This is a genomic window from Streptomyces sp. NPDC018964 (genome assembly GCF_044390325.1).
Lineage (GTDB): Bacteria > Actinomycetota > Actinomycetes > Streptomycetales > Streptomycetaceae > Streptomyces.
The window spans coordinates 1-115,343 of sequence record NZ_JBIRYZ010000005.1; the positions used below are offsets into that span (position 1 = coordinate 1).

Sequence of the window (115,343 nt, forward strand, 5' to 3'; positions counted from 1 at the left end):
GGCACCGCGCTGGTGGAGATCTACCAGAACTGCAACATCTTCAACGACGGCGCCTTCGAGGTCCTCAAGGACCGCCAGCAGGCCCAGGAGGCCGTCATCCGCCTGGAACACGGGCAGCCCATCCGCTTCGGCACCGACGGTTCCAAGGGCGTCGTACGCGACCGCACCACCGGCGACCTGAAAGTCGTCACCGTCACACCGGACAACGAAGCCGACGTCCTCGTCCACGACGCCCACGCCCCCTCCCCCACCACCGCGTTCGCGCTGTCCCGGCTCGCCGACCCCACCACCCTGCACCACACCCCCATCGGCGTCTTCCGCTCCGTCGACCGCCCCGTCTACGACACCCTCATGGCCGACCAGCTCGACACCGCCACCGCCCAGCACGGCAAGGGCGACCTCACCGCGCTCCTGGCCGGCGGCGACACCTGGACGGTCGTGGGCTGAACCCCACCGACGACGTCCGTCCGAATCCCACCACCGAACCGCCGAAACCCGGGAGAGAAAGAATGGCGTATGTCATCGCCCAGCCCTGCGTCGACGTCAAGGACCGGGCGTGCATCGACGAGTGTCCGGTCGACTGCATCTACGAGGGTCCCAGGAAGCTCTACATCCACCCGGACGAATGCGTGGACTGCGGCGCCTGTGAACCGGTGTGCCCCGTGGAGGCCATCTTCTTCGAGGCCGACGTGCCGGACCGGTGGAGCGACTACCGCACCGCGGACGCCGAGGTCTTCACCGGACTCGGCTCGCCGGGCGGGGCGAGTGCGGCGGGGCCGCTGAGCGCCGACCACCCGTTGGTCTCCGCTCGGTCGGAGCAGCCCGCGTAGCCGGTGGGGAGATCCCGGCTCGGCTGAAGGTCCAGTCCCGTTCCAGGCCGATTGCAGTGGCCTGGGAGACCGTGGAGGCGATGGCGGAAACCTTTCGCTGTCGCCTCCACGGCGTTCGTGCGCGCCCACCGGGGCCCTCGCGCCCGGAGCACCCTCACAAAGGAGCTGATCATGGACAGCACGCTCGCGGCCTCCTCCACCGCGTCCCTCACCCACGCACCGTCCGCTCCCGCCGAAACAGGCTTCGTGGCACCGCTCCATCTGCTGCACAGACCCGCGACGCCCGAGGGGTTCCTGCTGGACGCCACCGCGCCGGCGGAACAGCACTTCGCCCTGTCCGCCGAACTGCCGCGCGGACACGCCACGTTCAACGACGGGCCGGGCGTCTTCCACGATCTGCTCTTCGTGGCGGAGTGCCTGCGCCAGGCCACGCACTTCGTCGCCCACCAGTATTTCCGGGTACCGGCCGAACGCCCCGCCGTCTTCGTCTCCAGCGGGCTCGACGTCCTCGATCCCGCGCCCTGGCGCGACACCGGCGGTCCGGCCCATGTGTCCCTGGACATCACCCTGACCCCGCTCGACGTGGTCCACGGGATACCGCGTGGCCTCGACTGCCGGGGCGAAGTGGCGATCGACGGCGTGGGCTGCGGGAGCGCCCGGGCGCGGCTGCTGTTCCTGATGCCGAAGGTGTACGAGACCCATCGCGCCCTCGGGCGCAGGGAGAGCCTGTACAGCACCGCGCCGGGCCGGGCGGCGGACGCCCGGGAGCCGGAGTCCGCCGCGGTACGGCCCGAGCGGGTGGGGCGGGGACGGCCCGACAACGTGGTCGTGGGCCCGCCGGCCGGCGCGGTCGACGGCGAGTTCGTCCTGCCCGTGGTTCCCGCGGCGGAGCACGAGGTCTTCCGGGCCCGTCCCGGTGACCACGTGCCGGGGCCGGTGTTCCTGGAGGCGTCCCGGCAGGCCTCGCTGATCGCCGCCGCGGAACTCCACGGGTTCGAGGCGGCGCACGCCGTACTGACCAGGTGGCGGGTGTCCTTCCGCGGCTTCGGCGACGCCGATCTCCCGCTGACCTGCACGGTCGCCGCCGACGATCCGGTGCGTGACGGCGCGGGCCGGCCGACGGTCCGCACCCGGCTGGCCTTCAGCCAGGGCAGCCGGGTGCTGTGCACCGCGTCCGCCACCCTCCTCCAGGACTGCTGACCGGCGACGGGCCGCCGGAGCACGACGCGCCGCCCGTCCTTCCCTCCCCCCACCGTGTCCCGCCCTCCCACCGTGTCTCGTTAGGAGCCCTGTCATGCGCTTCCGGGTACTGGGGCCGGTGAGCCTGGCTCCCCGCACCCCCTCCGCGGCGAAACCGCGGGCGCTGCTCGCCACGCTGCTGATGCAGTCCGGTGAGGTGGTCCCCGCGCCCGCCCTGATCGACGAACTGTGGGGCACCGAACCCCCGCGCACCGCGACCACCACACTCCAGGTGTACGTGTCCCAGCTGCGGAAGGTGCTCGCCGAGGACGCCTCCGCCGGGCAGGTGGGGGCGCTGCTGACCCGGGCACCCGGCTATCTACTGGAGGTACCCGAGCAGGAGTTCGACCTGCCGCGCTTCGAGCGGCTGCGCGCCCAGGGCCGTACGGCGGCCCAGGAACGGGACTACGCGCGCGCCTCCCGGCTGCTGCACGAGGCGCTCGCGCTCTGGACGGGTCCGGCCCTGTCGGGGATACCGCACGGCGTCCGGCTGGAGTCCGCCGCCATCCGCCTCGACGAGCTGCGGATGGAGGTCCTGGAGCAGCGGATCGTCGCCGATCTGCGCCTGGGCCGCCACCAGGAACTCGCCGGTGAGCTGCTGGCCCTGGCCAATGAGCACCCGTTGCGGGAGAGCGTGCACGGCCACCTGATGGTGGCGCTGTACCGGACGGGCCGGGGGTCGGACGCGTTGCGGGTGTACGGCCGGCTGCGGCACTCGCTGGTGGAGGAGCTCGGGGTGGAGCCGGGGCCCGCGCTGGCCCGGCTGCACGAGCGCGTCCTGCGGCGCGATCCGGCACTGGACTGGCGTCCGGACAAGGCCGGGACGGGCACCTCGGGTGTGCGCGGCGCGGGCGGTGGGCGGGGGGCACGGACCGCCGCGCCGGGTACGTCCGGGGCGGCCGGCGTGCGTCCCGTCCCGGGTCCGCCGCCGGTGCTGCCGGCCGCGGCCCCCGGGTTCGTCGGACGCCACGGTGAACTGGCCGTCGGAGAACGGGCGTTGCGTGCCGGGGCCGGGCGGCCGGCGGTGCTGGCCGTGTCCGGGCCTGCCGGAGTGGGCAAGACCGCGTTCGCCCTGCACCTCGCGCACCGGGTGGCCGGTCTGTTCCCGGACGGCCAGGTGTTCGTCTCCCTGCGCGGGCCGCAGGGCGGTCCGCTGAGCGCGGCCCAGGCGGGGACGGCGCTGCTGCGCCGCCTGGTCGACGACGTCCCCGGTTCCTGGCTCACCGACCCGGAGGAGGTGACGGACCGGCTGCGGCGGACCATGCACGGGCGCCGGCTGCTGCTCGTCCTCGACGACGCCGCGTCCGAGGAGCAGGTACGGCCCCTGCTGCCGCCCGGTGACTCGTCCGCGGTGATCGTCACCGGCCGGCGCGGTGTCCCCGCGCTCGACGGCGCGCGGCACATCACGCTGGACACGGTGCGCCCGGACGAGGCGGTGGAACTGCTCCTGTCCGCCGGCGGGGAGCGGATGGCGCGGGACCCGGTCACGGCCGGGGAGATCGCCCGGCTCTGCGGGTACTTCCCGCTGGCGCTGCGGGTGGCCGCGGCGGCCCTGACAGCGCGTCCGCACACCACGGCGGCGGCGCTCGCGGAGCGGCTGCGCGACGAGCGCACCCGGCTCGGCGTGCTGCGGGAGGGCGACCTCGACCTGCGGTCCAGTCTGCTGACGGGCTACCAGGAGGCCGGGGCCGCGCGGCAGCGGGCGTTCCGTCTGCTGTCACTGGCCCCCGGACCGGACTTCGCGGGCTGGACGGCCGCGGTCCTGCTGGGCACCGGCGTCGCGCAGGCCCGCGAGACCGCCGAGGAACTCGTCCGGGCGCACCTGCTGGAGGCCCGGACGGACGGACCGGCGCCGCGCTACGGCTTCCACTCGCTGCTGCGGGTCCTCGCCACAGAGCTGCGGACCGCCGAACCCGACGGCGAGCGGACCCGCCGGGACGCGGCGGAGCGGCTGGGCCGGGCGTATCTGGCGCTCGCCCGGTACGCGGACCGGCAACTGGTCCCCGGGCGGGACTGGCGGGCCCGTCCCGCGCCCGTCCGTACGGTGGTGGACGCCGCCTCGGTCGTCGGCACGAGTCCGCTGCGCTGGTTCCGCGAGGAGGCCGCGGGGCTGGTGGAGGCGGTGCGGCAGGCGCACGCGGCCGGGCTGTGGTCCCTGGTGTGGGAGCTCGCCGGCAGCGCCGCGGGGTACTTCCACGCCTGCGCCGCCTGGGAGGACTGGGAGGAGACCCACCGGCTGGGGCTGGACGCGGCCCGGCGTGCCGGGGACACCGCGGCGCAGGCGGCGGTCCGGTACTCGCTCGGCGACCTCGCCTGGCAGCGCCGTGACGGGGACCGGGCGATGGCGTACTACGCCGCCGCCCAGCACGGGTTCGGTCTGGTGGGCGACCGGATCGGCGCGGCGCGCTGCCGGATCGGCGCGGCGGACATCCTGCTGGGCCAGGGCCGGCTCGGGGCCGCCGCGCGCCGCTACGGGCGGGCGCTGGCGCTCTGCTCGGCGGGCGGTGACCCGCGGGGCGGCGTGGCCGCGCTGAACGGGCTGGCGCTGGTCAATCTGCGGCTCGGCCGCGAGGAGGCGGCGGCGGGTCAGCTGGCGCAGTGCCGGGGTGCGGCGGAGCGCCTCGGCGACCGCCGCTGGACGGAATACCTCCGCCGCACCACGGCCCGCCTCACCGCCCCCACCTCCTCCCACGCCACGGAGATCCAGCCCGGCATCTGGCTGTTCTCCCCCACCTCGCCCTGACCCACCCACCCCGCTTGCGGACAGTCACCCGCCCGGCTGCGGGAAGTCGCTCGCCCCATCTGCGGGCAGTCAACCGCCCGGCTGCGGGCGGGCATGTGCCCCGACAGCGGCACCCCGGCCCACACCGGCCCCAGCACCCCGAAGGGCACCCGCCTCACCCCGCCGCGTCCGCCCGCCTGCAGGAAGCCAACCGCCCGCCTGCGGGCGGGCATGCACCCTGACAGCGGCGCCCCAGCTCGCACCACCCCCGGCGTCCCGAAGGGCACCCGCCTCACCTCGCAGCAGCGCCCTGCACCACCCCGCCGCGCCCGCCCGGCTTCAGGAAGCCAACCGCCCGGCTGCGGGCGGGCATGTGCCCCGACGGCGGTACCCCGGCCCGCACCGCCCCGGCGCCCCCAAGGACACCCGCCTCACCCCGCGGCAGCACCCCGCGGCACCCCACCACGCCCACCCGCCTGCGGGCAGTCGCTCGCCCGGTTGCGAGCGGGCATGTGCCCCGACAGCGGCGCCCCGGCCCGCGCCACACCCGGCGCACCCAAGGGCACCCGCCTCACCCCGCGGCAGCGCCCTGGGCCGTCCCGCCGCGGCCGCCGCGTCGCTTCCGTCGTCCCCCGTCCGCGCGCCTCGTACGCAGCAGCCGCCGCCACTCCTCCGCGCTGAACCGTGCCGCCTCCGTCCCCGACACGAAATCGTGCAGCACGTCGAGGAACCGCTCCGGATCCGCCCGGAACGGAAAGTGCCCCGCCTCCTCGAAGATCTCCAGCCGGCTCCCCGGCATGGACACGTGCCCCAGTCCCGCGTGGATCGCCGGCACCACCATGTCCCGCCCGCCCCACACCAGCATCGTCGGCATGCCCTGCGTCAGATAGCTGCGGTCGAGCAACGTACCGACCTGCCCGCGCCAGTCGACGACCGCTCGCAGGGTCCGTACGAAGGCACTGCGGGACGTGGCGTCGGGCAGCGCGTCCACCACCCGCAGCAGATCCGGCGCGTCCACCCCGAGCCCGGTGTCGAGCACCTTCAGCAGCCGCACCCATTGCGTCAACTGCCAACGTACCGTGGGCAGTTGCAGAGCCGCGAGCAGCAGCTCCGCCCCCGGCAGCGTGGCCGCCCGCAGCAGCGGGGTGACCTGGCGTCCGATGCCTCCGCTGCCGACCAGCACCAGGCGCTCGGTCCGCTCCGGGAACTGGTAGGCGAACTGCGCGGCGACCGCGCCGCCGAGCGAGTGCCCCACCAGCGTCGCACGCTCGATGCCGAGGGCGCTGAGCAGGTCGCGCAGCCCGTTGGCGTACGCGCCGGGCGAGTAGTCGCCCCGCGGTTTGGCGGACGCCCCGTGACCGAGCAGGTCGGGAGCGACGACCCGGTAGCGGGAGGCGAGGCCCGGAATGATCTCGGCCCAGGTCGACGAGGAGTCCCCGATACCGTGGATCAGCACCACGGCCGGGCCCTTGCCCGCCATCCGGTACGCGTGCCGGTACCCGTGCAGCTGACGGGTGCGGACGCGGACCTCGTTGACGGCCGCGGCGCGCGGCCCCGGCCGGAACGGCCGCGTACGGGGGCCGGTGAAGGGGGTGACGGCCACGGTCAGTCCTCCTGCGGCATCGGTGCGGTCCCGGCGGTGTCGGCGTCCGCGCCGGTGCCGGGCTCGTCGAGGTCGGTCGCGATCCCCAGCGACGCCAGGGTGCGCCAGGGCGGGACTCCGGTACGGGCCGGGGTACGCCACGGGGCGAACCGGGGGGCCTGCGGGCAAGTGGTCTTCACGGAGGGCATGGCAACCGCCTCGGGATCGGTGTGCGCGCGGATACGGGAGCGGGATCGCGTGGAAGTGGAAGCAGCGGTGCACGGTGCGGGGAGGCGGCCGGGGCCGTGCGGGCCGGGTGGAGGTCCGCGCGGTCCGGTACCGGCGGGGTGCCTCCCGGGCCCTCGAGGCACTGGCGCGCTGGGGCACCGGGGAGGCAGGGCTGCCCGCGGCTACAGGGTCACGTGCCGGTTCCGTGGGCGGCCGGCGGCCGGCGCGCGGTCCGCGATCCGGGCCCGCAGCAGCGATCCGACCAGCCACTTGCGCATCGCGCCGAGGTGCGCCGGCGAACCGTGGACGTCGTCGAACTCCTTGAACCGCACCCGGGGCAGCGTCCGGGCGAGCAGCCGCTGTTCCGCACGCGGGATGATCTCGTCCCGGGAGCTGACCACGTAGCCGACGGGGATGTCGACGGCGGCCAGCACGTCGGGGCCCAGCGGGAAGTCCCGCAGCAGCGTCCGCAGCCGGTCGGGGTCGGCGGCCCCGGTGAGCCCGCACAGGGTGTCCACGGTGACGCCGGGCACCCGGGGCCACCAGTCGGGGTCGGTGAAGAAGCCGGACACGGGGGCGCCGACCGTGTGCACGCTGCGGATCCGCCGGTCCTCGGCGGCGGCCCGCAGCGCGAGGTGTCCGCTGAAGCTCAGGCCGAGGACCGAGGTGCCGGTCACCCGGGCGCGGCCGGAGAGACGGTCCATCAGGAAGGGGAACAGCCGCCAGGAGTCGGCGTGGTAGCGCAGGGTGTTCTCCCCGACGCCCGGCATCTCGGTGGCCACCGCCGCGTATCCGAGGCGGGCGAGCCGGGGCAGCAGGGGCGCCCACTGCTCCTTCACGCTGACGATGCCGCCCATGATCAGCAGCAGTGGGCGCCGGCCGCGGCCGTCGAGCCCGGCGGTCCAGCAGGCGAGGGTGCCGTCCGGGTGGTCGAGGACCAGCCGTTCGACGCCCCGGCGGCGGCGCCAGTCGTCGAAGGCGCGCACGCAGTTGTCCTGCGCCTTCACCCGGTCGTCGTCACCGTGGTACGGGAAGCGGGCGAGGGCGTACCGGCGGCAGGCGTCCAGCGGGCGCCCCGCGAAGGCCAGCCGGTCGGCCTCGGCGGTCCACACCCGGGCCCAGGAGTCGGGGTGTCCCGGTTCGTCGTTGGTGATCCGCGGCAGTACGGCCGAGACCTGACGCTCGCTCAGTCCCTGGCCGCGGGCGTGCAGCAGGGCGAACTGCTTCAGCTCGTCGAGTTGGTTCATGGCTCTCCTCCGTCTGCTCCGGGAGCCGAGGGGCGGCCCCGGGGAGGGGATGCGGCCCGGAGGCCCGGAGGCCCTGTGCGGTCGTACGGGGGTGCGATGGGGGTGGTCCGGTCGTGACGAGGTGCGGGCGGGCGCCCGTGCCGGGAGCGGGGGACGTCCCCCGGCCGGGCTCCCGCCCAGGAACATGCTGTCCGCGTCCCCTTGAGTCCCGCTTGCGGCCCGCCGTACCGCCCGCGCGGGGAGGAGCGCCCGCCGGACCCGGCCCCCCGACGCCGCGTGCCGGGCCTCGGAGGGGGTCCCCTCCGAGGCCCGGCACGTGTCACCGGTCGTCCCGCGTCCCTACCAGCCCGGCGGTCCGGTCTCCGCGGCGTCCTCGTCCTCCGGGTCGTCGCCGAGGGCCTCGGCGACCGCCGCGACCACCCGGGGATCCAGCATGGTCTGCGCCGTCGTGTCCCGCGTGCCGCCGAACCCGGTGTTGCTCACCGCGACGCTGACGACGTAGCCGCCGTCCACCGAGAAGGTGCGGAACTCCCACTCGACGCCGGTGCCGGGCGCCCCGTCCGGGGTCAGCACCCGGGGCGGCCGGCCGTCGGCGCCGAAGCCGAAGTCCGTGAACCGGAACCGCAGGCCCTGTCCGATCGCCTTGCTGTAGGCCTCCTTGAGCGTCCACAGACGCACCAGTACGGCTTCCCGCCGGTGCGGCGGAAGCCGTTCCAGGAGCTTCAGTTCGTACGGCGTGCAGACGTGGCGGTGCAGCCCCCTGGTGTACAGGGGACGGTCCGCCCGTTCGGCGTCCACCCCGATCAGGCCCTTGGTGCTGAGTCCGATCAGCAGCAGGTCCTCGGTGTGGCTGAGGCTGACGTCCACCGCGTCGTAGCCGCGCAGATAGGGCCGGCCGGTGGGGCCGTACCCGAGCTCGACGACCTGGGGCGGCACCCTCAGCGCCACCGCCGCGGCGAACTTCAGCAGCACCCGGGAGGCGGCGAACCGCGTCCGCACGTCCGGGTGCGTCATGTCCAGGTACCGCTCCCAGTCCCGGCCCAGCAGGGCACGGAGTCTGGGGCCGCCCGCCCGGTCCGGCCGCCAGTCGGCGAGCCGGGCGTGCAGTACGGCGACCGCGTTCTCCTCGAGGTCCGCGCGGACCCGGTCCCATGCCCCGTCACGGCCCGAGATGCGGATCGGCTCCCCGAACGAGGGGCTTGAAGCCGTCCTCCTCCGCGCCGTCATCGAAGCCCTCCAAGGTCTGCTTGAGGTCGTCCAGGACGTCGGCGGCGGTGGCGCCGTCGATGACCCGGTGGTCGAAGGTGAGGCCGAGCCGCATCACGGGGGCGATCGCCACCTCCCCGTCCCTGACGACGGGCCGCTCGACGACGCGGCCCGCGCACAGGGTGACCGCGGTGCCGCCGCTGGAGTGGAAGCCGTCGACCGGCCGGTGGCCGAGCGAACTCACCGCGACGGTGCCCAGCACGGCCGGCCGCCGGGCCGGGCTGCGCAGTGCTGCGGCGAAGGCGAGCCGCCCGAGGGGCACCGGCAGCCGGCCGAGCAGCCGGACGCCGCGGAACTCGGGCAGCAGGTCGGTGCCCGGTCCGCGGTAGCGGTCGATCCGCTCCTGGACGGCCTCCAGGTCGGCGCTCTCCAGCCCCGGCAGCAGCGCGGAGAGCACGGTCCGCTCCCCGTCCACCGTGCGGTCCAGCGCCAGCTTCGCGGTGACCTGCTCGAACCGTACGGTGCGCGGTCCGCGCAGCCCGAGGAGCCCGCCGGGGGCGGCTGCCGCGTTGGCCTGCGGGTGGCGGTGGAGCACCCGGCCGGTGGCGTGCAGCAGATAGGTGACGACCGAGTACCGCCGGCCGGCGGCGCGGGCGGCGGCCCGGTGCGCCTCGATCCGGGTCATGTCGATGTCGGTGTCGAGGTGGACGGGCCGCTGCCGCGCGGCGTGCTCCAGGAAGTACAGGGTGTGCCGCCGCCTGCGTTCGGGGTGGACCCGTACGGAGGCCGGGGCGCCGGTCCGGGATCCGGTCATGTGCCCGCCGCCAGCCGGTAGATCTCGCCGAGGCTGCGGGCCTCGAGCAGTCGGCCGACGGGCAGCGGGCGGCCGGTGGCCTGCTCCAGCGCGGTGACGAGTTTGAGCAGGTAGAGCGAGTCCCAGTCGGGCAGTTGGTCGAGGTCGGCGGAGACCTGGTGCTCCGCCAGTGGCATGCCCAGCTCGTCCCTGACGAGGCGGACGAAGTCGTCGATGGTCTGCATGGGTACGGCCCTCCCGGGCGAGGTGCGGGTCAGATCTTCTCGAGTGCGAAACCGGACTTGATCCACTTGCTGGACTCCACGGCGACCGCCAGTGCCCGCTGCCCCTGGCCGATCTTCCCGAGCAGCCGCTCCAGTTGGAGGAAGGGCAGGGCGTTGCCGTTGTTGCCGGTCTCGGCGACGCACGAGACCTCGACGGCGTCGGGCAGGTCGAGCTGTTCGGTGATGTGCCGGGTCATCCGGCCGGACAGCTGCGGCGGCAGCAGGAAGTCCACCTCCTCGGGGGACCAGTCGAGATCCTCCAGGAGCTCCCAGAGGATCTCCAGGGCCATCACGGGGACGGACTCCTCGATGGCCTTGTAGTCCTCCCGCACCGCCTGCCGGTCCTCGTGCCGGTCGGCCAGCCCGAACCACTCGATGACCTGGCCGGGCTGCCGGCCGAGCCCGGTGAACCGGTTGAGGACCCTGCGGACCGCCACCCGCTCCCCGCGCGGTGCGGCGGTGAGCACGGCCGCGCCCGCCCCGTCGCCGAAGAGCACGTAGTTGACGAGGTCGCTGGGTGCCGCCCCGGACAGGTCCCGGTCGAGGTCGAGGTGCTTGCTGCACACGTCACCGCCGATCACCAGGCCGGCCCGGTGCCCGCCGCCGGTGATCAGGGTGCGGCCCAGTTCCAGGGCCTGTACGGCTCCGGCGCAGCCGGACTGGAGCTGGTAGGTGGGGATCTGGTCCAGGCCGAGCTGGTCGGCGACGTGGTTGACGGTGGCGGGCATGAGGTGGTCGGGGGTCGCGGTGCCCATGACCACGAAGTCGATCTCGTCGGGAGCGACACCGGACGCGGTGAGCGCCCGCTCGCCGGCCCGTGCGCACAGGTCGGCCAGCGACCAGCGCACCTCCCCGCTGGTCAGGTCGCGGGCGAAGTGCCGGGTCCGGGTGCCGATGAAGACGTCGATCCATTCCTCGTTGACGCCGAGCGTGCGGGCGAGCGCGGCGTTGTCGACCGGTTCGCCCGGCAGGGCGGTGCCGGTCCCGGCGAGGTGGGCGACGGGTTCGGACGAGGAGGGCTGCTGGGGTGAGTGCGGTGGCTGCATCGGACGGTTTCCTTCTCACGGTCGGCCGGGTGTGTACGGACGGGGCGGCGCGGGGCGGGCGGGGAGGAGGGTCCGGCGCCCGCCGCGTCGGTGGGAGACGGTGCCCGGGCCCGCCCCGCGCCGCTCAGGCGACGACGGTGCCGAGCCGGTCCTGGAAGTAGTCGACGAGGTCGCCGACGGACGACAGCTGCGGCAGCAGGTCCTGCACGCTCATCGTCTCCAGACCGCTCAGCCGTTCCTGGAGCCGGTCCTTCAGCTCCATGACCATCACCGAGTCGAAGCCGAGGTCCTCGTAGAGCAGGGACAGGCGCGACACCTCGTCCGGGGCGTAGCCGCCGACCTCGGCGACGGCCTCGGTCACGGCCCGGGCCACCGGGTCGGTCCTGTCCTCCTCGTGCACGGGCAGTACGGCCGTCAGGGCCGCCCCGCGGGTCTCCGCGGCCGGCTTCTCCTGCTGCCGCCCTCCGGGCGGGGCGGTGGCCGCGGCGGCGATGTCCGTCGCCGGTACGGCCCGGACGGGGCCGCGGGTCCAGAACCGGCTGCCGTCGGAGAAGGCGTACGGGGCGAGCCGCTGCGGGACGCGCTCGTCCTCCGGGTAGGCGGCGTCCCACCAGGGGTCGAGTCCGGTGCGGAAGAGTTCGGCGACCGCTTCGGCGAACTCCCGGCCGCCCGCGCCCTCGGCCGGGACGGGGGCCACGGTGTGCGTGGTCGTCCCGGCGGCGGAGCGCAGCGCGCGTGCCATGCCGGTGAGCACGGGGCGCGGGCCGACCTCCACGAGGTGGGTGGGCCCGGCCTCCAGCAGCCGTGTCACGGCGTCGCCGAACAGCACCGGGGCGCCGATGTGCTCGACCCAGTACTTGGCGTCCATCGGTTCGGCCTCCAGCAGCCGTCCGCGCAGCGTCGAGTACACGGGCAGCTTGGGGACGCCGCCGCCGATCTCGTCCGCGACGGCGGCGAACCGGTCCAGGACGGGTTCCATCAGCGGCGAGTGGAAGGCGTGCGAGACCTCCAGCCGCCTGGTCCGCACCCCGCGCCGGCCGAGCTCGTCCTCGATCCGGCCCAGCGCGGCCGTGTCACCGGAGAGCACGGTGGCCCGGGGCCCGTTCACCGCGCCGACGCCGACCAGCGGCTCGGCGTCGGCGAGTTCGGCCACCTCCGCGAGCGGCGCCCGTACGGCGAGCATCCCGCCGCCCTCGGGCAGCGCCTCCATCAGGGCGCCCCGGGCGGCGATCAGCCGGGCCGCGTGCTCCAGCGGGAAGACCTCCGCCAGCACGGCCGCCGCGTACTCGCCGACGCTGTGGCCCAGCATGAGCGCCGGGCGCACGCCGAGTTCGGCCAGGCTCGCCGCCAGGGCGTACTCGACGGCGAACAGGGCGGGCTGCGCCCAGCCGGTGCGGTGCACCGCCGGGTCGGCGGCCAGCAGCAGGTCGCGCACCGAGCCGCGGGTGTGCGGGGCGAGGGCCGCGTCCGCCTCGTCCAGGAACCGCCGGTACAGCGGCGACTCCTCGTAGAGGCGGGCGGTCATCGCCGGGTACTGCGAGCCCTGCCCGGTGAACAGCAGCGCCACCAGCGGCTTGCCCGAGGGGCTGCCGGACAGCCGGGCGAGGACGTCGTCGTCGGTCGCGGCCTCGCGCAGTACCGCGGCCAGTTCGCCGGTGTCCCGGGCGGGCACCGCGAAACGGTAGCGGTGGCCGGTCTTGGACCGGTTGCTGCTCCAGCTCAGCGGTCCTGCCGGTACCCGGCGGCGCTGCACGGCGTCGGCCTGGACGAGCAGGTTGCGGCGCAGCGCGGCCGGCGAGGGCGCGGTCAGGGTGAACACCCCGGTGCCCAGGCCGGTACGGCCGCTGCCCTCGCCGGTGCCCGCCGGTTCGGGGCGGGCGGCGTGCGGGGGCGCGGACTCCAGGACCGCGTGGGCGTTGGTGCCGCCCATGCCGAAGCTGCTCAGGCCGCCGATGGCCGGCCCGGAGCGCAGGCGCAGCGGGGCCTTGAGGAGCCTGAGGCCCTGCTGGGACAGTTTCAGGGCGGGGTTCTCCTTGGCCGCGAAGCGGCTGGCGGGGACCACCCGGTGGTGCAGGGACAGGGCGACCTTGATGAGGCCGGCGATGCCGGCCGCGCCCTCGGTGTGCCCGATGTTGCCCTTGACGGAGCCGATCGCCATGGGGCGCCCGGAGCGGCCGGAGTGCAGCCGGCCGAGCGCCTTGGCCTCGATCATGTCGCCGAGGACGGTGCCGGTGCCGTGGGCCTCGGTGAAGGTGACCTCGGACGGTTCGACCCCGGCCCGGCGGTAGGCGGCGCCCAGCACCTCCTCCTGCGACCAGCGGTTGGGCGCGGTGATGCCGTTGCTGCGGCCGTCCTGGTTGACGGCGGTGCCGCGGATCACCGCGTACACCGGCTGGCCGTCGGCGACGGCGTCCTCCAGCCGGCGCAGCACCACGGCGCCGACGCCCTCGCCGCGGCCGATGCCGTCGGCGTCGGCGCTGAAGGGCTTGCAGCGGCCGTCGGGGGCGGACAGTCCGGCCTGGGTGTAGAAGATGCCGAGCGCGGGGGTGAGCGCCACGTTCACGCCCGCCGCGATGGCGGTGTCGCACTCCCCCGACAGCAGGGCGTTGCAGGCGAGGTGGACGGCGACCAGCGAGGACGAGCAGGCGGTGTCCACGGCCAGGCTGGGGCCCTTGAGGTCGAGGTGGTAGGAGATCCGGTTGGCGGTCATGCAGTAGCCGTTGCCGGAGCCGAGCTGGGCGGTGACCCGGGCGTAGTCGGTCATGTGCAGGTGGGCCCATTCGTTGCCCATGACGCCGACGAAGACCCCGGTGGGGGTGCCCGCGAGCCGCTGCGGGGCGACGCCCGCGTCCTCGACGGCCCGCCAGGCGCACTGGAGCAGCAGCCGCTGCTGCGGGTCCATCGCCGCCGCCTCCCGGGGGGAGACGGTGAAGAACTCGTTGTCGAAGACGTCCGGGTCGCTGATGAAGCCGCCCTCGGTGGTGTTGGAGTGCCCCTCCGCCCCGGTGGGCGAGTGGAAGTCGCCGGCCGCCCAGCGGCCGGCCGGCACCTTCCGCACGCCGTCACCGGAGCGCATCAGCATGTCCCAGTAGGCGTCGGCGTCCGGCGCCCCCGGGAACCGGCAGTCGATGCCGACGATGGCGACAGGCCTCATCGGTTCCCGCCCTCCAGGGCCTCGAACTCCTCCACGATGTGGCCGGCCAGGGCCTCGATGGTGGGGTAGTCCCAGGCCACGGTGGGCTCGAGGACGAGGTCGAAGTCCTCCTCGATGTCGCCGCACAGGCTCAGCGCGGCCACGGAGTCCAGCCCGTACTCGGCCAGCGGGACGGTGGGCACGATCTCCGACGGCGTCCGCTTGAGGTAGAGGGCGATCCGGTCGGCGAGCCAGCTGCTCATCGACTCGACGGTGTGCTCGGCGCGTGTGCGGTCGGTCGCGGGAACGGACATGGTGGAACTCCTCGGGTGAAGACGCGTCGGATCCGGCCGGCGGTCAGCCGGCCAGCGGGGTGTCGTAGAGGTCGTAGCTGCGGCGTTCGTGGAAGCGGCGGAGCACTTCCTCGTGCACCCGGCCTTCGCACGCGGGCGGCAGGTCGGCGGGGCGCTGCCCGAGCCGACGCGCCAGCCGGTGCAGGGCCGCGGCCACCCAGGCCGGGTCGGCCAGGAACGGGTCGTCGCCGTCGCGCGCGCCGCGCCAGACACCCAGGACGGAGGCCGCGGCGAGGAACACCGCGTACCGGTCGGCGAGGGCGAAGCTGGCGGGGCTGGCAAGGGCGGTGCGGTCTTGGGGGGACAGGTTCAGGCTGTCCTCCTGGAGCTGGCGCAGCTGGTCCAGCATCCGCATCACGAGCGCCTGCACGGCGAGCTCCTCGGGGGAGCCGCTGGGCAGGTCGTCGACGGCGGCGACCAGCGAGGCGCTGAGGCTGTCCCGGCCGCTGGCCAGGGCGAGGTCCTGGAAGGGGATGCCGGACAGTGCCTCCTGGGGGCGGAACAGGCTCGGCGGGGCCTCGTCGCCGGCGAACCAGGCGCGCCGGGCCAGCCGGGACAGCTGCGGGATGATGGTGGCCTGGCAGGCCGCGGAGCCGGCGTGGCCGAGGCTGAGCACGGGCAGGTCGCGGACGTGCTTCTGGAACAGGCCGAACTCGCCCTCGCGGACGTAGAACCGCGCTCCGAGCACGATGGACAGGTCGTACATGGTGTCGGTGAGCATCTTGGGCACCAGGTACTTCACCGCGGCGGCGTACACGCTGGTCTCGTCGGGCAGCAGGTGCACCGCGCGGGTGGCCACCGTCGCCATGCTGTCGCAGATCAGCAGGTCGAGGAAGGCGCCGCCGAGCGTGGCGGCGGCGTGCGGGATCTCCATCACCGACCGCCGGTACAGCTGACGTCCAACGGCGAACCGCACCACGGTGCGCAGGCTGGTGTCGAGGGCCCCGACCGCCATGCTGGGGACGGCGCTGCGGGTGATCTGGAAGGACCGCAGGGCGAGTTCCACGCCCTGGCCGCGCGCGCCGACCAGGGCGCTGTCGGAGACCGGGCAGTCGGTGAAGTCCAGGCCGGTCAGCCGGCAGCCGCGGACGCCGACGGCGGTGTAGCGGGGCAGGACCTCGAAGCGTTCCCGGTCGAGCTGGTCGCGTTCGGCGAGCAGCACCGAGTGGCTGCGGCTGCCGGGGCCGTCGTCGGTACGGCTGAACAGGGCGAAGGCGGCGGCCCGGTCCGCGTTGTTGATGACCTCCTTGCGGCCGTTGAGGCGGTAGCCGCCGGGCACCGGGTCGGCGCGGAACTCGTTGCGCACGAAGTCGTTGCCGTGCGGCAGTTCGTGGTAGGCGACGGAGATCTTGGAGCCGTCCAGCAGCAGGTCGGCCAGTCGGCGCCGCTGCTCGTCGCGGCCGGCCGTCCACACGTTGACGGCGGCCATGAAGGAGGTGATGCCGTAGCCGAGGCCGAGGGCGACGTCGCGCCGGAACACCTGGCGCATCACCCGGACGAGCGTGTCGAGCCGGTCCAGCCGCCCGCCGAGGTCGGTGGGCACGAACTCGGCGTTGAGGCCGAAGTCGTCGAGCAGCCGTTCCCCGGCGGCGGGCAGTTCGCCGGCCTCGTCGGCGGCGAGCAGGCCGGCGGTGCCGAGCGGGTTGGCGGGGTCGTTCGGGTCCCCGAAGCGTTTCTCCAGGTCGGCGATCCTGGTCCGGACGGCGCTCTCCTGCGCCGCGTGCCCGGCCGGACCGGCGGTGCGGTCGGCCGGGGCCGCCGTGCCGCGCGGCCCTCGGACGGCGGAATCCCTCAGCATGACGTCCCCTCGTGGGTGTGTGCGTGTACATCGGCGCCTGTGCCCTGCGGGCCGGCTTGTCGTCCCCGGCCTCCGGGGTACCGGTCACCGGCGTCACCGCCGGCCCCGGCCCCCGTCTCCCCCGGCGCGTCGCCCCGCCCGCCGTGGCCGGCGCCGGCGGGTGCCAGGGCGCCGGCGGGTGCCGGGGCGCCGGCGGGACGCGGGTCCGCGGCCGGGACGGCATCCCGGCCGGCGGTGCCGTCGGCCGTGTCCGCCGGCGCGGAAGCGAGCCGTGCGGAAGCAGCCCCCGTCCCCGCCGGACCTCCGGTGGCCGTCGTGGGCAGGTGGAGGGGGAGGAGGGAGAAGAGGTCGCCCGTGGTCCGGGTGGACCTCAGGCGGTCCAGGAGCGGGGGGTAGGCGTCGGGCTTGCCGGCGTCCGGGTCGCCCAGGCGTACCAGCAGCCGGTCCAGAACGGGCCACAGCCACAGTCCGTCGCCCCACAGCGCCCCGGTGCGGCCCCCGGCCGCCGCGCGGTGGTTGTGCGTCCACAGGCCGAGGCAGGCGGCCCCGGCCAGGCAGAGGCTGTAGCGCCGGGCGGCGTCGAAGGCGGCGGGCGGGACGTCGGTGACCACCGTCCGGTACGCGTCCATCTCCTCGTGCACCCGGTCGGTCACGGCCAGCAGCCGCTCCGCCGAGGCGAGCGCGTTCTTCAGCTCCGGCCGTCCCCCGGCCTCGGCGCGCAGCGCGGCCACCGAGTCGGGCAGTGTGGCCATGATGCCGCTGCCGTGCCGGGCCACCAGGGACAGCCGTGCCGGGTCCAGCGGGGGCAGCGGCGCGGACAGGTCGAAGGCGTGGACCGCTCCGGCCGTGTCGCCGCCGCCGCGCCGCCAGCCGCGGACCAGCGAACGGAACTGGTTGACCAGGGAGTTGAGGTTGACCAGGGTGTTGCCGTCGAAGAGGCCGACGATGCGGTGGTCCCGGTCGACCTTCTGGAACATCCCCCGGGCGTGTACGTCCTTGAGGAAGGCCCGCGCCCCGAGCAGCCGGGTCAGCTCGCCGATGACGCCCTCGGTGCCGGTGGGCACCAGGTACTTGGTGACGGCGGCGGCCACGCTCAGTTCACCGGTGGCGGTGTGCACGGACCGGGCGGCGACGGTGGCGAGCGCCTCCCCGGCGAGCACGTCGGCCGCCGCGCAGGCGAGGACGTGCCGCGCCTGCGGCAGTTCCACCAGGCGCCGCCCGTACAGCTCGCGCGTCTCGGCGAAGTCCAGGGCGATCCGCAGGGCGTGGTCGGCCGCGCCCAGGGACAGCGAGGCGCACATGGTGCGGGTGAGCTGGAGCGCCTTGAGCACGGTCTCGACGCCGCCGCCCACCGGACCGACCGCCGCCTCGGCGGGCACCGGTGCCGCGGCGAGGGCGATGCCGCTGATGTCGGCGCCCCGGATGCCGTGGGTGGGGATCTTGTCCAGGCAGTGGTAGTCGTCGCCCTCCCGCAGCCGTCGTTTGTCGACCAGCAGCACGGTGAAGCCGCGGGGCCCCCCGTCCGGGTCGGTGCGGGTGAGCACGGAGAGCAGACTGCCCCGGGTGGCGTTGTTGATCAGCCACTTCTCTCCGGTGACGTGCCAGCCGCCGCGGTCGTCGGGCTCGCCCAGCACGTCCCCGGCGAGCAGGTCGCTGCCGTGGGCGCGTTCGGTGAGGGCCAGCGAGACCGGCAGCCCGGCCCGGATGTCCGCGGCGAGGACCCGGGCCTGTTCGGCGCTGCCGGAGACCCAGACGCACACCGCGCCCAGATAGGTCTTGCCGTGTCCGATGGCGACGGTCAGATCACGGCGGGCCACGACCCGCATGACCTGCATGACGGTCTCGTAGTCGGTGAGCCGGCCGCCGTACTCGACGGGGACGTAGAAGTCCTGGAGTCCCCAGTCCGCCAGTTCCCGGCAGATGTCGGCCGGGAACTCCTCCCGCTCGTCCAGTTCCAGGCTGCGGGCGTGGGAGAAGACGGTGGCGGGGTCCTCGGGGTCCCCGAGGAGCAGTTCCAGTTCCTGCGCGACGCGGTAGGGAGGGTGGTCCATGTCAGCCCACCGGGACCAGGGCCGGCTCGGTGGCGGCGTCGAGGAGCGCCCGCACGTCCGGGTCCAGCACGGAGTGCAGCGCGGTGACGGCGCCGTCGAGGAACAGCTTGCGCATCAGGGTCCGCTGGATCTTGCCGCTGGTGGTCCGGCGGACGGTGCCGGGCCGCACCAGCAGGACGTTGCCGGCCGGGACGGCGAACTCCAGGCCCACAAGGCGCTGGATGCGGGTGGCGACGGTCTTCGAGTCCGCCTGCGCCGCGCTCTCCCGGATCTCGTGGATCACCACCAGGTGCTCCTGGTCGCCGGCGTCGACGGCGAACACGGCCCCGGTGCCGAGGGCGGGGTCCAGGGCGCGTACGGCGTTCTCCACGTCGTACGGGTAGATGTTGCGGCCGTTGATCAGGACCATCTCCTTGAGCCGGCCGGTCACGAAGAGCTCACCGCCGCCGAGGACGCCCATGTCGCCGGTGCGCAGCCAGGGGCCCAGATCCTCCTGGCCCGCGATGCGGGCGCCGAAGACCTCCGCGTTCACCTCGGGCCGCTCCCAGTAGCCGGAGGCCACGCTGGCGCCGCGCACCCAGATCTCCCCGACCCGGCCCTCGGGCCGTTCCACGAGGGTGTCGGGGTCGACGATCCGCACCTCGAAGTCCTCGGCCCGCGCGACGCCGCTGCTGACCAGGGTCCGTCGGGCGGCACCCAGGTAGGGGCCCTCCACGGTCCCGCGTTCCAGCCCGGAGGCGTCCACCTCGCGCAGCAGCGCCCCGCGCCCCTTGGGGGTGCCGGTCACCAGCAGGGTGGTCTCGGCCATGCCGTAGCAGGGGAACATGGTGTCCGCCCGGAAGCCGTACGGTCCGAAGCGCTCGGTGAACGCCTTCAGGGTCTCGGCGCGCACCGGCTCGGCGCCGTTGCAGGCGGTCCGCCACGTCGACAGGTCGATCCCCTCCAACTGCGCGTCGGTGACCCGGCGCACGCACAGGTCGTACGCGAAGTTGGGGCCGCCGCTGGCGTGGACGCCGTACTCGCTGACCATCTCCAGCCAGCGGACCGGCTTGCGCAGGAAGGAGACCGGGGACATCAGCACGCCGACGGTGCCCTGCCACAGGGGCTGGAGCACGTGCCCGATCAGCCCCATGTCGTGGTAGAAGGGCAGCCAGCCGCCGATCACCGTGTCGGGTGTGCTGCCGGTGGCGCGGGCGATGGCGGCCTCGTTGGCGAGCAGGTTGCCGTGCGAGACCATGACGCCCTTGGGCGCGCTGGTGGAACCGGAGGTGTACTGGAGGAACGCCAGGTGCTCCGGGCCGAGCCGCGGATCGCGCCAGGCGTCCGCGTCGCCCACCGGCCCGCCGTCCGTGGCGAGGCAGAGCACGTCGGAGAAGCCCTCGGCGGCGAGCCACGCCTCCACCTCGGGGGCGTGCTCGGTGAGGGTGAGCACCGCGCCGACGCGGGCGTCGCGGACGATCCCGGAGACCCGCTGGAAGTGCTGGCCCTGCTCGGTGGGCAGCGGGGCGGGCACCGCGACGGCTCCCGCGTACAGGCAGCCCACGAAAGCCTTGATGAAGTCCAGTCCGGACGGGTAGAGCAGCAGGACCTGACGCCCCGCCAGGCCCCTCTCCTGGAGCCAGGACGCCACGTCCTTGGCGGCGCGGTCCAGACCCCGGTACGGCAGCCGCTCCGGCTCCTTGCCCCGTACTCCGTCCGCGAGGAACACGAACGCGTCCGCGTCACCCCGTTCGTCCGACCGCGTCAGCACGAGCTCCGCGAATGAACCGAATTCCGCCACCGTCTTTCCCCTCGCTAGAAGCGACCCGTATCGCGTTGAAACCGGTTGAACCGACTGTCTTAGGTGCCGGCCGCACGCCGGCCGTCATGTGCCGTGCTGATCGTCATGTGCCGTACCGATCGTCGGATCCGCCCCTAAAGCTCCTCTTGCGGCCCCGGGACGGGTGCAGTTGCGCCCACAGCTCCTCCTCGTGCGGGGTGAGCGGCACCCCCGCGGCGAGCCGCTCCGGGTGGGCGGGCGGCGGCTCGTCGAGCGGCAGCCGGAGGCCGCCCGGCGGCGGGGCGCCGGTGCCGAGCCTCCCGTGCCACCACTGCTGTGCCGTGTCGACGGCGTGCGGCGGCACCATGCCGAAGATGCCGGCGAGCGCGCCGAATCCGTCCACCAGGAACCGGGTGACCGCCCGTGCGGACCGCCGTACCGCCCGTCGCAGGGACCGTCCCCTGCCCTTGTGCGCCGTCACTCCGTCCGCCGCCTCAGGCCGTCGGCCGCGCGCCGAGGTCCGCCGTCAGGCGCACGTGCGCCGGCGGCACGGGCAGGCGGTCGTCCGTCAGGTCGTGGCGGAAGGTCACGGTGCCCTGCGCGTCCTCGCCGGTCTCCGTGAAGCCCACGGACGGGTACAGGCCGCGCACCTTGTGGTTCTTGGCGGTGGGACGGTAGCGGGCGTACACGGCCGTGGCGCCCCGGTCGCGGGCCTCGCGCAACACGGCCGCCAGGCAGGACTGTTCGATGCCGCGGGCGAAGACCCGGCAGCTCAGCACCATGTTGTCGATGTGCCAGCCGCCGTCCGCCTCCGCGGTGGCGTCGACCAGGACCAGCCCGACGAGTCCGTTGTCGCCGAACCGGTCCCGGGAGCGGATCGCCAGCACCAGTTGGCCGGGCGCGTCCCGCCGGGCCCGTATCTCCGCCTGCTGGAGCCGCTCGGTGGTCAGGTTGAACTGGTTGGTCCGCAGGGAGATCTGGGAGGCCCGGGCCGTCTCGTGCTCCGCGACCGGCGACAGGGTGACCTCGACCCCGAGTTCCGCGAGGTACTCCTCCATGGAGCCCGCGCTCTCCCGCAGGTCCTCGCGGGCCGCCTCGGTGCGGTACTGCTCCGCGCGGGAGCGGTCCTCGGCGGTGAGCTCCGCGACGTCGAACCAGCCGTCGGCGAGCAGCCGCTCGACGTGCAGGGCGGGCTCCTCGTCGAGGCGGACCACGGCCACGCCCGGCAGGCTCCGGGCGACCAGACCGCACTCGAAGGGCGAGTCGTCGGCGAAGACGAAGCTGTCCACGCCGAGGTTGAGCCGCCGGGCGATGTCCAGCAGATTGCCGTCCTTGGGCTCCCAGTTGGCGGCGATCCGTACGAAGTCGGACTCGCGCAGCACCATGTCGGGGTGGTCGCGCAGCACCTCCAGCACGGGCTCGCGGTCGTTCTTGCTGCACACCGCGAGCAGTACGCCCTGGGCGCCGAGCTGGCCGACCGCCTTCTGGAACCGGCCGAACGCCTCGCCCCGGTAGGTGGTGGCGGCGGCGATGCCGTCCGGGCCGTCGTCGCCGAGGATGCCGTCCCACAGGGTGTTGTCCAGGTCGACGACGAGCACCTTCTTGGTGCGTCCGCGCAGCGCCCGGACCAGGTGGCCGATCTCGCGGGCGTAGCAGGCGAGCAGTTCCTCGCCGAGCCGCGCCTTGGCGTAGACGGCGAGCCTCGGCTCGTTGACCGGGCCGCAGGAGGCGGCCAGCGGGTCGAGGTCGACGACGTGGACCCGGTCGTGGACGGCGGCCAGCCGCAGCAGCCCGGCGTTGAACTCCCGCCAGAGCACGCCGAGCCGGGCCCGCGAGCGGGCGTCGACGAGGCGGCGGACATGGGTGCGCAGCAGCGGCAGGGTGTTGAGCACGAGGGTGCCGGTGCCGTGGGCGAGGTAGCGCTCGGCGAGCGAGCCGATCAGGGCCAGCTTCGCCGCGGCGACCCGCTCCACGTCCTCCACCAGCCAGGGGTGCGGGAGTTCGTCGAAGACCACGTCGGCGTCCAGCACGCACAGCGCCACGTCGGCGCCGGAGGTGTACAGGTCGCTGCCGGTGTCCTGGAGGTCGCGGAACCAGGCGTCGTAGTCGCCGGTGCGCAGCTCCAGCAGCATGCCGTGCCGGGCGAGTTCCGCGGTCAGCGGGGCGGTGAGCGCGTTGAGGGTGGAGTGGCCGGTGACCGCGACGGTGAGCGTGTCGGTGCCGGGGTGTTCGCGCAGCACCTCCCGCGGGTCGAGCCGGGAGAGCAGTTGTCCGGCCCGCACCAGGTCCGGTGCGGGCGGCCCGGCGGGCTCCGCCGTGGCGGCCAGTTCGGCCAGCAGGCCGGGTATCTCGGGGTACGCCCCGGCGAGACGCCCTTCGGCGTGGAGGGCGCGCAGCCGCTCCAGCGGTCCGGTCCGCTCGCCCACGGCGGTGTTCGCAACCGTGGCCATGGTGTCTCCCATCACTGAATCGCAGGCAGCCGGCGTCCGGGCAGTCCCACCACCACTGCCGGTGGACGGCCCGAGCCTGCGCGGTCGTTCTTAAGGCGCCCTTGAGCGCGCCGGCGGTACGCCGGACCCGCCCCGGCGGGCGCGTGCGCGGGCGCGGCCTCGACGCACGCACGCCCCCTTGATGAGATCGTCCATGACTGGGGGATTACGTCCTCCATGACACATATTGCGGTGATCTCGGGACGGTACGCCACCGCTCCGTCCGCCGCTTGAGCGCACCTCCGGCGAGTACGTCCCCGGTCCGCGGCCGCCCCGCACGCCATCCGCGTCCGCCTCCGGTCCGGCGGACCGGAGGCCGGACCTCCCGCCGCCGGAGACGGCGTACCGGCTCGCCGGGCCCCGCTCCCCGGTCCGGGGCATCCGGAACGAGGCGACGGAGGCGGCGGCGCTCCCTTGCCCCACCGGTCACTCTCCGTCGAACGTGCCCGAGGTCGCCGGTGATCGCGGAAGCACCCACGGCCGCGGGTGGCGTGTCGGAGTCGGACGCGCCGGCCGAGGCCGAGCGCATCGGTGAGCCGGTGGAAGTCTCCGCCCGGCGCGGGGGTTCCACGAGGTGTTCGCCACACCGAAGGGGCGTCTGGAGGCGCGCGAGTATCCGCGTCCGGTCCGGGCCCGTGGCCAGGACGGCTGGAAGCGGGTGGACACCGACCTGGTGGCGACGGACGAGGGAACGGTCACGCCCAAGGCCGTGACGGTGGACGTGCGGTTCTCCGGGGGCGACACGGCGGCGCCGCTGGTGCGGATGTCGAAAGGACGCCCGTCAGCCGTGGGAGTCCTCTGGGACTTCTCCGGGACTTCCGGCCCCGTCGACTGGCCCGGGCGTGAAACAACCGAGAGTCCATTCGCGCGGCTCAGCGGTCATCACGCACCTGTCACGACAGGTCAAGACGCCCGCTGGTCCCTTCCGGGACATCTGAACGACGGAGGCCGCCGCCCTCTTCCGGCCCGCGGGGACGAGGGCACCCGCAGCATTCGGGCTGTTTCCGCGCTGTCCGCGAAGACGGACCGTACCCAGCGCTCGGCCGGACGAGCCGACCGTCCAGGTCCTGGGGCTCTTACTCCACCGCGAAGGCCGCACCCTCGCCGCCCGCGGGATCATCCGTGCGACGAACGGCTCCGCTCCCGGAATGCCGGGAGCGGAGCCGTTTTGCACCATGTGTACCGTCGGTACGTTCCTCAGGACGTTCCGCTGGGGCCGGCGGTGCGTGCGAGGAGGGGTTCCTCACTCCCGCAGCCGCCACCGGCGCAGTGTGTCGCCCTGCGCCGTCAGCCAGGTGCCGTCTCCGAGAGCGAGCGGGTCGGGGCAGGTGATCCCCGGGTAGTCGAGTTCGGCGACCGGCTGCAGGGTGCGGCCGTCCAGAAGCAGGTGCCGGTTGTCCGCCGAGTCCTGGTCCTCGGCGACGGCGGCCACGATCCGGCCGTCGTCCAGGAAGCCGGGACGGTAGCCCACGAATCGCAGGCCCTCGGGGAGTACGTCCTCGGCTTCGGCGACGATGTCCTCCTGGCCGGCTTCGCAGCGGCTGAGCCATTCCCCTCCGACGTCCAGTTTGAGGACCGCCCCGTTCAGACTCACTCCGGCGAACGGCTCGTTGTCCGCGCCGACGCTCTGCGTCTGCAGGGTGTCGTCCGTCAGATCGACCCGCAGCGAGTGGAAGGTGTCGCCCTGCAGCGCGTCGAGGAAGATCTCCGCGGGGTCGGTGAGGGACTGCTGGAAGACGTAGCCCGCGGTGGCGGAGGGCAGCACCGTCCGCGCGATGTGCCGCCCGTCGGTCATGTCGAGGGCGACGCACAGGTCACCGGCGTAGGTGCCGTTCCCGGCATCAGGGCCCGGCAGAGTGACCAGAAGCCGGCTGCCCGACGCGTCGGCGACGCAGGCCGGGCCGGCGTTTCCTTCGTCGTGCCAGGGCTCGAACTCCACGGTCCAGCGCCTGCGCGTGTCCGCGCCGTACACGGTGAGCAGGCCGTTGCCGACCACGGCCAGGCCGCCGTCCGGCAGCGGTGACGTGAATCCGGGGTCCGGGCAGGGCCAGCGCCGTTGCTCGGCGAAGACGCGGGTGCGGTCCGCGGCCACCGGGCCCACGACGGTCTCGTCCCCGTTCCGGGCGAGCAGCCAGCAGGCTGCGTCACGCACCAGGAAGGCGTCGCGGCGGGTGGACCGGCCACCAAAACCCGGCAGCTCTTCTTCGGCGAGCAGCTCGACGACAGTGCGTGGGTGAGTCATGGGAGTTGTCTACCTCGGGGAGTGGCGTGCAGGCCAATAGAACTGCTTCTGCTGGGTACCTTGTGTCCCTGGATGGACCTGACCGTACATGGCGCCGTTGCTTCCCCTGATCAGTGGGGAGCAGAATTCCGTGCACACGCTGTTGGAGGCGGCGCCGTGGGTGGGCAGCCACGTCGGCTGGGTCTTCCCTTCGTTCAGGCGGCTGAGATAGGCGAGGATGTTCTGTTCGGCGTGGCCGCCCTTGGCGCCCCTGGGCACCTTCATGTACGCGTCGTCGGGGATGGGGATCAACCCCATGGACCGAGCCAACTCGACCTGCGCGCTGTCGAGTTTGCTCTTGCTCGTCCCCGCCACGAAGGTGACCGGGCCGTGGGGCGTCTGGGCATGGATGAGAGCGACGACCTGGCTGTTGCGGGCCCGGCCCTCGGGCTTGAGGTTGTTGATCTGCGTCGCCATGTCCTCCATCGCCTGCATGCACGGCGCGAGCCCCATGGGGTCCGACATGGTCGCCGGGTTGTCCACGTACCCCGCGGGATCGGGTGCGGGTGCCAGACCCAGGGGGTCCGGTGTGACGTAACGACCCGGTTCGGGGTCGTAGTAGCGGAAGTGGTTGTAGTGGAGGCCGGTTTCGGGGTCGGCGTACTGGCCTGGAAAACGCAGCGGTGTATAGGCCTGGGCATCGCGGTTCCACGCGGTGGTGCCCCATGTGAGGGATCGGCTGTGCCATGCGATGCCGCCGTCCTCGTCGACGAGTTCGGTCGGGGTGCCGATCAGATCGGTGACGATCGCGAAGAAGCGCGAGTCGATGGTCCCCGGCTCATCACCGGCTTCGTGGGTCTCGGCCTGCGCCACCGGCCGTACACCGTCGTACTCCCAGGTCAGCGTGGTTCGCGTAACGGTGTCGCTCTGCTCCGACAGACGGCCCCCGTCCCAGGCGAACACGGTTTCCTCGAGGACCGTTCCGTCCTCGGCGTGCTTGCGCTTGGCGGTGCGGCGGGCAAAGGCGTCGTAGGTGTACGTCCACAGCACGCCGTCCGGCGTCGTGCAGGAGGTCAACCGGTCTTCGGCGTCCCAGGTGTAGCGCCAGATGTCGGGCTTGCGGGACAGACGCTTGCGGCGACGCTCGACGACGCGTCCGGCGTCGTCGTGGATGTAGTGCAGAGCTCCGGCGGAGCGCAGTCGTGTGCCGTCGTAGGTACGTGGACCGCGTGCGTCGATGTGCGGGGCGCGGTCGGGCCAAGTGGCCTGGGTTTGGTTGCCTGCGGCGTCGTAGCGGTAGCGTTCGCTCCAGCCGTGCGCGTCGACGCCGGTCGGGCGACCGTGGGGGTCGAGAGCGAAATGGGTGACGTCGCCGGTGAGCTGGTCGGTGACGGCCGTCAGGTGGTGGTCGGGGCGGTAGGTGTACACCCGTGAGCGCAGTGTCCTGCTCCGAGTGATGAGGCTGCGTCCGCTGACGCGCCCCACGGTGTCCCATGCGGTGGCCAGCGTGACGGAGCGGTCGGGCGAGCCGAAGGTGCGGGTGGTTTCCTGCCCGCAGGGATCATGGGTGAAGCGCAGAGAGCGTCCCGCGATTTCCATGAGCGTGCGGTTGCCGGCCGCGTCGTACCTCTGGGTCGTCCGCACGCCGTGGGGGGTGGTGCGGCCGGTACGGCGGCCGGCGGCGTCGTAGGTGTAGTGGTGGCGGCGACCGTCGACCGCCTCCGCGACGAGGCGTCCCTGCGCGTCCCACTCCAGTTCCATCACGGAGTGCGGCGAGCGGGCCCGCAGAAGCCTGCCCGCCGGATCGTAGGCGAAGGTGGTGACGGTCCCGTCGACGTCCTTCGCCACCAAACGGCCCAGATCGTCCAAGTGGTGGGTGACGGTCTGGCCGAGCGGATTGGTGCGGGAGACCGACCGGCCCGCCGCGTCGTACGCGTAGGTGAGCACCCGCCCGTCGAAGTCGGTCTCGCGCACCACGCGTCCCGCGGCGTCGTACGCGTAACTCCACGTCAACCCTGACGGGTTACGCACCTCGGTCAGGCGCGTCTCGGTGTCGTAGGCGAACTCGTAACGCGCGCCGTCCGGTTCGGTTCGGGCCGCAAGCAGCGCGAAGTGCGTGTACTCATAACGGGTGGTGCCGCCGTTCGGACCGGTTTCGGTGAGGCAGTTGCCTTCGCCGTCGTACGTCCATGCCAGCTCGGTGCCGTCGGGCTCGACGCGGCGTGTCAGGCGGCCTTCGGTGTTCCACTCCAGGCGAGTGGTCGCACCCAACGGGTCGGTGAGCGAAGTCGGGCGGCCGAACGCGTCACGGGTGAAGGTGTGGGTGTGCCCGAGAGGGTCGGTCCGGGCCATCGGCAGGCCTGCCGCGTCGGTTACGAAGGTTTCCGTGGCCCCGAGTTCATCGCTGATCGCGGTGATGCCCCCGCGCTCGTCATGCGTGTAGCGGGTGATCGTTCCGTCCGGTGCGATCAGTGCCGTGTTGTTGCCGGCCGCGTCGTACTCCCGTCGCCATACCGCCCCGTCGGGTCCGGTCACGGTGAGGGGCATGCCCCACTGGTCGTATTCGGCGCTGGTGACACTTCCGTCGGCTTCGCGCACGGCTGTGAGGTTGCCGTGTTCGTCCCAGGTCCATCGCGTGGTGCGCTCCTGCGCGTCGGTTCGGCTCAGGAGCCGGTCGTAGCGGTCCCAGCTCTGGACTGTGGTGTCGCCCAGAGGACCGGTCTCGGCAACGACCTGGCGCCGCTCATTGAGCTGGAAGACGGTGGTGGCCCCAGTGGAGTCGGTGAAGCGGGTGATGCGTCCGCCGGCGCCGTCGTCGCCTTCGCACGTCTCGTAGCTGAAGGAAGACGACAGGAAACCCTCGGGCCCCACGGTACGTACCACTCGGCCCGCCTCGTCGTACACGTACTCGTACGTCGACCCGTTGCGGTCGGTCCAGGAGGTGATGCGCTGCTGGTGGTCGTAGGCGAACCGCACCGGTATGCCCGACGAGTTGGTGACACCTTCGAGGCGGCCGGTGTCGTCATAGGTGAAGGACGCCACATCGACCGGGCCCTCCGGCGTGTGGAGCGCCAGGGCCGTGACACGTCCGAGGCCGGCGTCCGTGGAGACAGCCACACGGTAACCACCGTCATGGACCACGGTGACGGGAAGACCGTCAATGCCACGGCTGATACGCAGCGCATTGCCGTTACGGTCCTCCACCTCGGTCAGCCAGTACAAACCCGACCCCTGGTACGGGTTGCCGGTGAAACGACGGGTCAGGTGACCGGCATGCCTGTCGGTCACCGCATAGGTGAAGTCTCCCAGAGCACTGCGCTCGACGAACGTCAGCGCGAGCCGTTCGCCCTCCAACGGCAGCACCTCGTCGTCCTGCCCGACCGGCAGCCGCGGATAGACGAGCACCGAGCCGTCCTCACGGGCCCAGGCGGCGCCGGTGCCCACCATCTCCAGGCGCTCGTCCAACGTGGAGGCCCAGCTCGGCCCGAAGCAGCGGCCGTAGGCGTAGGCGGACAGGTGTGTGCGGCGCAGCACCAGGGGGAGGACCGCCGCCAGTTCCAGATCCGTCTGGGGCAGGACCATCTCGCCACTGGCGATGTCAACGGGGTCAGTCACGCACCGGCGCTTCTTCAGCGGAATTGCATGATCACGCGGGTTCTCCCTGGCCTCGGCCAGCGACATGGACGGGTTGTTGCGCCTTCCTCCGTCCGGACCGCCACGGCGCCCGCGCCCTTCACCGTCCTTGCGGTCACCGGCATCGATCCGTTTGAGGCGGTCACGGATATCGAGATCGGTGTCTTTATGGGTCTTCGCGCTCTTGCCCATGGCTTTGGGCAGTTTGGTTCCCACATGCTCCGCAAGGTCATCGAGCGCCTTGTCGAGTTTTTTCACCACTCCGTCGATGGTGGTGTCCAGGACGGCCGTCAGGGAGTCCTTGCCCTTGGCCCGTCCATGGTGCCCCTTCGCCTTTCCCAGTGAACCACCGGTCCTGGTGCGCATATTGACCTGTACGTCGGCAAGATCGAGCCCGGCTCTTCCGTGGGCGCCGTAGTCGATGCCGAGTTCTTTGACTCCTCCCGGACCGGCACCCCGGCCGGTCGAATTGAGCTGCATCCCGTCCTTGGCGGTCTGCACCGTCCGGCCCGCGTCGTAACCGTCCTGGACACCGGTGACGTTCAGAGCCGTCTGGATGGCCAGGTCCGTGACGATGTTCTCGATGGCGGCGACCGCAGGTTCCGTGAGCGTCGCCACGATCTCCGCGACAGCCGCTTCGGCCATCTCCTTCAGAATGCGCTTGAAGGCGATACGGGTGGCCGCGATCTTGCCGGCGGCCAGCAGGGTGGTCAAGCCCGCGGTGACCGGGGCCAGGGCGAGCGTGATACCTACCGTGGCGCACAAGTCGGCGAGTTCACCGACTGCAGCGATTTTCCGTGCAACGATGATGTCCGCCACCCGGTCCAGAGCACCGGCGACGAGCCGCGCCGCGCTCGCCAGGTCCTTGTGCTTCCCCTGCACCTTCTGCCAGTGCCGGTCCAGCGCATCGAGCGACTCCGCATTGCCGCTGGAAAGCAGCCGCTGGATATATCGGCGTCCGTCATGAGCGTCGGTCTCCGCGTTGTCGGCGAATTCCCGCAGTGATTCCGCCATGTCCCGGTAGGCGTCCTCATCCACATTGGGCCAACCGACCCCGACCACGTCCAGCATCGTGTCGACACCTTCGGGAACGGTGTATCCCACTTCGCATCAACTCCCCGTTGCATCAACGCTGTTGCGGGCCCTCATTTGTTGATCTTCAAGATACCCTCGGGAAGAACATCGGTTCCCGGAAACCGTCTCCCAGCCGAACGTGGTTGCTTGATTTTTGCCGGTCAAGCCTGGTTTGACCTGAATGAGACGGTTTAGGCGTCTTGCGCCTACTTGGCATCGCACCACTGAACCGTTCCGGGTTCGGTAGGGACTCGATCATTTGAGAGGATCGAGCCCTCGCACGTCCTCCCCCTTACCCGCTTGAGCTGCGCCGCCGTACGGTGCGGATGGTCGCCGAGGCGCGGCCCGACTACGACACCGAGTGGGCCGCGATGAAAGCGGTCGCGTCCAGGCTCGGGATCGGCACGACCGAGACGCTGCGCATGTGGGTCCGGCAGGACCGGACCGACGCCGGCACCCGGCCGGGCACCACGACCGAGGAGTCGGCCGAGCTGAAGCCTTGGATTCAACCGTGCTGGGTCGCGGACTTCACCCGTGTGAAGACCTGGGCAGGGTTCGTCGGCGGCATCGACGAGACCGAGGAAACCGGCCTCACCCACCTGGGCGCCCGCGAGTACGACCCCCGGACCGGCCGCTTCCTCTCCGTCGACCCGATCATGAATCTGGCCGACCCGCAGCAGATGAACGGCTACACCTACGGCAACAACAACCCGCTGGTGTACGCCGGCCCGGAGGGGAAGTTCTTCGGTTTCCCGAAAATGCTCGAGCTGCTGAAGAAGGTGATCAATTACGTCTTCAACAAGGCTCCGAACAAGAACCCGGGCTTCATGCAGCGCCGCGCGAAAGCTCCCGCGGTGCAGAACAGCGGTCTGCGGGGAGCGCTCGCGCAGATCTATCCGAAGAAGGAGCGTGGTGCGGTCTTCGGGAACGGCAAGCTGTCGACGGCCGTCATCCATGAGTTCAACACGGGGGAGCGACTTCCGGGCAAGAAGCAGTTGCACGTTCAGAAGGGCTGGTCGACGATGGCGGCCCTCTCCAGTGTGCTGGACAAGGACCGCAAGGCCAGGGAGGAAGGCAAGGGTCTCGGCAATCTCCTCTCCGACAGTGATCTGAGGATCGCCAAGGCCGAGGCGAAGGAACTGTGGGACGCGCTCAACTCACGTGACGTCACCGGTAACATCAAGAAGATCATGGACGCCGACGCCGGTATGAAGGCGTCCGTCAAGAAGAACTTCGACACCGTGGCGAAGACTCCCGCGGTGAAGGACCTCACCGGCACGGAGTTCCAGTCGGTCAAGTACAAAGGCCCCCAACCGGTCAGCCAGCCCACCCGGCTGCGCGGTTTCCCCAAGGCCCTCGGTGTCGTCGGCGGCGTCGCGATGGCCGCCCAGGCTCCTTCCTACGTGCGCCAGCACGGCTGGAAGGGGGGAGCATGGGAGATGACCAAGGACATCGTGGACCCGTTCGGGTTCCACGAGGCCCTGGAGCCGCCGCAGACGAGCGGAGGCGTGTGCCCTCCCGAGAGCTGCGCCTGACGGCAGGTCCGGCACGCCGTACCGGACGATGAGGACGGGGCCCGTCGTGCACCTCGCACGACGGGCCCCGGGCCCATGAGCACGACCGACACACCTACTGAGGAAAACATGAGCGACACCCCCGCAGGGCACGGTCCGGTCGAGGAGATCCCGTTCGAGGAGATCCCCCCGCTGCTGCTGCGCATGATCCCCGAATCCGCCGGCCCCATCGCCGAGATGTTCCACCGGCCCGCGGAAGCGGCCGTCCTGACCGAGGACGCGGCCGTGATGCTGTACGAACTGCTGGCCGGATGCTTCACCACGCCGGTGCTGATGCCGCAGTTGAGGAGCGAGAGTCCGGACACGGAACTGCTCACCCGGTGCTGGGACTTCGTGGAGCGCATCGTGGACCACTCCACGGAGCACGTCGGCGGTGCCGTCTACTTCGAAGTGCTGGATCAGCTCCTTCTCGACAGCGGTCTGGTGGAGGCCTCCTGGCCCTACATGAAGGAGCGGACCCGAGCCCGTACCCTGCTGATGCTCGACGAAGCCGGCGTCCGCCTGCCCGGGATCAACCGGCGGTAACCCGGCGCCGAGGTCTTCCCCGTCGTCCTCGCGGCGAACCTCGGTCGCCTCCCGTACGAGGTGGGCCCGCCCCGCCGGTCCCGAAGGCCGACGAGCGGCAACGGCTTCACGGACGGGGCCGAGCGCTCCCGAACATGGTGAGGGCGTGCCGTCCGCTGTTCCGGCGGACGGCACGCCCTCACGCCACTCAGCGCTCCGACGCGAACCGCACGAACCGCACGAACCGCCCCCAGCCTTCACGGCCGACGGCGAAGGCCGGGCGGGTCACGTCCTTGGAGTCCCTTACGTGGACGGTCTGTTCGGTGATCCCGACCTCCACGCAGTCATCGCCCTGGGTGCCGCTGTAGCTGGACTTGAACCAGGCGAGTTCCGACCTACCGCTGTTCATCGCTCTCCTCGCAGTCGCTCCAGCAGGTCCCGGGATTCCTTGGGATTCAGGGCCTGCGAGCGCAGTGTGTCATAGCGTCGGCAGAGCAGACTCATCTCTTTCGCGTCGGAGATCAGCCGTCCGTTCTGCTGCCCTTCGGAGTACCCGAGCCGCCGCCCCTCCAGGGTTTCCAGGATTCGCACAGGTCCGTCCAGGCACCCGTGGAACTCCAACTCCAACGGCACCACCTGAAGCGTCACGTTGCGCGGCGCGGTCAGCTCAAGCACATGGTCCAGCATGTTCGCCTGGACCTGCGCCCCGCCCAGCCCGCGCCGGAAAACCGACTCCTCCACGATGAAGCCGAACGGCACGGTCGGCCGCTCCCGCATCATCGCCTGCCGGTCCATTCGAGCCGTGACCTGCGCCTCCGTCTGCTCGTCGGTCAGCAGCGGGATGCTGTTGTCGAACACCGCCCGCGCATACGCCTCCGACTGCAACAACCCCGGAACCAACCGGCACTCGTACGTGCACAGGCTCACCGCCTCCCGCTCCAACCTCGCCCACTGCCGGAACCACGCCGCCAGCCCCGCCTCCCCTCGCGTCAGATGCCGCGCCGCCTTCCGCAACGCACCCGTGTTGCCCAGCGCCTCCTCCGCCCGCTCCACGAAGGCCTCGTCCGGCATCCGGCGCCCCAACTCCACCGATTCGACCGTGTGCTTCGAGTACCGCACCCGCGTACCGAGGTCCGCCCTGCTCAGTCCCGCATGTTCCCGGAGCGCCTGAACGAACGCCCCGAACGTCCGCAAGCTGTCCGACGGATGCGGCTCCCGCTCCCACTCCCCCGCCGGAACCACCCGCGCACCGGCGCTCCCGGCCGCCTCCCCCTCGACCCCGACCACGTCCATCCGCCGCCCCTTTCCTCTCCTCCGCACCGCGCACCACGACGGCTCCTCACGCCGCCCGCGTCCACCTCCAGCCTGACGGATCATCAGACGTACCATCCACTCTTCGTGTCCGTACGCTGACGCAGCGTACGGAGTGCCACACTCGTCCCCGCCCCGTCCGACCGCCACCCTGAGGTCACGGAGAGCCAGAAGAAACCGTCCACGTCCACCGCTCACCTGCGGAAACACCTGGCCGGCCACCTCCCCTCCCGTGCACTCCCGCCCACCACGGGCGGCAGCGGCCGGACCTGGCCGCGTCGGACGAGCTGGAACGTGCAGTCATGCGGAACGGAACCGACCTCTACGCGCTCGACATCAGCGAGGCCTCGTTCACGAGGGCGTGCGGCGGCCCCCGTACCCCGACCCGCCCCCGCCCGGAGCCCGGAGCACACCACAGTCCCTGGCCGAGGACCGACGACCCCCGGATCCTCGGCCGGCTGACACCGAGGGCGCACACCCGGCCGCACCCCACTCCGGGGTGCGGCCCGCCCGGCACCGCGCCGCGGAGTCACCGCTTCACCGCACGGGGGACGTCACGCCGGTGAGCTCCTCGGAAACGGTCCCCAGGCGCTGGTCAACCACTCGGCCCTGAAGGGACCGAGCTTGGAAGCCGAGTCCCTGTGAGGGCTTCGCTCATGCTTCCGACTCGACGTCCCCTACGGCAGGACGGTCACGGGTCACCTCTACCGGTCCCCGCTGTACGGGGACCGGGTCGGGCACGTTGACGAACACCCACGCCGAGGCACCGCGCTCGGCAACGTCGGCCCCGGCGAAGCCGCGCCGACGACAGGAGAAGTGGTCCCGAGCGGGGCGGTCGCCGGTCCTCGGGCCGGCCACAGGCCCCGGCGTAGACCCGTGCGCGTCGGGCACGGCGTGTCCGGGTCACGGGAATGATGACGCGCCGTCACAGCAGCGCGGCAGAAGAGCTTCCGGAGCGAAGTGGCTCAGTTTCGGGCGGTGGTGTCCTCGCGGCCGACCTCGTGGTGCACGCCGTTCGGGCCGGGCAGGGGCTTGAGGGTGACCTCGATGCGGTGCGTGGAGTCGTGGCTCACCGAGCCGCCCAGCCGTGCCTCGACCACGCCCAGGCGCAGGCCCGCCCCGCCCTCGCCGGCCCGGTGGAACTGCACCGAGAACTCCAGGCTGACCTGCTCCACGTTGAACCGCCAGTCGCTCCGCGCGCCTTCGGTCTGGGCCCGCGCCAGCTCGGCACGCACCGTGCCGATGGCCTCCGCCAGACCGATCGTTTCCCCGTTCGTCATGTCAACACACCCCCGCTTTCGACTGATTGACCGATGCACCCTGCTCACAAGTCTAGGGACGCCCCGTGCTTTGCCCTAGTGTGAGACGGCATGGGGGAACTGCGTGCGGACTGGAGAATCCGACTGCGGCGCGAGGACGCCCACGGCCCCGTCTGCGGCGCCGGCGTGCTCGTCGACCAGTACACGGCGCTGACCTGCGCGCACGTGGTGCGCCGGCCGGACGCCGTGATGTGGCTGGAGTTCGCCGAGAACGGCGGGCTGGAACCGGTCGCCGCGCGGGTCATGCCCGGCGGCTGGCTGGCGGCGGGCGCCGGCGGCGAGGACGTCGCCGTGCTGCGTCTGGACAGTCCCCGCCCGCAGGCGCGCCGCGCTCCGCTGGACACCCGGCTGTGGGGCGGTATGGAGGTGTACGCGACCGGTTACGCGGAGGGCTTCGACGACGGCATGAGCCTGTGGGGGCGGATCGGCGGTGCCAGCGGTGAGCGGGTGCAGCTCGACGCCGTCACCCGGTCGGAGGTGGTGCGCGCCGGCTTCAGCGGCGCCGCCGTGTGCACCCGGCCCGAGGAGGGCCGTCCCACCCGGGTGGTGGGCCTCGTCGTCAGCTGGCGCGGAGACCTGGGCGCGGCCCTGCCCGAGGACAACCGGCTCTCGTTCTCCTACCTGATCCCCATCAGTCGTATCGCCGAACTCTCACCGTTGGTAAAGGAGTTGAGCAGTCCGGACGCCTGGGACCACGGCTTCGAGGAGCGGTTGACCCGGTGGTTCGACGACCCGGACGAGGACCCGGTGAAGATCACCGTGGTGCCCCCGGGCAGCGGCAAGGACCGCTCCCTGCGCCATCTGCTGCACCGCGCCCACGTCGTCCACCGCGGTGGCGCCAGCCGGCCCGATCTCATCGACCACGCGCTGGACCAGGTGACCTTCCCGCCCGGCGAGTACCTGGCGTACTGGGACTGGCTGCGCGGCGCCAAGGCCCGGCGGCCCGAACGGGCGGCCGACCGGGCACCCTTACGGCCGGTCACGGTCCTCGTCGACGGTCTCGACGAGGAGCCCCAGCCGGGCCCCCTCATCGAGATCCTGGCCAGGTTGAGGGTGTTCGGTTTCCGGCTGCTGCTCGTCTTCCGGCACGAGGGCGGGCCCGGCTGGGCCGCGTCCCGCGACCTCCTGCTGCGGCCCGCGCTCCTCCACCACGCGGACACGCTGCTCGACCGCCTGCAACGCGCGGAGTTCAGCCGGGCGATACGCCGCGACATCGTCGACAGCGCCTCCCTCGGCTCCGTGACCGAGACAGCCGACCGGCACCGGGCCACGCGCCGTCTGCTCGACGACGTACGGGACCCGCAGCAGCAACTCGCCCGGTTGCGCGCCCTCATCAGGACGCTGCGCGCCGACCTGAGACGCTGCGGGGACCGGTGACGCGGCGCGCCGCCCGCCGGCCCGGGCGGGGAAGGAGGGCCGCGAGACCATGACGACCTGCCCGCACCGGCTCTTCACCGGCGCCCCCTGTGACGGCACCGTGCTGCCCACCGGCTACTGCGCCACCTGCGGCCGCGCGGCGAACGGCCCCGGACTGCCCGAACTGCCCGCCGACCCCCGCGCACTCGGCCCCCGCGACCTCCTCGCCCTCCCCGAGCGCGAGCCGCGCCCCGCCGGGGAACGCCTCATCCGTCCCGAGGCCCCGCTGCGCATCCGCATGAGCTGCTCGTCCGCGGACTGCGGCATCACCTTCGCCCCGCCCTACACCGAAGGACCGGTGCCGATCGAGGGCTTCTGCCCGGCGTGCGGCGAGCCCTACTCGTACTGGCCCGAACTCGCCGAGGGCGACCTGCTGCGCGACCAGTACCGGATCATGGGCCCCATCGCGCACGGCGGCCAGGGCTGGGTCTACCTCGCCGAGGACACCCACCTCGGTGACGTCGTCGCCGTCAAGGGGCTGCTCAACCGGTACGAGCACGACGGCGCCCGCCTCGCCGACGTCGAGCGCCGCAACCTCGTCGCCATCCGCCACCCCCGCATCGTCCAGATCCGCGACTTCGTCGCCCGCAGGGACGACGACGGGCAGGTCACCGGCGGCTACATCGTCATGGACGACGTCGGTGACGGCACCCTCGCCAAGGTCGTCGAGGAGGTCCGGCGCGGGGAGTCCGTCCTCGACATCGAGCACGTCGCGGCGTACGGCTGCCAGATCCTCGAGGCCTTCGTCCATCTGCACGCCGACGGCGAACGGGTCTTCGTGTACGGGGACATGAAGCCCTCCAACGTCGTGCACCACCGGGACGGCATCAAGGTCATCGACCTCGGCGGGATGCGCGAACAGGGCCAGAGCCTGCCGCCCGCCCACGTCACGCCCGACTACATGGCGCCCGAGACGGCGGTGTCGGCCGCGCCCACCGTCGCCCACGACCTGCACACCGTCGGCGTCACCCTGCGGGAGCTCTCCCGCTGGGCCGTCACCGAGGTGCCCGGCCTCGGCGCCGCCTCCTTCCAGCGGGTCGTCGACCGTGCCGTGCGGACCGATCCGGGCCGCCGCTTCACCGACGCCCGTGAGATGGTCGGCCAACTGCGCGGCGCCCTGCGGGAGATCCGCGCGCTGCGCGGCAAGAGCGACCCGCCGGAGCCCTCCGACCACTTCCGGCCGTCCACCCGGCTGGCCGGCGCCCGGCTCGGCACGGTACCGGACATCGGGCACTGGCTGGACCGGCCCCGCCGCGACCGGTACCAGCCGCCCGTGGCACCGGTCCTCGACCTCGGCACGCCCACACCCGCCGAGATCGCCGCCTGCCTGCCGGTGCCCAGGCCCTATCCGGGCGATCCGCAGGCCACGCGGTTCGAGGTGAGCAGCGGTTACGACCCGGACCGGCTCCTCGACCAGGAGGACGAGAGGCCGCCCTCGGTGGAGATCCGCCTGCACAACGTGCGCGTCCTGCTGGGCCGGAACACCCGCGAGGACCTGCGGCGCGCCCAGGAGGAGCTCGACACCGCCGACTCCGTCCCCGGACCGTCCGCCGTGCGCCGGTGGCGGCTGGAGTGGCACCGCGCCCTGCTCGCGCTGCGCGGCGCCGACCTCGACGACGACCCCCGGCAGGTCGCCGAGGCCCGGAACCACTTCCTGCGGGTCCACCTCGAACTGCCCGGCGAGTACGCCCCCAAACTGGCCCTCGCCCACTGCGCGGAACGGCTCGGCGACGACCCCGCCGGACCCACGGCCAAGGAACTGTACGAGGCCGTGTTCGCCCGCAACCCCGCGCACGGCGGCGCCGCCCTCGGCCTGGCCAGGATCGCGCTCCGCGCACGCGACCGCCGGACGGCCATCGACGTGCTCGGCCGGGTCCGGCGGGGCACGCTGGACCACACCGTCGCCCGGATCGCCGCCCTGCGCATCCGTGCGGCCCGGCTGCCCGGGGACGGCGATCCGCTGCCCCTGCCCGCCGAGGTCGACGTGGCGCTGGCCGAACTGCACGGCCTGGTGGGCCGGCGTCCGGGCGACGGGGAGCCGGGCCTGTCCGAGGACGAGGCGCTGCGCCTGAGCACCGAACTCCACGAGTGGAAACTGGACGCGGTGCACAGCCTCAGCGACCGTCCCGGCTCCCCGGGAAGCGGCGGCGGACGGCTCACCGCCCGCGCCCTGCGCCGGCTGAGCGCGCCGGAGCGCGCGTTGCGCGAGCGGCTGGAGTCGCACTACCGGCGGCTGGCGGCACACCACCAGGAACCGGCCGCCGCCCACGAGCACCTCGTGGACCTCATGCACGCGGTGCGGCCGCAGACCGTGTTCTGACCGCACGGCACGACGGGAACGCAGTGGCACCCGGCGACGAAGGTGAAGGAAGGAGCGGTGACGTACGACATGAGCAGCCCCACCCGGCCCCCGCAGCCGGGCATCCGACTCCACGTCGACCCCGGCGACGATCCGCGCCCGCACCGCGGCGCGACGATCGAGGCCCATCTGCGGGTCGACGTGGCCGCCGGTGGCGCCCCCACCGATCTGCCCGCGGTCCAGCTCGCGGTGATCATCGCGGTGGACGTCGCCGAATCCCACCGGGCGGCCGTCCGGCACGCCCTGCCGGCGGCGCTGCGCGCCCTGCCCGACCGCATCTCCTTCGCCGTGCTCGGCGGCGGCCCCGATCCGGTCCGGTGCTATCCGCGGGGTGATGACGAGTGGGCCGTCGCCGACCGGGGCGAAAGACGCCGGGCCGCCTTCGTCGCGGGTTCGCTCCCGCTGCACCGGGAGGGGCCGCGTCCCGCCGGGTACGCCGCCTGGGTGGCCGCGGCGCGCTCCCTGCTCGCCGGCCGGCCGGTGTCCGTACGCCATCTGGTGCTGATCACCGACGGCAGCAGCGCCGTCGCCGCCGACAGCCGTCTGGAGGAGGAACTGGACGCCTGTGCCGGGCAGTTCACCTGTGACGTGTTCGCCGTGGGCACGGACTGGTCCCCCGATCCCCTGCTGGCCCTCGCCGAACGGCTGCACGGTACGGCCGAGTTCGTGGACGACGGGCTCGGCCCCGCGATCATCGCCGCCCTCCAGCGGCTGCGCCGGGTGCACACTCCCCGGCTGCCGGTCGAGGTGACCGTACGGCCCTCCGTGCGCCAGGTCTCGCTCAGCGAGAAGGAGCCCCGGCCGCACCAGCTCGGCGGGCTGCCCCGGCCCGGCCGGCCGCACTGCTGGAGCTTCCCCACGTACCAGTGGGAGCAGGGCCGGCGCGACTACCTGCTCACCCTGGTCGCCGACGCCGACGGCGACCCGCTGGAGACGGAGCTGCAGTTCGCCATGGTCTCCATCGGCGACGTCCACGCGCCGGTCACCGCCCGCTGGCACCTTCCGGGGCAGTCCACGCCGCACGCCCCGGCGGGCGCCGACAGCGTGCGCACCCTCAACGAGGCCGCCAGGATGCGCGAGGCGTTGCGCCAAGGACTCATCGCCCTGCGGGAAGGCCGGCGCGACACCGCGAAGGAGCTGCTGGGGGAGGCCGCCCGGCTGGCGGTGCGGCTCGGCAAGGACTGGGTGCTGGACGAGATCCGCGCGGTCGCCCACATCGAGGACGCGGCCGAGGGGAAGATCCGGCTGCGCAGCGTCGACACCGGCGCCCTCGGCCCGATGATCCTGCGCGCCGGGTCCCGTCCCGGCGGCCCGCCGGCCGACCCCGTCGCCGTCCGGCCGGGCCCGCGCTGCCGCGGCTGCGGCACCCCGGCGGGCGGCAGGGCCCGGTACTGCATCGCGTGCGGGGAGAAGCTGCTGTGACGGCCGGACGCGCCGCCTCCCGGCGCCGGTACTCCCCCGCCGCGTTCTGGCGCCGGCGCCTGAGCGGCCGGCGGACCCGGCGGCTGCTGGAGCTGCACCTGGTGGTGCTGCTCGTCCTCACGGCCGTGGCGTCCACCGCCCTGTTCCTCTCCGGCCGTCAGGCCCAGCGGAGCGCCGAGGCGCTGGCGTCCCGCGAGGCACCGGCGGTACAGGGGCTCGCCGCCAGCCGGCTCGCGGCGCTGCGGGCCGACGAGGAGGTCGACCGACTGGTGGAGCTGAACCTGATCGGCGTCGCCGGCTCGGGCGAGGCCTACCGGTCCCAGCTCTCGGCCGCCGACCAGGGCCTGTCCCGGATCGCCGACCGCACCGACCAGGACCTCGGCACGGTCAAGGGCCTCCTCGCCACCTACAGCGACTCGCTCGCGCTCGGCACGTCCCTCTACCATGACCAGCCCTTCATGCGGAAGCTGAGGTTTCAGGAGGCCGAGTCGCTGCTCACCCGCGACACGGTGGGCGTCGCACCGCGTCTGAAGGTCCTGCAGCGCGACCAGTTGGAGCACGCCGAGGCCACGGCCGCCATGGGGCACTGGCAGCACGCCGGGTGGTGGGCCGCCGAACTCGCCCTGGCCGCGGCCGCGCTGACCCTGCTCTCGGCGCTGTTCGTGCTGCGCGACCGCTGCGGCCGTGACTGGAACCCGTACCTGCTCGCGGCCCTCCTGCTCACCGTGCTGCTCGCGGTGGTCCCGCTGATGACGGCGTACTCCACCCAGGAGGAACTCGACGGGGCGCTCGGGGAGTTGCGGCGGATCACCGAGGTGTCCTGGCGAAGCGGCCCGCCGGCCGAGGCGCAGCAGCACGTCACGGAGATGTCGGAGCAGGTCCGGCAGCGGCTGACCGACGGCACGTGGACCGAGTCGGTGTACCGGGGCGCCCTCGTCGGCGGCCTGCTCTCCGTCGTCCTGCCCGCGCTGGGACTCGGTCTGCGGCTCGACCACGACTACTGGAGGCGACGGTGACCCGGCGGTTCAGGACACTGGTGTTCGGTGTGGTCATGCTGCTGATCGCGGCCGGCGGCATGGTGGTGGTCTGGGCGCAGCACGACGAGGAGCCGGTGACCATCCTGGGGACGTGGACGGCCGGGCAGGCGGAGCGGTTCGAGACCGTGCTGCGGGGCTTCGGCATCCCCTTCCGCTACCAGGGCACCGCCGCCCAGCGGGAGGTGCTGCTCTCCAAGGTGCAGGCGGGGGACCCCCCGGACATCGTGATCATGCCGGGCCTCGGTGAACTCGCCGAGTACGCCGACCAGGGCCTCCTGGAGCCGCTGGACGATCTCTACGACCCGCGGGAGTACGGCGCCCCCTGGATGGCGGCCGCCTCGTCCCCCGGACACGTGTACTGGGTCCCGGTCAAGGCGGACCTGAAGAGCATCGTCTGGTACCGCGAGGGCCGAAGGCCGGACGCCTCACCGGCCCCGCTGGAGAGGTGGTGCGTCGGCATGGGGGACGACGGCACCTCCGGCTGGCCCGGCACCGACTGGGTCGAGGACCTCGTGCTGCAACGGGAGGGCCCGGAGGTCTACGAGAAGTGGGCGCTGGGCACCGGCGGGACGAAGTGGTGGCGAAGCGATGCGGTGCGCACCGCCTGGGAGGCCTGGGCCGGTCTGCTGCGGCAGGACGAGCGCGCGGCCGGGCGGGCCCTGCTGACCGACCACCGCGGTGACCCGGGCGGCCATGGTCTGCTGTTCGACAACCCTTCGGGTGAGTGCGCCCTGGAGCACCAGGGTTCCTTCGCGCTCTCCTTCTACGGATCCGACGCGAAGCACGCGCGCCTGATGGACTCCGCTCCGCTCCTGCCCGACAGCGGCGGCCGGGTCCGGGCCCACGAGGTGACCGGCGACTTCGCGGCGCTGTTCAGCGACCGTCCCGAGGCACAGGAGCTGATCGAACTGCTGGCTTCGAAGAAGGGCCAGCGGAAATGGGTCGAGCAGGCGGGCGTCTTCTCGGCGAACCGTCGGGTGAAGCCGGAAGGCGACGCGGTCAAGGGCGAGATCGCACGGCGGCTCCGTGAAGGGCCCCGCTGCCTGGACGCCTCGGACGTCATGGCACCCGCCGTACGGGACGCCTTCTACGAGGCCGTACTGCTCACCATGGCACGGGCCGCCGCCGGCCAGGACCCCGGCATTTCGGACCTCCTCCAGGACGTGCAGCTGGTGCAGGACGCGCATGACGCACAGGACGTACGGGGTGTCGGCAGCAGGGCGGCTCCGAAGACGGTGTGCAGTACGCGGTGAGCGACGGGTGGTGCCTCCCGCACGTGGCACGGCGGCCTGTTCCGCCCGGCAGGCACCGGGCGGAACAGGCCCCCTGGGTGATCAGTCGAGGCCCGGAGGAAAGACGTGGTGGTCTCCCCCGCGGACGAGTACCCGCCAGGCTTCGATCCGCCCCGAGCAGTCGGGGAACACCTCGAGCCGGAACGCCTGCTCCCAGCTCACTGTGAGCTCACCCGACTGACCCACGGTCACGCTGTCGACACGGGGACGGAGTTCGCCGAGCACTCGGTTGAACGTGGTGGTCCGGGCGTCGTAGATCATGCGGAACTCGTCGAACGCCTGTGGTCCCGCGCCCTTCTGCGCGTACCGCATGTCCGCGGAACCCAGGAGGATCCTCCCGTGCCGCACGATCCGGAAGGGGCACTGCATGTGGACCATGATCTCCTCGCCGTCAGGGCCGTGGAACTCGACGATGCCCATGTCCACAGCCCTGCCGACAGAGTGGGCGACAGTGCCCGTCAGGATCCGGGTGATCTCCTCCACAAGCGTCTCGGCATTCACCGGTCAGCTCCGGGCAGCCCCGGCCCGGGACCCTGTCCCATGGCCGGGGCTCGCCGTGACGTCCGTGGTCATGAGGCCCGCCGCAGCGCGCGGAGCCGCTCCGCGGAGAGATTCCTGACCCGCTTCGTCCGCCCGGAGCGGCTCAGACTCTCCAGAACCCGCACCGAGGCCGACTTCTCCGCGGCGGCACGCTGCAGCCAGTCGGACCATTCCGCGACCTCGTCGCCCGCCGGAGAGACTGCCTCCAGAATCCGCAGTTCGCGCACGCGCAGGACGGCCAGCGCGCGCTTGCCCTCCACCGCGAGTCGTTCGGCCCAGGCGAGCCTCTCGGCGTCGGGAACGCGCTCCAGCATCCGCAGGACCACGGAGGTGGCAACGGACGGGTCGGGCTCCAGCCCGACGATCTCCCGCAGCAGATCCCATTCGGCCGGCGAGTCCATGGCCCGCAGGTATACCTCCCAACGCGCGTGCTCACTGGAGAGATCGACGTTCTCGACGCCCGTGCGGCGGGCGGCTTCCAGGACGGCGGACCTCAGGTCCGAGCGGCTAGCATCCATTGCCACCGGCCTTTCTGTGAGCGGCCATGCTCTTCCTGATGGCCTTGCGGATCTCCCTCAGATTGTTGTCGATCACGCGCTGCTGGTCCTTGGACAGCTGAACGTCGGTGTCGAGCGGCTTTCCGTTCTGCCCGATCTGGATGCCGTGTCCCTTGATGCCCGGGCCGAGCAGGTGCCCGTGTGCCGGACCGTGATCGTTGGAGTAGATCTGGAACCGGTACTTTCCGTCCCGGAAGACCGTGCCCGAGAAGGAACCGGGGTCGTCGCTCCCGCCCGCGTTGTGTACGAGCAGGGAGGTGTCGCCCGCCAGTACGTAGTACGTGTGGATGCCCTCGACCGTGAGGTCGTACGTGCGCTGCTTCCTGTGGAAGTCGGCGGTCCCGGTCACCCGGGCCGTGCCGCCGTCGGCGGTGCGCAGCGTCATGCCGGGTTCGAGGGAGCCGGCGTCCACCCAGGCGTCCTCGGAGGGAGACCAGAACGGGTGTGTCGTCGTGGACGTCAGTGAGTCCGCACCGGAGCGGCCCTCGCGGGAGACCGTGAGGTCGACGAAGTGCTTGTCGTCCTCCGTGACGATGGTGGCGACGACGGTCCGCGTCGTCGTGCGGCCGGTCTCCGGGTCGGTGACCACAATTTCGTCGCCGATCCGGACGTCCTTGATGGGCTTGGTGGTCCCGTCGGACATCAGGACCTGTGTGTCCGGGGTGAAGCTGTGCCGGCGACCGCCTCCGACCAGGCACTCGACGGGTACGGAGTCCGTCTTCTTGAAGGCGGCCTTGAATCCCTTGAAGACGACCTTGGCGCCCTTGCCCACCAGTCCGGTGCCGACCGCGAGGGCCGCGTCGCCCGCGGCCGCCTTACAGGCGCTGCCGGAGCCGGTGACGCAACCGACGTAGTCGTCGATGCCCAGGACCTCGAGGATGCCGGGGCCGTTCTGGTCGCCGAACCAGCCCAGCTTGCCCACGGCGGTGCAGAACTCCGAGCCCGCGACGTCCAGGCCCGAGCATCTGGCCCTCGCCCAGTTCTGCAGGTTGTACTGGTAGTCCAGGTTTTCGTGATAGTAGGGGAAGTTCTCCATGAGTTCGGCCTGCGTCGGGATGTAGACGCCCTGGATGGTGATCGAGTCGCCCTTGGGCTGGATCACGATCGGCTTCTTGCCGTAGGTGTCGTTCCGCTTGGCCGTCCTGATCATCTCGACGGCGGTGTCGTAACAAGGGTCCGTGCGCTGGCAGTTGTTGGAGAAGCCGTCGATGACGCCGTCGGTGTCGCCGGGGACGCCCGCGCAGATGCCGTCCGCTCCGCCGCCGGGCGCGCCGTGGATGCAGAGCAGGCCGTCGGGGTCACTGAAGGTGACCGGGTTGTTGTTGCTGTAGGCGTAGGCGTTGAGGGCCTGCGGGTCGCCCGGGGTGAGGAGCGGGTCGACGGAGATGAACCGGCCGGTGGCCGGGTCGTACTCCCGTGCGCCCAGGTGCTGCAGTCCGGTGGACTCGGAGTCGTCGACGCCACCGACGAAGCCCCGCACACCGGGCCAGTTGCTCGGCCGGGTGCCGCGGATGCCACCGAAGGGAAGCGTGCGGCGCTGCGTCAACTCCTGGTCCGCCGCGTCGATCGCCAGCTGGCCGGATGCCTGGTGGTCGGCGATGGTGAAGGAGACCGAGCCGTCGTCGTCGATCACCGCCTGGTGGCCGCCCGCGAGGTCGAGGGTGCGGGTGGCCTCGGCCTCGGTGCTGCCCTTGGCCACGGTGACCTGGGTGGAGTCGAGGTAGAGGGTCGTCTCCTTCGCCGTGCGGGCGATGAGCCGGTTCCCGTCGGCGTCGTAGACGTACTCGGTGACGTCGTCCGGCTTGCCCTCGACCGGCTCGGTCACCTTGGCCAGGCGGCCTTCGGCATCCCAGTCCAGCTTCTGGGTGGTGCCGGCGAGGGTGCGCCCGGTGGTGTTGCCGACGGCGTCGTAGGCGTAGGAATCCTGTGCGGTGCCGCCGGGACCGGTCTGGGTCACGGAGGTCACGCCGTGCGGACGCGGCGCTCCCGGTTCGGGGTAGTCGTAGGTGCGGACGGTGTCCTTCGCCGGGTCACCGGTGAGGTCGTGCAGGGTTTCCGTCCGGCGGTTGCCCACCTTGTCGTAGGTGTAGGAGTGCCAGTACGGGACGGGGCCCCCGACGGTCCGGCCGCTGGGGGCCGTGGCGCAGGCCGTGGTGGGCTGCGTCCAGGCCGTCGTCAGGCGGCGCAGGTGGTCGTAGGTGAAGCACTGGGTGTCCGTGCCGGAGCGGGAGACGTCCGAGACGGAGAGGATGTTGCCGGCCTGGTCGTAGTCGTAGGTGTGGTGCCGGTCCACGCCCGGTACGTCCTGCCGGTCCACCCGCGAGGTGGCCAGGCGCTGCGTGCCCCACTCGTAGGTGTTGGTCGCCCAGGCCTTCTTGCCGCCGTCGTTGGAGAGTTCGTACTGCAGGGGCTTGCCAGTGGGGCTGTAGCTCACGGCGGCGTCGATGCCCTGGCTGCCGCTGAGCGCGATCAGGCGCTGGGTCCGGTCCTCGTAGGTGGCCGCCACGGTGGTGGCCGGCAGGGAACCCGCGGCGGGGTAACCGGTCGTGCGGACCGACCCGTCCACGTTGTAGGCGGTGGCCGACAGATAGGTGCCGGCGAGGGCGCCTTCGCTCGCGGGGATCGTCACGGTGGAGCGCAGAATGCGGTACAGGCGGTCATAGGCGACCACCTTGCTGGTGTAGGCGTCGTCGCCGACGTAGCGGGTGGATTCGGCCAGATGGCCCTTGGCGCCACTGACGGTGTCGTAGACCCACTTGGCGCGCAGGGCGCCGGTGGCGCTGTTCTCACGCAGCTCGGTCTGCCGGCCGAGGCCGTCGTACACCGAGTACAGGTCGGTGTCCGTGTCGTTGGAGACGGAGACGGCCTGGCCGCGGTCGTCGTACGTGGTGGTGGTACGGCCCTTGTCCGGGTCGACGGCCGACGTCACGTTGCCGAGCAGGTCGTAGGTGTAGCTCCAGACGTTTCCGGCCGGGTCGGTGAGCTTCCGCAACTCACCCCGTGGTGTGTAGCCGTAGCGGGTGGTGTCGTACGCGGCCTCGGCGGCGCGCGCGTGGTGCTGGCGCAGTTCGGTGGTCTGCCCGCGGGCGTCGGTCACGGTGGTGGTCGCGGTGGAACCCTCGGGCGGGACGACCGTGGTGCGGTCGCCACCGTAGACGGTGCGGGTGGTGCCGAGCACTGTGCCGCCGTCACCGTTGCCCGCGATCTGCTCGGTCACGGTCGGGCGGCCCATGCCGTCGTACGTGGTGCGGGTCTGAGTCTCGACCGCGAGGGCGTCGTCCGGCTTGAACAAGGTCCGTGAGGGCGCGCCCGTGGCGTAGTAGGTCTCGAAGGTCTTGGCCGTCAGGCCGCGTTCGTCATAAAAGACGTCGGACAGCAGGCGCCCGCCGTCCGGTCCGGGCTTCTGTGTCTGGCGCTGGCGCAGGAATCCGTCGTAGATGCTGTACGCGGTGACCTGACTGCCGTCGGTGCCGAGGGCGGTGGTGGCCACGGCGACCGGCTGGTCCTCGGTGACCAGGTAGTCGAAGCTGTAGCTGGGTGTCAGCGTGGTCTGCCGGTCGGCGAGCCACACCTTCGAGGACCGGCCGAGGGCGTCGTGGGTGAAGGTGGTGACCTTGCCGTTGGCGTCGGTCTGCGTCAGCGGCAGGCCGCGGGCACCGTGGGTGGTGGTGTTCACCAGGGACGTGGTGGCGTCGCCGGTCTTGGCCGGCGGGCTGGTCACGACCGTCTTGGTGACGAAGCCGGTGGCCGGGGTGCGGACCGTGGTGGTGGTACGACCGTCCGTGCGCGCGGTGCGCACGGGTGCGCCGCTGCCGGTCGCGGTGACGGTCGCGGTGAGGTCGGTGCTGGTGAGCACCCGGCCGTAGGTGTCGAAGGTGGCACCGGACTCCAGGTAGGTGGCCGTGGTGCCGTCGTGCTTCTTCAGCAGGGCCGTGGCCGTGACGTCGCCCTTGGTCGGGGCGGCGCCGTAGGCCCCGCCGTCGTAGGCGTTGCGGACGTCGGAGATGACCTCCTTGGAGCGGTCGACGGGGTCGGCGCAGGCCTTGGCGACCGTCTCGACCCGTGCGGGCAGGTTGAGGATGTTGGCGGTGTCGTTGGTGGCGTAGGTGGTGCGGGTGCAGCGGTCGTCCGCCGCGGTGGAGGTGTCGCCGAGGTCGTCGACCTGGATGACGCGTCCCGCCACGGTGTCGTACGTGGTGGAGGTGGAGGTGGTCCGCCAGGAAGAGCCCGCACCGTTGTCGAGGGACGTCCACGTCCTGGCGTGCCCGATGCCGGTGAGGTTGGCGGTGACGGTGCCCCAGTTCCGTGTCTTCTTCGCGGTCTCGTGACGCCAGGGCCGGCTGACGGTCTTGGCAAGGACCTTTCCGCCGTTGCCGGAGTAGGTGACGGTCTTGTAGGCGGTGCCGGCGAACGCCTCGTGGTCGGTGATCGGGTCGCCCTCACCCTCGCCGAGCGTGACGGTGACGTTCTTGGTGCCGCCGGTGGGGGACTCGCGGTCGCCGTCCATGCCGCGCAGGAAGTACGTGTCGGCCTGCGACTTCAGTGCCGCGTCGCCACCCTGCCCTCCGGTCTTGACACGTACGTGTCCATAGCCGCGCCACTGGGACCAGGTCTTGAACTTCTCCTTGGTCAGCCCGTCGTCGTCGGCGTAGTGCCAGGCGGCCGGGCCCAGGTACTCGTAGGCGGTGACCTGGTCGGGCGCCCCGCCGGTGCGGTCGGTCGCGGTGACGGAGGTGACGACGTACTTGTTGAACCACTGACGCTCGGGGTCGTCGGTGGAGCTGCCGCCGGTGTACTGCGGGAAGCAGCGCGTGGCGTTGGTCTGCGGGGTGGGCAGGGCGGCCCAGTCACACGCGGGGGCCGAGTAGTCGACGTCGATCTGGCCGCCGGACTCGTCGGCGATCGTGGACAACCGGGACTTGATGAACGGGGCGAAACCGTCACCGGTCCTGTCGAGCCGGTTCTCCAACTGGGTGTAGCCGAAGGTCGTCTTCGGCAGCGTAATGGCGGGCGTGGCGGTGTGGCCCGTGTGCTGGATCGAGTCGAGCAGCAACTGATAGTCGATGTCCGCCATGCCCCAGCGGTGGGTCAGCTTCCAGGAGTCGACCTTCTGGTAGGCGCCGGCGGCGTCGATGACCCGCGTGGTCACCTCCGTCAGGCGCTTGCGCGTCCAGAACGAGGGCGACAGGCGGCCCTGGTCGCACTCCTTGCCCTCGTCGCAGTTGAGGTCCCAGGGGGTGTCGTACCAGTGGGCGGAGTCGGAGGAGATGGACGAGCAGGTGGTCCGAGCGTCCGGCAGGCAGCGTTCGGCGTTGGTGAAGGTGACCTTGGCGAGCGCCGGAGTGCCGTACATCGAGGAGGACTTCAGGCCGTACTGGATCTCGTCGAGGTAACCACCTCGGGTGTAGCGGGTGTCGTCGGAGGCCTTCAGGTTGCGGCCGTAGGAGTTCTCCTCCTGGGTGTAGTAGTAGGCGATCGCGTTGCCGCGGGGGTCGACGACGTAGTCGAGGTTCCAGCGCCAGGCCTGCCGGCACCAGGAGTCCGCGAAGCCGCTCGCATGGCAGGGTTCGTTGTCGTCGTCGCCGAAGACGGGGGTGGTCCAGGTGGATCCGGTGGTCTTCTTGCCGTCGGCCCAACCGGGGAGCCGGTGGTAGCCGAAGTAGTAGCGGACGCCGTCGGGGTCGGTCAGCCGCCAGTACTCGCCGTCGTCGTCGCCGTTGCCCCGGTTGGTGGAGGTGAGCCGCGTGATGCGGGTGCCGTCGTCCTGACGGAGCTTGAACTCGTCGTCGGTGCCGGTGGGGACGAGTTCGCCGCCCTTGCCGTTGAAGCTGATGAAGGCGTTGTCGTAGCCCCAGCACAGGTCGCCGGGCTTGAAGCCGTCGCTGTTCTCGACCCCGTCGTCGGCGCACGGCTTGTAGCGGCGTTCGATGTAGCCCGGCCACAGGTCGAAGCCGCTGCCGATCCAGGAGGACTGGTTGTTGGTCTCGCTGGTACGGCCGTCGACCGAGCCCGAGGAGTAGCCGAGGCCGATGCTCGGCTTCAGTCCGCCGGGGACTTCGGGGACTCCCATGGCGTAGGACCAGGAGAAGTCACCGGTGTTGAGGTTGGTCTGCCAGGTCGCCGACGGGGAGAGCGAGGTCGCCTTGTAGTCGCCCGTGGACGCGGTGTCGTCCGCCACCGCGGCGAGCACGGTCGGCTGCGCGGCGGCGAGCCGCACCGACGGGGCGGTGAGGGTGCCGTCCTCCGTGTTGTTGTCGGTCTCGACCGGCGTCAGGGTGCGGCACTCGGCCCGTTCCGGGGTCTTGAGGACACAGGCGGGGAGCCGCGCCAGGGTGAGGCGGGCGCCGTAGCCGCCGCCGTACGCCTGGGCGACGTCGCGGTAGTCGACCCGCACCTGGGCGGCGCCGTCGGTGAAGCTCTCGCGGTCGGGGGCGAGCGTGACGAGCAGCCCGTCGATCCCGGCCCGCTCGGTCTGCTGCCGCCCCGCGAGACGGACCTGTACGGAACCGGCGGCACCGGGGCGCTTCGCGGCCGTGCGGGTGGCGGGAGCGGCCCGTCCGACGGAGACCGGCAGCTTCCCGGCTCTGGCCGGTGCCGCTGACCCGGTCGCACCCGTGGCCCTGCCGTTCGGGTCCGGCGCGGTGCCTGTGAGCCTGACTCGGGCCGAACCCCCTTCGGGCCACTGGGCCTTGGGGGCGGACTTCGGGGTGCGCGATCCGCGGTCGACCGTACGGGGCTTCGCCTTCGCGGCGGAACCGGGCACGGCTCGCTCGGCGTTCGGCACGGCCGGTCTGCCCCGCCCGTCGTCCGCGGCGGCGCCCGAGTCCGCGGGTGCGGTGACACCTTGGAGCACCGTGGCGATCATGACGACGCCGGAAGCCCATGCGGTCTTCCGTCTCCACCGGGCCGCTCGGTCTGCTCGGTCTGCTCGTACCGTATCCCTCATCGTTCCCCTCGGGTGCGCTCGCGTGAAGACGCGAGAACCGTGTGTGAAAACTCGGACGGAGGTAGGTGCCGCCCGAGGCGGAGCCGAACCGTGCGGCGGTGCCGGCCCGTACGCGGTCTGCGACGGGCCGGCACCGCTGCACGGTCAGTCCGTTCCGGGCACCTCGGTGGTGACTCCCGGCATGCCCAGGGACAAGTGGGCGATCTGCGACTCGCTCAGCGCCCCCTGGAACGCCCACACGTCGTCGATCCCGCCCGCCCAGTGCTCGCTTCCGGTGGAGCCCACCTTGCTGCGGCCCAGTTGCAGGGACCTGGTCGCGGTGAACGCGGCCGCGTTGTCGGCCCAGGACACGCGTTCACCGCAGGTGGCGTCGTCCGGGACGCCGTCCGCGTCGTCATCGGTACAGGTGACCTGCTCCAGCTGGCCGTTGACGTAGAGGCGTACCTGGTCGGCGAAGCCGTCGTAGACGAGTGCCAGGTGGTTCCAGTCGGTGGCGCTGTAGAACTGGTGGTTGTCCACCGTCACGGTGTCCGCCGTCGCGGAGTCGGTGCCCGGCACGGCGATCTGCCACTTGCCGGGGTCGGCCGCGGGATCGGCCCCCGGTACGAAGCGGACCGCGAAGGCGCTCCTGGCGGCGCCCTCGGCACTGATCACGGTGGCCGGCCGGTCGGGCGCGGCGGCGGCCTGGGCCCAGGCGGTGACGGTGTAGCTGGCACCGGTGTCCACCGGGACGCCGGTGGTGGCCGCGTAGTCGTCGACGCCGTCCAGCACGAGGGCCCCGTTGTCCACCCAGCCGGATTCGACGGCCGCCTGACCGCCCAGGGTCAGGGCGGGGGCGCCGGCGACCGCGTTCGGCGATGTGGCCGGAGAACCGGCTGCGGACTCCAGCAGCCAGCGGGACTTGACCAACGGCCGCTGTTTGAAGAGCTGGCGCACTTCGTCGTCGGAGACGGCACGGTCGTAGAGCTGTACGTCGTCGATGTCGCCCTTGAGGGGAGAACTCACGCCGCCGTCCGGCTTGAGTCCGCTGCCGATGCTGAGCGGCCCCTCGGACGACCAGCGGTGCGGGAAGGGGGTGGTGGCCTGCAGGACGCCGTTGACGTAGAGCAGGAGCTGGGAGGTGTCGGCGTCGTAGACACCGACCACGTGGTTCCATTCGCCGAGCCGGCCGGCCGCGCAGTTGGTGTCGGCCGGGCAGGCGGAGTGGGTGGCGCGGACCAGGGGCGCGTCTGCGGTGTCGCTCTCGGGCCGGGTGAAGACCCATCCGCCCAGCGCGGAGGAGTGGTACAGCTCGAAGCTGCGGCGTGTGGTGCCGAGTTGGGAGACGGCGATGGTCGCCTTGGGGGCCTTGTCCCGGGGCAGGCGGACCCACGTCGAGACCGCGAAGCTCTGGAACGTGTCCAGTACCGGCCGTCCCGTCGTGGCGTGGTCGTCGACGCCGTCGAACGAGGCCGCGCGGCCGTCGACTCCGTCGGTTCCGGCCGTGGCGCCGCCCTTGAAGGTGGCGTCGGCGCGCTGGCCCCGTCCGGCGACGGAGGTGGCGGTGGCGTCCTCGTCGAGCGGCCAGACCAGTTTGGCGGGCCGGCCGGTGCCGACCGGCTTGCGGGCGGCCAGTTCGCCGACCTGGGCGTCGGTGAGCTGGTAGTCGAACAGCTGGACCTCGTCCAGGTGGCCCGGGAAGAAGTTCCCCATGGTGCCGTAGTGGGACGCCGCGCCCAGGATCGTCCTGCCGCGGGCGTCCCACGGTCCGGTGAAGGCCGCCGTGCCGGCCAGCTTGCCGTCGACGTAGAGCCGCAGCTGCTGGTTGGGGTTGTCGAACACGCCGGTCAGATGGGTCCAGACGCCGAGCCGGCCGTTCTCGCAGGCTGTGTCCCCGCTCGGGCAGGCGGGCTGCACCGCGCGTACCGTGGTGGTGCCCGGCGCGTCGGTGGTGTGCCGCAGGAACACCCAGCCGCCCAGCGCCGAGGAGTGGTAGATCTCGAAGCCGCTGGTCTCGTGCCCGGCCTGGGACACGGCGACGGTCGCGGTGTTCGGTTTGTCGGTGGGCAGCTTGGCCCACAGGGACACCGAGAAGCTCTTGCCGGTGTTCAGCACCGGTGAGACGGTGGCCGCGTGGTCGTCGACGCCGTCGAGCTGCAGGCCGTTGCCGGTGACGCCCTCCGCTCCGGGCCGTGCGCCGCCGCTCAGTTCGGCGGGCCAGGTGCCGCCCTGTCCCTGGGCCTCGGCGGCCCCGGCGGGCTCGTCGAAGTTCCAGCTCAGCCGGTCCGGCTGGCCCGCGCGGACCCGGAACTGGTAGGTGCGGATCTCGCTGCCGTTGCCGGCGGTGTCGAAGGCCTGGGCGGTGATGAAGTTGACGCCGGGCCTGGTCGGCATGAACTTCATCGTCTTCGCGCCACCGCCGGAGGTGGTCAGCGTGTGCTTGGCGGTGGGGTCACCGTTGACGCCGAACCAGTACTTGGACACGTCGCCGGAGGCCGAGTCGATGCTGAAGGCGCCGTAGCGCCCCACACCGTCCAGCCACGGATCCTCGGGGTCCTCCGGGTCGGAGGGCGGGTACTGGGCGGAGCTGATGGAGGGGCCGGCCGGTACGGAGGTGTCGTAGACCATGTTGCAGGCGTACGCGGAGCCGGCCCACGACCAGGGCGACCACTGGGCGCCGTCGTTGGCGCGGGCGGCCCAGCCGATGGTCCTGTTCTTCGGGGTGCTGCTGGGCAGCGAGATGGAGAAGTCGGAGCCCGAGGCCTTGTACGTGGAGGCGGCGGAGGTCCAGCGGGTGGTGAAGCCCTTGCCGTCGCCCGCGTCCCAGGACGCCTCGAACTGCACCCGCACCCGGTCCTTGTCCGGGTCGGTCACGTCGTTGGCCCGCAGCTTCGGCAGACTGCGCACACGCTTGGCGGACCCCGGCCGGGCACAGGCGCCGCCCGGATCCTGGGTCAGCTGCGACATCTTGATCTGCGCGGGCGGCCGGTTGTAGTTCACCCGGAGGTAGGCGTCGTCGGAGAACCGCTTCCAGGTGAGGGGGTCCGACTCACTGGTGGCACGCATGCCGAAGGTGATCGTCGGCCACTTCCCGGCAGCCGCCCGCGCGACCATGCCCTTGACGTCGAACTCCGCGTCCGCCGCGGCACAGCCGTCGTATCCGTAGGCGAAGCTGCGGTTCTCGATGTGGTCGATCCAGAAGCCGGAGGCGTTCTGCGTGTTCCAGGTGGTCGAGGAGCTGATCCCCTTCGTACGCCACAGCTGGACCTCACGCTTGGTGCAGGAGGCGGCGTGGGTCTCGCGCACCACGAACTCGGCCGACAGGATCGACTTGCCGGCGAACCGCGAGGTGGGGATCTGGTAGAAGAGCCGCTTGGTGTCGTACGGCTTGCAGTACGCCCAGCCGCAGTAGCCCAGGCCCGCGTCGGACTCGCCGTTGAACTTCCACTGCGGCGAGGACGCCCAGTACTTCGACGCCATCGTCCACGCCGACGCCTTCGGCGAGTACCACTGCGGGTCGATGAACACCGGGTAGACCGTCCCGGACCCGGCCAGCACCTCCTGGTCAGGGGTGAGGACCAGTTCCCCGCCCCCGGACGTCACCTCCACGCCGACCGGTGCGAGCTTGCCCGACTCCCCCACGCCTGGTTCGTCCGGCTCACCGCCTTCCTCGGCCCGTGCCGCGTCCGTCGCGGCCCGCGCGCCGGACGCGGCAGCGCGCGACGCCGTGGAGGCGGCTTCCTGCTCGCCCGTGCTGGAATCCCACATCATCGGCTTCGGCGCTTCGAACACCGCACCGGCGGCGCCCTTGTCGACGGCCTCCAGGCCGCCCTCGTCGGTCTCGCGCACCTCCAGCCCCGACGCCGACAGCTTCAGCCGCAGCTCGGCCAGCTCCTCACTCGCCGCGGCCTCCGCCGTCTTCACCACCAGCAGCTGAGTGAAGCCGTCCTCCTGGGCGCCCAGCCTCAGGTCCACGTCCGGGAGGATCTCCGCGTAGGTCGCCGTGGCACCGTCCAGCGTCGGCTCGGGTACGTCGCCGGGCCAGGTGAACTCCAAGCTGCGGCCGGCGCGTCCCAACCGGACCAGGGGACCGTCCCCGCCGTCGGAGAAGGCCAGTCCGGCAGAGGTCGCCTTCGGCTCGACCGTGCCGTCACCGGTCGCGATCAGGGTGGTGTCGATCGACACCCACTCGCCGTCGCTCCGGGTGCGGACGGGGCGCAGGTATTCGCGTGCCTCCAAGTGTCCTTCGGGGGTGGCGAACACGTCCCGGCTCTCCGCGCGCGCCGAGATGACCTCGACCTTCTTGCCGGTGCGCGCGGCCTGCGCGAGCGCCGCGTCCTCGGAGACCGCCTGCCCGTCATCGGTCTCGGCGGCGGCGCGCGGCGGGGCGCCGGGCGGGTGGGCCGCGGCCGGCCCGGCACCGGCGACCGACAGTGGTCCGGCCGCGAGCGCGAGTGCGAGCGTCAAGGCCACCTGTCTGCCGGTTCTCCTGCGTGCGTGGGCACGACGAAACATCCCCCAGCCCTCCCCAGAGCTCCATGGAACCGATCAAGCGAGCGATTGCGTGAGAACGATAAGGAGGGCATGTGAACGGGTCCACACGAACAACTGGGTATATTTGCACGGTACCGCCCTGCACAGCTCAAACCATAAAGCGACCTTGATCACAAGGAAGGCCTCGCGGAAATTACCCGGCGAACTCACGGCCAACCGAAGATGTCCCATAAATGAACGACCCTTTGCGCTGAATTCCCTGCGAGGGATTTCACGCCATGCTGTTAATGTCCCGCGTCGTGACCGACTTGTTGACAGAGCGGACCCGTACGCGGCCGCCGGCCGGAGGGCGAGCGCGCGTGGCGTGGCTGGTCATCGGGTTCGTGACGGGGGCCGTGCTGGTGTGCTCCGTGGTGACGGCCCGGCTGCACGGGGACATCCGGTACGTGCTGGCGTGCTTGCGCAGTGGTGAGGCGGTCGGCATCTCGCCGTCGGAGACCTTCACTCACCGGCCGTATTTCTACCGGTGGTTCCTGTACTGCCTCGATCAGCTGGGCACCGGTCCCACCGCGGTGCGCGAGGCGGTCCTGCGGGGCGCCGGCGTGCTGCTGTGCCTCGCCGCCGGGCTCGCCCTGCGCGCGGCGCTGCGGCGGCGGCTGCCGGGCCGGGAGGCGGATCTGGCCGGTGCCGCGGTGGCCCTGGTGCTCGCGCTGGCGCCGCGCACCGACTTCCTGCAGCCGGAGTGGACGGCCGCGCTGCTGTCGGTGCTCGCGGTGGCCGTCGTGCTCGCCGGCGAACGGCCCGTGCCCGCCGCGGCGCTCGCGGCCGTACCGCTGGGGCTCGCGGTGATGATGAAGTACTCCACCGCCGCGACCGCGCTCATCGCGCTGCTGGCCGTCTTCGCCGCCGACCGGGTGCGCGCGCTGCTCCTCGCCGCCGCGACGGCCGCGTCGAGCGTGCTGCTGCTGGGCTTCAGCCTCTGGTCGGGGTCGCGGGAGTGGCAGTGGGTCCGGGACATGCCGCGGATCAACCAGGGGTCACTGTCCCGGCAGGGCGTGCGGCCCGGGGAGCTCTTCGCCCGGTCGGTCGACTTCCTCGCGGACCGGGCCGTCCTCAGCCCCGTACTGCTCCTGCTGCCCGCGGCGCTGCTCCTGCTGCTCGCCTGTCAGGACGACCGGCGCCGGCGCGCCGAGTGGGCGGTGCTCGCCGTGGCGGGGGCCGCCGTGGGGCTGGGCGCGGTCGTGGTGCAGGGCAACTGGTTCGCGTACCACGCCGCCGCGCTGCCGGTGGGTGCCGCCGCGCTGTGGGGGCTCGCGGTGGCGCGGTGGTACGGGGTGCGGGGGCGGGTGCCGCTGGGCTTCCTGGTGGTCAGCGGTGTGCTCGCCGTCCTGGTGCCGTGGTACTCCGCCGCCCCGCAGGGGCTGCAGCGGTCTGCGGTCGTGTGGGGGGCGGGGGTCGTCGCGCTCGGCGCCGCGTTCCTCGACGTGCGGCGCCCGGGCCGGGGCGGCTCCGGGTTCCGGGTGCCGGCCGCCGTGGTGGGGATCGGGCTGGCCGCGGTGGCCGTCTGGCCGTCCTCCCCCAACCTCATGGACCGCGGTGAGGTGGCCGAGACCAACGCCGCGTACCTGCGGGCCTCCGAGGAGAAGGCCGACGCGGCGGCCGAGGTGCGGCGGCGGCTGCCGGACGGGGCGCTCGTGCAGTACCTCGCCTTCGGAGACGAGGCGTACTTCCTCGGGCACGCCTCGCCCTGCCCCTACCCGGTCCCGACGTTCCTGCAGCGCACCCGCTACCTCCCGGACGTGAGCACCCTCGACTCGTACGCCGAGAACGCCCGTTGCCTGGACGAGGACCCGCCGCGGTACGCGGTGCTGAACCGCGGCTGGTTCCCCCCGGCGAAGATCGACCGGGCGCTGGCGCGGCGGATCGAGGCCCGCTACGACTGTCCGCCGGCGCCGGCGGAGCGGCTCGTCGTGTGCCGGCTGCGGTGAGCGCGGGCCGCCGCGCCCGCACGGCGACGGCCGCCGCCCCTTCCCGGGCGGCGGCCGTCGTCGTACCGCGGCTCACCGGGCGCCGATCAGCTCCATGACCCGGTGCGCCATCGCCACGGCGTAGTTCTGTCCCCGGTCCTGCGGGTAGACCTGCGCCATCGTGGCCAGCGTGACCCTGCTCATCGTCGTCTCGTGCGGCGGGATGAGCTCCCGGTACTCCGGGGTGACGACGGGCTGCGCGAAGGGGGCGCGGGAGAAGTGCCTGCGGGAGATCCAGGAGCGGTCGAAGTCCGGGTTCAGGCGTCGCAGCCAGGGCATGTACGCCTCCAGCAGGTCCTCCGGGTCGGAGGTGAAGCGCCAGTCGTCGCGCGGCACGTAGTTCCCGACGTACACGACGTGCTTGCCGCCGTACTCCGCCGGGTCCACCATCCGGGTGTGCTCGACGACGGCCAGGAACGGGAAGTCGGTGTCGTTGACGTTGAGCCAGTAGTACGGGATGAGGCTGCGGTCCAGCTCCAGCACGAGGCAGGTCGCGCCGAGGTACTGGTTGCGCCAGGTCACGTCGTCGGACGGCAGTCCCGCGGCCCGGGCGAAGGCGGGCTGCGGGACGGTGACGACGACGTGGTCGAAGCCGTACGACGACCCGTCCTCGGTGTCGACCGTCACCGTGTCGCCGTCCTGCCGGATGCGCGTCAGCCGCTTGCCGAACTCGATCTTCCCGCCGCGTGAGGCGACCGCGTCCGCCAGCGCCGCGTACACCTTGTCGAACCCGCCGTGCACATAGCCCAGTTCGAAGGTGCGGCAGTGCACCCGGGCCCACAGCCAGGCCATGGACACCTCTTCGGCGCGCTCCCCGAACTTGCCGCGCAGCAGCGGCTCCCAGATCTCCTCCGTGGCGCGCCGTCCGGCCCAGCGGCGCAGCCAGCTCAGCGCCGTGCGGTCGTTGAAGCGCTCGCCCTTGCGTACGGCCTTCAGCGCGGCGGAGGAGAACGCGAAGCGCAGTGCCGGCAGCGGTGGCAGGAAGCGCAGCATCTGCAGCGGGGTGCTGAAGGGGCGCAGCCGTCCGGCGCGGTAGATGCCGGTGGTGGGCCTGTGGAAGCGCAGGGACGGGCCCAGGCCCAGCTCCTCGATCAGCTCGATCATGGCGTGGTCGGAGCGGAAGATGTGGTGGTAGTAGCGCTCCAGCGGCGTGCCCTGCACGGTCAGTGAGGCGGCCAGGCCGCCCAGTTCGTCGGCCGCTTCCAGCACCGTGACCGTGTGCCCGGCCTTGACCGCGTCGTAGGCGGCGGTCAGTCCGGTGGCGCCGGCGCCGATGATGCCCAGGTTCACGCGAAGCTCCACTTCCGGTTGAGCACGAACTGCACCGCCAGGACCAGCGGCAGGGAGGCGGCCTTGACCAGGTTCGGGTCAGCTCCGAACCGGCCGGCGAAGAGCCACAGCAGCCCGAAGGTGAGCGCGGCACCGACCAGGCCGACGGCGTAGAAGCGCGCGAAGCGCAGCAGCGGACGGTCGCGCTTGCCGAAGGTGAAGACCGCGTTGAGGACGAAGTTGTTGGTGATGCCGAGGGTGGTGCTGACGCCGTTGGCGATCTGCTCGTGCCAGCCCAGGACGTTGAAGAGGAGCGCGAAGGCGGCCAGGTCCAGGGCGACTCCGCTGCCGCCGACGAGGGTGTAACCGATCAGTTGGCGGAGGTCGCGTCGCGGGCGCCGTCCGGTCGGTGCGGGCGCGTCAGTGACCGTCATGGCGGACCACCTGCCGGACGATGTACAGCGGGCGTCCCTGCGCCTCGCTGTACGTGCGCCCGATGTACGAGCCGAGCACTCCGAGCGAGAGCATCTGCACCCCGCCGAGGAACAGCACGACGACCATGAGCATGGTCCAGCCGGACACCGTGATGTCGGGCCGGAACACCTTCATCGCCAGGGCGTAGACGATGCCCGCGAAGGAGAGGGCGAGCACCAGGAACCCGAGGCGGGTGATGAGCTTCAGCGGAACCGTGGAGAAGCCGGTCACCCCGTCGATCGCCAGCCGCGCCATCTTCCGCAGCGGGTACTTGGTCTCCCCGGCGAACCGCTCGTCGCGGTCGAAGTACACCTCGGTCTGGACGAAGCCCATCGAGGCGACGATGCCGCGCACGAACCGGCTGCGTTCGCGGTAGCGCCGCAGTTCGTCGGCGACCCGCCGGTCCAGCAGCCGGAAGTCCCCGGTGTCCAGGGGGATGTCGACCTCCGTGCACGCGCGCAGGACCCTGTAGTACGCGGCGGCCGTCGCCCGCTTGAACAGCCCGTCCTGCCGGGACCGGCGGCGGGCGTGCACGATCTCCGCGCCGTCCCGCCAGGCGTCGATGAGTTCCAGGCTCACCCGCGGCGGGTCCTGCAGATCGGTGTCCATCACGATCACCGCGTCGCCGCGCGCCTCGTCCAGTCCGGCCGTGATCGCCATCTGGTGCCCGAAGTTGCGCGCGAAGTCGACCACGCGCACCCGCGGATCGTTCTTCGCCAGGTCGCGGAGGATCGTCAGGGAGGCGTCGGACGAGCCGTCGTTGACGTACACCAGCTCGAAGGAGAGTTCCGGACGGGTACCGACCGCCTCCACGAGCTCGTCGTGGAAGCGCCGTATGCCGTCCTGCTCGTTGAACACCGGCAGCACGTAGCTGACCAGTGCGGTTCCGCCGGGGCTCTCCCGGGGGCGCGGCACCGGTGACGGTGTCGCGGGGGCGGATGCGTCTGACATTGCGGCGACGCTAGGGAGCACTGCTGAACGGCGGGCGAACAGCCGGTGGTGTTCCGCGCTCGAACAGGTGGCGGGCGGCCGTCTCCAAAAAGTCGGATGCGGCGTGCAACCGTTCGGGGCGATGATCGGTCTTTACAGCGACCACATCGGTCGTATTTACGAGGAGACCGTCATTCCCGCCATACGCAAGACCCTGACCGCCACCGCCGTCGCCACCGTGGTCCTGGCCGGGGCCGCCGCCTGCGGCACCGTGGAGAACCTGTCCGCCGGGCAGAAGCTCGACCAGGCCGTCGAAAAGCTCGGCAAGGAGCGTTCGCTCTCCTTCGAGCTGGACCTGGACACCGACGCCGCGTCGCTGAAGGCGTTGGACTCGGGGGCGGCGCCCGGCGAGGAGATGCCCGAAGAGCTCGTCGAGCTGCTCAGCGACGCGCGGATCTCCGTCTCCGTGCAGTCCAAGAAGCCGATCGAGGAGTCCGGCGAGAAGGACTTCACCGCCATGGCGCTGAAGTTCAGCGTCCCGGACGGTGACCTGTTCGAGTACCGGCTGGTCGGCGACTACACCTACGTCCGTGCCGACGTGGACGCGCTCGGGCGGATGAGCGGCAGCCCCATGCCGTCGGCCGACGAACTGCCGGACAGCGCGGGGGCGTTCAAGAAGCTCCTCGCCGGTGAGTGGATCAAGATCTCGACGAAGGAGGTCGAGGAGGCCGGCGATCAGATGTCGGGGGCGGAGGGCGCCGAGGCCGGGAAGCCCTCGGCGGAGCCCACGCTCGACGCCAAGACGCAGAAGAAGCTCACCAAGGCGCTGCGGCAGGTCATCGCCCAGCAGGTCGACTTCAAGACCTCCGAGGGGTCGGACGGCACCGAGCACATCAAGGCCACGGCACCCTTCCGCACGCTGCTGACCGAGCTGTTCGACGAACTCGGTCCGCTGACGGAGCAGCTGCCGGCGGGCAGCGAGATGCCGACGGCCAAGGACTTCAAGGACGCGCCGAACGAGAAGGTCACGGCCGACTTCACGCTGAAGAACGGCGAGCTGACCGAGGTCTCCGTGGACCTCGCCAAGCTGGCGGAGAAGGCGAAGGTCAAGAAGTTCGCGCTGGTGCTGCGCCTGGGCGGGGGCGAGAAGGCCACGGCCCCGGCGGGCGCCACGGAGGTGCGCGTCGACGAGCTCATGGAGGGCTTCTTCGGCGGCCTCGGCGAGGAGGCGTTCATGGGAGGCGGCGAGATCTGATCCCGCCCGGTACAGGCGGTTCCGCCGCCTGTACCGGCCGCCCCGCGGAAGAAGAGGTGCGTGCCGGCCCCGCCCCCTCCTTCGGCGGCGGCCTCACCCTCCGGTGACCGTGTCCCAGTGGACCGTGCGGTCGCACCAGCGGTCCAGGAGGACCTGGTCGTGGCCCACGGCCAGCAGGCCCGCGCCCGTCGAGGCGCGGTAGTCCTCGACGGCCCCGACCAGCGCGGCCGTGGTCGACGCGTCCAGCATCGCGGTCATCTCGTCGCAGATCAGCCAGCGGGGGCGCAGTACCAGCGCGCGGGCCAGGCAGGCGCGTTGGAGCTGGCCGTCGCTGACCTCGTGGGGGCGGCGGGTGAGCAGGTCGGGGGTCAGGCCGACGGTTCCGGCGAGTTCGGCCACCCGGTCGGGGACGGACGAGCGGCGGCCCGTGGCGCGCAGGGGCTCCGCGATCAGGTCGGCCAGGCTCAGGCGGGGGTCGGCGGAGAGGCGGGGCTGCTGGAAGACGACGCCGACGGCGGTGCGCAGTTCGCGCGGGGCGCGGTGGCGCCAGTGGCGTACGGGGGTGCCGTCGAGGACGACGTCCCCGGCGTCCGGGCGGTGCAGGAGGGCGGCGACCCTCGCCAGGGTGGACTTGCCGCAGCCGCTGGGGCCGAGCAGGCCGACGGACTCGCCGGGGGTGACGGTGAGGGTGGCGTCCCGTACGGCGGGGGCGCGTCGGTCGTAGCCGGCGGTGATGGCGCGCAGTTCAAGCACGGATGTCCTCGTGGGTGGGTGCCGGGGCCGGGTGGTGGCAGGCGACCGACCCGGTGAAGGGCGGGAGCGCCGTGCAGGCGTCGGTGGCCCGGTCGCAGCGGGCGGCGAAGGCGCAGCCGTCGGGGAGGGCGCCGAGTTCGGGGGGCATGCCGGGGATGGGGGTGAAGGCCCGGTCGGGGAGGGCGTCCAGGAGGCCCCGGCTGTAGGGGTGGCGGGGGCCGGGCGTGCCGAAGAAGGCGGTCGCGTCGGCGAGTTCGACGATGCGGCCCGCGTACATGACCGCGACCCGGTCGGCGACGCGTTCCGCCGCCGCGAGGTCGTGGGTGATCATCAGCAGGGCCCGGTCGCCGTCGGCGTCGACGTGGCGGCGCAGTTCGTCGACGGTGCGGTCCACCAGGTCGCGGTCCAGTCCCGTGGTGGGTTCGTCGGCGAGGAGCAGGGGCGCGTCGCCGATCAGGGCGAGGGCGGTGGCGGCGCGCTGGGCGAGGCCGCCGGAGAGTTCGTGGGGATGGCGGTCGAGGTGGTCCGGCGGGAACCCGGCGCGTCCGGCGGCCCGTTCGGCCGCCGCGCGCAGGGCCGCGCGGCCCCGGACGCCGGTGAGCTGGGCGACCGTCTCCTCCATCTGGGAGCGGATGGTGCGCACCGGGGTGAGGTGGGCGGCGGGGCTCTGCGGGATGAGGCCGATCCTGCGGCCCCGCACGGTGCGGGCGAGGGTGCGTTCACCGGCGGTCAGCAGGTCCAGGTCGCCGAGGTGGGCGTGGCCCGCCGTCTGCGCGTTGGCGGGGAGCAGGCCGAGGAGGGCGGAGGCGAGGACGGACTTGCCGCAGCCGCTCTCGCCGATCAGGGCGAGGCATTCGCCGGGCGCCACGTCGAAGCGGGCGTCCGTGACGGCGGCGATCCGGCGGCCGCCCGGCAGCAGGAAGCGCACGGAGAGGCCGCGTACCGACAGCACGGGGGGTCGCTCGGTCGTCGCGGCGCCGGTGGACGGCGGAGGGAGGCTCTCGGCCGTCGCCGCATGCGGCGACGGTACGGCAGGTCGCTCGGTCGTCACAGCGTCAGCTCCGATCGGCGGCGGGGGTTGATCCGCTCCCGCCAGACACCGGCGAGGCCGGCGATGGCGAGGGTCGGGATGATCAGGAACAGGCCGGGGAAGAGGGTCGGCCACCACTGTCCGGCGAGCAGGGAGCCGCGGGCGCCCTGGATGAGGGTGCCGAGGCTGGCGGTGTGGGCGGGCAGGCCGAGGCCGAGGAAGGACAGGGCCGACTCGTGCCACATGGCGTGCGGCACCATGAGGACGGCGGCGAGACCGGCCTGGGGCAGCACACCGGGCAGCAGGTGCCGGACGACGACCCGCCACCGGGAGGCGCCGCCGGAGACGGCCGCGTCGATGTACGGGCGGGAGCGCAGCGAGAGGACCTCGGCGCGGACGATGCGGGCGGTGGACAGCCAGTGGGTGAGGCCGACGGAGACCACCACCGGCCAGACGCCCGGCCGGAACATGGCGACGATGAAGACGCCGAGCAGCAGGTGCGGTACGGAGGAGAAGGTGTCGACCAGGCGCATGACCGCGCGGTCGGTCCAGCCGCCGAGCGCGCCGGCGGCGGCGCCGACGGCGGTGCCGATCACGGTGGCGGTGAGCGCGGCCACCACGCCCACGAGCAGGGAGACCCGGAGCCCGTACACGCAGCGCAGCAGCAGGTCGCGGCCCACGTCGTCGGTGCCGAAGGGGTGGGACCAGGACGGTGGCAGGAGTTTGGCGGCGAGGTCGACGGCCTGCTGGTCGAGCCGGACCAGCGGGGGGACGAGGAGCACCGCGAGGACGGTCACGGCGACGAGTCCGGCGGAGACGTACAGCCGCAGGGTGTGGGTGGAACGGCGGGCGGTGCCGTGTTCCCGCCACACCGTCTTCGTCACGGTGGTGGTGTCAGCGGCCATGGGGGTTGCCTCCATGGGGGTCACGTCCATGGGTGGCACGTCCATGGGAGTCACATCTCATTCAGCTTCACCCTCGGGTCGATCAGTCCGTAGAGCAGGTCGGCGAGGAGGTTCCCGGCGAGGACGGCGGCGGTGGCGAGGGTGGTCAGCGCGGCGAGGAGCGGGAAGTCCACGGAGGTGGCCGCCTCCACGGTGGCCGCGGCGATGCCCGGCCAGCTGAACACCGTCTCCACCAGCAGGGCGCCGGTGATGAGTTCGGGGACGCGGGAGCCGATCAGGGTGAGGACGGGCAGCAGTCCGGAGCGCAGGGCGTGGCCGAGCAGGACGGTGCGTTCGCTCAGGCCGCGGGCGCGGGCGCCGCGCACGGGGTCCTCCGCGAGGGCGTCGCCGACGCCCTGTCGGACGTAGAGGGTGAACCAGGGCAGCTGGGAGACGGCGAGGACGCCGGCGGGCAGCACCAGGTGGCTCGTGACCTGGCCGAAGGTGACCTGTTCGCTTCCGGTGTCGGTGAGGCCGCCGGCCGGGAGGACGTCCAGCTCGAGGGCGAACAGCCAGACGGCGAGCAGGGCGATCCAGAAGACCGGGGCGGCCTCCAGGGCGTACGCGAGGGAGGTGACCGTACGGTCGAGGAGCGAGCCGGGGCGGCGGGCGGCGAGCACGCCGAGCACGGTGCCGAGCAGCACGGCGACGGCGAACGCGACGGCGCACAGCAGGGCCGACCAGACCAGGCGTTCGCCGATGACCTCGGCGACGGGCTGGCGCATGACGGTGGACTGGCCGAGGTCGCCGCCGAACGCGGAGGTCAGCCAGTCCCACCAGCGGGCGGTGAACGGCCGGTCCACGCCGAGGTTCTCGCGCAGCCGGTCCAGGGTCTCCTGGTCGGCGCCTAGCGCGGCGGTACCGGCGTACGCCTTGACGGGGTCGAAGGGGGAGGCGGCGGCGACGGCGAACACGCCGAAGGTGACGACCAGCAGCACGGGCACGGCGAACAGGGCCCGCCGTGCCGTGAGCCGGGTCATCTCTCCCCAGGGGAGGGTGGTCATGCGGCGGGCTGCCAGTCCTCGACGTTCCACCAGGGGCCGCTGGCGAAGCCGTGCTCGTGGGGTTCGGTCTGGGTGGTGAGGTCCTTCCAGCGGTCGGCGAGGACGTACATGTGGTCGATGTGGGTGAGGAAGGTGTAGCCGGGGTTCTTCACCAGTTCGCGCTGGAGGGTGTCGTAGGCGGCCTCGCGGTCCTTCGGGTCCTGGCCGCGGCGGCCGGTGTCGAGGGCCTCGTCGACGGCCGGGTTGTCGTAGAGGGCCATGTTGTTGAAGCCGTCGCCGGCGAGGGAGGAGTGCAGGAGCGTGTAGAGGCCGAAGTCGGGGTCGCCGGTGCTGCCGAAGCCGGCGAGGACGGCGTCGTGCTTCATCCGGGGTTCGATGACCTCCCAGGTGGCGCTCTCCACCTTGACGTCGATGCCGGCCTTCTTGGCGTCGGAGGCGTAGGCGAGGGCGTGGTCCTGGCGGACCTTGTCGCCGGAGGGGTAGTAGAGGGTGAAGCGGGCGGGGCGGCCGTCCTTGGCGCGGATGCCGTCCTTTCCGGTCTTCCAGCCGGCCTCGTCGAGGATGCCCTTGGCCTTGCCGAGGTCCTGGGGGCGTTCGACGTCCTCGGCGAACCAGGGGTCGTCGACGGGCAGCGGACCGTAGGCGGGGCGGCCGGCGCCGTCGAGGATCTTGTCGACCATGGTCTCGCGGTCCACGGCGAGGTCCAGGGCGCGGCGGATCGCGGTGTCGCCGGCGACGGGGTTGCCGGTGGGGAGGGTGACGGCGCGGAAGTCGTACGACGTCGCCTTGTACGTCTTCTTCCCGTCGTCGTCCTTGAAGGTGGCGGCCAGGTTGGGCGGGAGGGTCGCGCCGTCGAGGTCGCCGGAGCGCAGCCGGGTGGCGCGGACGTCGTCGTCGGCGATGATCGCCATGGTGAGCTTTTTCACCTTCGGGGCGCCGCCCCAGTAGTCCGGATTGGCCTTGAAGGTGAGCTTCTCGCCCTTGCTCCAGCCGGTGAGGACGTACGGTCCGGTGCCGACCGGCTTGGTGTTGAACGGGCCGGTGTTGGGGTCCTGCTCGCCCGCTATGTGCTCGGGGACGATGGGCAGCACGGTGCGGGCGGCGAAGGCCGCGTAGGGGTAGTCGAGGGTGAAGACGACCTTGTCGTCGCCGTCGGCCCGGACGTCCTTGACGGCGTCCAGTTCGCTCTTGGCGGTGTTGTTGGTCTTCTCGTCCAGCACGGTGTCGTACGTGAAGACCACGTCGTCGGCGGTGAGCGGCTCGCCGTCGCTGAACTTCACGCCGTCGCGCAGGGTGTAGGTGTAGGTGCGGCCGCCGTCGGTGATCTCGGGGAGCGCCTTCGCCAGGGCCGGCTTCAGCCTCATGTCGGCGTCGCGGGCGAGGAGTCCGTCGAAGATCTTGGAGTTGCCGTCCTTGCCGTAGCCGAGCAGCGGGCTGAGGGTGTCCGGTTCGGACGGGACCCCGATCACGACGGAATCCGCGGACGCCCCGCCGTCCGCGCCGCCGTCGCCCGGCGCCGAGCAGGCGGCGACCGCACCGGCCATCGCGAGCGCGGCGGCGGTACCCCGTATTCGTCGGGTCGTCATCGAACCTCACATTCCTTATGCCTGAAAATCGTTGTTGCATATTAATTGCAGCAAGGTACTGCCCAGGACACCGGCCCCTCACTCCCCCGCCCCCGGCAGGGGGTGCCGCTCGTGTCAAGTGCGCAGGTGCGCGCCAGGGCGTGAGCCGCCGGGCGCCGTCCGCGCGCCCCCGGTGGCCGCTTGTCACCGGACCGGAACGGGCACTACTGTCACCACGCCTTGGTGACGGGAAATCGGTGCGATACCGGTGCGGCCCTCGCCACTGTGATCGGGAAGTCCGGCTCCAGTCCTCATGGACGGCCACTGGGTCCCTCGGGACCCGGGAAGGCGGAGCACGGGCGGTGGTACCCGTCAGCCAGGAGACCGGCCAAGGCGCGTCAACCATCCACGAGGTGCTGGAGAGGGTCTGCTGAGCCATGCACATAGCCGAGGGTTTTCTGCCACCGGCGCACGCGGTCGCCTGGGGCGTCGCGTCGGCGCCGTTCGTCGTCCACGGAGCCCGGTCGCTCGTCCGTGAGGTACGGGAACATCCCGAGAGCACCCTGCTGATGGGCGCGTCGGGAGCGTTCACGTTCGTCCTGTCCGCACTGAAACTGCCGTCCGTCACCGGGAGTTGCTCCCACCCCACCGGCACGGGGCTCGGCGCGATCCTGTTCCGGCCGCCGGTCATGGCGGTGCTGGGCACCATCACCCTGCTGTTCCAGGCGCTGCTGCTCGCCCACGGCGGGCTGACCACGCTGGGCGCCAACGTCTTCTCGATGGCGGTCGTCGGCCCCTGGGCCGGGTACGGGGTCTACCGGCTGCTGCGCCGGTACGACGTGCCGCTGATGGTGACGGTGTTCTGCGGCGCGTTCGTCGCCGACCTGTCGACGTACTGCGTGACGAGCGTGCAGCTGGCGCTCGCCTTCCCCGACCCGGGGAGCGGATTCTGGGGCGCGCTGGGCAAGTTCGGCTCCATCTTCGCCGTGACGCAGATCCCGCTCGCGGTGAGCGAGGGGCTGCTGACCGTGCTGGTGATGCGCATGCTGGTGCAGTCGAGCAAGGGCGAGCTGACGCGGCTCGGGGTGCTGGTGACGTCGGCGGCCGGGCGGAAGACGGCGAAGTCGTCCGACTCGGCGGAGGCGGTGGCCCGATGAGCCGCAACGCGAAGATCAACACGCTGCTGCTGGCGCTCGTCGCCGCGCTCGCCGTGCTCCCGCTGGTGTTCGGACTCGGCGACCACAAGGAGGAGCCCTTCGCCGGCGCGGACGCCGAGGCGGAGACGGCGATCACCGAGATCGACCCGGACTACGAGCCGTGGTTCTCACCCCTGTACGAACCGCCGTCCGGGGAGATCGAGTCGGCGCTGTTCGCCCTCCAGGCGGCGATCGGCGCGGGCGTCCTCGCGTACTACTTCGGAGTACGGCGCGGGCGGCGTCAGGGGGAGGCGCGGGCGCTGGAGCGACTGCGGACGGAGACGAACGCGGACACGGACGCGGACGCCGAGGCCGGGGCCGTCTCCGAACGGCGACGGGTCTGACGGCACGTGCTGCCGATCGACGCGGCGGCGCACGGCAGCCGCTGGCGCCACCGCCATCCCGTGGACAAGGCCGTGCTGGGACTGGGCCTCACCGTGCTCGCGATCTCGCTGCCGCCCTGGCCGGGCGCGGCCCTGGTGCTGGTGACGGCGCTCGCGGTGCTGCTCGGCCCGGCAGGGGTGCCGGGCCGGCGGCTGTGGCGGGCGTACCGGGTGCCGCTGGGCTTCTGCGTCACCGGGGCGCTGACGCTGCTGGTGCGGGTGGGCGGACCGGGCGGATTCGTCTCCTGGGCCGAGGACGGGCCGCCGCGCGCCGGTGAGTTGATGCTGCGCACGTCGGCGGCCTCGCTGGGCGTGCTGCTGTTCGCCTTCACCACGCCCATGTCGGATCTGCTGCCGCGCCTGGTGCGGGCCGGGGTGCCGGCCCCGCTCGTGGACGTGGCGCTGGTGACGTACCGGATGAGCTTCCTGCTGCTGGACTCGGTGCGCCGCGTCGGCCAGGCGCAGGCGGCCCGGCTCGGGCACACCAGCCGGGCGGCGACGTGGCGTTCGCTGGGCGGGCTCGGCGCGACCGCGTTCGTCCGGTCCTTCGACCGGGCGGCGCGGCTGCAGACGGGGCTCGCCGGACGCGGCTACGACGGCACCCTGCGCGTGCTGGTGCCCGAGGCCCGCGTCTCCGTCCGGTTCACGGCCGCGAGCGTGGCGCTCCTCGCGGCGCTGGCCGCCCTCACCCTCGTACTGGAAAGGCGACTGCCGTGAGTGAGTCCGTGCTGCTGGCCCTGCGGGGCGCGTCGTTCGCGTACGAGGACGGCCCGCCCGTGCTCGACGGCCTGGACTTCGAGGTGCGCGAGGGGCGCGCGCTGGCGCTCCTGGGACGCAACGGCAGCGGCAAGACGACGCTGATGCGGCTGCTCAGCGGCGGACTGCGCCCAGACAGAGGCGAGTTGACCGTCGAGGGCCGGCCGGTGCGCTACGACCGCAAAGGCCTGACGGCGCTGCGCACCACCGTGCAGCTGGTGGTGCAGGACCCCGACGACCAGTTGTTCGCGGCGTCGGTCGGCCAGGACGTGTCGTTCGGGCCGCTCAACCTCGGCCTGTCCGACACGGAGGTGCGCGCCCGGGTGGCGGAGTCGCTCGCCGCGCTGGACATCACCGCCCTCGCCGACCGTCCCACCCACCTGCTGTCCTACGGGCAGCGCAAGCGGACGGCGATCGCGGGCGCGGTCGCCATGCGGCCCCGCGTGCTGATCCTGGACGAGCCGACGGCGGGCCTCGACCCCGACGGCCAGGAACGCCTGCTCGCCACCCTCGACGGCCTGCGCGAGAACGGCACGACGGTCGTCATGGCCACCCACGACGTGGACCTCGCCCTGCGCTGGGCCGACGACGCGACCCTGCTCACCCCGTCGGGCGCGCACACCGGCCCGGCGCCCGACGTGCTGGCCCGCACGGACCTCCTCGCGGCGGCGGGGCTGCGGCTGCCGTGGGGAGTGGCGGTCACCCGGCTGCTGCGGGCGCAGGGGCTGGTGACCGGGTCGGCGACCGGCCCCCGCTGCCCGGAGGAGCTCGCGGCCCTGGTGACCGCGTCCGCCGGCGGCGATGACGCGCACGTCCCGTGAGGTCACCGGGGCGCGGGCGGCCCGTCGGTGCCTCATGGAAGCCGGCGCGGGTCCGCGGCGCGGGTGATGGCCGACTCGACGGCGGCGATGCGGTCGGCGAGGAGGGCGAGGGCGGCGACCGCGCGGGACAGGGCGTCCTCGTCGGGGGCGCCCAGGGTGAGGGTGCGGACGTGGGCGGACTTCACCTCGGTCCAGCGGGCCGCCTGTTCGGCGGTGAGCGTGCCGCGCAGTTCGGCGAGTTTGAGGAGGTTCGCCTCGGCGCCCGTGGTGAGGGTCTGGGCCTCGCCCTTGTAGTGGTCGTCGATGACGGCGGCCAGTTCGGTGTCGTTCATGACGGGCTGGATCCGCTGGGCGATCTTGTTCATGTTGCGGTAGGAGCCCTGGAGCCGGAACGGGGGCTCGGTGCGGGCGTCGTCGGACCGGGCGGCGGAGGCGATGTACGCCGCGTTGACGGCGAGGACCGTGCGGCGGGCGGTGAGCAGGTGGCGCAGCACCGCCAGGACGCGGTCCAGTTCGGTGGGGGCGTAGGGGTGGGTGAGGCGGTCGGCGCGGGCGGTGGGGTCGTTCCCGGCGAGGCGGATCAGCAGGTCGAGGTCGGCGCGGTCGCGGCCGGCGAGCGGGGCGAGGACCGGGTTGGCGGTGAGGGCGTTCTCCACGAAGCTGAGCGCGAAGGCGTCCTCCTTGCCGGTGAGGACGTCGCCGAGGTTCCACACGTCGGCGCGGTTGGCCAGCATGTCCGGGATCCGGAAGGCGTCGCCGGACTCGGTGTAGGGGTTGCCGGCCATGCAGACGGCGAACCGTTTCCCGCGCAGGTCGTAGGTGCGCGGTTCGCCCTCCCACACGCCCTCCATCCGGCGCGTGGCGTCGCACAGCGGGATGAACTTCTGGAGCAGTTCGGGTGAGGTGTGCTGGATGTCGTCGAGGTACAGGAGGGTGTTGTTGCCGGCCGCCAGCGCGAAGTTGATCTTCTCGATCTCCTGGCGGGCGGTGGCGTTCGGTGCCTCGGCCGGGTCGAGCGAGGTGACCGCGTGGCCGAGGGCGGGGCCGCTGATCTTCACCAGGACCAGGCCGAGGCGGTCGGCGACGTACTCCATGAGGGTCGTCTTGCCGTAGCCGGGCGGGGAGACGAGCAGCAGCAGGCCGCCGGTGCCGGTGCGGCCGGACTCGCCGGTGGTGCCGAGCTGTTTGGCGAGGCTGTCGCCGACCAGCGGGAGGTAGACCTCGTCGACCAGGCGGTTGCGGACGAACGTCGCCATCACGCGCGGCCGGTGGTCGTCCAGGCGCAGCCGGGTGCGCTCGGCGGCCACCAGGGCGGTGCGGCGGCGCTGGAAGGCGCGGAAGGCGGGTACGTCGCGCTGCCTGAACTCCTCGGTGCGGGCGAGGAACTCGTCCAGGCGGAGGGTGAGGCGGCGGTCGGTGATCCGGGGGTGGGTGCCGAGCAGGCCGTCCACGGTGACGGTCAGGGGCGCGTTCGAGGTGTGGCGGGGTGTGTCCGGGCAGAGTTCGGCGGCCACGGCCTCGGCGAGGTCGCCGGCGGTCGGTGCGTCCCCGGTGGTCGCGGCGTACGCGGTCAACCAGGCCTCGGCCAGTTGGCGGCGGGCGGTGAGGTCCGTGAGGGCGGTGAGGTCGTCGTCGTACGCCTCGGTGGTGACCGTGCGGTGGAAGGCGTCGAGCAGGGCGCGGGTGCGGGCGCCGATGACGAAGCCCTCGGGTCCTGTGGTGAGTTCGTCGAAGAGGTACGCGGCGCAGGCCTCGGGGCGGACGGCGGCGTCCTCGTCCCAGGCGCGTACGGCCCCCGCGAGTTCCGTGCGCAGCGCGTCGAGGGCGGGCGGCGGGCCGAAGGCGTCGCGGACGCGGGCCAGGGAGCGGGCGCGGCGGGTGAGGTCGGCGCGTTCCCGGTCGGTGGTGCCGTGCGTCCAGTACAGCAGGGTGTGGGCGCGGACGGCGGGCTCGTGGCGCAGTGGGCCCGCGCCGTCGTACAGGGGCAGGAGGGCGGTGAGGATCGCGGTGGCGTCGTGGTCGTGGACGCCCCGTTCGTACCCCTCGTCGTACGCCTCCTCGGCGGTCCGGCGGACCAGGGCGGCGAGGTCGCCGGTGCCGGTCAGGGCGTCGGGGCCGGGCGTGTGCAGCAGGCGGGCGGCGAGGTGTTCGGCGCGGTAGACCTCGGGTGACTCGGAGGGCAGGTGCCGGTTCCAGAGCGGGCGGGCGGCGAGGAGGGCGGGGTCGGTGACGGGGGCGCGGTAGTCGGTGCCGGTGAGGGCGAGCGCGAGGCCGTCGCCGTGCGGGACGACGGTGAGGTCGAAGGGCTGGGTGGAGACGGCGAACCGGTGGCCGCCCAGGCGGAGGGCGCGTCCGCCCTCCGCGTAGAGGTCGGTGCGGTCGCGCAGGGCGCGGGCGGCCTCCTGGCGGGCGGAGCGCAGCCGTCCGTCGAGTTCCTCGGCGCGGACGCGGTCGCCGAGTCCGCGCAGTTCGTCGGCGGTGCGGCGGACCTTGGCGACGAGCGGGTCGGAGGCGAAGTAGGTGCTCACCGCGTCGGCGTCGGGGAGCGTGGCGCTGCGCCGCGTGACCGTCTCCAGTACGCGGGCGGCGGCGGACACGAGCTGCTCGGCGCGGCGGGCCAGGGCGTCGGAGAGGCTCTGCTTGCGGGCGGAGAACGCCTCGTAGACTTCGGTGCGCCGGTCGGCGAGCTCGCCGAGGACGTCGTCGAACTCGGCGAACCGGGACTCCAGAGCCTCCAGCTGGGCCAGTACGCGGGTCAGTTGCTCGTCGCAGGTCTCCGGGGTGTCCGCCGCCGCGAGGGCGCCGGTGACCGTCTGGCCGAGGAGGGAGAGCTCGGCGGCGAAACCGGCGCGCGCCTCCCGGTCGAGGAGGGACCGGCGGCGGGCGTCGAGGGTGGCGCGGGCGCGGTTGACGCCGCCCGTCGCCTCGGCGATCCGCTCCAGGACGGTCGTACGGACGGTGGTGTCGGCGATGTCGAGTCCGGCGACCACCTCGGTCACCGTGCGCAGTCCGTCGGCCAGTTCGTCCAGGCGGGCGGCGACCGGGGCGGCCTCGGCGGCGGTGGTGACCGCCCCGGCGTCGGCGGCCAGCCGTTCGACGTCCGCGTGGTGGGCGGCGAAGGCGTCCTCGCGGGCCAGGAAGGCGATCGCGCGCTGTCCGAAGGAGGCGAGGTCGGCTCCGGCCCCGTCGGCCAGTGCGTCGATGCGGGCGTGGTCCGCGTACCGCATGTCCTTCAGGGTCAGCAGGTGGCCCTGGGCGTGGCGGAGTTCGGTCAGTCCGGTGACCCAGGCGGCGGCCTCGCGCGGCTGCTCGCCGCGCAGCCGGCGCACCACGGAGGCGATCCGGTCCGCCGCCTCGTCGAGCGCTTCGGCGGCCCGGGCGGTGAGGTCGCGTACGGTCTCGAACTCGGCCAGCACCTGGTCGGAGGTGGCCCGCATCTCCTCCAGCGGTGTGCGCAGGTCGCCGAGTTCGGTGTCGCCCAGCCAGTGGTGGGCGTCGAGTGCGCGGACGCAGGCGGCCACCAGGGCGGTGTACACCTCGGTGGTGGGGGTGGTCTCGGTGACGGAGCGGGCCAGGGAGAGGCAGTCGGAGATGCCGCGTACGAGGTCGGCGTTGCCGATCCGGGCCAGCGGGCCCTCGCCGACGGGCTGTGCGGCGGCGTGGGTGTCGGAGACGTAGGGCGAGTGCCACAGCTGTACGGGGTGGACGCGGGCGGGGTCGTCGCCGTCGGGGCGCAGCAGGGCGAGGAGTCCGTCGTCGAACAGGGCCCAGCCGTGGCAGGCCATCGGGGTGGCGACCGCCTCGCGGATGAGGTTGTACGACAGCAGCAGCGCGCGTCCGCGTCCGGGTGCGTGGAAGACGTACAGCACGTCCTCGCCGTGCGGCGAGCGCACCTCGTGGGCGAACTCCATGCCGTCCGTGTCGAGTTCGTACGTCTTGTGCGGGCCGGTGGCGAGGCAGTAGCCGCCGGGGAAGACGATGCCCTGGTCGTCGGGGAGCCGGCGGGGGCCCTGTCCGATGCCGTCGAGGCGGACGACGGACCGGGTGAGGGTGTTGAAGACCAGGTGGCGGTGGGTGGTCTCCTTGTACGGCAGGACGCGCAGCAGGATCAGGGGGCCGACGCGGGCGTGGGCGATCTCGGCGTCGGCGAGGGACTGCAGGGGTTCGTCGACCGGTTCGCTGTGGATGCCGTCGGGGGTGTCGGTGTCGTTCTCGGTCTTGACGGTGAGGGTGCCGCCGAGGGTGTCGACGAAGACCTCGCCCCGGACGGAGACGTGCGGGTGGCGGCCGAGGACGTGGTCCTCGCGGGTGGTGGGCGTCCAGTCGATGTCGGCGGGCGGGGTGCGGGCGTGGTCGCGGTCGCCGCGCGCGTCCAGGAAGACCGCCGAGCGGCCGTCCTCCGGGATCGTCCAGCGCAGGACGCGGATGTCGCCGGCCTTCTCACCGGTCTGGAAGACGGCGAGCAGTCTGCCGTCGGTCCGGCGCAGCCGCAGCAGGCGGGCCTGGCGGTAGTAGCGGTGCAGGGCGGCGAACTCGCGGAGGAAGCCGGGGTCGTCGAGGAGTCCGGGTACGGCGTCGTCGGGGAGCCGGTTCAGGTCGCGGTCGTGCGGGGCGAGGACGTCGCCCACGGTGGTGTCGGCCTCCGGGCGGGGCCGGGTGTCGTAGCCGAAGAGCAGGACGTTCCCGACGGCGACGATGTCGCGGGGGACGGCGGTGCGGTCGGTGCGCAGCCGTTCGGTGCCGGTGAGGCGCAGTTCCGGGGCGCCGAACTCCTCGGCCCGGCGGCGGTTCAGCGCCTCCGCGCGGCGGGCGAGTTCGGCGGCCCGGCCGGCGAGGCGGTCGCGCAGCACCTGGTAGGCGCCGCCGTCGACCGCCGGGTGGGCCGCGGTGCGGTGGTCGCCCGTGTCGGGGGTCTGGTGCGGAGCCGTGTCGGGGGTCTGGCGCGGTGCCGTGTTCGTGGGCTCGTGAGTGCCGGTGGTCATGGCTGCCTCTCGGAAGGTACGGCCGTCATGGCTGCCTCTCGGGGGTACGGCCTTCAATGGCTGCCTTTCGGAAGGTGCGGACGGGAGCCGCCGTCCCCTGTGCGGCGGCTCCCGTCCAAAGGGGGGTCAGGCCCCGGTGCGGCCGTCCGGCGCGGCCGGCGGCGTGTCCGAGGGGCCCGGCCCACCGGCCTTCGCGAGCAGTTCCTCGAGCTGTCCGGTGTTCTCACCGCCCTGCCGCATCAGCCGCATCAGCAGCGCGGACACCGTGAGGTTCTGCACGTCGGCGGTGGAGGTGGAGCCGAGGATCCGGCTCAGGTCGTCGGTGAAGCTCGCCGAGCCGTCCAGCCAGGGACCGGCGAGGGCCTGCGCGGTCTCGGAGCTCTTGACGAAGCCGTCCACACCCTTGCCGAGCGCGATCGAGGAGACGAGGCGGTCGAAGAACACCGACTCCCCGCCGACGATGTTGATGTCCGCGTTCTCCAGTCCGGTGGCGAGGACGGTGGCCTGCGCCTCGGCGACCTGCCGCTGCACGTCCAGTCCGGCGAGCCGGATGTCCTTCTCGGCCTCCAGCCGCAGCCGGTACTCCTCGTGGCCGCGGGACGCCTCGTCGAGGGCGGCCATCGCCGCCGCCTTCTCGGTGAGGCCGGCCGCCTCCGCCCGCAGCCTGCTGCCGATGGCCTCCGCGTCGGCGAGGGCCTTGGCCCGCGCCCCCTCGGCCTCGGCGCGCAGCCGGGCCTCGGTGGCCTCGGCCTCGGCACGGCCCGCCTTCTCGATGACGTCGGCCTCCTTGTCGCGGACCTGGACGACGGCCAGTCCCTCGGCCGCGGACTCCGCCTGGACGCCCTCGGCCAGCCGCAGCTTGGCCCGTGCGTCGAGGTCGGCGGTCTTCAACCGGGCCTCGGCGAGGGTGAGTTCCTCGGCGGCACGGTGCGTGGCGGCCTGCTCGGCGGCCTCGGCGGCCTTGATGTCCTTGACCAGTTTCTCCTGCGCCTCGGCCTCCGCGGCGATGATCACGGCCTGCCGCTGCCGCTCCGCCTCCTCCACGGCCCGCAGCTTCTTGATCGACTCCTCCTGCTCGGCGACCGTACGGTCCACCGCGACCCGTTCCCGGACGACCTCGGCGATCTCCCGCTTCTCCGCCTCGACCTCCTTGTCGGCGGCGATCCGGGTCAGCTGGGTCTCCCGCTCGCGGGCGATGACCTCGAGGAGGCGGTCCTTCTCGATGCGCTCGCTCTCCACGGCGATGACCCGCTCGCGGTTCTTGGCGGCGACGGCGACCTCACGGGCCTGGTTCTCGCGCTGCACGCCGAGCTGTTCCTCGGTGCGCAGGAAGGCGCTCTGCGCGCGCAGCCGCTCCTCCTCCACCACCCGCGCGGTCTCGGCCTCCTCGCGGGCCCGTACGGTCTCGATCTCCCGCTTCTGCTTGATCTCGGCGTCGGCCTGCCGGCGTTCCAGTTCCAGGATCGCCTCGCGCGCGTCGACGTCCTGCCGGGTGATCTCCTTCTGCTCGTTGCGCTGGGCCTCGTTGGTGCGGACGTGCTCCACGGCCGTCAGCTCGGTGATCTTGCGGATGCCCTGCGCGTCGAGGACGTTGCCCGGGTCGAGCTGGGTCAGCGGCGTCTGCTCCAGGTAGTCGATCGCCGCGTCCTCGAGGTGGTAGCCGTTCAGGTCGACGCCGATGACCTCGATGATCCGGTACCGCAGTTCCTCGCGCTTGGTGTAGAGGTCGGTGAAGTCCAGCTGCTTGCCGACGGTCTTCAGCGCCTCGGAGAACTTCGCGTGGAACAGCTCCTGGAGCGTGTTGCGGTCGCTGGCCCGCGCGGTGCCGACGGCCTGGGCGACCTTGATGACGTCGTCGACGGTCTTGTTGACCTTGACGAAGAACGTGATGCGGATGTCCGCGCGGATGTTGTCCCGGCAGATCAGGCCTTCCTTGCCGGCCCGGGTGATCTCGATGGTCTTCACCGAGATGTCCATCACCTCGGCCTTGTGCAGCACCGGCAGCACGACCGACCCGGTGAAGGTCACGTCGACCCTGCGGGTCTTGGAGACGATCAGTGCCTTGCCCTGCTCCACCTTGCGGAACAGTTTGGAGACGACGAGCAGGCCGATGAGCACGAGCAGCAGGGCGACGCCGGCGAGTACGGCGATGCCCACGGTGGCGGCATCCATGGGACACGTCCTCCTGGACTGGAAAGTGGGTCGAGCGGTGCCTCGTCGGTGAGGCGGGTGAAGGTCCGGTGGAGGAGGAGACGGCGCGACGGCCGCCGCGGTTCTGCGCCGGGCGCGGACGGATGCCGTCCGCACCCGGCGCGCCCCCTCTGCTCACCGCTCACGTCGGGGGTCGGCACCGCCCCCCTCCCGGTCCCGGACCGGGCACCTGCCGGTGCCCGGCACCGGAACCGTCCGCGGTGCTCCCCGCGGACCATGCTGCCCGCTCGGGGGGTGCTCGCACATTTCCGGAACCCGGCAATGTTCATTAGGGTCTTGATGCCGGTGTGACACAACCGGCGCGTCAGGGAAGCGTCAAGAACCGGGGGGAACGCGTGACGGAACGGGAGATCCCGGAGGAGTATTTCCAAGACTATGCCCGCATCCTGGCCGAGGTCGCGGCCACGGGCAGGCGCCTCACCCGCGACGAGATCGCCTCCCGGCGTGCCCTGGGGGAACGGGCCGCGGAGGCGGGTTTCGGTCTGCGCTCCCTCGTCAGCGCGCACCTGTCCGGCGCCCGCGGTGCGTGGCCGCGCGGGGCGGACTCGGCCGACAGCGCGCTCGCGGCCGTACAGCAGGTCGTGGACGCGTTCGCCGAGGGGTACGAGCGGGCGCAGCGGCTGGCGGTGCGTCAGGAGGAGGCCGCGCGCCGGGAGTTCATCGACGACCTGCTCTACGGCCGCAGCGACCTGGGGCGGCTGGCGGAGCGCGCCGAGCGCTTCGGGCTGCGGCTGTCCCACGAGCACGCGGTCGCCGTCGCCCGGGGCCCGGTCGCCTACGACGAGGGCGACCCGGTGCCGCGGCAGGTGGAGCGCGCCCTGATCTCCCGGTTCGGTGACCGCAGCATCCTGCTCACCACCAAGGACGGGCGGCTGCTGTGCGTCGCGCCCGGACACCAGGGCGAGGTGCTCACGTACTTCGCGAAGCAGGCGTACGCCGCCACCGACGGCGGCCAGGTCGCCATCGGACGCCCGCAGCCGGGTCCGGGCGGTGTCGTCCAGTCCTACGAGGAGGCCCTGAACTCACTGGAGATGGCCGAGCGGATGGGGCTCGACGACCCGGTGCTGCGCGCCGCCGACCTGCTCGTCTATCCCGTACTGGCCCGCGACCGCCAGGCGATGGCCGACCTGGTGCACAACACCCTGGGGCCGCTGACCACGGCCCGCGGCGGTGCCGGGCCCCTCCTGGACACGCTCACCGCGTACTTCGACTCCGGCTGTGTCGCCGCGGAGGCGGCCCGGCGGCTCTCGCTGAGCGTGCGCGCGCTGACCTACCGCCTGGAGCGCATCCACAAGCTCACCGGCGCCGACCCGTCGGACCCGTCCCACCGCTACATGCTCCAGACGGCGGTGATCGGCGCACGCCTGCTGGACTGGCCCGCCGACGAGTCGTGAGGGGGGCGCCCGTCCGGTCGCGTGCGGTGGACTTCCCCGGGCCGGCGGTCCGGGGCATCCCCTCGGGGACGGCCGGTCGGGGCCGTGGTGGGCCGGCCCGGGAGGCGGACCCGCCCGGAGAGGCCGCCACACGCCCTTACGGCCGGTCCTCGACCAGGGTGATGTCCCGGTGCGCGGCCGCGTGGAAGGCGGGCAGCAGGAGGACGCCGCCGGGGCGCAGTTCCACGAGGGTGGCCTCGGCGTGGGCCCGGCCCGCCTCGAGGGCGCCGTCGGGCACGGTCGCGGTGTCCTCCCAGCGGTGCTCCTCGCCGTCGCACACCGCGCGGGTGCCGCCGCCGGAGTAGTGGGAGTCGGACGCGGACCGGCCGACCGAGGAGCTGACGAAGACCGGTCCGTCGCCGCCGAGGCAGCGGTAGGTACCGGAGAGGGTGACGGCGCCGTCGGCCATCCGGCCCTTCGCGTCCACCGTCACGGACTCCCCGGGGACGGAGGGGACGGCCGACGCGGGCGAGGAAGCGGCCGACGCCGACGAGGGGGCCGCGGCGGCGAAGCCGAGCAGCAGCAGCGCGGAACCGGCCGCGGCGCCGAGGACGGGGCGCACGGACATGGGGAACCTCCCGGAACGAGCGGAACAAGGAGTCCCACCAGTACCCGGCGCGGGGCCCGGGCCCGGTCATCGTCACCCCTTCGGTGGCGAGTCGGCCGCGGCCGTCGGGGAACCGTCCCGGGAATGTCCTGGAGCTGTCACGTTTCCCGGCGGGCGGTTCCGACGCGTGTGCGGCCCGGGCATGGTCTGTGCATACGACCTGTTCGGATCGTTCCACCCATGTGGAGGTGCGCCATGTGTGCCCACCGGTTTTCCTGTCCCCGGCCCCATGACTCCGCCGCACATGTGGTGGCCGCCCACCCCGAGCAGGGCTGGAGCCTGCTGTGCGACGGGGCGATCGTCTTCGACGACACCGGCGAACTGCTCCCCGACGGCCGGGTGATCGCCCCGCACCGCCTCCCCGCCGACCGGCTCGCCGTCGCCGCCTGAACCGGCCGCTGCCTGGGGCGGCCGCTGCCTGAGCCGGTCACCGCCTGGGCCGGTCACCGCCTGAGCCGGTCACCGCCTGAGCCGGTCCGCGCCGCTCAGGGCAGCAGGGCGAAGCCGTCGAGTTCGACCAGGGCTCGTTCGTCCCAGAGGCGGACCACCTCGACGACCGCCATCGCCGGGTAGTCGCGCCCGGCCGACTCCCGCCAGATGCGGCCGAGTTCGCGGGCGTGGCTGCGGTACGCGGCCACGTCGGTGGCGTAGACGGTGACGCGGGCCAGGTCGGCGGGGGTGCCGCCGGCCGCGCGCAGGGCGGTGAGGAGGTTGGTGAGGGCCCGCGCGAACTGTTCGGGCAGGGTGTCGCCGGCCACCTCGCCGTCGGCGTCGAGGGCGGTCTGGCCGGCCAGGAACACCAGCCGGGAGCCGGTGGCGACGACGGCGTGCGAGAAGCCGGCCGGCGGGGAGAGCTCGGGCGGGTTGACGCGCTCGGTGGTCACCGGCCCTCCAGGTTCCCGTACAACTCCTTGGCGATGATGCCCCGTTGCACTTCGCTCGCCCCCTCGTAGACGCGGGGTGCGCGGACCTCACGATAGAGGTGTTCGAGCAGGTGCCCGCGTCGCAGGGCACGGGCACCGTGCAGCTGGACGGCCCGGTCGACGACGTACTGCGCGGTCTCGGTGGCCAGCAGCTTCGCCATCGCGGAACGCCCAGGGACGCCGTCGGCGCCCGCGTCGTACGCCGTCGCCGCCGCGTACACCATGAGCCGGGCGGACTCCGTGCGCAGGGCCATCTCGGCGACCTGGTGGGCGACGGACTGGAGGTCCTTCAGCTTGCCGCCGAAGGCGTCCCGCCGGGCGGTGTGGGCGAGGGTCGCGTCCAGGGCGGCCTGCGCCATGCCGACCGCGAAGGCGCCGACGCTGGGGCGGAACAGGTTGAGGGTGTCCATGGCGACCCGGAACCCCCGGTCGGTCTCGCCGAGCACGTCGTCGGCGGTCACCGGTACGGCGTCGAAGCGGAGGGCGCCGATGGGGTGCGGGGAGAGCATGTCGAGGCGGCTGCCGGTGAGGCCCGGGCGGTCGGCGGGGACCAGGAAGGCGGTCACGCCCCGCGCGCCGGCGCCGGGGGTGGTGCGGGCGAAGACGGTGTAGAAGTCGGCGTCGGGGGCGTTGGAGATCCAGCACTTCTCCCCGGTGAGCCGCCATCCGGAGCGACCGTCGGGGTCCGCGGCCAGGGACTCCGGGAGCGGGGCGGTATCCGGAACCCCGGCGGCATCCAGGACCGGGGCGGCGTCCGGAACCCCGGCGGCATCCGCCGTCTCACCCCGCGTGCCGACGCGTCCGCCGCCCCGCGCGGCGTGGTCCGACGCCGTGCCATCCGGCCCCGCGGCCGGTCCGGGGGATTCCGTCCCGGACCCTGTCGTGACCTCCCCCGCACGAGCCGGCCCGCTCCGTACCGCAGCGCCTGGCGCCCCGGCACCACGCGCCGGACCCGCAGACCCCGTCCAGCCGTCCAGCGCCCCACCGCGCCCGCCCCGCCCCGCAACATCCGGCACCCCGGCACCACGCGGCGAGCCCGCAGGCCCCATCCAGGCATCCGACGCCCCACCGCGCCCGCCCCGCGTCGCCGCGTCCCGCTCGGGTGGCTTCGTCGGGGCCGGGTGGGCGGTCGGCTCCGCCCTGAGTGACAGGGCCGCCGCGTCCGAGCCGGCGTCCGGCTCGCTGAGCGCGAACGCCGCGATGACGCTGCCGTCGCTCACCCCCGGCAGCCAGCGGGCCCGCTGGGCGGGGGTGCCGTGGGCGTGCACCGGGTGGGCGCCGAGGCCCTGCAGGGCCAGGGCGGTCTCCGCCTCGGTGCAGGCGTGGGCCAGGGACTCCCGCATCAGGCACAGGTCGAGCGCGCCCGAGGTGAACAGGCGGGAGAGCAGGCCGAGGGCGCCCAGTTCGGCGACCAGGGCGCGGTCGACCCGGCCGGGTTCACCCTTCCCGGCGAGCGGCCGCAGGCGTTCCGCGGCCAGGGCGCGCAGCTCGGCGCACCAGGCGAGCCGTTCCGGTTCGAGCGAGAATGCGGTCATCGCCGGTCCCTTCCCTCGCCTCCGGGCCGCCCCCGAGGCTATCGCGAACCGTTGACTGCCGTCACCAACACGATACGCTCCTGATGCGAGCCCACCACGCCGAGGGGGCGAACCGCCATGAACCCACGGGCCACCGCGCACGTCGACACCTTCGCCCGCGACCACCTCCCGCCACCCGGCCAGTGGCCCGACCTCCGCTTCGACCTGCCGGAGCTGCGCTACCCCGACCGGCTGAACTGCGCCGCGGAGCTGCTGCACGGCCCGCCCGACGACCGCCCGGCGTTCCGCACCCCCGACGGCACGACCTGGACGTACGGCGAGCTGCGCGCCCGCGTGGACCGGCTCGCGCACCTCCTCACCGGCGACCTCGGGGTCGTCCCCGGCAACCGGGTGCTGCTGCGCGGCCCCACCACACCGTGGCTGGCCGCCTGCTGGCTGGCGGTGCTGAAGGCGGGCGCGATCGCCGTCACCGTACTGGCCCAGCACCGCCCGCACGAGCTGAGCACCGTCTGCGAGATCGCCCGGGTGCGCCACGCCCTGTGCGACGTCAGGGCCGTCGGCGACCTCGCCGAGGCGGAGATCCCGGACCTCTCCCTCACCACCTACGGCGGTGACTCCCCCGGCGACCTGCTGCACCGCCCGGCGCCCGGCACACCGTACGAGGCCGTGCCGACCGCGGCCGACGACGTGGCGCTGATCGCCTTCACCTCCGGCACCACCGGACGCCCCAAGGGCTGCATGCACGTCCACCGGGACGTGCTGGCGATCGCGGACACCTTCTCCCGGCACGTGCTGAAGCCGGTCGCGGACGACGTGTTCGCCGGCAGTCCCCCGCTGGGCTTCACCTTCGGCCTCGGCGGCCTGGTGGTGTTCCCGCTGCGGGCCGGGGCGAGCGCGCTGCTCCTCGAACAGGCGCGTCCCGAGCAACTGCTGGCCGCGATCGCCGAGCACGGGGTGTCGGTGCTGTTCACCGCGCCCACCGCCTACCGCGCGATGCTCGCCGGACTCGACGGCCACGACGTCTCGTCGCTGCGCCGCTGCGTCTCGGCGGGCGAGAACCTGCCGGCCGCCACCTGGCGGGCCTGGCACGAGCGCACCGGGCTGCGGATCATCAACGGCATCGGCGCCACCGAACTGCTGCACATCTTCGTCTCCGCCGCCGACGAGGCGATCCGCCCCGGCACGACGGGAGTTCCGGTCCCCGGCTGGCAGGCGCGCGTGCAGGACGCCGACGGCACGCCCGTGCCCGACGGGGAGCCGGGACTGCTCGCGGTGCGCGGCCCCGTCGGCTGCCGCTACCTCGCCGACCCGCGCCAGCGGGAGTACGTGCGCGGCGGCTGGAACATCACCGGCGACACCTACGTCCGTGACGCCGACGGCTACTTCCGGTACGTCGCCCGCGCCGACGACATGATCATCTCGGCCGGGTACAACATCGCCGGCCCCGAGGTCGAGGACGCCCTGCTGCGCCACCCGGACGTGGTCGAGGCGGCGGTGGTCGGGCGGCCGGACGAGGCGCGCGGCCAGGTCGTGGTGGCGTACACGGTCCTGAAGGAGGGCGCGGAACGCGACGCCGAGGCGCTGCGCGCCTTCGTGAAGTCCGAGCTCGCGCCGTACAAGTGCCCGCGGGAGATCGTCTTCCTGGACGCCCTGCCCCGCACGGCCACCGGCAAGCTCCAGCGGTTCCGGCTGCGCGCCCCCACCGGGAGCGGGGACGACCGCGCGTGACTCTGGGGAATCCCGCCGTCCGCATACGACTTAAGATGATCAACGTGTCCGACCAGCAAGCCCCCCACGCTCCGAGATCCCTCATCGTCACGCTCTACGGCGCGTACGGCCGCTCGGTGCCGGGCCCGGTGCCCGTCGCCGAGCTGATCCGGCTGCTGGCCGCGGTCGGCGTGGACGCCCCGTCCGTCCGCTCCTCGGTGTCCCGGCTCAAACGGCGCGGCCTGCTCCTCCCGGCGCGTACCGCACAGGGCGCGGCCGGATACGAACTCTCGCCCGACGCACGCCAGTTGCTCGACGACGGTGACCGGCGCGTGTACGCCACCGATCCGCCGGAGGACGAGGGCTGGGTGCTCGCCGTGTTCTCCGTCCCGGAGTCCCAGCGGCAGAAGCGGCACGTGCTGCGCTCCCGGCTGTCCGGCCTCGGCTTCGGCACGGCGGCCCCCGGCGTGTGGATCGCCCCCGCGCGGCTGTACGAGGAGGCCAGGCACAGCCTGGAGCGCCTGCGCCTGGACGCCTACGTCGACTTCTTCCGCGGCGAGCACCTGGGCTTCGCGCCCACCGCGGAGGCGGTCGCCCGCTGGTGGGACCTGGCCCGGATCGCCGAGCAGCACGAGGCGTTCCTGGACCGGCACGCGCGGGTGCTGCGCGCCTGGGAGCGGCGCGCGGACACCCCACCCGAGGACGCCTACCGCGACTACCTCCTCGCCCTGGACTCCTGGCGCCACCTCCCCTACGCCGACCCGGGCCTGCCCGCCGCCCTGCTCCCCGCCGACTGGCCGGGCATCCGCTCGGCGGCCGTCTTCCGTTCCCTGCACGAGCGGCTGCGGGACGCGGGGGCGGTGTTCGTGGGCGTGTGACGGTCCGTACGAGCCGCCCGCCGGCCCTGCGCACGGGGGTGCGGGCCCCGTGCGCAGGGCCGGCGCGGTACCGGCGGAGCACGGACCGGCCCGACGGGCGGGGTCAGTTCCCGAGGTCGAGACGGGGCCTGGGTGCGTCCGTACGGCCGGTCCGGGGCCGCCTGCTGCCGGCCAGGTACGGTGCCGGCCAGACCGCGCCCGGCCCTTCGTAGCCCTGCTCGGCCGCCGCGTGGAGCGTCCAGTGGGGGTCGTAGAGGTGGGGGCGGGCCAGGGCGCACAGGTCCGTACGTCCGGCCAGGATCAGGGAGTTGACGTCGTCCCAGGAGGAGATCGCGCCGACCGCGATCACCGGGACGCCCGCCTCGTGCCGGATCCGGTCGGCGAACGGGGTCTGGTAGGAGCGCCCGAACTCCGGTGTCTCGTCGGCCACGACCTGCCCGGTCGACACGTCGATCGCGTCGACGCCGTGCGCGGCGAAGGCGCGGGCGATCGCGACCGCGTCGTCGGCCGTGGTGCCGCCCTCCGCCCAGTCGGTGGCGGAGATCCGGACGGTCATCGGCCGGTCCCCCGGCCACGCCGCGCGCACCGCGTCGAACACCTCCAGCGGGAAGCGGAGCCGTTTCTCCGGTGAGCCTCCGTAGGCGTCGGTGCGGTGGTTGGTGAGCGGGGAGAGGAAGCCGGAGAGCAGGTAGCCGTGGGCGCAGTGCAGTTCCAGCAGGTCGAAACCGGCCCGCGCGGCCCGCACGGCGGCGGCCGTGAACTGCTCCCGCAGGTCGGTGAGCTGGGCCCGGGACAGCTCGCGGGGCACCTGGCCACCTGGCTTGTACGGCAGCGGCGAGGCGGCGACGAGGGGCCAGTTGCCGTCGTCGAGCGGCTCGTCCATGCCCTCCCACATCGGCTTGGTCGAGCCCTTGCGGCCGCTGTGGCCGAGCTGCACGCCGATCGCGGTGCCGGGCGCCCGGTCGTGCACGAAGTCGGTGATCCGCCGCCACGCCTCGGTCTGCCGGCCGGTGTAGAGGCCCGTGCAGCCGGGCGTGATGCGCCCCTCGGGGCTGACGCACACCATCTCGGTCATCACCAGTCCGGCCCCGCCCAGCGCGCGGGCGCCGAGGTGCACGAGGTGGAAGTCGCCGGGGACGCCGTCGGCCGCCGAGTACATGTCCATGGGCGAGACGACGACCCGGTTGCGCAGGGTCAGTCCGCGCATCCGGAACGGGGTGAACATCGGCGGCGTACCGGGCGGGCAGCCGAACTCGCGCTCCACGGACGCAGTGAAGCGGGCGTCGCGCAGCCGCAGGTTGTCGTGGGTGACGCGGCGGCTGCGGGTGAGCAGGTTGAAGGCGAACCGGCGGGATGGCTGGGCCACGTGGAGGGGCAGGTTCTCGAACCACTCCAGGCTGGCGCGGGCGGCGCGCTGGGTGGAGGCGACGACGGGCCGGCGCTCCGCCTCGTAGGCGGCCAGCGCGTCGGCCGGTGACGGCTGTTCCTCCAGGCACGCGGCGAGCGCCAGCGCGTCCTCGACGGCGAGTTTGGTGCCGGAGCCGATGGAGAAGTGCGCGGTGTGGGCGGCGTCGCCGAGGAGCACGACGTTGCCGTGCGACCAGCGCTCGTTGACGACCGTGCGGAAGGTGGTCCACGTCGAGTTGCCGGACCTCAGGGGGCGTCCGCCGAGCGCGTCGGAGAAGATCTTGGCGCAGCGTCCGACGGACTCCGTCCCGTCCGTCTCGTCGAATCCGGCGGCGCGCCAGACCTCGTCGCGCATCTCGACGATCACGGTGGAGGCGTCGGTGGAGTAGGGGTAGCCGTGGAGCTGCATCACGCCGTGCTCGGTCTCGGCGATCTCGAAGCGGAAGGCGCCGAAGGCGAAGTCGGCGGCCAGCCAGATGTAGCGGCAGCGGTGCTCGGTGACGCGGGGCCGGAACACGTGGGCGAAGGCCTCGCGGGTGGCGCTGTGGACTCCGTCGGCGGCCACCACCAGGTCGTACGTCTCCGCCAGCCGGGCGGGGTCGGGGGCTTCGGTCCGGAAGCGCAGGTCGACCCCAAGGGAGCGGCAGCGGTCGTGCAGGATCTCCAGGAGGCGGTGCCTTCCCAGGGCGGCGAAACGGTGCCCTCCGCAGGTCTGGAGGGTGTTCCGGTGGACGATGTCGATGGTGTCCCAGTGGACGAAGGCCCGCTGGAGGGCCGCGTAGACCTCCGGGTCGGCGTGTTCGATGCCGCCGAGGGTCTCGTCCGAGAGGACGACGCCGAAGCCGAAGGTGTCTTCGGGAGCGTTGCGCTCCCACACGGTGACCTGGCGGTCGGGGGCGAGGCGTTTGAGCAGGGCGGCGGTGTAGAGGCCGCCGGGGCCTCCGCCGATGACCGCCACCCGAAGGGGGTGGTTTTCCTTGTTGGGCGGGTGCGGAGCCGTTGTGGTTGATCGCGCAGTTCCCCGCGCCCCTGAGGATGACGCAGTCCCCTTGGTCGAGAGCATCCCCTACCTCCCCTGCCACTTCGGTGGGCGCTTCTCGGTGAACGCCGCGTGGAATTCCGCGTAGTCCTCGCCGTTCATGAGCAGGGCCTGGGTGGAGGCGTCCAGTTCGATCGCCGCCGACAGGGGCATGTCCAGTTCGGCGGTCAGGAGGGCCTTGGTCTGGGCGTGGGCGAGTGCCGGGCCGTCGGCCAGGCGGCGGGCCAGGGTCCGGGCGGCCTCGTCCGCGCCGCCCTCGTCGGCGAGTGCGCTGATCAGGCCGATGCGTTCGGCCTCCGGTGCGCGCACCGTGTCGCCCAGCATCAGCAGCCGGGTGGCGTGGCCCAGGCCGACGACCCTCGGCAGCAGGTACGCCGCGCCCATGTCGCCGCCCGACAGGCCGACCCGGGTGAAGAGGAAGGCGAAGCGGGCGCCGGGGTCGGCGACCCGGAAGTCGGCGGCCAGGGCGAGGACCGCGCCGGCGCCCGCCGCCACTCCGTGGATCGCGGCGATCACCGGGAACGGGCACTCCCGTACCGCCCGCACCACCTGGCCGGTCATCCGGTTGAAGTCGAGGAGCTGGGCGGTGTCCATCGAGAGGGTCGCGCCGATGATCTCGTCGACGTCGCCGCCGGAGCAGAAGCCGCGCCCCTCGCCGGCCAGCACCAGGGCCCGTACGGCCCGCTCCCGGGACAGCTCGGCGAGCAGGTCACGCAGGTCGGCGTAGGCGCCGAAGGTGAGCGCGTTGAGCTTGTCGGGGCGGGCGAGGGTGACGGTGGCGACGCCGTCGACGACCTCGACGCGCAGATGCTCCCAGCGGTCGGTGCGGGCGGCGGAGCCGGTGAAGGGACTCATGAGGGCGGCCTCCTGGGACGGGCACTGCGCTGCTCAGTGAGCTCTGCACCATGAAGTTATCACCGATCGGTGACTGCCGTCACGGTCACGCGATACGCTGTTCGGGCGCCGCGCGTGCGCGGCGGGGCCCGCCCCCCTCGAAGGGCCGTACCGGGTGCGCCGTACCCTTGACGGTTGAAAACAGGAGCACCCGCTCCACGAACGGACTCGCCGTGCACGAACCCCCCGCCGCCTCCACCTCCTGGCGCGTCGCGCTGCCGCACACCACCGCGGCGGTGCCGGTGGCGCGTGCGCTGGTCCGTACGGCGCTGGCCGAGCGGGAACACGCCGCCGACTGCGACACGGCGGAGCTGCTGACGGCGGAGCTGGTGGCCAACGCCGTGGAGCACACCCCCGGGAGCTCCCCGATAGAGCTGGTGGTGCGGCTGCTGCCGACCGGCTGCCAGGTCGAGGTGCACGACGCCGACCCGGAGCCGCCCGGCGACCTCACCCGCCCGGCCCGCGGCGTGCCCGACCCCTGGCAGGAGCACGGGCGCGGGCTGCTGCTGATCCGCACCCTGAGCTCGTCCTGCGGGCACCGCCCCACCGAGTCCGGCAAGGCGGTGTGGTTCCGGCTGCCGGGCCAGCGGCGCCCGCTCTGAGCGGGGCGCGGGGCCCGGGAGGGCTCAGGCGAGGGTCGCGACCAGGACGGCCTTGATCGTGTGCATGCGGTTCTCCGCCTCGTCGAAGACGACCGAGTGCGCCGACTCGAAGACCTCGTCGGTCACCTCCAGGGAGGTGAGGCCGTGGGTCTCGAAGATCTCCCGGCCGACCTTGGTGCCGAGGTCGTGGAAGGCCGGCAGGCAGTGCAGGAACCTGACGTCCGGGTTGCCGGTGGCGCGCAGGACGTCCATGGTCACCGCGTACGGGGCGAGGTCCTTGATCCGCTCGTCCCAGACGTCCTTGGGCTCTCCCATGGAGACCCAGACGTCCGTGGCGACGAAATCGGCGCCCGCGACGCCCTCGGCGACGTCCTCGGTGAGCGTGATGCGCGCCCCGCTCGACGCGGCCAGCTCCCGTGCCCGGTCGACGACCTCCTGGGCGGGCCAGTAGGACTTCGGGGCGACGATCCGTACGTCCATGCCCAGCAGGGCGGCGGTCACGAGGTAGGAGTTGCCCATGTTGAAGCGGGCGTCGCCGAGGTAGGCGAAGGCGATGTCGGTGAGCGGCTTGGGGCTGTGCTCGGTCATGGTGAGCACGTCGGCGAGCATCTGGGTGGGGTGCCAGTCGTCGGTGAGCCCGTTGTAGACGGGCACCCCCGCGTACGCCGCGAGCTCCTCCACCTTGGCCTGACTGTCCCCCCGGTACTCGATCCCGTCGTACATCCGGCCCAGTACCCGCGCGGTGTCCTTCACGGACTCCTTGTGGCCGATCTGCGAGCCGGACGGGTCGAGGTACGTGGTGGAGGCGCCCTGGTCGGCGGCCGCGACCTCGAACGCGCAGCGCGTGCGCGTCGAGGTCTTCTCGAAGACCAGCGCGATGTTCCTGCCCCGCAGGTGGCGGTGCTCGGTCCCGGCCCGCTTGGCGGCCTTCAGTTCGGCGGCCAGCTCCAGCAGGCCGAGGAACTCCTGCGCGGTGAAGTCCAGCTCCTTGAGGAAGTGGCGGCCGGCGAGGGCGGTCGGGACAGTCGCCATGGGGCGCTCCAGGGGATGGGGGACACGAACCCTTGGAAGTGTATACGAACTTTTGCATTTCTATACAGCACGTTTCCGTACGGATCGATTCTGCGCGGCTCGTTCCGGTACGGCGCCTCACACCGCGTCCCGCTGGACGGGACAGCTCATGCAGCGCGGCCCGCCCCTGCCCCGGCCCAGCTCGCTGCCGGGGATCTCTATCACCTCGATGCCCTGCTTGCGCAGGTGCGTGTTGGTGGTGACGTTCCGCTCGTAGGCGACGACGACGCCCGGCTCGACGGCCAGGACGTTGCAGCCGTCGTCCCACTGCTCGCGTTCGGCCGCGTGCACGTCCTGGGTGGCGGTCAGCACCCGGATCTCGCTGAGCCCCAGCGCGGCCGCGATCGCGCGGTGCATGTGCTCCGGCGGATGGTCGGTGACCTTCAGCTCCTTGTCCCCCGCGCCCGGCTCGATGGTGTACGAGCGGAGCATGCCGAGCCCCGCGTACTGGGTGAAGGTGTCGCCGTCGACCATCGTCATCACGGTGTCGAGGTGCATGAAGGCGCGTCGCTTCGGCATGTCGAGCGCGACGATGGTCGCGGCGGAACCGGCCGCGAACAGCTTGTGCGCGAGCATCTCCACCGCCTGCGGGGTGGTCCGCTCGCTCATCCCGATCAGCACCGCGCCGTTGCCGATGACCAGCACGTCCCCGCCCTCGATGGTGGACGGGTAGTCGGCCTGCCCCTCGGACCAGACGTGGAAGGGCTCCGCGCGGAACAGCGGGTGGTGCCGGTAGATCGCCTCGAAGTGCACGGTCTCGCGCTGCCGGGCCGGCCAGCGCATCGCGTTGATGGCGACACCGTCGTAGATCCAGGCGGAGGTGTCGCGGGTGAAGAGGTGGTTGGGCAGCGGGCCGAGCAGGAAGTCGTCGAGCTCCATGGCGTGGAAGCGCACGGAGGTCGGCTCGGGGTGGGCGTCCAGGAACTCCCGCTTGGTCATCCCGCCGATCAGCACTTCGGCCAGCTCGGACGCCGGGAGCGTCTCGAACGCGGCGCGGAGGTGGTCGGTGGCCAGCGGGCCGTACTCCTTCTCGTCGAAGACGCGGTCCAGGACGAGCGCGCGGGCCGCCGGGAGGTCCAGCGTCTCGGCGAGCAGGTCGCCGAAGAGGTGGACGGTGACGCCCCGGTCGCGCAGGACGTCGGCGAACCCGTCGTGCTCGGCGCGCGCCCGGCGCACCCAGAGCACGTCGTCGAAGAGCAGGGCGTCCTTGTTGCTGGGGGTGAGCCTTTTGAGCTCGAGATCGGGCCGGTGCAGGATGACGCGGCGCAGCCGCCCGGCCTCGGAGTCGACGTGGTAGGTCATGCCTTTCATCCTGACCGTCCGGGCGCGTGTTCACCCCTGTCCCCCGGGTTCCCGGCTTCCGGAAATCCGCTTCCGCCGGCCGGCGCGCAGGAGGCCGGCGCACCGGCCGGTCCGGGCGGAGCGCGGTGTGCTCCGCCCGGACCGGGTCGCGGCACGCCCGCGCCCGCTACAGCCGCGGGTCCACCGGCTCCGACTCCAGGGCCAGCACGGCGAAGACCGGCTCGTGGACGCGCCACAGCGGTTCACCCTCGGCGAGGCGGTCCAGGGCCTCCAGGCCGAGGGCGTACTCGCGCAGGGCGAGGGAGCGCTTGTGGTTGAGGAAGCGGTTGCGCAGGCGGGCCAGGTTCTCCGGGCTGGTGTACTCGGGGCCGTAGATGATCCGCAGGTACTCGCGGCCCCGGCACTTGATGCCGGGCTGCACCGGACGGCCCTTCTCGTCGTGGACCAGGGCGCCGACCGGCTTGACGACCATGCCCTCGCCGCCGCGTCCGGTCATCTCCAGCCACCAGTCGACTCCGGCGCGCACGGACTCGGGGTCGGCCGTGTCGACGTAGAGGCGGCGGGTGGTCCGCAGCAAGCCGGTGGTGTCGTGCTCGACCAGGCGGTCGATGAGGGCGAGCTGCTCGTCATGGGGCAGGGCGGCGAGGCTGCGGCCCTGGACGGCGAGGATCTGGAACGGCGCCAGGCGGACGCCGTCCAGACCGTCGGTGGTCCAGCAGTAGCGGCGGTACGCGTCGGTGAACGCCGCGGCGGAACCGGCGCGTTCGCGCTGGCGGTCCAGCAGGTCCCCGACGTCCACGCCACGGGCCGCGGCGCCCTCCAGGGCCGCCAGGGCGCCCGGGAAGACCGCGCCGGAGGCGGCGCCGACCGCCGCGTACTGGGAGCGCAGCAGCCCGGACGCCTTCAGCGACCACGGCATCAGCTCGGCGTCCAGCAGCAGCCAGTCGGTGCCGAGCTCCGCCCAGAGGCCGGCCTCGGTGGCGGCGGTGCGCAGCCGGCCGAGGATCTCCTCCGTGACGGAGGCGTCGTCGAAGAAGGGGCGGCCGGTGCGGGTGTAGAGGGAGCCGGTCTCGCCGCCGGTGGTACCGAAGCGCCTGGCGGCCACGTCGGCGTCGCGGCAGACCAGGGCGACCGCGCGGGAGCCCATGTGCTTCTCCTCGCACACGACCCGGGCGACGCCGTCCCGCTCGTACTGGGCGAACGCCTCGGCCGGGTGCTCCAGGTAGCCGTCGAGGTGCGAGGTGGCGGTGGGTGCCATGGTCGGCGGGAGGTACGGCAGCAGGCGCGGGTCGATCGCGAAGCGGCTCATCACCTCCAGGGCCGCGGCGGCGTTCTCCTCACGGATCGATATCCGGCCGTGGTGCCGGGTCTCGACGAAGCGGCGGCCGTGCACGTCCGCCAGGTCCAGCGGGCGGCCCTCGTGGCCGCCGGGGGCCTCGGTGCGCAGCGGGCGGGCCGGCTCGTACCAGACCCGCTCGGCCGGTACGTCGACCAGTTCCCGCTCCGGCCAGCGCAGCGCGGTGAGCTTGCCGCCGAAGACGGCGCCGGTGTCCAGGCAGATGGTGTTGTTGAGCCAGGTCGCCTCCGGGACGGGGGTGTGGCCGTAGACGACGGCGGCGCGGCCGCGGTAGTCCTCCGCCCACGGGTAGCGCACGGGCAGGCCGAACTCGTCGGTCTCGCCGGTGGTGTCGCCGTACAGGGCGTGGCTGCGGACCCGGCCGGAGGTGCGGCCGTGGTATTTCTCCGGCAGACCGGCGTGGCAGACCACCAGCCGGCCGCCGTCGAGGACGTAGTGGCTGACCAGTCCGTCGATGAACTCCCGTACCTCGGCGCGGAACTCCTCGCTCTCGGCGTCCATCTGCTCGATGGTCTCGGCGAGTCCGTGGGTGTGCTGGACCTTGCGGCCCTTGAGGTACCGGCCGAACTTGTTCTCGTGGTTGCCGGGCACGCACAGCGCGCCGCCCGCCTTCACCATGGCCATCACACGGCGCAGTACGGCGGGGCTGTCCGGGCCGCGGTCGACGAGGTCGCCGACGAAGACGGCGGTGCGGCCCTCGGGGTGCACGCCGCCGGCGTACCCCAGCTTGCCGAGCAGCGCCTCCAGTTCGGCCGCGCAGCCGTGGACGTCGCCGATGATGTCGAAGGGGCCGGTGAGGTGGGTGAGGTCGTTGAACCGCTTCTCGGTGACGACGGTGGCGTGGTCCACCTCCTCCGCTCCGCGCAGCACGTGCACCTTGCGGAAGCCCTCGCGCTCCAGGTGGCGCAGGGAGCGGCGGAGTTCGCGGGTGTGGCGCTGGATGACGCGGCGGGGCATGTCGGCGCGGTCGGTGCGGGTGGCGTTGCGCTCGGCGCACACCTGCTCGGGCACGTCGAGGACGATGGCGATCGGCAGGACGTCGTGCGCCCTGGCCAGCTCGATCAGCTGCCGCCGGGCGTCCTGCTGCACGTTGGTCGCGTCGACGACGGTGCGGCGGCCGGCGGCCAGCCGCTTGCCGGCGATGTAGTGCAGCACGTCGAAGGCGTCGCGCGACGCGCTCTGGTCGTTCTCGTCGTCGGCGACCAGACCTCGGCAGAAGTCGGAGGAGATGACCTCGGTCGGCTTGAAGTGGCGGCGGGCGAAGGTCGACTTGCCCGAGCCGGAGGCGCCGACGAGCACCACGAGGGAGAGGTCGGTGACGGGCAGGGTACGGACTCGCGGCTGCGGGGTCCCGGGGGTGGTGGTCATGCGGCCTTCGCCTCCTTCGCGGTGCCGGCCGTGAACACGGCCATCTGGGTGGGCGGTCCGACCTCGGGGTCGTCCGGTCCCACGGGTACGAACTCGACGTCGTAGCCGTGCCGTTCGGCGACCGCGTGCGCCCAGGCGCGGAACTCCTCGCGGGTCCACTCGAAGCGGTGGTCGCCGTGCCGGACATGGCCGGCCGGGAGGGTCTCCCAGCGCACGTTGTACTCGACGTTGGGGGTGGTCACGAGGACCGTACGGGGGCGGGCGGAGCCGAACACCGCGTACTCCAGGGCGGGCAGCCGGGGCGGGTCGAGGTGCTCGATCACCTCGCTGAGCACGGCGGCGTCGTACCCCTTGAGCCGCTTGTCGGTGTACGCCAGCGAGCCCTGGAAGAGCTGGACGCGCGCCGCCTGCCGCTCCCCCATGCGGTCCAGCTTGAGCCGCCGGGAGGCGATGGTGAGGGCCCGCATCGACACGTCGACGCCGACGATCTCGGTGAAGGACGGGTCCTTGAGCAGTGCCTGGACGAGCTGGCCCTGGCCGCAGCCGAGGTCGAGCACCCGGGCGGCGCCATGGGCGCGCAGTGCGGTGAGGATCGCCTCCCGCCGCCGCACGGCGAGCGGGGTCGGCTTCTCCTCGGTGTCGGTCTCCTCGGCCACGGCGTTGTCGATCTCCTCGACGTCGCTGTCGTCCGCCTCGGCCAGCCGGACCAGCTCCAGGCGCTCCATGGCCTGGCGGGTCAGCGACCAGCGGCGAGACAGGTAGCGGCTGGTGATCAGCTTCTGCTCCGGGTGCGCGGGCAGCCAGCCCTCACCGGCGCGCAGCAGCTTGTCGACCTCGTCGGAGGAGACCCAGTAGTGCTTGGCGTCGTCGAGGACGGGGAGCAGGACGTAGAGGTGGCGCAGGGCCTCGGCGAGGGTGAGCGTGTCCGCCTCCAGGACCAGGCGCACGTACCGCGAGTCGCCCCACTCGGGGAACTCGGCGTCCAGGGCCACGGGCTCGGCGGTGACCGTCCAGCCGAGCGGCTCGAAGAGCCGGCCGACGAGTCCGGCGCCGCCGCGGGCGGGCAGCGCGGGCACCTCGACGCGCAGCGGACGCGGTTGTCCCGGCAGTTCCGGGCGGGCGGCGCACACACCGCGCATCGCGCTGGAGAAGACGCCGCTCAGCGCGACGGCGAGCAGGGAGGACGCCGCGTACGGGCGGTCGTTGACGTACTGCGCGAGTGCCGCGTCGGGGGCGCCCCCGCGGCCCTTGCCCTTGCCGCGCCGGACCAGTGCCACCGCGTCCACCTCCAGCAGCAGCGCCGCCGTGCAGCGCTCGGCGTCCGCCTCGGGGTAGAGGACGTGGGCCGTGCCGTAGGACGTGGAGAACGCCTGCGCCTTCCCGGGATGCTTGTGCAGCAGGAAACCGAGATCGGTCGCCGGGCGCTCGGCGGAGCCGGTGGTACTGATCGTCAGGAACACGGTGGTTACACCTCGAGAAACCTTCTGAGCTGGGGATACACACCGGATTCGGGCGTGCGGTGCCAACGTACCGGGAACGGCCGGAAAGGCTCCGGGAATTTACGGGCGGATGCGGCGGGGCCGCCCGTTGTGCACGGACGGCCCCGGTTCCCGTGGAGCCGGTGTCACGACAGCTGGGACTGGACCTGGGCGGAGATCAGCTCCAGGTGGTCGAGGTCGTGCAGGTCGAGGACCTGGAGGTAGATGCGGCTGGATCCGGTCTCGGCGTAGCGGCCGATCTTGTCGACGACCTCGGCCGGGGAGCCCGCCAGGCCGTTGGCCTTGAGTTCGTCGACCTCGCGGCCGATCGCGGCGGCGCGGCGGGCGACCTCCTGGTCGTCCTTGCCGACGCAGACGACGAGGGCGTTGGAGTAGACGAGGTCGCCCGGGTCGCGGCCGGCCTCCCGGGCGGCGTCGCGGACCCGGCCGAACTGCGTCGCGGTGTCCTCGACCGAGGCGAAGGGCATGTTGAACTCGTCGGCGAACCGGGCGGCCAGCCGGGGGGTGCGGATCGCGCCGTTGCCGCCGATGAGGACCGGCACCTTGGGCTGGGCCGGCTTGGGGAGCCCGGGGGACTTGGTGAGGTCGTAGTACGTGCCGTGGAAGTCGAAGGTCTTGCCGGTCTCGGTGGCCCACAGGCCGGTGACGATCTCCAGCTGCTCCTCGAGGCGGGCGAACTTCTCCTTCGGGAAGGGGATGCCGTACGCCTTGTGCTCCTCCTCGAACCAGCCCGCGCCCAGGCCGAGTTCGACACGGCCGCCGGACATCTGGTCGACCTGGGCGACCTGGATGGCGAGCACGCCGGGAAGGCGGAAGGTGGCGGCGGTCATCAGGGTGCCGAGCCGGATGCGCTTGGTCTCGCGGGCGAGGCCGGCAAGGGTGACCCAGGCGTCGGTGGGGCCGGGCAGGCCGTCCCCGGACCCCATGCTGAGGTAGTGGTCGGAGCGGAAGAAGGCGTCGAAGCCGAGGTCCTCGGTGGCCTTGGCGACGGTGAGGAGGGTGTCGTAGGTGGCGCCCTGCTGGGGTTCGGTGAAGATGCGAAGATCCATGGCTCCATCCTGCACGGTCCGCTGCGGGCCGCCGCACACGAGGGGCCGGGGCGCCCCGTCGGCGACCGGGCAGGGGCCGGCGGTGTGGTGCGACCGGTGCCGGTGGGCACCGTCGCCCTCCGGGCCCGGCCGGTGTCCCGCTCCGGGGCTTCTCAGCATGAGGGGCGGGGCCCATGATGGCGGCATGGCTGTCAGCGAGGATCTGCTCTGGGACGCGGCGGACAAGAGCACGCGGACGGCTCCGCGACTGCTGCGCACGGCGGTGGCGGCCGGCTGTCTCGGCCTGGTGCTGTGGGCGGTGTCCGACGCCATGTGGGCGATCCGCGCCGTCGCGGCCTGTGTACTGGTGGGGTTCGCGTACCTGGTGTGGGATCGGCGGCGTCTGGTCGAGGTACGGATCGTCGCAGGGGAGGCCGGTGGCCCTGCCAGGCTCCGGCTGCGGCACGCCGGCGGACGGACCACCGACCACGGCCCTCAGCGGGTGGCCCGGGTCCTCGTCGTCCACGACAACGTCGTCGACTCGGCGAAGCTTCGCCTGAGGTTGCGGAAGGGACCGCTCTTCTTCGGGCGTCCGGGGCGGGCCCCGGAGCTCGCGGCGTGGCGGGAGACGTGTCCGAGGGCCGCCGTCGGCAGCAGGGGCGCCCTGTGGGGGATGCCGGGGATCCCTGACTGACACGGGCCCTGCCGGTGGCCCGGCCGACGGGACGGGGCCGTGCGGTGCGCGGTGTCAGCCCGCCTCCCGCTCCGGCACGTGTTCGTCGCGGTCCGCCAGTTTGCGGAGCATCTCCAGGACGCGGTCGCGGGACTCGTCCGCCGCGTCGATGGCCTCCACGCACTGCCAGTAGGTCGTCTCGTCGGCCGCCGAGCTGGCGAGCCCCACCAGGGCGATACCGACCTCGCCGAGCAGCCCGCCGAGGTGCATCAGGACCGGGCGGGTCTCGCCCAGCTCGGTGAGCCGGGCCGCGCGCAGTCCGTCCGGGCCGAGTTCCGGGGTGCCCAGCACTCCGCAGCCACGGCCCGCCAGTTCGGTCAACCCCAGTGCCTCACCCCGTAGTTCGGGCGGGCCGGCGACGGCGAGGCGGCTTCCTATCGCCTGCGCCAGGGCCTGTGCCTGCCACACCTCGGTCAGCAGCTCCCGCACGCCACCGTCCGCGGCCAGGGCGCGCCTGCTTGTCACGATGAGCCGCACAGCGTCCATGCGCTGCCCCCGTCTGTCCGACGCGCTGCCCACGCGTCCGCATCCGTTGAACTCCCTTGTTCACTACCCAGAGTGAAAGAGTGTGAGACAAAAAGCCAGAGGAAGACCGAAATCTGCCGACAATGATTCGAGCAGAGTTCATTTTTCGTATACGGAGAGTGATACCGGAGTCGGTGAGTCCTCACCCTTGGGGCGGCTCCCCCACCGGGAACCTGCGCTCGTTTCGGTCGATCTTCGCGGCCAGCGCGGCCAACGGATCGACGCCGAGCACCTCGCAGAACTGGAGCAGGTAGGCGAGGACGTCGGCGACCTCGTCGCTCACGCGGTGCGCGGTGTCCGGGTCGTCCATGACGCGGGCGGACTCCTCGGGCGTCAACCACTGGAAGATCTCCAGGAGTTCGGACGCCTCCACGCTGAGCGCGGCGACGAGGTTCTTCGGGGTGTGGTAAGGCTGCCAGTTCCGCGCGGCGGCGAACTCGGCGAGGCGGTGCTGGAGCCCCGCGAGTTCGAGGGGCTCACGGGAACGCTCGGCGTCGTACGGATCGGTCACGGTCCAGGTGTACCACCGTCACCCCGCTCACCCCCGCCGCCCAGGAGGCGTCGCTCACCGCCCCGACCAGCCGGATGTGCCCGCGCTCGCACATCCGTGCCGCCAGGCGCAGCAGTTCGGCCCGCTGCGCCGGATCCAGCGCCCGGTCCAGGCCGTCGGCGAGGACGGTGAGGGTCTGGAACGCCGCCGGGACCTCGCCGGGCGCGTCGACCTCCAGCACACCGGGCCCGGTGAGCAGCACCAGGGCGAGCGCGGCGTACCGCAGCTCGCCGTCGCCCAGGCGCCGCAGCTCGGTCCGGGTGCCGTCGCCCCGGTCGAGGAGGGCGCGGACCAGGCGGCCGGCGTCGTAGGGCTCGGCGAGCAGGCCGGTGACCGGCCCGGCGCATCCGGCGCGCACCGCGTCCACGAGGAGGGCGTACCGGCGTCCGCACTCGGCGCGGGTGCGCCACAGGACGTCGGCGAGGTTGTCGCAGCCACCGAGCAGCCGCCCGGTGCCGACCCGGACGGGGTCCCGCATCCGCTCGGGGCGGGGGTCGCAGGGGAAGACGGAGCGCAGGGCGACCACCATCTGCTCGGCGGCGGCGAGCACCCTGCGCTGTCCGGGGGTCTTGCCGGCGACGCGCAGCGGCAGCAGCGCGGTGCCGAGCCGGTCGTCCGGCAGCGGGGCCCGGGTCACCGGAGCCGCCCCGGCCGTGTGCCAGGCGGCCTGCACGGTGCGCCGGCCGGGGTCGCGCAGGGCGGTCTCCAGAAGGACCGTTCCACCCGCCGTCAGCCGCTCCCCCGCGATCCGCAGCACGGGTTCGGCCTGTACGGCGACCTCCAGCCGGACCGGCCCCTCGGGGCCGTCGGCCGTGCAGCCGATGCGGAAGCCGCGGCGGCGCTGGGCGTCGGCGCGGGCCCGCTCCGGCACGCAGGCGCCGGGCTCCGGGAACGCCTCCCCCAGCTCGGCCCCGCCGCCGAGCCGGGCGAGCGCCTCGTACGCCCGCAGCGCGCCGGTCTTGCCGCTCCCGCTGGGTCCGGCGAGCAGGGTGAGCGCCCCGAGCGGGAGCGCCACGCCGCGATGCCCGGCGAAGGCGGACAGCAGCAGCTCGGTGACGCGCGGCCGGTCGGGGTGGCCCACGACGCCGGCCGACCGCGCGGCCGACGGGTCCGGTGCGGCCGGTGAAACCGGTGGGGCCGATGCGGCCGGTGCGGCCGGTGCGGCCGGTGCATCCGGTGGGTTCGGTGCGGCCGGTGCGGCCCCCGGATCCGGTGCGGCCGGGCCCGCGGACAGGGGCGATGTGCCCGGGCGGGGCGGGGAAGGTGGGGTCATGTGCGGGACGCTAAGGGGTCCGGTGCGGGGCGAACCGTTCCGCTCGACGGGCCTTCCCACGATCGGGCGACGCGCTCAGGCCCCCGGCACTCCCACCCCCTCCATCAGCCCCGTGACCTCCGTGCCGGCCGGGGTCAGGAGGAAGACGTTGCGGTCGACCCGGTGCATTCCACTGGCCAGGCCGAAGACGACGCCCGTGCTGAAGTCCAGGACCCGTTTGGCGGTCTCGGTCTCCGCGCCGGTCAGGTCGAGCAGGACCGGTATCCCGGACATCAGTGTCTCGGCGACCTCGCGGGCGTCCGCGAACACGTTCACCCGCAGGACGACGAAGCGGCGGCGGGCCTCTGTCTCGGCCTCGGGGAGGGTGCGGTGGCCCACGGCGGACGGCCATGCGTCGCGGCCCCGGAGTGGGACGACCTGGGCGAGCCCCTCCCACTGTTCGTCGGTGACGTCGTGGCTGTTCACCGGCATGCTCCGTCCCCTGTGGTGCTGGCTGTCTGCATCGGGTAATTCTTACGCATGGTCACCCGATCGGCCCAATGTGACACGCTCCGCCATCGTGGCGGCGTGGGGGGCATGGGGGGTGGGGGGCGGCGGCGTAGGGGGCCGCAGGGTTTTTTCGCCCCCGCCGCCCCTTCCCGTTCCCGTCCCCCCGGGGGCGCTGCCCCCCGGACCCCCGCTCCTCAAACGCCGGAGGGGCTGATTGTCCCGAGGGCTGACGACAGAGAACTCGTTGACCTGGATCGCTTCGGCCGGTTGCATGAGCGTATGACCGGTGGAGTGGATGGTGTGGTGGGGCCCGTTGTCGCCTTCGAGACGCAGGAGGACTGGGAGGCGTGGCTGGAGGAGCACCAGGGGGACGTCGACGGGGCGTGGCTGAGGATTCCGAAGAAGGGGTCCGGGATCACCGGGGTCGACTATGCGACCGCCCTGGAGTCGGCGCTGTGCTACGGCTGGATCGACGGGCACAAGAGGGGGCTGGACGACACCCACTGGCTCCAGCGGTTCACCCCGCGGCGGGCGCGCAGCCGGTGGTCGGCGGTCAACCGGCAGAAGGCCCTCGACCTCATCGAGCGGGGGCGTATGCGGCCGTCCGGGCTGCGCGAGGTGGAGCGGGCGCGGGCGGACGGCCGCTGGGAGGCCGCGTACGCGAGCCAGAGCACGGCGACCGTCCCCGACGACCTCCGGGCCGCGATGGACGCGGCGCCCGGAGCCGCCGACTTCTTCGGCACCCTCGACAGCCGCAACCGGTACGCGATCCTGCACCGGATCGAGGAGGCCAAGCGGCCGCAGACCCGCGCGGCCCGGATCGAGAAGTTCGTCGCCATGCTCGCCGAGGGCGAGAAGGTCTACCCGTAGGCCCGCCGGATCAGCCCGCGACGACCGCCTCCGCCCCCGCCACACCGCACACCCGCGCCGCGCCGTACGTGGCGATGTGCGCGGCGCCGCGCGGCGGGGACTGCGGTACGCCCATCTCCACGACCACGGTGGACGGGTCGGCGGCGAGCAGGGTGTCCAGGGCCGCGCGCATCCACGGGTGCCGGTGCTCGTCGCGGACCACGGCGACGACGCGTCGGCCGGCCGCCGCCTTCAGCGCCCGCTCGCCGGCGTCGGGGCCGGTGAAGTGGCCGGTGGTGGTGCCGGGCAGCAGCCGTTCCAGCTCCGCGCCGACGCCCCACGGGGTCTCGTCGCCGACGGCGATGTTCGGTGCCGGGTTGAAGGTGGCCACGTACACCGGTCCGGTGACCGGCGCGGGGCCGGCGGCGCGGGTGACGGTGACCGCGCGGCGGGCCGCCGTGAGGCCGATCTCCGGCTCGGGTGCGACGGCCGCGGCCGGGGAGCGTCGTACGCCCGCGGTCCAGTCGGCGAGGGCGCGCACCCGGGCGGCGGCGTCGGCGAGCCGCTCCTCGGGGAGTTCGCCGGAGCGTACGGCGTTCACCAGCGCGTCCTGGAGGCTCTGCACGGTGCCCTCGTCGCACAGCCCGCCGCCCACGCAGATCGCGTCGGCGCCGGCGGCGATGGCGAGGACGACTCCCTGTTCGAGGCCGTAGGTGCCGGAGATGGCGCGCATCTCCATGCCGTCGGTGACGATCAGGCCGTCGTAGCCGAGTTCGCCGCGCAGCAGGTCGGTGAGGATGTGCCGGGAGAGCGTGGCGGGGCGGTCCGGGTCGAGGACCGGGACACGGATGTGGGCGCTCATGACGGCGCGGGTGCCGGCCGCGATCGCCGCCCGGAACGGCTGGAGTTCGCGCTCGTCGAGGGTCTTGGCGTCGAGGTCGATGTGCGGGATCGCGTGGTGGGAGTCGACGCTGGTGTCGCCGTGGCCGGGGAAGTGCTTGGTGCAGGCGGCGACGCCGGTGGACTGCAGGCCCTCGACGTAGGCGGCGGTGTGCCGGGCGACCAGGGCGGTGTCGCCGCCGAAGGAGCGCACGCCGATCACCGGGTTGTCGGGGTTGGCGTTGACGTCGGCGGACGGCGCCCAGTCGAAGTTGACGCCGCACTCGGCGAGCCGGCGGCCCAGTTCGCGGGCGACGCCGCGGGTGAGGTCGGTGTCGTCGACGGCGCCGAGGGCGTGGTTGCCGGGGAAGGAGGAGCCGGTGCGGACCTCCAGGCGGGTGACGTCGCCGGACTCCTCGTCGATGGCGATCAGCAGGTCGTCGCGTTCGGCGCGCAGTTGTGCGGTGAGGGCGGTGACCTGCTCGGCGGTGGCGACGTTGCGGCCGAAGAGGGCGACGGAGGCGAGGCCCTCGGCCAGCCGGCGGCGCACCCAGTCGGGCGCGGTGGTGCCGGCGAAGCCCGGCTGCAGTACGGCGAGCGCGTCCCGGGTGAGGGTGCCGGTGGTGGTGGTCGTCATCGGGTGGCGTTATCCCTTCACGGCGCCCGCGGTGAGGCCGCTGACGGCCTTGCGCTGCAGGAAGACGAAGAGGATCAGGATCGGGACGGCGAACAGGGAGGAGGCGGCCATGGTCGCGCCCCAGTCGTCGCCGAACTGGGTCTGGAACCGGGACAGCCACAGCGGCAGGGTCTGTGCCTCGGCGTCCTTGTTGAGCACCAGGACCAGGGCGAACTCGTTCCAGGCGGTGATGAAGCCGAACAGCGAGGTGGACATCAGTCCCGGCGCGAGCAGCGGCAGGATGACCCGGCGGAACGCCTGGGCGCGGGTGCAGCCGTCGACCATCGCCGACTCCTCCAGCTCCTTCGGTACGGCGGCGACGAAGCCGCGCAGCGTCAGGATGGTGAAGGGCAGGATCATCATCATGTAGAAGAGCGTCAGCGGGACGAGGCTGTTCAGCATCGACGTGTCCCGCACGATCATGTACATCGCGATGATCATGACTTCCCAGGGCGCCATCTGGGCCAGCATGAAGCCGACGATGAAGCCGCGCCGCCCCTTGAAGCGCATCCGCGCCAGGGCGAAGGAACCGGCCAGCGCGACGATCAGCGAGAAGAGGACGGCGAGGACGGTGACGGTCAGCGAGTTGGTGACGTACGTCCAGAAGTGGTCGACCTCGGTCGCGGTCTTGAAATGCTCGAAGGTGACGTCGGTCGGGAACCAGACCGGGGTCTCCGAGATGATGTCGCCGGTCGGTTTGAACGCCGTGGCGAACATCCAGTACACGGGGAAGACGAAGCCGATGAACAGGACGACGGCCGTGACGTTGGGCCACAGGCGGCCGAAGAGCGAGCGCTTCACAGCTCGTCCTCCTCTTGCTTGAGCACGATCCTGAGGTAGTAGGCGGTCAGGCCGAGCAGGATCAGGATGGTCAGGACGGCGATCGCCGCGCCCATGCCGTAGTGCTGGTTGCCGACGCCCTCGACGTAGGCGTAGACGGGCAGGATCTCGGTGAGCCGGTCGGGGCCGCCGCCGTTGAAGGTGAAGACCTGGACGAACGCCTTGAAGACCCAGATGACCTCAAGGAACGTCGTGGCGTAGAGGAACGGCCGCAGGAACGGCAGGGTGACCGTGGTGAAGCTCCGCCAGGCGCCGGCGCCGTCGAGGGACGCGGCCTCGTAGAGCTCCTTGGGGATGGTGGTGGTCGCCGCGTAGAGGTTGATCGCGACGAACGGGATGGACATCCACACGATCAGCAGGGTGACGACGAAGAACGTCGACATCTGGCTGCTGGTCCAGCTGTAGTCGGCCATGGAGTGCCAGCCGAGCTTGTCCAGGACCCAGTTGACGACGCCGAAGCGCTGCGCGAACAGCCACTGGTAGACGGTGGTGGCGGCCACGACGGGCATCGCCCAGGCGAGCACCAGGCCGAGCAGCAGGGTGAACCGCATCCGCTTGCCGAGGCGGGCGAGCAGCAGACCGGTCAGCGTGCCCAGGACCATGATCAGGACGACGTTGGCCGCCGTGAACAGGATCGAGCGGACGGTGACCCGCCAGAAGTCCTCACCGGTGAGGACCTCCGTGTAGTTGTCGACGCCGTTCCACTCGGTGACGTGCTGGATGAGCTGCGCCATGTTGAGGTTCTGGAAGGACAGCAGCACGTCCTTCAGCAGCGGCCAGCCGAGCAGCAGCACGGTGGCCGCGACGGCGGGCAGCAGCAACAGGTACGGGGCGAGCGCGCCGGCGCGCGACGCGGCTCGCGGTGTCGGCCTGCCGGGTCCTGTGTCGTCCGTCTTGCGGACGTCCGCCGGGCCGGAGGGCGGCCGTTCGGTCTGCACGGTCATGCTCGCGATCTCTCTTCTCGGCGTGCTCAACGCGGGGCGGGGGCCGTCGCGTGGCCGGCCCCCGCTCCGGTCGGAGCGCGTGCGCTGTTACTGCTGCTGCGCCAGGCGCTTGTTGAACTCGCCCTCGACCTGCTGGGCGGCGTCGGCCGGGGACTTGCCGTTCAGGACGGCGGTCAGGTACGTCTTGATCGGGTTGGGGTCGTTCTCGACGGCGGCCCACTCGGGGATCAGCGGCGTGGTGCCGCCGACGGCGGCGGCCGGCGCGGCGGCCTCGGCGGGGGCGTTGCCCTTGAGGTTGCTCTGCAGCGACTCCTTGTTGGGGATGACGCCGTTGGCCTTGGCGAGCGCGCCCTCGTACTTGTCGGAGAGGGCGAGCTTCAGGAACTCCTTGGCGAGGTCCTGCTTCTGGCTGCCCGCGGCGACGGCGAGGTTGGAGCCGCCGAGGAAGACGCCCTCGGGCTTGTCGGCCGTGGCACCGGGGATGGTGAAGTAGCCGATGTCCTGCTCGATCTTCGGGTTGGCCTTGATCGCGGTGGCGGCTTCCCAGCCCATGCCGATGAACGCGCCGGTCTTGCCCTTGGCGAAGATCTCGGCCTGCTGCGGGGTGGCCTCGTCCTTGTCCTTGGGGGCCTTGGACAGGGCCTGGAACTTCTTGTACGTCTCGGTGGCCGCGGCGACCTTCGGGTCGGCGAGGTTGGAGACGTACTTGTCGCCGTCCTTCTTGACCAGCTCGCCGCCCTCGCCGATCACCAGGCCGACGAAGTGGTACCAGTTCTGGCCGGGCAGGTAGATCGGTTCGGCGTCGGTCTTCTCGCCGATGGTCTTGAGGGCGTCGTAGAACTCGTCGCGGGTCTTGGGGGTGTCCTTCAGCCCCGCGTCCGCCCAGACCTTCTTGTTGTAGAGGACGACGCGGTTGGCGAAGAACCACGGTGCCGCGTACTGCTTGCCCTCGAAGACGGACGACTCGTTGAGGGACTCGGTCCACTCGCCGCCGATCTCGGACTTGAGGTCGGCGAGGTCGGCGAGGCCGCCGGTCTTGGCGTAGGCCGGGGTCTGGGTGTTGCCGATCTCGAAGACGTCGGGCGGGTTCTCCTCGGACAGGGCGGTGGTCAGCTTCTGCTGGATGCCGTTCCACTGCTGGATCTCGAACTTGACCTTGGCCTTGGTCTTCGCCTCGAACTCCTTGGCGAGGTCCGCCTGCCAGTCGTCGGGCGAGGAGCCGTCCATCACCCACACGGTGAGCGTCTCCGCGCCGGCCCCCTTGCCGCCGTCACCGTCGTCGCCGCACGCCGCGACGGAGAACAGCATGCCCGCGACCCCGATCGCGGCTATCAGCTTGCGCTTCACGCGCCACCCCTCCTCAGGAATGCCTTGCACACCCACGCCCTCGGCGGTGACCCCCACAGCGGCGCAACAGCTCGGTGGGCTGGGAACCGGCTTCCTCTAAATGGTTTAGACCAGCAAGGGGAGCTTGGCCTAGACCTATGGTCCTGTCAAGGGTCGTGGACTCACGCCTGGGTAACGGCTCCGACACCCCTGGTGGGGCGCGTAACTCCGCCCAAACGGGGACGGGTTGGCGTTTGGACTAGACCAAAGCGAGAACGCACGGTTATAACGGGATCGCCGAGCGTGCGGCGCCGAACCCGGCCGTCCGCCGACGTGCACCGCGGCCGGCACCTGCCGTCCGCGCGCCGGACACCGCAGCCGGAAGGCAGTCATGAGCACGGACGTCAGCAGCGCCCAGGCCGACATGGGGGCGCCGGGCCGTATCGGGCGCGTACCGAAGTACTACCGCATCAAGCAGCGGTTACTGCAGATGACCGACGAGCGCGCCCCGGGCGCCCCGATGCCGGCCGAGCGCCTGCTCGCCGTCGAGTTCCGCACCTCCCGCACCACGGTCCGCAAGGCCCTGCAGGAGCTGGTCAGCGAGGGCCGGCTCGACCGGATCCAGGGCAAGGGCACGTTCGTCGCCCGCCCGAAGGTCTACCGGACGCTCCAGCTCACCTCGTACACCGAGGACATGCGGGCGCAAGGGCTCAACCCCACCTCGCAGGTGCTGGACATCGGGTACGTCGCCGCCGGCGCGGAGCTGGCGGCCCTGCTGGAGGTGGACCCGGGGGACAGGGTGCTGCGCATCGAGCGGCTGCGGCTGGCCGGCGGGGAGCCCATGGCGATCGAGGCGACCCACCTGTCCGACCGGCGCTTCCCCCGGTTGCGCCGCAACCTGTCCCGCTACACCTCGCTCTACACCACCCTCGCCGAGGTGTACGGGGTGCGGCCGGCGGAGGCCGACGAGACCATCGAGACCTGCCCGGCGACACCGCGGGAGGCGGGGCTGCTCGCCACGGACGTGGGCCTGCCGATGCTGCTGCTGTCCCGTCACTCGCGGGACGAGACGGGGACGCCGGTCGAGTGGGTCCGCTCGGTGTACCGGGGCTCGCGCTACAAGTTCACGGCGACGCTGACGCCTCCGGGGCCCTGACCGGGCGGTTCATCTCCAAAGCGGTTGTGTCCGGGGGGAGTTGGGCCGTCGCGACGGAAGGGCGTTCCTTGACACGGCCCATTGGTCCAGTCCAATATCCCAGTGGTCCGCACCGGGCGGCCGCATATTCGGCACCCCGGGCGACATCGATGTCACGCGGGTGGCCCGGGACGCCGCCCGCCCTGTCCGGCCGGCCCTCGTGCCGACGCCCGTGAGGGGCGCGCCGGACCGTCGTGGCACCGGCTCCCCCATCGACTCCTCCCGCCCTCCCGTCCGCATGCCGTGAGTGATCCCGATCTCCGGAGTACCGCATGACGACGCACCACCGCTTCTTACACCGCGCCGCCTCCGAGCGCCCCTACTTCAGCGCCGACGGCGAGACCTACCTCGCCGAAACGCAGCTGCGGCACCTGACCAAGGACCTGCCGCTACGGGTGCTGACCGAGGAACAGTTCGCGTCCTGGCAGAACCACGGCTACGTCGTGGTGCCGGAGGCCATCTCCCCCGACGCGGCCAAGCTGCTGCTGGAGTTCGCCTGGGACTTCCAGGACCTGGACCCGCAGCGCCCCGAGACCTGGTACGAGGAGCGCGCCTTCCGCTCGGACCTCGACCGGGACCTGTACGTCTACGGCTTCGTCGAGGCGTACCAGCACCAGCTGATCTGGGACAGCCGGCAGGCGCGGCGGGTCTACGACGCGTTCGTGGACGTGTGGGACTGCGAGGAGCTGTGGGTCACCCTGGACCGGCTCAACCTCAACCCGCCCAACATCAAGAACCGTTCGCGTTCCCTCATCGACCCCACGGACGAGGGGTTCGACATCGAGCTGCACTGGGACGTGGACACCACGGCGAGCGTGCCGCCGCAGCGGGTGCAGGGCATCATCGCGCTCACCGACACACAGCCGGACGAGGGCGGCTTCCAGTGCTCCCCGGAGCTCTTCCGCCGGTTCGAGGAGTGGAAGGTCGCACAGCCCGCCGACCGGGACCCGATCCGCCCCGGCACCGACCGCGCCGAGTTCCCGGTCGTACGGCCCCAGCTCAAGGCCGGTGACCTGCTGATCTTCAACGGGATGCTGGCGCACGGGGTGGCGCCCAACACCTCGGCCGACGGGGTGCGCGCGGTGCAGTACCTGTCGATGATGCCGGCGCTGGAGGAGCACGAGGAGCTGCGCCGCTCCCGGGTGGAGTCCTGGCGCACGCTCAGCACCCCGGAGTGGAACGCGACCCTGCTCGGCGACGCGGTGAAGCACGAGTCGCTGCGCTACGGCCCGGCCGAACTCGACGAGCTGGGACGCAGGCTGCTGGGCCTCGACGCCTGGCACGAGCGGACACGATGAGACGGGGAACCGACATGGACCGGATATGCCTGAGCCTGCCGACCAACCGGGAGTGCTCCGCCACCATCACCGGCATCGGCGCCGAGGCCGCGTACGCCGCACGGAACTTCGACGTCGAGGTGCACCTGCTGATCCTCGACTCCGCCGACGAGCCGACCCGCGCGTCCCACGCCCGCGCGGTCGCCGCACTCCCCGAGGAGCCGGGCGTCGTCGTGCACCACCTCGACGAGGCGGCCCAGCGGGACTTCCTGCGGCGCGCCGTCGACCGGGCCGGACTCCCCGAACCGGAGCGGGTGCTCGACCTGATGCTCCCGGACGCGCTCTCGTACGGCGCCTGCACCAACCGGGCGTTCCTGCTCGCGGCGGCGCTGGGCTGTCGTTCGCTGCACCGGCGTGACTCCGACTGCAGTTACCAGGTCTTCGACGGCGAGCCCGTGTACCCGATCCACCACGAGCTGACCTCCCTGGGCAAGCCGGCGGCCGACGCGACCGATGGTGTGTCGGAGGTGACGCTCGACCCCGCGATCGCGCACCGGCCCGTGTCGATGGTGGGCGCCTCCTTCATCGGGGAGCTCTCCGTCGACATCGGCGGCATCCGGGAGCTCGACAAGGAGGTGTACGACGAGGTCGTGGGCCTGTGGGCGCCCGGCCACTGGTCGGCCGAGCAGCGGCGGGAACTGGTCGAGGAGTCGTTCAAGGGCGCGGGGATGCTGCCCTTCACCGGCGACCGCTCCACGCTGACGCTGGTCGACCCGATGCGCGTCGACATGTCCAACATCGCGTTCGACCGGCACGTGTACGAGCGGCTGCCGCTGCCGCCCGCCACCGACACGATCGGCAGCGACTACTTCCTCATCCACGCCGTGTACGACGCCGCCCTCCCCGGCGTCCTGCACAACCGGCACATCGAGAACTACTACACCGGGGAGCGGCGCACCCACGCCGGTTTCCTGGCGTACCAGACGCGGTTCGTGAAGTTCCTGCTGTCGATGCTGTACCTGCACTACGTCTACGAGCGGATGGCCGACGCGGGCGACACGCTGCTGGACGAGAGCGGGCGGCTGGACCCGGCCCCGTTCGCGGCGTTCCTCGCCGAGAGCGTACGGCTGGACCGCACGGAGAACGAGCGGCGGCTGGACACGGTCGCGGCGGCGTACGGACGGCTCGGCGGGAAGTACGCCGAGTTCGCGCGCGGCATGACGGCGGACCGGGAGCGGCTGCTGGACGAGGCCGCGCTGGACACCGAGGACTTCGTGACGCTGATCGGCGCCTGGGAGGCCCTCGTGCAGGCGAGCCGGGGCGCTCTCCGGTGACCCCGGCCCTGCGCGCCGCCCTCGCGGCCGCCATCGAGGACGCGCTCGTCTACGACCTGGACGGCATCGCCGGCCGGTACGACGCGCTGACCGCGGAACTGCCGGGCGTGGACGTGCGGTTCGCGATGAAGGCGTGTCCCGTGGAGGAGGTCCTGGACCTGCTGGCGCGCGGCGGCGCCGGTTTCGACGCGGCGAGCCCCCGGGAGATCTCCCGGGCGCTGGCGACGGGCGTGCCCGCGCACCGGGTCCACTACGGCAACACCGTGAAGTCCGACCGGGACATCGCCCGGGCGTACCGGCTGGGCGTCCGGGACTTCGCCACGGACAGCGCGGAGGACGTGGCGGCGCTGGCCGGGCACGCGCCGGGGTCACGGGTGTTCTGCCGGCTGGCGACCAGCGGCGAGGGCGCCCTGTGGGGGCTGGGCCGGAAGTTCGGGTGCTCGGCGGACGACGCCGTACGGGTGCTGGAGGCGGCGCGGGACGCGGGTCTCGTCCCCGCCGGTCTCTCGGTGCACGTCGGGTCGCAGCAGATGACCGCCGAGGCGTGGCAGCAGGCCTTCACCACCCTCGCCGACGTGCTCACGGCCCTGCACGGCCGCGGGATCGTGCCCGACCACGTCAACCTCGGCGGCGGTCTGCCGGCGCTCGGCTACGCCGACCGACGGGGTGAACGGCTCGACCCTCCGCTGGACAAGATCTTCGCCGTGCTCCGCGAGGGCATGGAGCGGCTGAGGGAACTGTCGCCCCGCCCGCTGGACTTCGTCGTCGAACCGGGGCGCCACCTGGTGGCCGACCACGGCGCGATCAGGGCGCACGTCTCCCGGCTGACGTCGCGTCGCGGGCCGGACGGGGAGCGCGAGCACTGGCTGTACCTGAGCTGCGGCAAGTTCAACGGCCTGTACGAGATGGACCAGGTGCGCTACCCGCTGGTCTTCCCGTCCCACGAGGACCCGGCCGGCGCGGACCTGGTGCCGGTCGTGGTCGCGGGCCCCACCTGCGACAGCGACGACGCCTACGCCCACGAGCACCCCCGGGTGCGGGTACCGAGGGCGGTCGCGTCGGGCGACCCGGTGTGGGTGCTGTCCGCGGGCGCGTACGCCGCCAGCTACACGACCGAGGGCTTCAACGGCTTCGACCCGCTCCCCCGCGTCTGCGTGGGCGGTGACGGACCGGACGTGCGCGTCCGCCGGATCGTGGAGGACGACTGGCCGCGGATCGCCGCCCTGGAGGCCGAGGTGTACGCGTCGGCCTCACTGTCCGAGGGCGTGGCGGCGCTGCGGTCCCGGGGCCGGATCTCCCCGGGGACGTGCTTCGTCCTGGAGGCCGGCGACCGGATCGCCGGCTACCTCCTGGCCCTGCCCTACCCGCGGTACCGGTACCCGGACCTGACCCGGCCGGAGGAGCGGGCGTACGACTCCCGCAATCTGCACCTGCACGACCTCGTGATCGCCGGCGATCTGCGCGGCAGGGGGCTCGGCAGCAGACTGCTGCGGCGGCTCACGGCGACCGCGGCACGCTCGTCCTTCGAGCGGATCTCCCTGGTCGCCGTCGGCGGCACGGGCGGCTTCTGGGCCGGGCACGGCTTCCTGCCCGAGCCGGCGGTCGAGCTCCACGGCGCGTACGGCGACGGTGCCGTCTACATGTCCTGCCCGGTCCAGTACAACCGCTCCGGCGGCCCGGAAGAGGGGTCCTGACGCCCATGCTGCCCACCCTCGGCGATTTCCGCCGTGACCAACTGGCCATCGCCACCCTGTTCTTCTTCCTCGGCTTCCAGTACGCCACCTGGGCGTCCCGGCTGCCCGCGCTCAAGGACCGCTTCGACCTGGGCGGGACGGAAGTGGGGCTGCTGCTGATGGCCGCCGGGGTCGGGGCGGCGGTGTCCTTCCCGCTGGTCGCGCCGCTGATGCGACGGCTGGGGGCGCGGCGGCTCGCGCTGTGGTCCGCGCTGGGGCTGGCGGCGGTGCTGCCCGTGCTGGCCGCGGCGGGCAGCTACCCCCTCGCCCTGCTGGTGATCCTGGCCGACGGCATCGCGGTCGGCTGTCTGAACGTCGCCATGAACGCGCAGGGCGCCGCCCTGGAGGCCCACTACGGGCGGGCCGCGATGGCCCAGTTGCACGCCACGTTCAGCGGAGGGTCGCTCGGGGGCGCGCTGCTGGCCTCCGGGGTGAACACCGTGACGCACTCGGTGACCGCGCACTTCGCGGTGGCGGCGGGGCTGGGGGTGCTGCTGCTGGCGGGCTCCAGGCCCCGGGTGCTCGCCGACGCGCCGGCCGCCCCGGACGCCGTGGAGGACGGGCAGCCGGGCGAGGAGAAGAAGAAGGGGCTCAGGAATCTGACGGGTGCCTCGCGCACGGCCCTCGTCCTGGGCTGCGCCATGGTGTTCGGCACGGTCGTCGAGGGGGCCATGAACGACTGGTCGGCGCTCTATCTGACGGAGGAGACCGGCGCGTCGGGGCGGCTGGCGCCGCTGGGCATCGCCGTCGTGTCGGTGATGATGGTGGTGGCCCGTCTCCTGGGCGACGGCTGGCGCAACCGCTTCGGCGACCCGCGCATGGTACGGGTGGGCAGCACGATGGCCGGTACCGGTCTCGCCCTCGCCCTGCTGGCCGGCGGCACCTGGCCCGCACTCGTCGGCTTCGCCTGCGTCGGCCTGGGCATGGCGACGGTGACCCCCTGCCTCTACGTCGCCGCCGCCGCACAGGGGCCGGGCGCCCTCGCCCTGGTCGCCGCCATGGGCACCACCGGCCTGCTGGCGGGCCCGGCCCTGATCGGTTTCGTCGCCGGCCAGGCCGGTCTGACGACCGGCATGGCGGTGGTCGCGGCGTCCGCGATCCTGGTGGCGGTGTGCTCGCGGTGGGCCGGCTGGGCGCCCCGTTCGCCCTCGCCGAGCGCGTCACGGGCATCCGCGTGACCCCAAAACCGCTCACCTCGGCACCGTACGGGTGCGGCCTCGGCGCGCACCCGTGGGAGGCGGGCGGGGCCCCTGGGGAGCCGTCCGGAGCCAGGACCCGTCGTCGTAGTGATCCGACTCCGGGTGACCGTTCTCGCGGGCCGTGACGGGTCAGCCGGTGTCGCCCGGTCTCGCGGGTGACCGGGCGATCTCCCGCTCGGCGGATTCGATGATGGCCAGGACGGCGGCCGCGGCCGCCGCGGGATCGCGGGCCTCGACGGCCCGTACGACGGCGCGGTGACCCGGCAGCGAGGCCTCCACCGCGCCCGGGGTGCGGGTGCTGACGGCGAAGCTGTGCTCCAGCGCGATGTCGACGGCGCGCCCCAGTGAGCCGAGGAGACGGTTGCCGCCGGCGTCGAGCAGCGCCCGGTGGAAAGCGATGTCGGCCTCGACGTAGCCGACGCGGCCCGGTGCCACCGCCGCGGCCTCCATGGCGGCCAGGGCCTCGTACAGGACGCGTACGTCGTCGGGGCCGGCCCGCTCGGCGGCGAGCCGGGCCGCCTCGGGCTCGACGATCCGCCGCAGTTCGCCCGTGTCGCGCAGCAGGGCCGCGGCGTCCTCGGCCTGTTTCCAGCGCAGGACGTCACGGTCCAGGTGGTTCCACTGCTCCGGGGGCAGCACACGGGTACCGGTGCGCGGCCGTACGCGCAGCATCCCCTTGGCCACCAGGGACTTGACCGCCTCCCGCAACACCCCGCGGCTGACGCCGATCTCGGCCGCGAGCGCGTCCTCGACCGGCAGCGGGTCCCCCGGCCCCCACGCGCCGCCCACGACGCGCCGGCCGAGCTCGTCGACCACGCGCTGGTGCGCGGTCGGGAACTTCGTCATGATCTCCGCTCGCCCCCTGGACGCCATTCATCGAATCATTTAATGATTGGGTACCAGGGTAGGGCCTGCGGGCCCGTGCCCGCAGGCGACCCAGCACGCCGCGGACGACGCCGGAGCCACGGGAGGGTGCACATGACCGACGGTCCGAGGAAGAACCGCCGCAGCCAGGCGTGGTTCGGCGCACAGGGCCGCAGCGGGATGCTGTACCGCTCCTGGATGCGCAACCAGGGCTTCGGACATGAGGTGTTCGACGGGCGTCCCGTCATCGGCATCGCGACCAGCGCCTCCGAACTCGCCCCGTGCAACGCCCATCTGACCCGCGTCGCCGAGGCCGTCAAGCGGGGCGTGTGGCAGGCGGGGGGCTTCCCTCTGCAGTTCCCCACCATGGCCACCGGCGAGACCTTGATGCGCCCCACCGCCATGCTGTACCGCAACCTCATGGCTATGGAGGTCGAGGAGCTGATCCGGGCCAACCCGCTCGACGGTGTGGTGCTACTGTCCGGCTGCGACAAGACGACCCCCGCCATGCTCATGGGTGCCGCCAGCGTCGACCTGCCCGCCGTCATGGTCACCGGCGGGCCGATGCTGAACGGCAAGTACCGCGGTCAGGACGTGGGATCCGGCACCCACGTGTGGAAGTTCGAGGAGGACCTGAAGACCGGCCGGATGACCGAGGAGGAGTGCTTCTTCGCCGAGGGCTGCATGGCCCGCTCCAACGGTCACTGCATGACGATGGGAACGGCGTCGACGATGGCCTGCGTGGCCGAGGCGCTCGGCATGCAGCTGCCCGGCTCGGCGGCCTGGCCCGCCGTCGACTCCCGGCGGATGGAGACCGCGCAGGCCGCCGGGCGGCGCATCGTGGGGATGGTGGAGGAGGGGCTGCGGCCCTCGCGGATCCTGACCAGGGAGGCGTTCGAGAACGCCGTCCGGGTCAACGCGGCCATCGGCGGCTCCACCAACGCCGTCATCCACCTCACGGCCCTCGCCGGACGCGTCGGCGTCGAACTGGACCTGCGGGACTTCGACGACCTGGTCCGCGCGGTGCCGACCCTGGTCAACCTGATGCCCAGCGGCACGTACCTGATGGAGGACTTCTGTTACGCGGGCGGGCTGCCCGCCGTCATGGCCGAACTCCTCGGCGGAGGACTGCTGCACGGGGAGCCGGTCACGGTCACCGGGCGCACCGTCGCCGAGAACACCGGCGGCGCCGAACGCGTCGGCTCCGACGTCATCACCCCCCTTGACGCCCCCTTCCAGCCGGCCGGCACCGGAATCGCCGTCCTGCGCGGCAACCTGTGCCCCGACGGCGCCGTGATCAAGCAGTCCGCCGCGTCACCGCACCTGCTCACGCACCGCGGTCCCGCGCGCGTCTTCGACTCCCCGGAGGCGTACCACGAGGTCGCCGACGACCCGGACCTCGACGTCGACGAGAACACCGTGATCGTCATCCGCAACGCCGGCCCGAAGGGCTATCCCGGTATGCCCGAGGTCTCCAACGTCCCGCTGCCCGCCAAGCTGCTGAAGGCCGGCGTCACGGACATGGTGCGCGTCTGCGACGGCCGGATGAGCGGCACCGGCTACGGAACGGTGGTCCTCCACGTGGCACCCGAGGCCGCCGTCGGCGGACCGCTCGCCCTGGTGCGCGACGGGGACCTCGTCGTCCTCGACGTCCCGAACCGCACCCTGGACCTGGACGTGGACGACGCCGAACTCGCGCGGCGTCGGCAGGAGTGGACACCGCCCGCCGAGCGGTACACCGGCGGCTACACCTGGCTCTACACCCAGCACGTGGAACAGGCCGACCGGGGCGCCGACTTCGGTTTCCTGCGCGGAAGCCGAGGACATGAGGTCCCCCGCGACTCCCACTGAGCCCGCCCCCCTCGCATCCAGGAGAGCATCGATCGTGGAATCGGCAGCAGCGCGCCCCCGCCCGGTCCTCACCGCCGGTTCCGTCCTGCCGGAGGACGCCGGCCGGGCCGCCCTCGTCGCCCGCGTCCACGACCCGGAGGAGGGCGGACCGTGTGTGGCCGCGGTCCGCGGCGAGCACGTCGTCGACCTGACGGCTCACGCGCCCACCGTCTCCGACCTCATGGAACGCGACGACGCGGCGGACGTCGTCCGCGCGGCCGACGGCGGGCGCACGTGGCGTCTGGACGAGCTGTTGCAGGCCCCGCCCGGCCGCCGTGACGTGCCGCGGCTGCTCGCCCCCGTCGACCTCCAGGTGATCAAGGCGGCGGGCGTCACCTTCGCCCGGAGCCTGCTGGAACGCGTCATCGAGGAACGCACGGGCGGCGATCCGGCGCAGGCCGCGAGGGTGCGGGCCCGCGTCGGGCAGGTGGTGGGCGGCAGGCTCGACGGCATCCGTCCCGGGTCCCCGGAAGCGGCCAGGGCCAAGGAACTGCTGCTCGCCGAAGGGCTGTGGTCGCAGTACCTGGAGGTCGGGATCGGGCCGGACCCGGAGGTGTTCACCAAGGCGCCCGTGCTGTCCGCGGTCGGCACCGGCGCCGACATCGGCGTGCTCGGCGCCTCCGTGTGGAACAACCCCGAACCCGAGGCCGTCCTCGTCGTGGACTCGCGCGGCCGGGTGCGCGGCGCGACCCTCGGCAACGACGTCAACCTCCGTGACGTCGAGGGACGCAGCGCCCTGCTGCTGTCCCGCGCGAAGGACAACAACGCCTCCTGCGCGATCGGCCCGTTCGTCCGCGTGCTCGACGAGGACTTCGGCCTCGACGCCGTACGCGGCCTCGACATCGCGCTGCGGGTCGACGGCCCGGACGGCTACGTGCTGCGGGGCAGCAGTTCGCTGCGCGAGATCAGCCGCGACGTACTGGACCTGGTGGCCGCCACCCACGGCGCGCACCACCAGTACCCGGACGGGTTCGTGCTGTTCACGGGGACGCTGTTCGCCCCGACCGAGGACCGGGGGGCGCCCGGCGCGGGCTTCACCCACGAGTACGGCGACGTCGTACGGATCTCCAGTCCGCGCCTCGGCGCCCTGGTCAACACCGTCGTCCGCAGCGAGGAGGCCGCGCCGTGGACGTTCGGTGTGGGGGCGCTGATGCGCAGCCTCGCCCGGCGCGGCCTGTTGTGAGACCTTCCGGTGGTCCGGGGTGCGCGGCGGCGCCGCGCACCCCTTGGTTCAGGGGGTGTGCGGCTCCTCCACGATCGTGGCGTGCAGGCGTCGTGTGTGGTCCACGTGGCGCTCGGCCCCGGTCAGCACGAGCCTGGCCGTCAGGCGGGGATCCGCGCTGGAGGCGGCCACCCGCACCTCCAGTTCACCGGGTTCGACGATCCGGCGGCCGTCGCGGCCGGTGAAGGAGGCGACGTCGGCCGGGACGGTGACGCTCAGGCGCCGGATCTCCCCCGGCTCCAGTGCCACCCGGGTGTAGCCGACGAGGCGCTGCACCGGCTGGACGACGGAGGCGACCAGGTCGTGCAGATAGAGCTGGACGACCTCGGTGCCGGACCGCTCCCCCGTGTTGCGGACGGTGAAGGAGAACGCGAACTCGCCGTCCGTCGGGGCTTCTTGGGTCCGCACCGTGAGGCCGGTCCAGTCGAACCGCGTGTAGGACAGGCCGTGTCCGAAGGCGAACGCGGGGGTCGGGTCGACGCTGGACGCCGTACCGGCGTGCGCGAGCCGCGCCCCGAGGTAGGTGCCCGGCTGGGATCCCGGCCCGCGCGGCACGCCTACCGGGAGCCGTCCGGAGGGGTCGACCCGGCCGCTGAGGACCCCGGCGATCGCGTGCGTGCCCTCCTCGCCCGGGAAGAAGGACTGCACGATCGCCGCGGACTCCTCCACGGCGCGGCCGAGGGCGTACGGCCGTCCGGCGAGCAGCACGGTGACCACGGGTGTCCCGAGGTCGAGCAGGGTGTCGAGCAGGTGCTGCTGGGCGCCGGGCAGAGCGAGGGACTCCGCGTCACTGCCCTCGCCGCTGGTGCCCCGCCCGAAGAGTCCGGCGCGGTCGCCGAGCACCACCACGGCGACGT

Annotated in this window: 83 protein-coding genes, 5 pseudogenes and 1 riboswitch (1 of these 89 running past the window's edge); of the genes and pseudogenes, 35 read left to right on the top strand and 53 right to left on the bottom strand. The window is 72.6% G+C overall.

Annotation, left to right across the window (positions count from 1 at the left end):
• The 4 genes and pseudogenes from ACH5AO_RS09910 to ACH5AO_RS09925 all read left to right on the top strand — a co-directional run.
• Nucleotides 1–447, top strand: a pseudogene (locus ACH5AO_RS09910) (2-oxoacid:ferredoxin oxidoreductase subunit beta); the annotation flags it as partial.
• A gap of 62 nt (nt 448–509) precedes the next feature.
• Complete coding sequence (gene fdxA / locus ACH5AO_RS09915) at nt 510–830, top strand: ferredoxin (RefSeq protein ID WP_398923663.1); 321 nt, start codon at nt 510–512, stop codon at nt 828–830.
• 171 nt (nt 831–1,001) lie between these two features.
• The gene (locus tag ACH5AO_RS09920) at nt 1,002–2,030 is read left to right on the top strand and encodes an AfsA-related hotdog domain-containing protein (protein ID WP_398923665.1); all 1,029 of its coding nucleotides are present in this window, start codon (nt 1,002–1,004) and stop codon (nt 2,028–2,030) included.
• Nucleotides 2,031–2,124: 94 nt separating this feature from the next.
• A complete protein-coding gene (locus ACH5AO_RS09925) occupies nt 2,125–4,812 on the top strand; it encodes a BTAD domain-containing putative transcriptional regulator (protein WP_398923667.1) in 2,688 nt (895 codons plus the stop codon).
• 550 nt (nt 4,813–5,362) lie between these two features.
• Here the strand turns inward: ACH5AO_RS09925 and ACH5AO_RS09930 are convergent.
• The 16 genes from ACH5AO_RS09930 to ACH5AO_RS10005 all read right to left on the bottom strand — a co-directional run bounded on the left by ACH5AO_RS09930 (nt 5,363) and on the right by ACH5AO_RS10005 (nt 29,685).
• Nucleotides 5,363–6,394 (bottom strand): alpha/beta fold hydrolase, encoded by a 1,032-nt coding sequence (locus tag ACH5AO_RS09930; protein WP_398923669.1) that lies wholly within the window; start codon nt 6,392–6,394, stop codon nt 5,363–5,365.
• A 2-nt stretch (nt 6,395–6,396) separates the two neighbouring features.
• Nucleotides 6,397–6,573: a hypothetical protein gene (locus ACH5AO_RS09935; protein WP_398923671.1), complete on the bottom strand. Its 177-nt coding sequence runs from the start codon at nt 6,571–6,573 to the stop codon at nt 6,397–6,399.
• A gap of 210 nt (nt 6,574–6,783) precedes the next feature.
• On the bottom strand, nt 6,784–7,848 hold the full coding sequence (locus ACH5AO_RS09940; RefSeq protein ID WP_398923673.1) for an alpha/beta fold hydrolase: 1,065 nt from the start codon (nt 7,846–7,848) through the stop codon (nt 6,784–6,786).
• 339 nt (nt 7,849–8,187) lie between these two features.
• A complete protein-coding gene (locus ACH5AO_RS09945) occupies nt 8,188–9,075 on the bottom strand; it encodes a 4'-phosphopantetheinyl transferase family protein (RefSeq protein ID WP_398923675.1) in 888 nt (295 codons plus the stop codon).
• Complete coding sequence (locus ACH5AO_RS09950) at nt 9,008–9,868, bottom strand: 2-oxo acid dehydrogenase subunit E2 (RefSeq protein WP_398923677.1); 861 nt, start codon at nt 9,866–9,868, stop codon at nt 9,008–9,010. The genes ACH5AO_RS09945 and ACH5AO_RS09950 overlap by 68 nt, the downstream gene beginning before the upstream one ends.
• Complete coding sequence (locus ACH5AO_RS09955) at nt 9,865–10,092, bottom strand: acyl carrier protein (RefSeq protein ID WP_398923679.1); 228 nt, start codon at nt 10,090–10,092, stop codon at nt 9,865–9,867. The genes ACH5AO_RS09950 and ACH5AO_RS09955 overlap by 4 nt, the downstream gene beginning before the upstream one ends.
• 29 nt (nt 10,093–10,121) lie before the next feature.
• Nucleotides 10,122–11,177 carry a 3-oxoacyl-ACP synthase III family protein gene (locus ACH5AO_RS09960; protein WP_398923681.1) on the bottom strand — a complete coding sequence of 352 codons (1,056 nt, stop codon included), beginning with the start codon at nt 11,175–11,177 and terminating at the stop codon, nt 10,122–10,124.
• A gap of 124 nt (nt 11,178–11,301) precedes the next feature.
• A complete protein-coding gene (locus ACH5AO_RS09965; protein WP_398923683.1) occupies nt 11,302–14,331 on the bottom strand; it encodes a beta-ketoacyl synthase N-terminal-like domain-containing protein in 3,030 nt (1,009 codons plus the stop codon).
• Nucleotides 14,328–14,624 (bottom strand): acyl carrier protein, encoded by a 297-nt coding sequence (locus ACH5AO_RS09970; protein WP_398923685.1) that lies wholly within the window; start codon nt 14,622–14,624, stop codon nt 14,328–14,330. Before ACH5AO_RS09970 ends, ACH5AO_RS09965 begins: the two co-directional genes overlap by 4 nt.
• Before the next feature lie 43 nt (nt 14,625–14,667).
• On the bottom strand, nt 14,668–16,461 hold the full coding sequence (locus tag ACH5AO_RS09975) for an acyl-CoA dehydrogenase (protein WP_398923687.1): 1,794 nt from the start codon (nt 16,459–16,461) through the stop codon (nt 14,668–14,670).
• A complete protein-coding gene (locus ACH5AO_RS09980; RefSeq protein ID WP_398923689.1) occupies nt 16,455–18,512 on the bottom strand; it encodes an acyl-CoA dehydrogenase family protein in 2,058 nt (685 codons plus the stop codon). Before ACH5AO_RS09980 ends, ACH5AO_RS09975 begins: the two co-directional genes overlap by 7 nt.
• Nucleotide 18,513: 1 nt before the next feature.
• Entirely contained in the window at nt 18,514–20,292 is a 1,779-nt protein-coding gene (locus ACH5AO_RS09985) for a fatty acyl-AMP ligase (protein WP_398923691.1), read from the bottom strand.
• A 103-nt stretch (nt 20,293–20,395) separates the two neighbouring features.
• Nucleotides 20,396–20,674 (bottom strand): DUF6059 family protein, encoded by a 279-nt coding sequence (locus ACH5AO_RS09990; RefSeq protein WP_398923693.1) that lies wholly within the window; start codon nt 20,672–20,674, stop codon nt 20,396–20,398.
• 91 nt (nt 20,675–20,765) lie between these two features.
• Nucleotides 20,766–22,721: an HAD-IIIC family phosphatase gene (locus ACH5AO_RS09995; RefSeq protein WP_398923695.1), complete on the bottom strand. Its 1,956-nt coding sequence runs from the start codon at nt 22,719–22,721 to the stop codon at nt 20,766–20,768.
• Nucleotides 22,722–24,003: 1,282 nt separating this feature from the next.
• Entirely contained in the window at nt 24,004–25,002 is a 999-nt protein-coding gene (locus tag ACH5AO_RS10000; RefSeq protein ID WP_398923697.1) for a hypothetical protein, read from the bottom strand.
• Nucleotides 25,003–25,011: 9 nt separating this feature from the next.
• On the bottom strand, nt 25,012–29,685 hold the full coding sequence (locus tag ACH5AO_RS10005; RefSeq protein WP_398923699.1) for an RHS repeat-associated core domain-containing protein: 4,674 nt from the start codon (nt 29,683–29,685) through the stop codon (nt 25,012–25,014).
• Nucleotides 29,686–30,014: 329 nt separating this feature from the next.
• Here ACH5AO_RS10005 and ACH5AO_RS10010 point away from each other — a divergent pair.
• The 3 genes and pseudogenes from ACH5AO_RS10010 to ACH5AO_RS10020 all read left to right on the top strand — a co-directional run.
• Nucleotides 30,015–30,185: pseudogene (locus ACH5AO_RS10010) on the top strand (IS3 family transposase); the annotation flags it as partial.
• A gap of 54 nt (nt 30,186–30,239) precedes the next feature.
• A pseudogene (locus tag ACH5AO_RS10015) lies at nt 30,240–31,223 on the top strand (RHS repeat domain-containing protein); the annotation flags it as partial.
• A 108-nt stretch (nt 31,224–31,331) separates the two neighbouring features.
• Nucleotides 31,332–31,787 carry a hypothetical protein gene (locus ACH5AO_RS10020; RefSeq protein ID WP_398923701.1) on the top strand — a complete coding sequence of 152 codons (456 nt, stop codon included), beginning with the start codon at nt 31,332–31,334 and terminating at the stop codon, nt 31,785–31,787.
• Nucleotides 31,788–31,974: 187 nt separating this feature from the next.
• Here the strand turns inward: ACH5AO_RS10020 and ACH5AO_RS10025 are convergent, their stop codons facing one another.
• Both ACH5AO_RS10025 and ACH5AO_RS10030 read right to left on the bottom strand, forming a co-directional pair.
• Nucleotides 31,975–32,175 carry a DUF397 domain-containing protein gene (locus ACH5AO_RS10025; RefSeq protein ID WP_398923703.1) on the bottom strand — a complete coding sequence of 67 codons (201 nt, stop codon included), beginning with the start codon at nt 32,173–32,175 and terminating at the stop codon, nt 31,975–31,977.
• Nucleotides 32,172–33,059: a helix-turn-helix domain-containing protein gene (locus tag ACH5AO_RS10030; protein ID WP_398923705.1), complete on the bottom strand. Its 888-nt coding sequence runs from the start codon at nt 33,057–33,059 to the stop codon at nt 32,172–32,174. Before ACH5AO_RS10030 ends, ACH5AO_RS10025 begins: the two co-directional genes overlap by 4 nt.
• A gap of 320 nt (nt 33,060–33,379) precedes the next feature.
• Between ACH5AO_RS10030 and ACH5AO_RS10035 the strand changes: the two are divergent.
• A pseudogene (locus tag ACH5AO_RS10035) lies at nt 33,380–33,457 on the top strand (DUF397 domain-containing protein); the annotation flags it as partial.
• A 585-nt stretch (nt 33,458–34,042) separates the two neighbouring features.
• Here the strand turns inward: ACH5AO_RS10035 and ACH5AO_RS10040 are convergent.
• On the bottom strand, nt 34,043–34,357 hold the full coding sequence (locus tag ACH5AO_RS10040) for a trypco2 family protein (protein WP_398923706.1): 315 nt from the start codon (nt 34,355–34,357) through the stop codon (nt 34,043–34,045).
• Between the two features lie 90 nt (nt 34,358–34,447).
• Between ACH5AO_RS10040 and ACH5AO_RS10045 the strand changes: the two genes are divergently transcribed.
• From ACH5AO_RS10045 to ACH5AO_RS10065, 5 genes are all read left to right on the top strand, one after another.
• Nucleotides 34,448–35,773, top strand: coding sequence for a serine protease (locus ACH5AO_RS10045; RefSeq protein ID WP_398923708.1), 1,326 nt, complete (start codon nt 34,448–34,450; stop codon nt 35,771–35,773).
• 49 nt (nt 35,774–35,822) lie between these two features.
• Nucleotides 35,823–38,132, top strand: a complete 2,310-nt coding sequence (locus tag ACH5AO_RS10050; protein ID WP_398923710.1) for a tetratricopeptide repeat protein — start codon at nt 35,823–35,825, stop codon at nt 38,130–38,132.
• Between the two features lie 69 nt (nt 38,133–38,201).
• Nucleotides 38,202–39,593, top strand: coding sequence for a hypothetical protein (locus ACH5AO_RS10055; protein ID WP_398923712.1), 1,392 nt, complete (start codon nt 38,202–38,204; stop codon nt 39,591–39,593).
• Nucleotides 39,590–40,609, top strand: a complete 1,020-nt coding sequence (locus ACH5AO_RS10060) for a hypothetical protein (protein ID WP_398923714.1) — start codon at nt 39,590–39,592, stop codon at nt 40,607–40,609. Before ACH5AO_RS10055 ends, ACH5AO_RS10060 begins: the two co-directional genes overlap by 4 nt.
• Nucleotides 40,606–41,883 (top strand): ABC transporter substrate-binding protein, encoded by a 1,278-nt coding sequence (locus ACH5AO_RS10065; RefSeq protein WP_398923716.1) that lies wholly within the window; start codon nt 40,606–40,608, stop codon nt 41,881–41,883. The genes ACH5AO_RS10060 and ACH5AO_RS10065 overlap by 4 nt, the downstream gene beginning before the upstream one ends.
• Before the next feature lie 81 nt (nt 41,884–41,964).
• Here the strand turns inward: ACH5AO_RS10065 and ACH5AO_RS10070 are convergent, their stop codons facing one another.
• The 4 genes from ACH5AO_RS10070 to ACH5AO_RS10085 form a co-directional block, all read right to left on the bottom strand.
• Nucleotides 41,965–42,423 carry a hypothetical protein gene (locus ACH5AO_RS10070; RefSeq protein ID WP_398923717.1) on the bottom strand — a complete coding sequence of 153 codons (459 nt, stop codon included), beginning with the start codon at nt 42,421–42,423 and terminating at the stop codon, nt 41,965–41,967.
• 68 nt (nt 42,424–42,491) lie between these two features.
• Nucleotides 42,492–42,986 (bottom strand): hypothetical protein, encoded by a 495-nt coding sequence (locus ACH5AO_RS10075; RefSeq protein ID WP_398923719.1) that lies wholly within the window; start codon nt 42,984–42,986, stop codon nt 42,492–42,494.
• The gene (locus tag ACH5AO_RS10080; protein WP_398923721.1) at nt 42,970–49,884 is read right to left on the bottom strand and encodes an RHS repeat-associated core domain-containing protein; all 6,915 of its coding nucleotides are present in this window, start codon (nt 49,882–49,884) and stop codon (nt 42,970–42,972) included. The genes ACH5AO_RS10075 and ACH5AO_RS10080 overlap by 17 nt, the downstream gene beginning before the upstream one ends.
• A 225-nt stretch (nt 49,885–50,109) precedes the next feature.
• Entirely contained in the window at nt 50,110–54,417 is a 4,308-nt protein-coding gene (locus tag ACH5AO_RS10085) for a LamG-like jellyroll fold domain-containing protein (protein WP_398923722.1), read from the bottom strand.
• Nucleotides 54,418–54,797: 380 nt separating this feature from the next.
• Between ACH5AO_RS10085 and ACH5AO_RS10090 the strand changes: the two genes are divergently transcribed.
• On the top strand, nt 54,798–56,426 hold the full coding sequence (locus ACH5AO_RS10090) for a hypothetical protein (protein WP_398923724.1): 1,629 nt from the start codon (nt 54,798–54,800) through the stop codon (nt 56,424–56,426).
• 72 nt (nt 56,427–56,498) lie between these two features.
• Here ACH5AO_RS10090 and ACH5AO_RS10095 read toward each other — a convergent pair whose 3' ends face one another.
• From ACH5AO_RS10095 to ACH5AO_RS10105, 3 genes are read right to left on the bottom strand one after another with little or no spacing between them, the layout of a single operon-like run.
• A complete protein-coding gene (locus tag ACH5AO_RS10095; RefSeq protein WP_398923726.1) occupies nt 56,499–57,755 on the bottom strand; it encodes an NAD(P)/FAD-dependent oxidoreductase in 1,257 nt (418 codons plus the stop codon).
• Nucleotides 57,752–58,168, bottom strand: a complete 417-nt coding sequence (locus ACH5AO_RS10100) for a GtrA family protein (protein ID WP_398923728.1) — start codon at nt 58,166–58,168, stop codon at nt 57,752–57,754. The genes ACH5AO_RS10095 and ACH5AO_RS10100 overlap by 4 nt, the downstream gene beginning before the upstream one ends.
• On the bottom strand, nt 58,155–59,159 hold the full coding sequence (locus ACH5AO_RS10105; protein ID WP_398923730.1) for a glycosyltransferase family 2 protein: 1,005 nt from the start codon (nt 59,157–59,159) through the stop codon (nt 58,155–58,157). The genes ACH5AO_RS10100 and ACH5AO_RS10105 overlap by 14 nt, the downstream gene beginning before the upstream one ends.
• A 121-nt stretch (nt 59,160–59,280) precedes the next feature.
• On the opposite strand from ACH5AO_RS10105, the gene ACH5AO_RS10110 reads away from it, so the two are divergent.
• A complete protein-coding gene (locus tag ACH5AO_RS10110; RefSeq protein WP_398923732.1) occupies nt 59,281–60,393 on the top strand; it encodes a hypothetical protein in 1,113 nt (370 codons plus the stop codon).
• Nucleotides 60,394–60,486: 93 nt separating this feature from the next.
• On the opposite strand, the gene ACH5AO_RS10115 is transcribed toward ACH5AO_RS10110, so the two are convergent.
• The 5 genes from ACH5AO_RS10115 to ACH5AO_RS10135 all read right to left on the bottom strand — a co-directional run bounded on the left by ACH5AO_RS10115 (nt 60,487) and on the right by ACH5AO_RS10135 (nt 65,710).
• Nucleotides 60,487–61,146 (bottom strand): ABC transporter ATP-binding protein, encoded by a 660-nt coding sequence (locus tag ACH5AO_RS10115; RefSeq protein WP_398923734.1) that lies wholly within the window; start codon nt 61,144–61,146, stop codon nt 60,487–60,489.
• Nucleotides 61,139–62,098 carry an ABC transporter ATP-binding protein gene (locus ACH5AO_RS10120; protein ID WP_398923736.1) on the bottom strand — a complete coding sequence of 320 codons (960 nt, stop codon included), beginning with the start codon at nt 62,096–62,098 and terminating at the stop codon, nt 61,139–61,141. Before ACH5AO_RS10120 ends, ACH5AO_RS10115 begins: the two co-directional genes overlap by 8 nt.
• A gap of 95 nt (nt 62,099–62,193) precedes the next feature.
• Nucleotides 62,194–63,081, bottom strand: coding sequence for an ABC transporter permease (locus tag ACH5AO_RS10125; protein WP_398923738.1), 888 nt, complete (start codon nt 63,079–63,081; stop codon nt 62,194–62,196).
• A 50-nt stretch (nt 63,082–63,131) separates the two neighbouring features.
• Complete coding sequence (locus ACH5AO_RS10130) at nt 63,132–64,100, bottom strand: ABC transporter permease (protein WP_398924048.1); 969 nt, start codon at nt 64,098–64,100, stop codon at nt 63,132–63,134.
• Between the two features lie 20 nt (nt 64,101–64,120).
• The gene (locus ACH5AO_RS10135) at nt 64,121–65,710 is read right to left on the bottom strand and encodes an ABC transporter substrate-binding protein (RefSeq protein WP_398923740.1); all 1,590 of its coding nucleotides are present in this window, start codon (nt 65,708–65,710) and stop codon (nt 64,121–64,123) included.
• A 203-nt stretch (nt 65,711–65,913) separates the two neighbouring features.
• A riboswitch (cobalamin riboswitch) is annotated at nt 65,914–66,097 on the top strand.
• 29 nt (nt 66,098–66,126) lie between these two features.
• Between ACH5AO_RS10135 and ACH5AO_RS10140 the strand changes: the two genes are divergently transcribed.
• From ACH5AO_RS10140 to ACH5AO_RS10155, 4 genes are read left to right on the top strand one after another with little or no spacing between them, the layout of a single operon-like run.
• Nucleotides 66,127–66,846: an energy-coupling factor ABC transporter permease gene (locus ACH5AO_RS10140; protein WP_398923742.1), complete on the top strand. Its 720-nt coding sequence runs from the start codon at nt 66,127–66,129 to the stop codon at nt 66,844–66,846.
• Nucleotides 66,843–67,229, top strand: coding sequence for an energy-coupling factor ABC transporter substrate-binding protein (locus ACH5AO_RS10145; protein WP_398923744.1), 387 nt, complete (start codon nt 66,843–66,845; stop codon nt 67,227–67,229). The genes ACH5AO_RS10140 and ACH5AO_RS10145 overlap by 4 nt, the downstream gene beginning before the upstream one ends.
• A 6-nt stretch (nt 67,230–67,235) precedes the next feature.
• Nucleotides 67,236–67,985, top strand: a complete 750-nt coding sequence (gene cbiQ, locus ACH5AO_RS10150; RefSeq protein ID WP_398923746.1) for a cobalt ECF transporter T component CbiQ — start codon at nt 67,236–67,238, stop codon at nt 67,983–67,985.
• On the top strand, nt 67,982–68,845 hold the full coding sequence (locus ACH5AO_RS10155) for an energy-coupling factor ABC transporter ATP-binding protein (protein WP_398923748.1): 864 nt from the start codon (nt 67,982–67,984) through the stop codon (nt 68,843–68,845). Before cbiQ ends, ACH5AO_RS10155 begins: the two co-directional genes overlap by 4 nt.
• Nucleotides 68,846–68,877: 32 nt before the next feature.
• Here the strand turns inward: ACH5AO_RS10155 and ACH5AO_RS10160 are convergent, their stop codons facing one another.
• On the bottom strand, nt 68,878–73,827 hold the full coding sequence (locus tag ACH5AO_RS10160) for a DNA repair ATPase (protein ID WP_398923750.1): 4,950 nt from the start codon (nt 73,825–73,827) through the stop codon (nt 68,878–68,880).
• Nucleotides 73,828–73,953: 126 nt separating this feature from the next.
• Nucleotides 73,954–75,999: a flotillin family protein gene (locus tag ACH5AO_RS10165; RefSeq protein WP_398923752.1), complete on the bottom strand. Its 2,046-nt coding sequence runs from the start codon at nt 75,997–75,999 to the stop codon at nt 73,954–73,956.
• Between the two features lie 374 nt (nt 76,000–76,373).
• Between ACH5AO_RS10165 and ACH5AO_RS10170 the strand changes: the two genes are divergently transcribed.
• On the top strand, nt 76,374–77,432 hold the full coding sequence (locus ACH5AO_RS10170) for a PucR family transcriptional regulator (protein ID WP_398923754.1): 1,059 nt from the start codon (nt 76,374–76,376) through the stop codon (nt 77,430–77,432).
• 136 nt (nt 77,433–77,568) lie between these two features.
• Here ACH5AO_RS10170 and ACH5AO_RS10175 read toward each other — a convergent pair whose 3' ends face one another.
• Nucleotides 77,569–78,039, bottom strand: coding sequence for a DUF6299 family protein (locus ACH5AO_RS10175; RefSeq protein ID WP_398923756.1), 471 nt, complete (start codon nt 78,037–78,039; stop codon nt 77,569–77,571).
• Between the two features lie 234 nt (nt 78,040–78,273).
• Between ACH5AO_RS10175 and ACH5AO_RS10180 the strand changes: the two genes are divergently transcribed.
• Nucleotides 78,274–78,468 (top strand): DUF5999 family protein, encoded by a 195-nt coding sequence (locus tag ACH5AO_RS10180; protein ID WP_398923758.1) that lies wholly within the window; start codon nt 78,274–78,276, stop codon nt 78,466–78,468.
• A 95-nt stretch (nt 78,469–78,563) separates the two neighbouring features.
• Here the strand turns inward: ACH5AO_RS10180 and ACH5AO_RS10185 are convergent, their stop codons facing one another.
• Nucleotides 78,564–78,962: a RidA family protein gene (locus ACH5AO_RS10185; RefSeq protein ID WP_398923760.1), complete on the bottom strand. Its 399-nt coding sequence runs from the start codon at nt 78,960–78,962 to the stop codon at nt 78,564–78,566.
• Nucleotides 78,959–80,536 carry an acyl-CoA dehydrogenase family protein gene (locus ACH5AO_RS10190; protein ID WP_398923762.1) on the bottom strand — a complete coding sequence of 526 codons (1,578 nt, stop codon included), beginning with the start codon at nt 80,534–80,536 and terminating at the stop codon, nt 78,959–78,961. The genes ACH5AO_RS10185 and ACH5AO_RS10190 overlap by 4 nt, the downstream gene beginning before the upstream one ends.
• Nucleotides 80,537–80,653: 117 nt before the next feature.
• Between ACH5AO_RS10190 and ACH5AO_RS10195 the strand changes: the two genes are divergently transcribed.
• Nucleotides 80,654–82,264, top strand: a complete 1,611-nt coding sequence (locus tag ACH5AO_RS10195) for an AMP-binding protein (RefSeq protein WP_398923764.1) — start codon at nt 80,654–80,656, stop codon at nt 82,262–82,264.
• Between the two features lie 35 nt (nt 82,265–82,299).
• The gene (locus ACH5AO_RS10200) at nt 82,300–83,121 is read left to right on the top strand and encodes a PaaX family transcriptional regulator C-terminal domain-containing protein (protein WP_398923766.1); all 822 of its coding nucleotides are present in this window, start codon (nt 82,300–82,302) and stop codon (nt 83,119–83,121) included.
• A gap of 103 nt (nt 83,122–83,224) precedes the next feature.
• On the opposite strand, the gene ACH5AO_RS10205 is transcribed toward ACH5AO_RS10200, so the two are convergent.
• Together ACH5AO_RS10205 and ACH5AO_RS10210 are read right to left on the bottom strand one after the other, a co-directional pair.
• A complete protein-coding gene (locus ACH5AO_RS10205) occupies nt 83,225–85,591 on the bottom strand; it encodes a bifunctional salicylyl-CoA 5-hydroxylase/oxidoreductase (RefSeq protein ID WP_398923768.1) in 2,367 nt (788 codons plus the stop codon).
• 3 nt (nt 85,592–85,594) lie between these two features.
• Entirely contained in the window at nt 85,595–86,422 is an 828-nt protein-coding gene (locus ACH5AO_RS10210; RefSeq protein ID WP_398923770.1) for an enoyl-CoA hydratase family protein, read from the bottom strand.
• 212 nt (nt 86,423–86,634) lie between these two features.
• Between ACH5AO_RS10210 and ACH5AO_RS10215 the strand changes: the two genes are divergently transcribed.
• A complete protein-coding gene (locus ACH5AO_RS10215; protein WP_398923771.1) occupies nt 86,635–87,063 on the top strand; it encodes an ATP-binding protein in 429 nt (142 codons plus the stop codon).
• A gap of 24 nt (nt 87,064–87,087) precedes the next feature.
• On the opposite strand, the gene argF is transcribed toward ACH5AO_RS10215, so the two are convergent.
• The 5 genes from argF to ACH5AO_RS10240 form a co-directional block, all read right to left on the bottom strand.
• Nucleotides 87,088–88,095: an ornithine carbamoyltransferase gene (gene argF, locus ACH5AO_RS10220; protein ID WP_398923774.1), complete on the bottom strand. Its 1,008-nt coding sequence runs from the start codon at nt 88,093–88,095 to the stop codon at nt 87,088–87,090.
• A gap of 117 nt (nt 88,096–88,212) precedes the next feature.
• Nucleotides 88,213–89,436 carry an arginine deiminase gene (locus ACH5AO_RS10225; RefSeq protein ID WP_398923776.1) on the bottom strand — a complete coding sequence of 408 codons (1,224 nt, stop codon included), beginning with the start codon at nt 89,434–89,436 and terminating at the stop codon, nt 88,213–88,215.
• A gap of 166 nt (nt 89,437–89,602) precedes the next feature.
• Nucleotides 89,603–92,161: a polynucleotide kinase-phosphatase gene (locus ACH5AO_RS10230; RefSeq protein WP_398923778.1), complete on the bottom strand. Its 2,559-nt coding sequence runs from the start codon at nt 92,159–92,161 to the stop codon at nt 89,603–89,605.
• Entirely contained in the window at nt 92,158–93,621 is a 1,464-nt protein-coding gene (locus ACH5AO_RS10235; protein WP_398923780.1) for a 3' terminal RNA ribose 2'-O-methyltransferase Hen1, read from the bottom strand. Before ACH5AO_RS10235 ends, ACH5AO_RS10230 begins: the two co-directional genes overlap by 4 nt.
• A 164-nt stretch (nt 93,622–93,785) precedes the next feature.
• The gene (locus ACH5AO_RS10240; protein WP_398923782.1) at nt 93,786–94,709 is read right to left on the bottom strand and encodes an LLM class F420-dependent oxidoreductase; all 924 of its coding nucleotides are present in this window, start codon (nt 94,707–94,709) and stop codon (nt 93,786–93,788) included.
• A gap of 184 nt (nt 94,710–94,893) precedes the next feature.
• On the opposite strand from ACH5AO_RS10240, the gene ACH5AO_RS10245 reads away from it, so the two are divergent.
• Entirely contained in the window at nt 94,894–95,382 is a 489-nt protein-coding gene (locus ACH5AO_RS10245; protein WP_398923783.1) for a hypothetical protein, read from the top strand.
• Between the two features lie 54 nt (nt 95,383–95,436).
• On the opposite strand, the gene ACH5AO_RS10250 is transcribed toward ACH5AO_RS10245, so the two are convergent.
• From ACH5AO_RS10250 to ACH5AO_RS10265, 4 genes are all read right to left on the bottom strand, one after another.
• Nucleotides 95,437–95,907, bottom strand: coding sequence for a DUF6099 family protein (locus ACH5AO_RS10250; RefSeq protein ID WP_398923785.1), 471 nt, complete (start codon nt 95,905–95,907; stop codon nt 95,437–95,439).
• A 181-nt stretch (nt 95,908–96,088) separates the two neighbouring features.
• Nucleotides 96,089–96,457, bottom strand: coding sequence for a nucleotide pyrophosphohydrolase (locus ACH5AO_RS10255; RefSeq protein ID WP_398923787.1), 369 nt, complete (start codon nt 96,455–96,457; stop codon nt 96,089–96,091).
• Complete coding sequence (locus tag ACH5AO_RS10260; RefSeq protein ID WP_398923790.1) at nt 96,423–97,769, bottom strand: ATP-binding protein; 1,347 nt, start codon at nt 97,767–97,769, stop codon at nt 96,423–96,425. The genes ACH5AO_RS10255 and ACH5AO_RS10260 overlap by 35 nt, the downstream gene beginning before the upstream one ends.
• A 75-nt stretch (nt 97,770–97,844) precedes the next feature.
• Nucleotides 97,845–98,240 (bottom strand): cell division protein SepF, encoded by a 396-nt coding sequence (locus tag ACH5AO_RS10265; RefSeq protein WP_398923792.1) that lies wholly within the window; start codon nt 98,238–98,240, stop codon nt 97,845–97,847.
• A 297-nt stretch (nt 98,241–98,537) separates the two neighbouring features.
• On the opposite strand from ACH5AO_RS10265, the gene ACH5AO_RS10270 reads away from it, so the two are divergent.
• Nucleotides 98,538–99,128 carry a YdeI family protein gene (locus ACH5AO_RS10270; RefSeq protein WP_398923794.1) on the top strand — a complete coding sequence of 197 codons (591 nt, stop codon included), beginning with the start codon at nt 98,538–98,540 and terminating at the stop codon, nt 99,126–99,128.
• A gap of 10 nt (nt 99,129–99,138) precedes the next feature.
• Here the strand turns inward: ACH5AO_RS10270 and ACH5AO_RS10275 are convergent, their stop codons facing one another.
• The 4 genes from ACH5AO_RS10275 to ACH5AO_RS10290 all read right to left on the bottom strand — a co-directional run bounded on the left by ACH5AO_RS10275 (nt 99,139) and on the right by ACH5AO_RS10290 (nt 103,793).
• Nucleotides 99,139–100,623: a glycoside hydrolase family 3 protein gene (locus tag ACH5AO_RS10275; RefSeq protein WP_398923796.1), complete on the bottom strand. Its 1,485-nt coding sequence runs from the start codon at nt 100,621–100,623 to the stop codon at nt 99,139–99,141.
• Between the two features lie 9 nt (nt 100,624–100,632).
• The gene (locus tag ACH5AO_RS10280; protein WP_398923798.1) at nt 100,633–101,463 is read right to left on the bottom strand and encodes a carbohydrate ABC transporter permease; all 831 of its coding nucleotides are present in this window, start codon (nt 101,461–101,463) and stop codon (nt 100,633–100,635) included.
• On the bottom strand, nt 101,460–102,446 hold the full coding sequence (locus ACH5AO_RS10285) for a carbohydrate ABC transporter permease (RefSeq protein WP_030857506.1): 987 nt from the start codon (nt 102,444–102,446) through the stop codon (nt 101,460–101,462). The genes ACH5AO_RS10280 and ACH5AO_RS10285 overlap by 4 nt, the downstream gene beginning before the upstream one ends.
• An 87-nt stretch (nt 102,447–102,533) precedes the next feature.
• Nucleotides 102,534–103,793: an extracellular solute-binding protein gene (locus ACH5AO_RS10290; protein WP_398923800.1), complete on the bottom strand. Its 1,260-nt coding sequence runs from the start codon at nt 103,791–103,793 to the stop codon at nt 102,534–102,536.
• Nucleotides 103,794–104,163: 370 nt separating this feature from the next.
• On the opposite strand from ACH5AO_RS10290, the gene ACH5AO_RS10295 reads away from it, so the two are divergent.
• From ACH5AO_RS10295 to ACH5AO_RS10325, 7 genes and pseudogenes are all read left to right on the top strand, one after another.
• On the top strand, nt 104,164–104,928 hold the full coding sequence (locus tag ACH5AO_RS10295; protein ID WP_398923802.1) for a GntR family transcriptional regulator: 765 nt from the start codon (nt 104,164–104,166) through the stop codon (nt 104,926–104,928).
• Between the two features lie 311 nt (nt 104,929–105,239).
• On the top strand, nt 105,240–106,265 hold the full coding sequence (locus ACH5AO_RS10300) for a phytanoyl-CoA dioxygenase family protein (RefSeq protein WP_398923804.1): 1,026 nt from the start codon (nt 105,240–105,242) through the stop codon (nt 106,263–106,265).
• Nucleotides 106,266–106,279: 14 nt separating this feature from the next.
• On the top strand, nt 106,280–107,578 hold the full coding sequence (locus ACH5AO_RS10305; RefSeq protein WP_398923806.1) for a DUF6271 family protein: 1,299 nt from the start codon (nt 106,280–106,282) through the stop codon (nt 107,576–107,578).
• Nucleotides 107,575–108,741: pseudogene (locus tag ACH5AO_RS10310) on the top strand (type III PLP-dependent enzyme); the annotation flags it as partial. The gene ACH5AO_RS10305 and the pseudogene ACH5AO_RS10310, both read left to right, overlap by 4 nt.
• A gap of 102 nt (nt 108,742–108,843) precedes the next feature.
• Nucleotides 108,844–109,272, top strand: a complete 429-nt coding sequence (locus ACH5AO_RS10315; protein WP_398924049.1) for a GNAT family N-acetyltransferase — start codon at nt 108,844–108,846, stop codon at nt 109,270–109,272.
• Between the two features lie 5 nt (nt 109,273–109,277).
• Nucleotides 109,278–110,489: an MFS transporter gene (locus ACH5AO_RS10320; RefSeq protein ID WP_398923808.1), complete on the top strand. Its 1,212-nt coding sequence runs from the start codon at nt 109,278–109,280 to the stop codon at nt 110,487–110,489.
• Nucleotides 110,432–110,635, top strand: a complete 204-nt coding sequence (locus ACH5AO_RS10325; RefSeq protein WP_398923810.1) for a DUF6461 domain-containing protein — start codon at nt 110,432–110,434, stop codon at nt 110,633–110,635. Before ACH5AO_RS10320 ends, ACH5AO_RS10325 begins: the two co-directional genes overlap by 58 nt.
• Before the next feature lie 4 nt (nt 110,636–110,639).
• Here the strand turns inward: ACH5AO_RS10325 and ACH5AO_RS10330 are convergent, their stop codons facing one another.
• Nucleotides 110,640–111,383, bottom strand: coding sequence for a FadR/GntR family transcriptional regulator (locus tag ACH5AO_RS10330; protein WP_398923812.1), 744 nt, complete (start codon nt 111,381–111,383; stop codon nt 110,640–110,642).
• 105 nt (nt 111,384–111,488) lie between these two features.
• On the opposite strand from ACH5AO_RS10330, the gene ACH5AO_RS10335 reads away from it, so the two are divergent.
• Nucleotides 111,489–113,225, top strand: coding sequence for an IlvD/Edd family dehydratase (locus ACH5AO_RS10335; RefSeq protein WP_398923814.1), 1,737 nt, complete (start codon nt 111,489–111,491; stop codon nt 113,223–113,225).
• A gap of 34 nt (nt 113,226–113,259) precedes the next feature.
• Complete coding sequence (locus ACH5AO_RS10340; protein WP_398923815.1) at nt 113,260–114,447, top strand: fumarylacetoacetate hydrolase family protein; 1,188 nt, start codon at nt 113,260–113,262, stop codon at nt 114,445–114,447.
• Between the two features lie 48 nt (nt 114,448–114,495).
• Here the strand turns inward: ACH5AO_RS10340 and ACH5AO_RS10345 are convergent, their stop codons facing one another.
• On the bottom strand, nt 114,496–115,343 hold the 3' portion of the coding sequence (locus ACH5AO_RS10345) for a glycoside hydrolase family 3 N-terminal domain-containing protein (RefSeq protein ID WP_398923817.1). It continues 1,531 nt past the right edge of the window; only the last 848 of its 2,379 coding nucleotides appear in the window; the start codon falls outside the window, past its right edge — the gene reads right to left on this strand; the stop codon is at nt 114,496–114,498.

Excerpts from the sequence above, each read along its gene's own strand:
- ACH5AO_RS09950 (WP_398923677.1), bottom strand. The coding sequence starts at position 9,868 with ATGACCGGATCCCGGACCGGCGCCCCGGCCTCCGTACGGGTCCACCCC.
- ACH5AO_RS10040 (WP_398923706.1), bottom strand. The coding sequence starts at position 34,357 with ATGACGAACGGGGAAACGATCGGTCTGGCGGAGGCCATCGGCACGGTG.
- ACH5AO_RS10205 (WP_398923768.1), bottom strand. The coding sequence starts at position 85,591 with ATGCTCTCGACCAAGGGGACTGCGTCATCCTCAGGGGCGCGGGGAACT.
- ACH5AO_RS10025 (WP_398923703.1), bottom strand. The coding sequence starts at position 32,175 with ATGAACAGCGGTAGGTCGGAACTCGCCTGGTTCAAGTCCAGCTACAGC.
- ACH5AO_RS10265 (WP_398923792.1), bottom strand. The coding sequence starts at position 98,240 with ATGCCGGTGAACAGCCACGACGTCACCGACGAACAGTGGGAGGGGCTC.
- ACH5AO_RS10190 (WP_398923762.1), bottom strand. The coding sequence starts at position 80,536 with ATGACCGCATTCTCGCTCGAACCGGAACGGCTCGCCTGGTGCGCCGAG.
- ACH5AO_RS10210 (WP_398923770.1), bottom strand. The coding sequence starts at position 86,422 with ATGAGTCCCTTCACCGGCTCCGCCGCCCGCACCGACCGCTGGGAGCAT.
- ACH5AO_RS10140 (WP_398923742.1), top strand. The coding sequence starts at position 66,127 with ATGCACATAGCCGAGGGTTTTCTGCCACCGGCGCACGCGGTCGCCTGG.
- ACH5AO_RS09955 (WP_398923679.1), bottom strand. The coding sequence starts at position 10,092 with ATGCAGACCATCGACGACTTCGTCCGCCTCGTCAGGGACGAGCTGGGC.
- ACH5AO_RS10260 (WP_398923790.1), bottom strand. The coding sequence starts at position 97,769 with ATGACCCCACCTTCCCCGCCCCGCCCGGGCACATCGCCCCTGTCCGCG.
- ACH5AO_RS10110 (WP_398923732.1), top strand. The coding sequence starts at position 59,281 with ATGATCGGTCTTTACAGCGACCACATCGGTCGTATTTACGAGGAGACC.
- ACH5AO_RS10125 (WP_398923738.1), bottom strand. The coding sequence starts at position 63,081 with ATGGCCGCTGACACCACCACCGTGACGAAGACGGTGTGGCGGGAACAC.
- ACH5AO_RS10145 (WP_398923744.1), top strand. The coding sequence starts at position 66,843 with ATGAGCCGCAACGCGAAGATCAACACGCTGCTGCTGGCGCTCGTCGCC.
- ACH5AO_RS09980 (WP_398923689.1), bottom strand. The coding sequence starts at position 18,512 with ATGGACCACCCTCCCTACCGCGTCGCGCAGGAACTGGAACTGCTCCTC.
- ACH5AO_RS10175 (WP_398923756.1), bottom strand. The coding sequence starts at position 78,039 with ATGTCCGTGCGCCCCGTCCTCGGCGCCGCGGCCGGTTCCGCGCTGCTG.
- ACH5AO_RS10225 (WP_398923776.1), bottom strand. The coding sequence starts at position 89,436 with ATGACCTACCACGTCGACTCCGAGGCCGGGCGGCTGCGCCGCGTCATC.
- ACH5AO_RS10195 (WP_398923764.1), top strand. The coding sequence starts at position 80,654 with ATGAACCCACGGGCCACCGCGCACGTCGACACCTTCGCCCGCGACCAC.
- ACH5AO_RS10270 (WP_398923794.1), top strand. The coding sequence starts at position 98,538 with ATGACCGGTGGAGTGGATGGTGTGGTGGGGCCCGTTGTCGCCTTCGAG.
- ACH5AO_RS10105 (WP_398923730.1), bottom strand. The coding sequence starts at position 59,159 with ATGTCAGACGCATCCGCCCCCGCGACACCGTCACCGGTGCCGCGCCCC.
- ACH5AO_RS10080 (WP_398923721.1), bottom strand. The coding sequence starts at position 49,884 with ATGATCGCCACGGTGCTCCAAGGTGTCACCGCACCCGCGGACTCGGGC.
- ACH5AO_RS09920 (WP_398923665.1), top strand. The coding sequence starts at position 1,002 with ATGGACAGCACGCTCGCGGCCTCCTCCACCGCGTCCCTCACCCACGCA.
- ACH5AO_RS10305 (WP_398923806.1), top strand. The coding sequence starts at position 106,280 with ATGGACCGGATATGCCTGAGCCTGCCGACCAACCGGGAGTGCTCCGCC.
- ACH5AO_RS09975 (WP_398923687.1), bottom strand. The coding sequence starts at position 16,461 with ATGCTGAGGGATTCCGCCGTCCGAGGGCCGCGCGGCACGGCGGCCCCG.
- ACH5AO_RS10245 (WP_398923783.1), top strand. The coding sequence starts at position 94,894 with ATGGCTGTCAGCGAGGATCTGCTCTGGGACGCGGCGGACAAGAGCACG.
- ACH5AO_RS10135 (WP_398923740.1), bottom strand. The coding sequence starts at position 65,710 with ATGACGACCCGACGAATACGGGGTACCGCCGCCGCGCTCGCGATGGCC.
- ACH5AO_RS10275 (WP_398923796.1), bottom strand. The coding sequence starts at position 100,623 with ATGACGACCACCACCACCGGCACCCTCACCCGGGACGCGCTCGCCGTA.
- ACH5AO_RS10160 (WP_398923750.1), bottom strand. The coding sequence starts at position 73,827 with ATGACCACCGGCACTCACGAGCCCACGAACACGGCACCGCGCCAGACC.
- ACH5AO_RS10100 (WP_398923728.1), bottom strand. The coding sequence starts at position 58,168 with ATGACGGTCACTGACGCGCCCGCACCGACCGGACGGCGCCCGCGACGC.
- ACH5AO_RS10335 (WP_398923814.1), top strand. The coding sequence starts at position 111,489 with ATGACCGACGGTCCGAGGAAGAACCGCCGCAGCCAGGCGTGGTTCGGC.
- ACH5AO_RS09965 (WP_398923683.1), bottom strand. The coding sequence starts at position 14,331 with ATGAGGCCTGTCGCCATCGTCGGCATCGACTGCCGGTTCCCGGGGGCG.
- ACH5AO_RS10050 (WP_398923710.1), top strand. The coding sequence starts at position 35,823 with ATGACGACCTGCCCGCACCGGCTCTTCACCGGCGCCCCCTGTGACGGC.
- ACH5AO_RS10230 (WP_398923778.1), bottom strand. The coding sequence starts at position 92,161 with ATGACCACCACCCCCGGGACCCCGCAGCCGCGAGTCCGTACCCTGCCC.
- ACH5AO_RS10130 (WP_398924048.1), bottom strand. The coding sequence starts at position 64,100 with ATGACCCGGCTCACGGCACGGCGGGCCCTGTTCGCCGTGCCCGTGCTG.
- ACH5AO_RS10020 (WP_398923701.1), top strand. The coding sequence starts at position 31,332 with ATGAGCGACACCCCCGCAGGGCACGGTCCGGTCGAGGAGATCCCGTTC.
- ACH5AO_RS09960 (WP_398923681.1), bottom strand. The coding sequence starts at position 11,177 with ATGCAGCCACCGCACTCACCCCAGCAGCCCTCCTCGTCCGAACCCGTC.
- argF (WP_398923774.1), bottom strand. The coding sequence starts at position 88,095 with ATGGCGACTGTCCCGACCGCCCTCGCCGGCCGCCACTTCCTCAAGGAG.
- ACH5AO_RS10285 (WP_030857506.1), bottom strand. The coding sequence starts at position 102,446 with ATGACCGTGCAGACCGAACGGCCGCCCTCCGGCCCGGCGGACGTCCGC.
- ACH5AO_RS10030 (WP_398923705.1), bottom strand. The coding sequence starts at position 33,059 with ATGGACGTGGTCGGGGTCGAGGGGGAGGCGGCCGGGAGCGCCGGTGCG.
- ACH5AO_RS10055 (WP_398923712.1), top strand. The coding sequence starts at position 38,202 with ATGAGCAGCCCCACCCGGCCCCCGCAGCCGGGCATCCGACTCCACGTC.
- ACH5AO_RS10045 (WP_398923708.1), top strand. The coding sequence starts at position 34,448 with ATGGGGGAACTGCGTGCGGACTGGAGAATCCGACTGCGGCGCGAGGAC.
- ACH5AO_RS10300 (WP_398923804.1), top strand. The coding sequence starts at position 105,240 with ATGACGACGCACCACCGCTTCTTACACCGCGCCGCCTCCGAGCGCCCC.
- ACH5AO_RS10200 (WP_398923766.1), top strand. The coding sequence starts at position 82,300 with ATGATCAACGTGTCCGACCAGCAAGCCCCCCACGCTCCGAGATCCCTC.
- ACH5AO_RS10240 (WP_398923782.1), bottom strand. The coding sequence starts at position 94,709 with ATGGATCTTCGCATCTTCACCGAACCCCAGCAGGGCGCCACCTACGAC.
- ACH5AO_RS10295 (WP_398923802.1), top strand. The coding sequence starts at position 104,164 with ATGAGCACGGACGTCAGCAGCGCCCAGGCCGACATGGGGGCGCCGGGC.
- ACH5AO_RS10165 (WP_398923752.1), bottom strand. The coding sequence starts at position 75,999 with ATGGATGCCGCCACCGTGGGCATCGCCGTACTCGCCGGCGTCGCCCTG.
- ACH5AO_RS10330 (WP_398923812.1), bottom strand. The coding sequence starts at position 111,383 with ATGGCGTCCAGGGGGCGAGCGGAGATCATGACGAAGTTCCCGACCGCG.
- ACH5AO_RS09945 (WP_398923675.1), bottom strand. The coding sequence starts at position 9,075 with ATGACGGCGCGGAGGAGGACGGCTTCAAGCCCCTCGTTCGGGGAGCCG.
- ACH5AO_RS10005 (WP_398923699.1), bottom strand. The coding sequence starts at position 29,685 with ATGCTGGACGTGGTCGGGGTCGGTTGGCCCAATGTGGATGAGGACGCC.
- ACH5AO_RS09925 (WP_398923667.1), top strand. The coding sequence starts at position 2,125 with ATGCGCTTCCGGGTACTGGGGCCGGTGAGCCTGGCTCCCCGCACCCCC.
- ACH5AO_RS10250 (WP_398923785.1), bottom strand. The coding sequence starts at position 95,907 with ATGGACGCTGTGCGGCTCATCGTGACAAGCAGGCGCGCCCTGGCCGCG.
- fdxA (WP_398923663.1), top strand. The coding sequence starts at position 510 with ATGGCGTATGTCATCGCCCAGCCCTGCGTCGACGTCAAGGACCGGGCG.
- ACH5AO_RS10180 (WP_398923758.1), top strand. The coding sequence starts at position 78,274 with ATGTGTGCCCACCGGTTTTCCTGTCCCCGGCCCCATGACTCCGCCGCA.
- ACH5AO_RS09995 (WP_398923695.1), bottom strand. The coding sequence starts at position 22,721 with ATGGCCACGGTTGCGAACACCGCCGTGGGCGAGCGGACCGGACCGCTG.
- ACH5AO_RS10320 (WP_398923808.1), top strand. The coding sequence starts at position 109,278 with ATGCTGCCCACCCTCGGCGATTTCCGCCGTGACCAACTGGCCATCGCC.
- ACH5AO_RS09970 (WP_398923685.1), bottom strand. The coding sequence starts at position 14,624 with ATGTCCGTTCCCGCGACCGACCGCACACGCGCCGAGCACACCGTCGAG.
- ACH5AO_RS10000 (WP_398923697.1), bottom strand. The coding sequence starts at position 25,002 with ATGACTCACCCACGCACTGTCGTCGAGCTGCTCGCCGAAGAAGAGCTG.
- ACH5AO_RS09940 (WP_398923673.1), bottom strand. The coding sequence starts at position 7,848 with ATGAACCAACTCGACGAGCTGAAGCAGTTCGCCCTGCTGCACGCCCGC.